At 58.6% G+C, this 115,092-nt stretch carries 105 protein-coding genes and 1 tRNA gene (1 of these 106 only partly in view); 56 read left to right on the top strand and 50 right to left on the bottom strand.

What is annotated here, in order from left to right:
- The 6 genes from cstA to entC form a co-directional block, all read right to left on the bottom strand.
- On the bottom strand, positions 1-165 hold the 5' end (the start) of the coding sequence (cstA, locus tag ADJ24_RS11285; RefSeq protein ID WP_023310711.1) for a pyruvate/proton symporter CstA. The gene continues 1,941 nt to the left of window position 1, outside the view; the window shows 165 of its 2,106 coding nt (coding positions 1-165); its start codon is at positions 163-165; the stop codon falls past the left edge of the window.
- Positions 166-314: 149 nt separating this feature from the next.
- Positions 315-728, bottom strand: a complete 414-nt coding sequence (gene entH, locus ADJ24_RS11280; protein WP_023310710.1) for a proofreading thioesterase EntH — start codon at positions 726-728, stop codon at positions 315-317.
- 1 nt (position 729) lies between these two features.
- Positions 730-1,485, bottom strand: coding sequence for a 2,3-dihydro-2,3-dihydroxybenzoate dehydrogenase EntA (gene entA / locus ADJ24_RS11275; protein WP_032668097.1), 756 nt, complete (start codon positions 1,483-1,485; stop codon positions 730-732).
- The gene (locus ADJ24_RS11270) at positions 1,482-2,336 is read right to left on the bottom strand and encodes an isochorismatase (RefSeq protein ID WP_023310708.1); all 855 of its coding nucleotides are present in this window, start codon (positions 2,334-2,336) and stop codon (positions 1,482-1,484) included. The genes entA and ADJ24_RS11270 overlap by 4 nt, the downstream gene beginning before the upstream one ends.
- Before the next feature lie 10 nt (positions 2,337-2,346).
- Positions 2,347-3,957, bottom strand: coding sequence for a (2,3-dihydroxybenzoyl)adenylate synthase EntE (entE, locus tag ADJ24_RS11265; RefSeq protein ID WP_023310707.1), 1,611 nt, complete (start codon positions 3,955-3,957; stop codon positions 2,347-2,349).
- 9 nt (positions 3,958-3,966) lie between these two features.
- Positions 3,967-5,142 carry an isochorismate synthase EntC gene (gene entC / locus ADJ24_RS11260; protein WP_023310706.1) on the bottom strand — a complete coding sequence of 392 codons (1,176 nt, stop codon included), beginning with the start codon at positions 5,140-5,142 and terminating at the stop codon, positions 3,967-3,969.
- A 188-nt stretch (positions 5,143-5,330) separates the two neighbouring features.
- Between entC and fepB the strand changes: the two genes are divergently transcribed.
- Positions 5,331-6,290, top strand: a complete 960-nt coding sequence (gene fepB, locus ADJ24_RS11255; RefSeq protein WP_023310705.1) for a Fe2+-enterobactin ABC transporter substrate-binding protein — start codon at positions 5,331-5,333, stop codon at positions 6,288-6,290.
- 46 nt (positions 6,291-6,336) lie between these two features.
- On the opposite strand, the gene entS is transcribed toward fepB, so the two are convergent.
- Positions 6,337-7,584 carry an enterobactin transporter EntS gene (entS, locus tag ADJ24_RS11250; RefSeq protein ID WP_023310704.1) on the bottom strand — a complete coding sequence of 416 codons (1,248 nt, stop codon included), beginning with the start codon at positions 7,582-7,584 and terminating at the stop codon, positions 6,337-6,339.
- Positions 7,585-7,692: 108 nt separating this feature from the next.
- Between entS and fepD the strand changes: the two genes are divergently transcribed.
- The 3 genes from fepD to fepC are packed head-to-tail and all read left to right on the top strand — an operon-like array spanning position 7,693 to position 10,483.
- The gene (fepD, locus tag ADJ24_RS11245) at positions 7,693-8,697 is read left to right on the top strand and encodes a Fe(3+)-siderophore ABC transporter permease (RefSeq protein ID WP_023310703.1); all 1,005 of its coding nucleotides are present in this window, start codon (positions 7,693-7,695) and stop codon (positions 8,695-8,697) included.
- Entirely contained in the window at positions 8,697-9,686 is a 990-nt protein-coding gene (gene fepG / locus ADJ24_RS11240; RefSeq protein WP_074177245.1) for an iron-enterobactin ABC transporter permease, read from the top strand. Before fepD ends, fepG begins: the two co-directional genes overlap by 1 nt.
- On the top strand, positions 9,683-10,483 hold the full coding sequence (gene fepC, locus ADJ24_RS11235) for an iron-enterobactin ABC transporter ATP-binding protein (protein ID WP_048702463.1): 801 nt from the start codon (positions 9,683-9,685) through the stop codon (positions 10,481-10,483). Before fepG ends, fepC begins: the two co-directional genes overlap by 4 nt.
- A 108-nt stretch (positions 10,484-10,591) precedes the next feature.
- On the opposite strand, the gene entF is transcribed toward fepC, so the two are convergent.
- Genes entF through fes form a run of 3 tightly spaced genes read right to left on the bottom strand, consistent with a single transcriptional unit; the run spans position 10,592 to position 15,865 of the window.
- Positions 10,592-14,449 carry an enterobactin non-ribosomal peptide synthetase EntF gene (gene entF / locus ADJ24_RS11230; protein WP_023310700.1) on the bottom strand — a complete coding sequence of 1,286 codons (3,858 nt, stop codon included), beginning with the start codon at positions 14,447-14,449 and terminating at the stop codon, positions 10,592-10,594.
- Entirely contained in the window at positions 14,446-14,658 is a 213-nt protein-coding gene (locus tag ADJ24_RS11225) for an MbtH family protein (RefSeq protein WP_023310699.1), read from the bottom strand. The genes entF and ADJ24_RS11225 overlap by 4 nt, the downstream gene beginning before the upstream one ends.
- 10 nt (positions 14,659-14,668) lie before the next feature.
- Positions 14,669-15,865 (bottom strand): enterochelin esterase, encoded by a 1,197-nt coding sequence (gene fes / locus ADJ24_RS11220; protein ID WP_032668095.1) that lies wholly within the window; start codon positions 15,863-15,865, stop codon positions 14,669-14,671.
- A gap of 146 nt (positions 15,866-16,011) precedes the next feature.
- On the opposite strand from fes, the gene ADJ24_RS11215 reads away from it, so the two are divergent.
- Both ADJ24_RS11215 and entD read left to right on the top strand, forming a co-directional pair.
- Complete coding sequence (locus ADJ24_RS11215) at positions 16,012-18,261, top strand: TonB-dependent siderophore receptor (protein ID WP_023310697.1); 2,250 nt, start codon at positions 16,012-16,014, stop codon at positions 18,259-18,261.
- A 109-nt stretch (positions 18,262-18,370) separates the two neighbouring features.
- Positions 18,371-19,027 (top strand): enterobactin synthase subunit EntD, encoded by a 657-nt coding sequence (gene entD, locus ADJ24_RS11210; protein ID WP_023310696.1) that lies wholly within the window; start codon positions 18,371-18,373, stop codon positions 19,025-19,027.
- Positions 19,028-19,141: 114 nt separating this feature from the next.
- Here entD and betT read toward each other — a convergent pair whose 3' ends face one another.
- A complete protein-coding gene (gene betT, locus ADJ24_RS11205; protein WP_023310695.1) occupies positions 19,142-21,175 on the bottom strand; it encodes a choline BCCT transporter BetT in 2,034 nt (677 codons plus the stop codon).
- A 128-nt stretch (positions 21,176-21,303) separates the two neighbouring features.
- Between betT and betI the strand changes: the two genes are divergently transcribed.
- From betI to ADJ24_RS11180, 5 genes are all read left to right on the top strand, one after another.
- Positions 21,304-21,891 (top strand): transcriptional regulator BetI, encoded by a 588-nt coding sequence (betI, locus tag ADJ24_RS11200; RefSeq protein ID WP_023310694.1) that lies wholly within the window; start codon positions 21,304-21,306, stop codon positions 21,889-21,891.
- 13 nt (positions 21,892-21,904) lie between these two features.
- Positions 21,905-23,377 (top strand): betaine-aldehyde dehydrogenase, encoded by a 1,473-nt coding sequence (betB, locus tag ADJ24_RS11195; protein WP_023310693.1) that lies wholly within the window; start codon positions 21,905-21,907, stop codon positions 23,375-23,377.
- 13 nt (positions 23,378-23,390) lie between these two features.
- Positions 23,391-25,070, top strand: a complete 1,680-nt coding sequence (gene betA / locus ADJ24_RS11190; RefSeq protein ID WP_023310692.1) for a choline dehydrogenase — start codon at positions 23,391-23,393, stop codon at positions 25,068-25,070.
- 274 nt (positions 25,071-25,344) lie between these two features.
- Positions 25,345-26,085 carry an SDR family oxidoreductase gene (locus ADJ24_RS11185; RefSeq protein ID WP_023310691.1) on the top strand — a complete coding sequence of 247 codons (741 nt, stop codon included), beginning with the start codon at positions 25,345-25,347 and terminating at the stop codon, positions 26,083-26,085.
- Between the two features lie 33 nt (positions 26,086-26,118).
- Positions 26,119-27,813 carry a thiamine pyrophosphate-binding protein gene (locus ADJ24_RS11180; protein ID WP_048702458.1) on the top strand — a complete coding sequence of 565 codons (1,695 nt, stop codon included), beginning with the start codon at positions 26,119-26,121 and terminating at the stop codon, positions 27,811-27,813.
- Positions 27,814-27,846: 33 nt separating this feature from the next.
- Here ADJ24_RS11180 and ADJ24_RS11175 read toward each other — a convergent pair whose 3' ends face one another.
- Positions 27,847-28,545: a GNAT family N-acetyltransferase gene (locus ADJ24_RS11175; RefSeq protein ID WP_023310689.1), complete on the bottom strand. Its 699-nt coding sequence runs from the start codon at positions 28,543-28,545 to the stop codon at positions 27,847-27,849.
- A gap of 201 nt (positions 28,546-28,746) precedes the next feature.
- Here ADJ24_RS11175 and ADJ24_RS11170 point away from each other — a divergent pair, with 201 nt between their 5' ends.
- The 5 genes from ADJ24_RS11170 (at position 28,747) to ADJ24_RS11150 (ending at position 33,783) form a co-directional block, all read left to right on the top strand.
- Positions 28,747-30,315 carry an ABC transporter substrate-binding protein gene (locus ADJ24_RS11170; protein ID WP_023310688.1) on the top strand — a complete coding sequence of 523 codons (1,569 nt, stop codon included), beginning with the start codon at positions 28,747-28,749 and terminating at the stop codon, positions 30,313-30,315.
- 101 nt (positions 30,316-30,416) lie between these two features.
- Positions 30,417-31,430 carry an ABC transporter permease gene (locus ADJ24_RS11165; protein ID WP_023310687.1) on the top strand — a complete coding sequence of 338 codons (1,014 nt, stop codon included), beginning with the start codon at positions 30,417-30,419 and terminating at the stop codon, positions 31,428-31,430.
- Positions 31,430-32,263: an ABC transporter permease gene (locus ADJ24_RS11160; protein ID WP_023310686.1), complete on the top strand. Its 834-nt coding sequence runs from the start codon at positions 31,430-31,432 to the stop codon at positions 32,261-32,263. Before ADJ24_RS11165 ends, ADJ24_RS11160 begins: the two co-directional genes overlap by 1 nt.
- Complete coding sequence (locus ADJ24_RS11155; protein WP_023310685.1) at positions 32,256-33,092, top strand: ABC transporter ATP-binding protein; 837 nt, start codon at positions 32,256-32,258, stop codon at positions 33,090-33,092. Before ADJ24_RS11160 ends, ADJ24_RS11155 begins: the two co-directional genes overlap by 8 nt.
- Positions 33,079-33,783, top strand: a complete 705-nt coding sequence (locus ADJ24_RS11150) for an ABC transporter ATP-binding protein (RefSeq protein ID WP_048702456.1) — start codon at positions 33,079-33,081, stop codon at positions 33,781-33,783. Before ADJ24_RS11155 ends, ADJ24_RS11150 begins: the two co-directional genes overlap by 14 nt.
- A gap of 144 nt (positions 33,784-33,927) precedes the next feature.
- Here ADJ24_RS11150 and ADJ24_RS11145 read toward each other — a convergent pair whose 3' ends face one another.
- The 4 genes from ADJ24_RS11145 to budA form a co-directional block, all read right to left on the bottom strand.
- Positions 33,928-34,401, bottom strand: a complete 474-nt coding sequence (locus ADJ24_RS11145; RefSeq protein ID WP_023310683.1) for a cold-shock protein — start codon at positions 34,399-34,401, stop codon at positions 33,928-33,930.
- 131 nt (positions 34,402-34,532) lie between these two features.
- Complete coding sequence (locus ADJ24_RS11140) at positions 34,533-35,303, bottom strand: (S)-acetoin forming diacetyl reductase (RefSeq protein WP_023310682.1); 771 nt, start codon at positions 35,301-35,303, stop codon at positions 34,533-34,535.
- A gap of 20 nt (positions 35,304-35,323) precedes the next feature.
- On the bottom strand, positions 35,324-37,045 hold the full coding sequence (alsS, locus tag ADJ24_RS11135) for an acetolactate synthase AlsS (RefSeq protein ID WP_205422081.1): 1,722 nt from the start codon (positions 37,043-37,045) through the stop codon (positions 35,324-35,326).
- The gene (gene budA, locus ADJ24_RS11130) at positions 37,017-37,796 is read right to left on the bottom strand and encodes an acetolactate decarboxylase (RefSeq protein ID WP_023310680.1); all 780 of its coding nucleotides are present in this window, start codon (positions 37,794-37,796) and stop codon (positions 37,017-37,019) included. Before budA ends, alsS begins: the two co-directional genes overlap by 29 nt.
- Before the next feature lie 105 nt (positions 37,797-37,901).
- Here budA and ADJ24_RS11125 point away from each other — a divergent pair, with 105 nt between their 5' ends.
- From ADJ24_RS11125 to ADJ24_RS11120, 3 genes are all read left to right on the top strand, one after another.
- Positions 37,902-38,783, top strand: coding sequence for a LysR family transcriptional regulator (locus ADJ24_RS11125; protein ID WP_023310679.1), 882 nt, complete (start codon positions 37,902-37,904; stop codon positions 38,781-38,783).
- Positions 38,784-39,026: 243 nt separating this feature from the next.
- On the top strand, positions 39,027-39,134 hold the full coding sequence (locus ADJ24_RS25810) for an ash family protein (RefSeq protein ID WP_157843337.1): 108 nt from the start codon (positions 39,027-39,029) through the stop codon (positions 39,132-39,134).
- Positions 39,135-39,161: 27 nt separating this feature from the next.
- A complete protein-coding gene (locus tag ADJ24_RS11120) occupies positions 39,162-39,617 on the top strand; it encodes a hypothetical protein (RefSeq protein ID WP_023310678.1) in 456 nt (151 codons plus the stop codon).
- A 216-nt stretch (positions 39,618-39,833) separates the two neighbouring features.
- Here the strand turns inward: ADJ24_RS11120 and asd are convergent, their stop codons facing one another.
- Positions 39,834-40,952 carry an aspartate-semialdehyde dehydrogenase gene (gene asd / locus ADJ24_RS11115; protein WP_023310677.1) on the bottom strand — a complete coding sequence of 373 codons (1,119 nt, stop codon included), beginning with the start codon at positions 40,950-40,952 and terminating at the stop codon, positions 39,834-39,836.
- 658 nt (positions 40,953-41,610) lie between these two features.
- On the opposite strand from asd, the gene ADJ24_RS11110 reads away from it, so the two are divergent.
- The 3 genes from ADJ24_RS11110 to ADJ24_RS11100 all read left to right on the top strand — a co-directional run bounded on the left by ADJ24_RS11110 (position 41,611) and on the right by ADJ24_RS11100 (position 43,153).
- On the top strand, positions 41,611-42,003 hold the full coding sequence (locus ADJ24_RS11110) for an Imm63 family immunity protein (protein WP_032668310.1): 393 nt from the start codon (positions 41,611-41,613) through the stop codon (positions 42,001-42,003).
- A gap of 129 nt (positions 42,004-42,132) precedes the next feature.
- On the top strand, positions 42,133-42,726 hold the full coding sequence (locus ADJ24_RS11105) for a hypothetical protein (protein ID WP_023310676.1): 594 nt from the start codon (positions 42,133-42,135) through the stop codon (positions 42,724-42,726).
- Position 42,727: 1 nt separating this feature from the next.
- Entirely contained in the window at positions 42,728-43,153 is a 426-nt protein-coding gene (locus ADJ24_RS11100; protein WP_023310675.1) for a VOC family protein, read from the top strand.
- 16 nt (positions 43,154-43,169) lie between these two features.
- Here the strand turns inward: ADJ24_RS11100 and ADJ24_RS11095 are convergent, their stop codons facing one another.
- The 3 genes from ADJ24_RS11095 to ADJ24_RS11085 are packed head-to-tail and all read right to left on the bottom strand — an operon-like array spanning position 43,170 to position 46,220.
- Positions 43,170-44,033 (bottom strand): HlyD family secretion protein, encoded by an 864-nt coding sequence (locus tag ADJ24_RS11095; protein WP_023310674.1) that lies wholly within the window; start codon positions 44,031-44,033, stop codon positions 43,170-43,172.
- Positions 44,030-44,245: a DUF1656 domain-containing protein gene (locus ADJ24_RS11090; RefSeq protein WP_032668092.1), complete on the bottom strand. Its 216-nt coding sequence runs from the start codon at positions 44,243-44,245 to the stop codon at positions 44,030-44,032. The genes ADJ24_RS11095 and ADJ24_RS11090 overlap by 4 nt, the downstream gene beginning before the upstream one ends.
- Positions 44,238-46,220 carry an FUSC family protein gene (locus ADJ24_RS11085; RefSeq protein WP_023310672.1) on the bottom strand — a complete coding sequence of 661 codons (1,983 nt, stop codon included), beginning with the start codon at positions 46,218-46,220 and terminating at the stop codon, positions 44,238-44,240. The genes ADJ24_RS11090 and ADJ24_RS11085 overlap by 8 nt, the downstream gene beginning before the upstream one ends.
- A 76-nt stretch (positions 46,221-46,296) precedes the next feature.
- Between ADJ24_RS11085 and ADJ24_RS11080 the strand changes: the two genes are divergently transcribed.
- Complete coding sequence (locus ADJ24_RS11080) at positions 46,297-47,091, top strand: AraC family transcriptional regulator (RefSeq protein WP_023310671.1); 795 nt, start codon at positions 46,297-46,299, stop codon at positions 47,089-47,091.
- On the opposite strand, the gene ADJ24_RS11075 is transcribed toward ADJ24_RS11080, so the two are convergent.
- Positions 47,088-47,978, bottom strand: coding sequence for an oxidoreductase (locus ADJ24_RS11075; protein WP_023310670.1), 891 nt, complete (start codon positions 47,976-47,978; stop codon positions 47,088-47,090). The genes ADJ24_RS11080 and ADJ24_RS11075 overlap by 4 nt on opposite strands.
- A gap of 105 nt (positions 47,979-48,083) precedes the next feature.
- Between ADJ24_RS11075 and ADJ24_RS11070 the strand changes: the two genes are divergently transcribed.
- Positions 48,084-49,205, top strand: a complete 1,122-nt coding sequence (locus ADJ24_RS11070; protein ID WP_023310669.1) for a YbdK family carboxylate-amine ligase — start codon at positions 48,084-48,086, stop codon at positions 49,203-49,205.
- On the opposite strand, the gene ADJ24_RS11065 is transcribed toward ADJ24_RS11070, so the two are convergent.
- The 3 genes from ADJ24_RS11065 to ADJ24_RS11055 form a co-directional block, all read right to left on the bottom strand.
- Positions 49,135-52,290 carry an efflux RND transporter permease subunit gene (locus ADJ24_RS11065; RefSeq protein ID WP_023310668.1) on the bottom strand — a complete coding sequence of 1,052 codons (3,156 nt, stop codon included), beginning with the start codon at positions 52,288-52,290 and terminating at the stop codon, positions 49,135-49,137. The genes ADJ24_RS11070 and ADJ24_RS11065 overlap by 71 nt on opposite strands.
- A gap of 9 nt (positions 52,291-52,299) precedes the next feature.
- Positions 52,300-53,364: an efflux RND transporter periplasmic adaptor subunit gene (locus ADJ24_RS11060; RefSeq protein ID WP_023310667.1), complete on the bottom strand. Its 1,065-nt coding sequence runs from the start codon at positions 53,362-53,364 to the stop codon at positions 52,300-52,302.
- A gap of 108 nt (positions 53,365-53,472) precedes the next feature.
- Positions 53,473-56,181 (bottom strand): cation-transporting P-type ATPase, encoded by a 2,709-nt coding sequence (locus ADJ24_RS11055; protein WP_023310666.1) that lies wholly within the window; start codon positions 56,179-56,181, stop codon positions 53,473-53,475.
- Positions 56,182-56,659: 478 nt separating this feature from the next.
- Here ADJ24_RS11055 and ADJ24_RS11050 point away from each other — a divergent pair, with 478 nt between their 5' ends.
- On the top strand, positions 56,660-56,908 hold the full coding sequence (locus ADJ24_RS11050; RefSeq protein WP_013097677.1) for a DUF1158 domain-containing protein: 249 nt from the start codon (positions 56,660-56,662) through the stop codon (positions 56,906-56,908).
- An 82-nt stretch (positions 56,909-56,990) separates the two neighbouring features.
- Here ADJ24_RS11050 and ADJ24_RS11045 read toward each other — a convergent pair whose 3' ends face one another.
- On the bottom strand, positions 56,991-57,332 hold the full coding sequence (locus tag ADJ24_RS11045) for a RamA family antibiotic efflux transcriptional regulator (protein WP_032668308.1): 342 nt from the start codon (positions 57,330-57,332) through the stop codon (positions 56,991-56,993).
- A 32-nt stretch (positions 57,333-57,364) separates the two neighbouring features.
- Positions 57,365-58,468, bottom strand: coding sequence for an MBL fold metallo-hydrolase (locus ADJ24_RS11040; protein WP_023310664.1), 1,104 nt, complete (start codon positions 58,466-58,468; stop codon positions 57,365-57,367).
- A gap of 190 nt (positions 58,469-58,658) precedes the next feature.
- Here ADJ24_RS11040 and ADJ24_RS11035 point away from each other — a divergent pair, with 190 nt between their 5' ends.
- The 3 genes from ADJ24_RS11035 (at position 58,659) to nfsB (ending at position 60,381) form a co-directional block, all read left to right on the top strand.
- Positions 58,659-59,249: a TetR/AcrR family transcriptional regulator gene (locus tag ADJ24_RS11035; protein WP_023310663.1), complete on the top strand. Its 591-nt coding sequence runs from the start codon at positions 58,659-58,661 to the stop codon at positions 59,247-59,249.
- The gene (locus tag ADJ24_RS11030; RefSeq protein WP_023310662.1) at positions 59,239-59,607 is read left to right on the top strand and encodes an MmcQ/YjbR family DNA-binding protein; all 369 of its coding nucleotides are present in this window, start codon (positions 59,239-59,241) and stop codon (positions 59,605-59,607) included. The genes ADJ24_RS11035 and ADJ24_RS11030 overlap by 11 nt, the downstream gene beginning before the upstream one ends.
- 120 nt (positions 59,608-59,727) lie before the next feature.
- Entirely contained in the window at positions 59,728-60,381 is a 654-nt protein-coding gene (gene nfsB / locus ADJ24_RS11025; protein WP_023310661.1) for an oxygen-insensitive NAD(P)H nitroreductase, read from the top strand.
- Between the two features lie 27 nt (positions 60,382-60,408).
- On the opposite strand, the gene ADJ24_RS11020 is transcribed toward nfsB, so the two are convergent.
- Both ADJ24_RS11020 and ADJ24_RS11015 read right to left on the bottom strand, forming a co-directional pair.
- Positions 60,409-61,011, bottom strand: a complete 603-nt coding sequence (locus ADJ24_RS11020; RefSeq protein WP_023310660.1) for a hypothetical protein — start codon at positions 61,009-61,011, stop codon at positions 60,409-60,411.
- A gap of 150 nt (positions 61,012-61,161) precedes the next feature.
- Positions 61,162-62,031, bottom strand: coding sequence for a helix-turn-helix transcriptional regulator (locus tag ADJ24_RS11015; RefSeq protein WP_023310659.1), 870 nt, complete (start codon positions 62,029-62,031; stop codon positions 61,162-61,164).
- A 107-nt stretch (positions 62,032-62,138) separates the two neighbouring features.
- Here ADJ24_RS11015 and ADJ24_RS11010 point away from each other — a divergent pair, with 107 nt between their 5' ends.
- Positions 62,139-63,575, top strand: coding sequence for an MFS transporter (locus ADJ24_RS11010; protein ID WP_023310658.1), 1,437 nt, complete (start codon positions 62,139-62,141; stop codon positions 63,573-63,575).
- A 65-nt stretch (positions 63,576-63,640) separates the two neighbouring features.
- Positions 63,641-64,882 carry a mechanosensitive ion channel family protein gene (locus ADJ24_RS11005; protein WP_023310657.1) on the top strand — a complete coding sequence of 414 codons (1,242 nt, stop codon included), beginning with the start codon at positions 63,641-63,643 and terminating at the stop codon, positions 64,880-64,882.
- An 82-nt stretch (positions 64,883-64,964) separates the two neighbouring features.
- Here the strand turns inward: ADJ24_RS11005 and pheP are convergent, their stop codons facing one another.
- From pheP to ADJ24_RS10965, 8 genes are all read right to left on the bottom strand, one after another.
- A complete protein-coding gene (pheP, locus tag ADJ24_RS11000) occupies positions 64,965-66,353 on the bottom strand; it encodes a phenylalanine transporter (RefSeq protein ID WP_045400812.1) in 1,389 nt (462 codons plus the stop codon).
- 103 nt (positions 66,354-66,456) lie between these two features.
- Positions 66,457-68,640 carry a TonB-dependent receptor gene (locus ADJ24_RS10995; RefSeq protein WP_023310655.1) on the bottom strand — a complete coding sequence of 728 codons (2,184 nt, stop codon included), beginning with the start codon at positions 68,638-68,640 and terminating at the stop codon, positions 66,457-66,459.
- 185 nt (positions 68,641-68,825) lie between these two features.
- Positions 68,826-69,101 carry a DUF1471 family periplasmic protein YahO gene (gene yahO / locus ADJ24_RS10990; RefSeq protein WP_023310654.1) on the bottom strand — a complete coding sequence of 92 codons (276 nt, stop codon included), beginning with the start codon at positions 69,099-69,101 and terminating at the stop codon, positions 68,826-68,828.
- A 149-nt stretch (positions 69,102-69,250) separates the two neighbouring features.
- A complete protein-coding gene (locus ADJ24_RS10985) occupies positions 69,251-70,282 on the bottom strand; it encodes an ABC transporter ATP-binding protein (protein WP_023310653.1) in 1,032 nt (343 codons plus the stop codon).
- A 1-nt stretch (position 70,283) separates the two neighbouring features.
- Positions 70,284-71,858: an ABC transporter permease gene (locus ADJ24_RS10980; RefSeq protein ID WP_023310652.1), complete on the bottom strand. Its 1,575-nt coding sequence runs from the start codon at positions 71,856-71,858 to the stop codon at positions 70,284-70,286.
- Between the two features lie 24 nt (positions 71,859-71,882).
- On the bottom strand, positions 71,883-72,899 hold the full coding sequence (locus tag ADJ24_RS10975; RefSeq protein WP_023310651.1) for an iron ABC transporter substrate-binding protein: 1,017 nt from the start codon (positions 72,897-72,899) through the stop codon (positions 71,883-71,885).
- Between the two features lie 355 nt (positions 72,900-73,254).
- Positions 73,255-74,085 carry a CPBP family intramembrane glutamic endopeptidase gene (locus ADJ24_RS10970; protein ID WP_048702450.1) on the bottom strand — a complete coding sequence of 277 codons (831 nt, stop codon included), beginning with the start codon at positions 74,083-74,085 and terminating at the stop codon, positions 73,255-73,257.
- A gap of 102 nt (positions 74,086-74,187) precedes the next feature.
- Positions 74,188-74,264, bottom strand: a tRNA-Arg gene (locus ADJ24_RS10965).
- A gap of 278 nt (positions 74,265-74,542) precedes the next feature.
- On the opposite strand from ADJ24_RS10965, the gene ADJ24_RS10960 reads away from it, so the two are divergent.
- The 3 genes from ADJ24_RS10960 (at position 74,543) to fimZ (ending at position 77,427) form a co-directional block, all read left to right on the top strand.
- Complete coding sequence (locus tag ADJ24_RS10960) at positions 74,543-75,241, top strand: EAL domain-containing protein (protein ID WP_023310649.1); 699 nt, start codon at positions 74,543-74,545, stop codon at positions 75,239-75,241.
- A 24-nt stretch (positions 75,242-75,265) separates the two neighbouring features.
- Positions 75,266-75,994 (top strand): helix-turn-helix transcriptional regulator, encoded by a 729-nt coding sequence (locus ADJ24_RS10955; RefSeq protein WP_023310648.1) that lies wholly within the window; start codon positions 75,266-75,268, stop codon positions 75,992-75,994.
- Between the two features lie 800 nt (positions 75,995-76,794).
- Positions 76,795-77,427, top strand: a complete 633-nt coding sequence (gene fimZ, locus ADJ24_RS10950) for a fimbria biosynthesis transcriptional regulator FimZ (RefSeq protein WP_023310647.1) — start codon at positions 76,795-76,797, stop codon at positions 77,425-77,427.
- A 51-nt stretch (positions 77,428-77,478) separates the two neighbouring features.
- Here fimZ and sfmF read toward each other — a convergent pair whose 3' ends face one another.
- The 6 genes from sfmF to fimA form a co-directional block, all read right to left on the bottom strand.
- Positions 77,479-78,000 (bottom strand): fimbria assembly protein, encoded by a 522-nt coding sequence (gene sfmF / locus ADJ24_RS10945; RefSeq protein ID WP_023310646.1) that lies wholly within the window; start codon positions 77,998-78,000, stop codon positions 77,479-77,481.
- A 9-nt stretch (positions 78,001-78,009) separates the two neighbouring features.
- Positions 78,010-79,017 carry a type 1 fimbria D-mannose specific adhesin FimH gene (fimH, locus tag ADJ24_RS10940; protein WP_023310645.1) on the bottom strand — a complete coding sequence of 336 codons (1,008 nt, stop codon included), beginning with the start codon at positions 79,015-79,017 and terminating at the stop codon, positions 78,010-78,012.
- Positions 79,010-81,571 (bottom strand): fimbrial biogenesis usher protein, encoded by a 2,562-nt coding sequence (locus tag ADJ24_RS10935; protein ID WP_023310644.1) that lies wholly within the window; start codon positions 81,569-81,571, stop codon positions 79,010-79,012. Before ADJ24_RS10935 ends, fimH begins: the two co-directional genes overlap by 8 nt.
- A 14-nt stretch (positions 81,572-81,585) precedes the next feature.
- Positions 81,586-82,278, bottom strand: coding sequence for a type 1 fimbria chaperone FimC (gene fimC, locus ADJ24_RS10930; RefSeq protein WP_023310643.1), 693 nt, complete (start codon positions 82,276-82,278; stop codon positions 81,586-81,588).
- Positions 82,279-82,312: 34 nt separating this feature from the next.
- Positions 82,313-82,858 (bottom strand): type 1 fimbrial protein subunit FimI, encoded by a 546-nt coding sequence (gene fimI, locus ADJ24_RS10925; RefSeq protein WP_023310642.1) that lies wholly within the window; start codon positions 82,856-82,858, stop codon positions 82,313-82,315.
- Between the two features lie 68 nt (positions 82,859-82,926).
- Positions 82,927-83,490, bottom strand: coding sequence for a type 1 fimbrial major subunit FimA (fimA, locus tag ADJ24_RS10920; protein ID WP_023310641.1), 564 nt, complete (start codon positions 83,488-83,490; stop codon positions 82,927-82,929).
- Between the two features lie 310 nt (positions 83,491-83,800).
- Here fimA and folD point away from each other — a divergent pair, with 310 nt between their 5' ends.
- The 5 genes from folD to ADJ24_RS10895 all read left to right on the top strand — a co-directional run bounded on the left by folD (position 83,801) and on the right by ADJ24_RS10895 (position 88,320).
- Positions 83,801-84,667, top strand: a complete 867-nt coding sequence (folD, locus tag ADJ24_RS10915; protein ID WP_008499332.1) for a bifunctional methylenetetrahydrofolate dehydrogenase/methenyltetrahydrofolate cyclohydrolase FolD — start codon at positions 83,801-83,803, stop codon at positions 84,665-84,667.
- Position 84,668: 1 nt separating this feature from the next.
- The gene (gene ybcJ / locus ADJ24_RS10910) at positions 84,669-84,881 is read left to right on the top strand and encodes a ribosome-associated protein YbcJ (RefSeq protein ID WP_023310640.1); all 213 of its coding nucleotides are present in this window, start codon (positions 84,669-84,671) and stop codon (positions 84,879-84,881) included.
- A gap of 234 nt (positions 84,882-85,115) precedes the next feature.
- Positions 85,116-86,615 (top strand): PTS transporter subunit EIIC, encoded by a 1,500-nt coding sequence (locus ADJ24_RS10905; protein ID WP_023310639.1) that lies wholly within the window; start codon positions 85,116-85,118, stop codon positions 86,613-86,615.
- Positions 86,616-86,701: 86 nt separating this feature from the next.
- On the top strand, positions 86,702-87,718 hold the full coding sequence (gene malI, locus ADJ24_RS10900; protein WP_023310638.1) for a Mal regulon transcriptional regulator MalI: 1,017 nt from the start codon (positions 86,702-86,704) through the stop codon (positions 87,716-87,718).
- 74 nt (positions 87,719-87,792) lie between these two features.
- Entirely contained in the window at positions 87,793-88,320 is a 528-nt protein-coding gene (locus tag ADJ24_RS10895) for a metal-dependent hydrolase (protein WP_023310637.1), read from the top strand.
- 89 nt (positions 88,321-88,409) lie between these two features.
- Here ADJ24_RS10895 and cysS read toward each other — a convergent pair whose 3' ends face one another.
- Positions 88,410-89,795, bottom strand: coding sequence for a cysteine--tRNA ligase (gene cysS / locus ADJ24_RS10890; protein ID WP_023310636.1), 1,386 nt, complete (start codon positions 89,793-89,795; stop codon positions 88,410-88,412).
- A 174-nt stretch (positions 89,796-89,969) separates the two neighbouring features.
- Between cysS and ppiB the strand changes: the two genes are divergently transcribed.
- From ppiB to mnmH, 7 genes are all read left to right on the top strand, one after another.
- On the top strand, positions 89,970-90,464 hold the full coding sequence (ppiB, locus tag ADJ24_RS10885) for a peptidylprolyl isomerase B (protein WP_023310635.1): 495 nt from the start codon (positions 89,970-89,972) through the stop codon (positions 90,462-90,464).
- 3 nt (positions 90,465-90,467) lie between these two features.
- Positions 90,468-91,190 carry a UDP-2,3-diacylglucosamine diphosphatase gene (gene lpxH / locus ADJ24_RS10880; RefSeq protein WP_023310634.1) on the top strand — a complete coding sequence of 241 codons (723 nt, stop codon included), beginning with the start codon at positions 90,468-90,470 and terminating at the stop codon, positions 91,188-91,190.
- Positions 91,191-91,327: 137 nt separating this feature from the next.
- The gene (locus tag ADJ24_RS10875) at positions 91,328-91,537 is read left to right on the top strand and encodes a YdgH/BhsA/McbA-like domain containing protein (protein ID WP_023310633.1); all 210 of its coding nucleotides are present in this window, start codon (positions 91,328-91,330) and stop codon (positions 91,535-91,537) included.
- 68 nt (positions 91,538-91,605) lie between these two features.
- Positions 91,606-91,791 carry a hypothetical protein gene (locus tag ADJ24_RS10870; protein WP_023310632.1) on the top strand — a complete coding sequence of 62 codons (186 nt, stop codon included), beginning with the start codon at positions 91,606-91,608 and terminating at the stop codon, positions 91,789-91,791.
- Positions 91,792-91,952: 161 nt separating this feature from the next.
- Complete coding sequence (gene purE, locus ADJ24_RS10865) at positions 91,953-92,462, top strand: 5-(carboxyamino)imidazole ribonucleotide mutase (protein ID WP_023310631.1); 510 nt, start codon at positions 91,953-91,955, stop codon at positions 92,460-92,462.
- The gene (gene purK / locus ADJ24_RS10860) at positions 92,459-93,526 is read left to right on the top strand and encodes a 5-(carboxyamino)imidazole ribonucleotide synthase (RefSeq protein WP_023310630.1); all 1,068 of its coding nucleotides are present in this window, start codon (positions 92,459-92,461) and stop codon (positions 93,524-93,526) included. Before purE ends, purK begins: the two co-directional genes overlap by 4 nt.
- An 84-nt stretch (positions 93,527-93,610) precedes the next feature.
- Positions 93,611-94,681 (top strand): tRNA 2-selenouridine(34) synthase MnmH, encoded by a 1,071-nt coding sequence (gene mnmH / locus ADJ24_RS10855; RefSeq protein WP_023310629.1) that lies wholly within the window; start codon positions 93,611-93,613, stop codon positions 94,679-94,681.
- Positions 94,682-94,804: 123 nt separating this feature from the next.
- On the opposite strand, the gene ADJ24_RS10850 is transcribed toward mnmH, so the two are convergent.
- The 3 genes from ADJ24_RS10850 to ybbA all read right to left on the bottom strand — a co-directional run bounded on the left by ADJ24_RS10850 (position 94,805) and on the right by ybbA (position 99,231).
- Complete coding sequence (locus tag ADJ24_RS10850) at positions 94,805-95,950, bottom strand: porin (RefSeq protein WP_023310628.1); 1,146 nt, start codon at positions 95,948-95,950, stop codon at positions 94,805-94,807.
- Between the two features lie 183 nt (positions 95,951-96,133).
- Positions 96,134-98,548: a putative ABC transporter permease subunit YbbP gene (ybbP, locus tag ADJ24_RS10845; protein WP_023310627.1), complete on the bottom strand. Its 2,415-nt coding sequence runs from the start codon at positions 98,546-98,548 to the stop codon at positions 96,134-96,136.
- Complete coding sequence (gene ybbA, locus ADJ24_RS10840) at positions 98,545-99,231, bottom strand: putative ABC transporter ATP-binding protein YbbA (protein WP_023617272.1); 687 nt, start codon at positions 99,229-99,231, stop codon at positions 98,545-98,547. The genes ybbP and ybbA overlap by 4 nt, the downstream gene beginning before the upstream one ends.
- Here ybbA and tesA point away from each other — a divergent pair.
- Genes tesA through ADJ24_RS10825 form a run of 3 tightly spaced genes read left to right on the top strand, consistent with a single transcriptional unit; the run spans position 99,202 to position 101,537 of the window.
- Positions 99,202-99,825: a multifunctional acyl-CoA thioesterase I/protease I/lysophospholipase L1 gene (gene tesA / locus ADJ24_RS10835; RefSeq protein ID WP_032661743.1), complete on the top strand. Its 624-nt coding sequence runs from the start codon at positions 99,202-99,204 to the stop codon at positions 99,823-99,825. The genes ybbA and tesA overlap by 30 nt on opposite strands.
- 28 nt (positions 99,826-99,853) lie before the next feature.
- A complete protein-coding gene (locus ADJ24_RS10830) occupies positions 99,854-100,624 on the top strand; it encodes an SDR family oxidoreductase (RefSeq protein ID WP_023310625.1) in 771 nt (256 codons plus the stop codon).
- Positions 100,625-100,682: 58 nt separating this feature from the next.
- A complete protein-coding gene (locus ADJ24_RS10825) occupies positions 100,683-101,537 on the top strand; it encodes a co-chaperone YbbN (RefSeq protein ID WP_023310624.1) in 855 nt (284 codons plus the stop codon).
- A gap of 48 nt (positions 101,538-101,585) precedes the next feature.
- Here the strand turns inward: ADJ24_RS10825 and fetB are convergent, their stop codons facing one another.
- Together fetB and fetA are read right to left on the bottom strand one after the other, a co-directional pair.
- Positions 101,586-102,368: an iron efflux ABC transporter permease subunit FetB gene (fetB, locus tag ADJ24_RS10820; protein ID WP_023310623.1), complete on the bottom strand. Its 783-nt coding sequence runs from the start codon at positions 102,366-102,368 to the stop codon at positions 101,586-101,588.
- Positions 102,361-103,032: an iron efflux ABC transporter ATP-binding subunit FetA gene (gene fetA / locus ADJ24_RS10815; protein ID WP_023310622.1), complete on the bottom strand. Its 672-nt coding sequence runs from the start codon at positions 103,030-103,032 to the stop codon at positions 102,361-102,363. Before fetA ends, fetB begins: the two co-directional genes overlap by 8 nt.
- A 143-nt stretch (positions 103,033-103,175) precedes the next feature.
- Here fetA and ADJ24_RS10810 point away from each other — a divergent pair, with 143 nt between their 5' ends.
- From ADJ24_RS10810 to ADJ24_RS10800, 3 genes are read left to right on the top strand one after another with little or no spacing between them, the layout of a single operon-like run.
- Positions 103,176-104,027: a hypothetical protein gene (locus tag ADJ24_RS10810; RefSeq protein ID WP_023310621.1), complete on the top strand. Its 852-nt coding sequence runs from the start codon at positions 103,176-103,178 to the stop codon at positions 104,025-104,027.
- 44 nt (positions 104,028-104,071) lie between these two features.
- On the top strand, positions 104,072-104,986 hold the full coding sequence (locus ADJ24_RS10805; protein WP_023310620.1) for an SPFH domain-containing protein: 915 nt from the start codon (positions 104,072-104,074) through the stop codon (positions 104,984-104,986).
- Positions 104,983-105,435, top strand: coding sequence for an NfeD family protein (locus ADJ24_RS10800; RefSeq protein ID WP_023310619.1), 453 nt, complete (start codon positions 104,983-104,985; stop codon positions 105,433-105,435). Before ADJ24_RS10805 ends, ADJ24_RS10800 begins: the two co-directional genes overlap by 4 nt.
- On the opposite strand, the gene cueR is transcribed toward ADJ24_RS10800, so the two are convergent.
- Entirely contained in the window at positions 105,432-105,842 is a 411-nt protein-coding gene (gene cueR / locus ADJ24_RS10795) for a Cu(I)-responsive transcriptional regulator (RefSeq protein ID WP_023310618.1), read from the bottom strand. The two genes, ADJ24_RS10800 and cueR, sit on opposite strands and share 4 nt — an antisense overlap.
- Before the next feature lie 108 nt (positions 105,843-105,950).
- On the opposite strand from cueR, the gene copA reads away from it, so the two are divergent.
- The 3 genes from copA to ybaK all read left to right on the top strand — a co-directional run bounded on the left by copA (position 105,951) and on the right by ybaK (position 109,973).
- Entirely contained in the window at positions 105,951-108,449 is a 2,499-nt protein-coding gene (gene copA, locus ADJ24_RS10790; protein WP_023310617.1) for a copper-exporting P-type ATPase CopA, read from the top strand.
- Between the two features lie 50 nt (positions 108,450-108,499).
- Positions 108,500-109,294, top strand: coding sequence for a TraB/GumN family protein (locus ADJ24_RS10785; protein ID WP_023310616.1), 795 nt, complete (start codon positions 108,500-108,502; stop codon positions 109,292-109,294).
- 199 nt (positions 109,295-109,493) lie between these two features.
- Complete coding sequence (gene ybaK, locus ADJ24_RS10780) at positions 109,494-109,973, top strand: Cys-tRNA(Pro)/Cys-tRNA(Cys) deacylase YbaK (protein WP_023310615.1); 480 nt, start codon at positions 109,494-109,496, stop codon at positions 109,971-109,973.
- Between the two features lie 121 nt (positions 109,974-110,094).
- Here the strand turns inward: ybaK and ushA are convergent, their stop codons facing one another.
- The gene (ushA, locus tag ADJ24_RS10775; RefSeq protein WP_023310614.1) at positions 110,095-111,747 is read right to left on the bottom strand and encodes a bifunctional UDP-sugar hydrolase/5'-nucleotidase UshA; all 1,653 of its coding nucleotides are present in this window, start codon (positions 111,745-111,747) and stop codon (positions 110,095-110,097) included.
- Positions 111,748-111,916: 169 nt separating this feature from the next.
- On the opposite strand from ushA, the gene ADJ24_RS10770 reads away from it, so the two are divergent.
- Together ADJ24_RS10770 and ybaL are read left to right on the top strand one after the other, a co-directional pair.
- Positions 111,917-113,125: an MFS transporter gene (locus ADJ24_RS10770; RefSeq protein ID WP_023310613.1), complete on the top strand. Its 1,209-nt coding sequence runs from the start codon at positions 111,917-111,919 to the stop codon at positions 113,123-113,125.
- A 229-nt stretch (positions 113,126-113,354) separates the two neighbouring features.
- The gene (gene ybaL, locus ADJ24_RS10765) at positions 113,355-115,031 is read left to right on the top strand and encodes a YbaL family putative K(+) efflux transporter (RefSeq protein ID WP_023310612.1); all 1,677 of its coding nucleotides are present in this window, start codon (positions 113,355-113,357) and stop codon (positions 115,029-115,031) included.
- Positions 115,032-115,092: the final 61 nt, after the last annotated feature.

Below are 115,092 nucleotides of genomic sequence, written 5' to 3'. Positions count from 1 at the left end.
ATAGCGGCCATAAAAACGGTACGCGATCAGATAAATGCAGACGGAGGCGACGACGATCCAGAGCGCATTGATCTGTTCCCCCCGGTTGAGGGCGATATAGCCCAGGGCAAAGGCTCCCACAACGGAGAGCCCTGCCCATATAAGGTATTTCCCTGAGTTGTTCATAGTTGTTGTCCGTTGTTGTGAAACAGTGAGATGTTACATTTTGTTTCTAGAACAACCGGAAAAATTTAACAACTTTGAAACGCAATAATGCGTGGTCAAACCAGAGATTTACACCACAGTGTTAAGCCGATCACTTTGATCTGCCTGGCTTAGCCCAACACCATCGTGCTCAACCGACAGGTGCAGCACCGCCGCCCCTGCTCGTCGAATACCACAATCTCCCAGCTCTGGCTCGAACGCCCCAGATGCAGCGGCTGGCAAACGCCGCGCACTTTGCCGTGAGAGACCGCACGATGGTGCGTGGCGTTAAGCTCCGTCCCCACCACGCTCTGCCCGTCGCGGGTCATCAGAAAACCGGCCATCGACCCCAGCGTTTCCGCCAGCGCCGCCGACGCGCCGCCGTGCAGCAGGCCAAACGGCTGATGGGTGCGCGCATCCACCGGCATCTCCGCTTCCAGCGTGTCGTCACCGAGACGGGTATAGACAATGCCGAGATGTGCCACCAGGGTGTTCAGGCTGGTCGCGTTAAGCTCCTCGAGCGGTAAATGGCGTTTCCAGATCATCTTACGCCCCCAGCGTGGAGCCGCCGTCCACCACGATATCCTGCAGGGTGATATGGCTGGCGGCATCGGATGCAAGGAACAGCACCGTGCTGGCTATCTCCTGCGGACGAGCTATTTTGCCCAGCGGAATGCCAAGCTTGAACTGCTCGCCAAAGCCGCGAATACGCTGCTGCTCCGCGTCGTCGCTTTTCCACAGGGTGCGCTGCATATCGGTGTCCGTTGAGCCCGGCGACACCAGGTTACAGCGCACGCCGCTGCCCGCCAGCTCCAGCCCGACGGTCATAGCCAGGCTTTTCAGCGCCGCCTTCGACGCGCCGTAGGCGCTCATGCCGATGCGCGGCGTGTGCGCCGCGTCGGACGCCACGGTGACTATCGCCCCGCCCTGCTGACGGCGGAACTGGCCCATCGTCTGCTGGAACAGGTTGAACGCGCCGCCGACGTTAACCGCGAAGGTCTGCTGCCAGTCCTCCTGCGAAAGCTGGTCCGTCGCCCCCATGCGCAGAATGCCCGCCGCGTTGACCAGCACGTCCAGCCGTTCAAGCGACGCCAGCGCACGCCCGCACACCTCATGCACCTGCGCGGCATCCGCCACGTCCAGGGTTTCAGTGGCGAACGGATAATCGCCCAGCGGAAACGCCAGATCGAAGCCGGTCACCCGTGCGCCCGCCTCCACAAACGCCAGCGCCGTCGCGTAGCCAATCCCCTTACCCGCGCCCGTCACCCAGACGGTTTTACCAGTGAAATCCAGCCCCATCACTTCACCTCGCGGGAGAGCAGCGCCCACCAGGCGTCGATTGTGGGATTTTTTGCCAGCATCACGAAGTCGATATCGCCGTGCACTTTGCGCCAGCGGGCGGCCAGCGCCATCATGCGCACCGAGTCCAGGCCGTAGTCGATCAGGTTTTCGTCATCCATCGGCTCGTCGGACTCGTCCAGCAGCGGCAGGATCAGCTCGCGCAGCGCTGCTTTGGTCGCCGGAACGGAAGGCAGCAGCTCGTTGGTCATCATTACGCGGCCCGAGCGCCCTGCCACGTAGTTCAGCGACATCAGATGCTCGTCGCGGGTGAAATCCGCCAGCGCGTCGGCGATAAAGAACGGCTTGATGTCGCGCATAAAGGCATCGGTGGCGGTGGTCATGCAGCCGATGTGGGCGTAGACGCCGGTAATCAGCAGCTGGTTGCGGCCCGTCTCTTTCAGCATCTGCTCCAGCGGCGAGCGGTGAAACGCGCTGTAGCGCCACTTCACCAGCACCGTGTCCGCTTCGTCCGGGGTCAGTTCACTTATAATGCGCTGCTGCTCCGGTGAGCGGGTCAGGCCTGGCCCCCACATGTCGTTCAGCAGGGCGCGGTCTTCGTCGCTCTGCTCTTTCGGCTGGGCGGTGTAGTAGACGGGAATATTGTGCGCTTTGCAGTAAGCGCGCAGTCTGGCGATATTCGCCACCACCTGCTGCATCATCGCGCTGTTTTCGCCCCAGAAGTTCAGGAAATACTCCTGCATATCGTGGATTAGCAGCGCGGCGCACTCAGGCTCGAACGCCCAGTTCACCTTGTTGGTCGGCAGATCTGCGGCGGTCGGCAGCGCGTAAGCGGTTAATTTTGGAATGGCCATACTCTGTTCCTCAGCCCCGGGCGCGTTCAGCAAGCCACAGGCGCAACTGTTTCTTATCGACTTTACCGACCGGCGTTAGCGGGAGCGCATCCACGCTCTCCATGCGGTCCGGCAGCTTGAATTCGGCAACGCCCTGCTCGCGCAGGAAGCGGCGCACCTCGACCGCGCGCAGGGGCTGTTTCACCACCAGATACGCGCAGCTTTTTTCGCCCAGCAGGCTGTCCTCCATGCTCACCAGTGCGGCGTGGATCACCGACTCGTGGCGCAGCAGCAGGTTTTCAATCTCTTCGGCGGCGATCTTCTCGCCGCCGCGGTTGATCTGATCCTTCTCGCGCCCCTGCACGGTGATGTAGCCCTGCTCGTCAATGGCAATCAGATCGCCGGAGCAGTAAAAGCCGTCGGCGTCAAAGGCGCTGGCGTTGTGTTCCGGGCTGTTGAAATAGCCGCGGAAGGTATACGGCCCGCGCGTCATCAGACGCCCAACCTCACCGCGCGGCAGCGGGTTTCCGTTCTCGTCCGCCACCCAAACTTCGTCGTCCGGGCACATCGGGCGGCCCTGGGTGTTGATGATGCGTTCCGGCGCGTCGTCGAGCGCGGTGTAGTTCACCAGCCCTTCCGCCATGCCGAACACCTGTTGAAGCTGGCAGCCGATTTCCGCCGGAATGCGCGCCGCGAGCGTGGCGGAGAGACGTGCGCCCCCCACCTGCAGCAGCCTGAGGGATTTAAGCTGCGCGCTTCCCGCGCCGTCGGCAATCGCCTGCAGCCAGAGGCTCACCGCCGGAGGAACCAGCGAGGTGACGTTAATCTGATGCCGTTCAATCAGCGGGAAGCAGAGCGTGGCGCTCGGATCGTTCGCCAGCATCACGCAGCCGCCCGCGGTGAAAACGCCTAACGATCCCGGCGAACTCATGGCGTAGTTATGCGCCGCGGGCAGCGCGTTCAGGTAACGCGTATCGGCGGTGATGCCGCAAATCTCGTTGCTGCGGCGAATGCTGTAGTCGTAATCGTTGTGCGTGCGCGGGATCAGCTTCGGCGTGCCGGTGCTACCGCCGGAAAGCTGGAAAAACGCCACTTCGTCGGCGGGCGTTGGGTTCGGGATGAAATTGTCCGCCGGACGCGCAATCGCCGCTTCCAGGGCGTGTTCGTCCTTATCGCCGCGCAGCAGCACGACGCGAATCGAGCGGTGCGCATCCACAAAGGTGTTAAGAAAATCATCGCCCGCAAACAGCCCGTGGTCGCGATCGGCAATCAGCGCGGCGGGTTTGATCTGCTCCGCGTAAGCGTTCAGCTCGCTGCGCTGATGGCTAAAGAGCGCGTTCACCGGCGCGACGCCGATTTGCAGCAGCGCGAAGAAAGTGATGTAGAACTCGGCCACGTTTCCGAGCTGCACCAGCGCCGTCTCGCCGCGCTGCAGCCCGCGCGCCTGAAGAGCGGACGCCAGATTGTTTACCGCCTGATTAAACGCGCGGTAGGTGATGTGCCGCTCGCCGTCGATAATCGCCACGGCATCGCTGTCCGCACGATCCGTCAGGATGTGGGTCAGCGGCAGATCCTGCCAGTAGCCTTTTTCACGGTAGCGGCGGGCGAATTCCTCAGGCCAGCGGGTAAAGGGAATAGTCATGAGCGTTCCTTAGTGCAGGCCAAACACGTTAAGCATGGTGGAGAGCTTCACGCCCGTCTCGCGCCACTCGCCCACCGGCGAGGAGGCCGGCACAATGCCCGCGCCGGCAAACAGGCGAACGGTGTTTTTATGCAGACGCGCGCAGCGGATGGTCACCACCCACTCGCCGTTGCCTTCGCTGTCGCACCAGCCGACGATGCCGCCGAACAGCTCGCGGTCGAACGGCTCCAGCTCGGCAATCAGCTCTTTTGCCGCCTGATGCGGGAAGCCGCTCAGGGCCGGGGTCGGGTGCAGCAGGCAGGCCAGCGTCAGGGCGTTTTCGTTGTCACGCGCGTCACCTTCAACCGGCGTCGCCAAATGCCACAGCGTCGGCGTGGTGATGAGCTGCGGGGAAGACGGCATGCTCAGGTGGTGGCTGCGCGGTGCCAGAATGGCCTTCATCGCCTGGGTTACGAGATCGTGCTCGTGACGGTCTTTTTCGGAGGCGAGCAGCTTATTGCCCGCTTCGCGATCCAATACGTCGTCCGGCTGGCGGCGCGCGGAGCCTGCCAGCGGCAGCGAGCTAAAGTGCGCGCCCTCTTTGCGCAGCAGCAGTTCCGGGCTGGCTCCGAGCAGCACGCCGCCGTCCTCCAGCGGAACGTGGAAGTTAAAGCTCGCCGGGTTCTGGGCGATCAGCCGCTCCATCAGCGCACCGCTATCCATGTTTTTATCGGTGGCGATATCAATCAGGCGCGACAGCACTACCTTATTCACCTGCGGCGTGGCGGTGAGCGACGCGGCGCGCGCGACCATCTCTTCGAACACGGGCTGAGCGGGGATCTCGGTGCGCTGTTCCACCTTCAGCGCCTGCGCGCCGGAGAAATAGCGTGCGGACTGCTGACGCGCGGGACGGGAAAAGGTCTGCCAGCGCTGCGGAATAAACAGAGAAGATGGCTTGCGAGTATCGAACGGAATAGCCCCTACCATCACCGGATGAGCGATGCCGCTGGCTTTCGCATTCCGGAAGGCCTGGGCTAATTTTTGCTGGAAGTGCCCCGCCGGATCGTCGCCGCCGACGGCGGGTTCAGAGAAGCGGGCAAAACAGCCTGAGGTAGTAAAACTGCGGTAAGGCGACATAAAGAAAAAGCTGTCTGATTGCAGCGTGGTCGCGGTGTGCTGAACTTCCTCAGCCAGGGACGTGTCCATATCATCCTCCTCAAAATGATAAAAGAAGCAATAATGATTATCATTTATATTTTCGTCGGCTAACCTAATCCCACATCGCTTCGCTGTCAACCGTCAGACAAATAACTTGTGCGACAAAAGCTTGCATCCCTTCGCGGCAACCATGAAAATGAGAAGCATTATCTTCAACAAAAACAGGATGTCGCGCTGTGAAATTCCCTGCCCTATTCCGTAATACCCTGCTTTTATCTGGACTTTTTGTTTTAGGACTTGCCTCAGCCGCTGCCGCCGACTGGCCGCGTCAGGTGACCGACAGCCGAGGCGTTCACACGCTTGAGAGCAAACCGACGCGCATTGTCTCCACCAGCGTGACCTTAACCGGCTCCCTGCTGGCGATTGACGCCCCGGTCGTCGCCAGCGGCGCCACCACGCCGAACAACCGCGTGGCGGATGCGCAGGGCTTTTTGCGCCAGTGGGGTGATATTGCGAAACAGCGCAAGGTTGCACGGCTGTACATCGGCGAGCCGAGCGCCGAAGCGGTCGCCGCCCAGATGCCGGATCTGATTTTGATCAGCGCTACCGGCGGGGATTCCGCACTGGCGCTGTACGATCAGCTCTCAGCTATCGCGCCGACGCTTATCATCAACTACGACGACAAAAGCTGGCAGGCACTGCTGACCCTACTGGGCACCATTACCGGGCAGGAAAAACAGGCCGTAGAGCGCATTGCCGCCTTTGATAAACAGCTCGCGCAGGTGAAAGAGCAGATGAAGCTGCCGCCGCAGCCTGTCAACGCCATCGTCTATACCGCCGCCGCGCACAGCGCCAACCTGTGGACTGCGGAATCGGCGCAGGGCAAGCTGCTGCACCAGCTGGGCTTTACGCTGGCGGAGCTGCCCGCCGGACTGCACACCTCAAAAAGCCAGGGCAAACGCCACGACATCATTCAGTTGGGAGGGGAAAACCTGGCGACGGGGCTGAACGGCGAAGGGCTGTTTGTGTTTGCCGGCGATCAGAAAGACGTGGATGCGATTTACGCCAACCCGCTGCTGGCGCATTTGCCGTCGGTGAAAAACAAACGGGTCTGGGCATTGGGAACGGAGACGTTCCGCCTGGATTATTACAGCGCGATGTTGGTGTTAGACAGATTGAATGCATTGTTTAAGTAGGCATTTCCCCTCCCTCTCCCTGTGGGAGAGGGCCGGGGTGAGGGCATCAGGCCGCCCCGTCGTTCAACACAACCTCCTGCCTGAACCGCCGCAACTCCACCAGCGCCACTAACAAAATCCCGCCAACCATCGCTAACGCAAACCCGCCGCAGTTCGCCGAGGCCGCCGGGGTCATCATCGCGCCCAGCCCGCCGAGGATCGCCGCGCCAATCGCATCACCCGTCACGTTCTGCGCCGTCCACAGGCCGTTAATGCGCCCGAGCATCCTTTCCGGCGTCTGGGTCTGGATCAGGGTGTACTGCAGCAGCGAGCTGATGGCGCTCAGCCAGCCAAAAATCACCAGACACAGCACCCCGAGAGCCCACACCGGCATCAGGCTGAAGAAGCCGATGGCGATAAACGAGGCCAGCGTGGCAAGCAGCATAATCAACCCCGGACGCGCGCTCTGCGCCAGGTTGCCGCTGGTCAGCGCCCCGCACGCCGCGCCGAGCGGAATGGCGGCGTACAGTAGACCAATCTCCGAGGCGCTTATCTGCCACGCTCCCGCTAATGCCGGGTAGAGCACGCGCACGGCGCTCGCCATGGTCAGCAGGCCGCCGAGCAGCGCAATCCCGCCAATCAGCGGGTTGCTGAACAGGAAACGAATCGCGACCATCAACGATTTCAGCGGATGCTCGCGCGGCTGCGGCGGAGGCGGCAGCAGCGGCAGACGCAGCAGCATCAGCGTGGTGATGAAGGTTCCCGCCGCCGCCAGCCCGTAGTTCCACGCCACGTTGCCGGTCGCCAGCAGCAGGCCGCCCACCATCGGCGAAATCACCGAGCCCAGACGCACGGTGAGCATGGTAATCGCCCCCGCCTGCATCAGGTTCTCGCGCCCGACCAGCGCGGGCGTTGCCGCAAGAAGCGCCGTCACGCCCAGCGAGGCGAAGAAACCGTCCCACAGCCCCAGCGCGTAAATCGCAATCAGCGACGGCTCCGGCAGCATCGCGTTCAGACACAGCCCGATAAAGCCCACGCCGCAGGTGCCGCGCGCCAGCAGGATCAGTTTTTTACGCTCGTAGCGGTCCGCCAGCACGCCGCCGACCATCAGGCCGATAAACATCGCCCCGCCGGTTAAGGTGACGGATAACCCCACCAGCCAGCTGGAGTGGGTCATGGTCTGGATCTGTACCGGCACGGCCACGCCGAGCAGCCCGAGGGACAAAATGGAGATAAAGCGAGCGATAAAAACGGCGCGATACGCCGGGTGCGTTTTCAGCAGGCTGAGGTTGAGCAGCCAGGATTTTTGATTCATGACAAAGCCTTGAGTCTATTTCTACCCTTTCCATGGGCGCACATGCTAACATAGCCAAATAAGATAGATAACGATAATCACTATCATTATCAAATCATGGATGTTGCTATGTCGTTTTCCTCTTCTGCGGTGCGCGCCGTTGCCGTGCCCGTTTTACTACTGCTCCTGAGCCTTGCGGCTGCACTCAGCCTGCTGGTCGGCGCGAAGCCGCTGCCCGCGTCCGTTATCGTTGATGCGCTCTCCGGCACCTGCCAGAGCGCCGACTGCGTCATCGTGCTCGACGCCCGACTGCCCCGCACGCTTGCCGGACTGCTGGCCGGTGGCGCGCTGGGCCTTGCCGGTGCCCTGATGCAAACCCTCACCCGTAACCCGCTGGCGGACCCCGGCATTCTCGGCGTTAACTCCGGCGCCAGCTTTGCCATCGTGCTCGGCGCGGCGCTGTTCGGGTTGACCTCACCCTCTGAACAGCTGGTGATGGCCTTCTGCGGCGCGCTGGCCGCCTCGCTGGTCGTCGCCTTTACCGGCAGCCAGGGCGGCGGGCAGCTGAGTCCGGTCCGCCTGACGCTTGCGGGCGTGGCGCTCGCGGCGGTGCTGGAGGGCTTGTCCAACGGCATCGCTCTGCTCAACCCGGACGTCTACGACCAACTGCGCTTCTGGCAGGCCGGTTCGCTGGATATCCGCACCCTTGAAACCCTAAAAGTGGTGGCGATCCCGGTCATTATCGCTGCCGCCGTGGCGCTGTTTTTAAGCCGGTCGCTCAACAGCCTGAGCCTTGGCAGCGACACCGCGACCGCCCTCGGCAACCGCGTGGCGCGCACGCAGCTGATTGGTCTGTTCGCCATCACCGTACTGTGCGGCAGCGCGACCGCCGTGGTCGGCCCGATCGCCTTTATCGGCCTGATGATGCCGCACATGGCGCGCTGGCTGGTGGGGGCGGATCACCGCTGGTCGCTGCCGGTGACGCTGCTGGCGACCCCTGCCCTGCTGCTGTTTGCCGACGTGCTGGGCCGCCTGCTGGTGCCCGGCGAGCTGCGCGTCTCGGTGGTCAGCGCCTTTATCGGCGCGCCGGTGCTGATCTTCCTGGTTCGCCGTAAACGCGGAGGTGGCGCATGATGGCCCCGTCCCGTCGTTTACTCACCAGCGTCTTGCTGCTGCTTATCGCCATTCTGCTGCTGGCGGTCTGGAGCCTGCGCAGCGGCGCGGTGACGCTTGATTTTTCTCAGGTGTTTAACGCCCTGCTCGGCAGCGCGCCGCGCAACATCACCATGGTGGTGACGGAGTGGCGACTGCCGCGCGTGGCGATGGCGATTCTGGTCGGTGCGGCGCTCGGCGTGAGCGGCGCAATATTCCAGTCGCTGATGCGCAACCCGCTGGGCAGCCCGGACGTGATGGGCCTCAACACCGGTGCCTGGAGCGGCGTGCTGGTGGCGATGGTGCTGTTCGGGCAACATCTGACGGCCATTACCTTTACGGCGATGGCGGGCGGCATTCTGACATCGCTGCTTATCTGGGCCCTGGCCTGGCGCAACGGCATTGACACCTTCCGGCTGATCATTATCGGGATCGGCATCCGCGCGATGCTGATGGCGTTTAACACCTGGCTTTTGTTGCAGGCTTCTCTGGAAACCGCACTCTCCGCCGGGCTGTGGTATGCAGGCTCCCTCAACGGCCTGACGTGGGGCAAAATCTGGCCCGCCGCGCCGCTGATTTTGCTGATGTTTATCGGCGCGCTGCTGCTGGTGCGCCGTATGCGTCTGCTGGAGATGGGCGACGATAGCGCCTGCGCGCTGGGCGTGGGCGTCGAACGCTCGCGCCTGATGCTGATGCTGGTCGCCGTACTGCTGACCGCCGCCTCCACCGCGATTGCCGGGCCAATCTCGTTTATCGCCCTCGTAGCGCCGCACATCGCCCGGCGACTTAGCGGCACGGCGCGCTGGGGATTAACCCAGGCGGCGCTGTGCGGCGGGCTGCTGCTGCTGGCCGCCGATCTCTGCGCCCAGCGGCTGTTTATGCCTTATCAACTGCCGGTGGGCGTGGTAACCGTCAGCCTCGGCGGAATTTACCTCATCGTCTTGCTCGTTCAGGAGTCACGCAGGAAATGACAGACACAACCACCCGCTTGCGCGGCGAAAACCTCACCCTCGGCTACGGCAAAAAAATCATTGCCCGTGACTTATCCGTTGCCATTCCGGACGGCCACTTCACGGCCATTATCGGCCCGAACGGCTGCGGAAAATCGACCCTGCTGCGCACGCTGAGCCGCCTGATGACGCCGGCTGAGGGCAGCGTGTTCCTCGACGGGGAGCATATCCAGCGCTTCGCCAGCAAGGAGGTGGCCAGACGCATCGGTCTGCTGGCGCAAAACGCCACCACGCCGGGCGACATCACGGTGCAGGAGCTGGTCTCGCGCGGTCGCTACCCGCATCAGCCGCTGTTTACCCGCTGGCGAAAGGAAGATGACGAGGCGGTGAACCGCGCGATGCAGGCGACGGGCATCACCGAGCTCGCCCAGCAGAGCGTGGACACCCTCTCCGGCGGACAGCGCCAACGGGCGTGGATCGCGATGGTGCTGGCTCAGGAGACCTCCATCATGCTGCTGGACGAGCCGACGACCTGGCTCGACATCAGCCATCAGATTGATCTTCTGGAGCTGCTGAGCGAGCTGAACCGCACGCAGGGGTATACCCTGGCGGCGGTGCTGCACGACTTAAACCAGGCGTGCCGCTACGCCACGCATTTGATTGCCTTGCGAGACGGTGAGATAGTGGCGCAGGGGGCGCCGAAAGAGATTGTGACGCCGGATCTGATTGAGCGGATCTACGGCATGCGCTGCATGATTATTGACGATCCGGTGGCGGGTACGCCGCTGGTGGTGCCGCTGGGCAAGCGTGCGGTCTGATGCCCTCACCCCGGCCCTCTCCCACAGGGAGAGGGCGCAAACCCAACAAACATCAACAACGGTTCCGTAGGCCGGGTAAGGCGCAGCCGCCACCCGGCGCTTTTGACGTTATCCCAGTATCTCCCTCAACACCGGCCCTATCTTCTCAAACGCCTGCGGTGAAATGATATCCACGTGGGCGCAGTCCTGGCTGTACACCTCAAGCTCCGCCATCCACGGCGCCCAGGCGACCTGCGGATCCATCGTTCGCGTCCGCTCGGCGACAAACAGCGTCGCTTTGCCGTCAAAGCGCGCGCTGTGCGCAGTGGTGAGCAGACGCACCGCGTCGGCGTAGTTGCCCTCTATAGCGTTAAACAGCTCGCTGGAGCCCTGTCCCTGCTGGGCAGCAATAAACGCCTGACGCTCGCGCTCGATCTCCGCCAGTACTTCCGGGTCAAGGCCGTTGGCCTCTTTCTCCGACCAGTTCTGGGTTTCCGGCGGCCAGGTGTCCAGCAGGCCGAGGAAGGCCACCGCTTCTCCCTGCTCGCGCAGGCGGGCCGCAATACCCTGCGCCAGCGTGCCGCCGAGGGAATAGCCGAACAGATAATACGGCCCCTGCGGCTGCTGATTACGCAGCGTAGCCAGGTGATGCTCAATGACTCCATCCAGATCAGCGCACTGCTGCATCGGACCGTCCGGACGCGGCGACTGAATACCGACGATAGACCAGCGCGGGCTGAGGTAGCGCGCCAGGACGCTAAACTGCCAGGCAAAGCCGGACGCCGGGTGGAAGCAGAACAGCGTCGGCCCGTCGCTTTCGCGCAGCGGCAGAAGGGTTTCATACCCCAGACGCTGCGCCTGCTCGTCGCTCATCTGCGAGTCCAGCAGCGCGCTGAGCTTGCTCACCGAGGAGGCGACCATAATCTGCCCCGGCGTAACCTTGCGCTCGAACGCGCGGCTAAGCTGCGCCGCCAGGCGCATCGCCAGCAGCGAGTGTCCGCCGAGGGCAAAGAAGTCGGTCTCAATGTCGTTGACCTCGCAGCCGAGCAGCGCGGAAAATGCCTGCGCGACGACGATTTCGGATTCGCTTTCCGGCACGCGGCCAGAGGTTTTACTCGTCAACTCCGGCAGCGGCAGCGCCTTGCGATCCAGCTTGCCGTTCGCGCTGAGCGGCAGCGCGCTGATTTGCAGCAGCACCACCGGCACCATGTGCGGCGGCAGCTGGGCTTTGAGCGACGCCAGCAGCGCGTCGCGGTCCAGCGGTAAGCCGGATTCGGAGACGACGTATCCCACCAGCTGGCGGGCATCCCCGCCGGTGGCCGCCGCCTGGTTGAACACGCAGGCGTGGGCGACGGCCTGGGCCACGTCCGGCAGCGACAGCATCGCCCGGTCGATTTCGCCCAGCTCGATGCGCTGGCCGCGAATTTTTAACTGGTCATCGCTGCGGCCGAGATATTCCACCGCGCCGTTGTCCAGCCAGCGGGCAACGTCGCCGGTGCGGTACATCCGCTCGCCGGGGGCAAACGGGTCGGCAATAAAGCGGCTGGCGGTGAGGTCCGGACGGCCCAGATACCCCTGCGCCAGCTGAATGCCGGTGAGATACAGATCGCCCGCCACGCCGAACGGCACCGGGCGCATCATCGCGTCCAGAATGCGCAGCCCCGTGTTCCAAACCGGGAAGCCGATCGGCACGCTGTTTCCTTCCACCGCCGCCAGCTCGGGCCCAAACGCCGGATACCAGCTCACGTCCACCGCCGCTTCGGTTGGGCCATACAGGTTGTGCAGCGGCGCACGGGTGAGCTGCTCCCACTCGCGGCACAGCTCGGTCGGCAGCGCTTCGCCGCTGCAGAACACCTGCTTTAGGGTTTTGCAGCACGCCACGTTTTCCGGCGTCAGCGACGCGACAAACGCCGCCAGCATCGACGGCACGAAGTGGGTGGTGGTCACGCCGTACCGGGCGAAGAAGCTCTGCATCGCCTGCGGATCTCGGTGCGCGTCCGGCTCTGCCATCACCAGCTTCGCCCCGGCGATAAAGGGCCACCAGAACTCCCATACCGACACGTCAAAGCTGCACGGCGTTTTCTGCGCCACCACGTCCGTCGCGTCCAGCGGGTAGTGGTCCTGCATCCACTTCAGGCGGTTAACGATGGCGGTATGGCCGACCATTACCCCTTTCGGACGCCCCGTCGAACCGGAGGTAAAGATGATGTACGCCGTCTGCTCCGGCTTCGCCAGGCGCAGCGGTTTTGCATCCGCAGCCGGTAAAAGGGTGTTGTAACTAAATGCACTAATCGGCAGATCGCTAAATCGCGGAAGCTGTTCGTCAGTGGTAATAAGCAGGGACGGCTTCGCGTCCTCGAGCATCATCCGCAGACGATCGTCCGGGTAGCCGGTATCCAGTGGCAGCCACGCGGCACCAGCCTCGACGATGCCGTGCAGCGCCAGCGTCAGGAACACCGAGCGCGGCAGAGCCACCGCCACGCTGTCGCCCGGCTTCACGCCGCGCTCGCGCAGCAGGTTTGCCAGCGCGACCACCTGCTCGCGCATCTCACGATAGCTGAGCTCAATATGCGCGTCCGCCAGCGCGGGGGCGTCCGGCGTTTTGCTCGCCTGCTCCGCCACCAGATCCGCCAGCGTGGTGGCCGGCAGCGCCAGCCCGGTATCGTTGATGCGCGCAAGCATCTGGTATTCCTGCTCTGAAACGGTTTCCACTTCGCCGCAGCGCAGGTCCGGGTTGGCCGCAAACTGCATCAGCATCGCGTTCAGGCGCGCAACGTGACGCGTCAGCGTCGCCTCGTCGTAGCGCTGCTTACTGGCGAGGATCTCAATGCTCAGCCCACCCTGCTCGTCCGGGAACAGCGCCAGCTCAAGATCGTTTACCGGGCCGGTCGCCAGCGTGTGGGTGATGGCCTCCACGCCGTCGATATCCAGCTGATAATCAAACACCTTCACGTTCAGCACCTGGCCAAACAGGGCTTCGTCGCCTGCGGCACGCCCGCTGTCGCGCACGATCTGCTCGGCGTCGTAGCGCTGATGGCGGCGCATTTTTTTCAGCTGGTTGGCCAGGCACAGCGCCAGCTCCGGCAGGCTCTCCTGCGGGTTGATATTCACCGCCAGCGGCAGGACGTTGAGCACCGGCCCGGTCGCGGTCAGCGCGGCGGAGCCCATGCGTCGCATAAAGATAAACCCGGCGGCGTAGTCCAGCCTTCCGGTCAGGCGGCCCAGCCACAGCGCCACCAGCGCAAGGGCCAGATCGGTACGCTGCGCCTGTCCTGCCGCCTGCGCAAGCTGGCTAAAGGCGCGACCGTCGGCGGTGACTTTCAGGCGCAAGATATCGGTTGTGGCGGCGCGTCCCGGCAGCGGTGCGGAAGAGAGCGAGACCGGAGAAGGAAGCTGCCTGCGCTGCTCGGCCCAGAAAGCGCCGTCGCGCTGATACGCCTCGCTGCCGCGATAGCGCTGATACTCCTCCACCACTTCAGCAAATGGCGTAAACGGGGAGTCAGGAGTCGGTTCATCCTTTTTCCACGCGGCGTAAATCGCGGCGATCTGGCGGGTAATGGCCGGGAAGCTGAAGCCATCCACCACCAGATGGTGATAGCGCTGATACCAGTACCAGTGGCTTTCCCCCACCTGAATCAGCTGGTGAAACGCCAGCGGCTGACCGCTGTCGACGCGCAGGTTCTGGCGGAGATCGGCCTCCATCAGCGCCACGGCAGCGTCGTGAGAGGTAACGCGAACGATGGACGGCTCCGGCAGAATGAGGGTGTCATCCACCCACTGCCACACCTCGCCGTTATCCTCGGCAAAACGCATTCGCAGGGTATCGGCCTGCATCATGCCCTCAGCGATGGCTTTTGCCAGCAATGGCGCGTCGATATCGCCTTTCAGCTCGGTGTAATGCGCCACGCTCCAGGCGTTTGGCAGGGAGGACAGCTGTTCCGCCATCCAGATACCCGGCTGGGCGGCGACGAGAGGAAGACGTTTCATGCGCTCCCCTCCGCAAAATGGGACGGTTCAAGCGTGCGCCAGTTCCCGGCGAGCCACTGCTGGCACGCCTCCTGAGACTGCGCTTCGCACACCACGCGCCACCCCGCCGGCAGTTCGCACTGCTGCGGCCACAGGCTGTACTGCCCCTGGTCGTTTTGCAAAATGGCGAACTGTCCCTGCGGATTATCGAAAGGATTGCTGAATTCCATACAGACTCCGTTATTGAATAAGCGGCTGCCAGAGGGTCATTAGCCCCTGCGTCAGCCCACCGCGCCAGCAAAGCGCGTCGTGTCCGCCGTCAACCTGACGCCAGTAAACCTGCTGCGCGCGGAGTTCGGCGTAAATCGCCTGGTTCGCGCGGAAGATAAGCGGCTCGTTACGCCCGGCCTCAAGGATGATGCGCAGCCCGCGTGCGGTTTTTTCACCCGCTTTAAGCTGTTCGATGAGCAGCCCGTCCTGCTGCCCGCCGCGGTGAGGCCACCAGTAGGATCCGGACTGGCTGAGGATGCAGCCAAACCGCTGCGGCCAGTTGAGGCCAGCATAAAGCGAAGAGAGGCCGCCAAAGCTCTGGCCCGCGACCACGGTACGGTCGGCGCGGTCGCTGAAGGGCGCGAGCTGTTTTACATGAGGGAGAAGTTCTTCCTGCACCGCCAGCCAGAAATCGCGGTTACAGGGCAATTCGCGGCTGCGATGTTCCATGTCGATCGCATCAATTAATACGTAGACCGCAGGCGGCAGTTTGCGCTCGGTGGTAAGCGACGCCAGCGCGGGCCAGACGGGCATGCTTTCGGCCCAGAACTGCCCGTCGAGCAGCACCGCCAGCGGACGTTCCGGGCCGTCATCCCCGGTGGTGAAAATCCAGACGCGACGGCGGTTTTTCAGGCGCGCGCTTTCCCATTCAATGCAGATCGGCGCCTTGAAGGGCGTTTTGGGCTGATTCCAGCCGGGCTGAACGGGCGCGTCCGGCATCTCCAGCGCCGAGACGGCATGACCGCGCCCGCCGCGCCAGCTCTGCGGATTCAGCGGATCGGAAACCGCGTGCGGCAGCAGCCTGCGCCAGCCTTCGCGCAGCGCCATGCGGTCCGGCAGTTCGCCTTCAAACACGGTATCGGCAAAATCGTTTTCATTTTCAGAAGGGATAAAACAGTAGCTCCCGCGCCACTCGGGGCTGAATTCGCCCTGCCACTGCCAGACGTTGGTATCCGGGATGCGCTCAAGGGACTGCGGACGGGCATTTTGATGGTGATCGGTCACGCCGGTAACGTAGAGCCAGACGCGTTTGACCGATGAGGTTTTCTGCGTGCCTGCCGGATCCCGCCACCAGAAGGTGACGCGACAGTTCTCCTTCAGACGTTCCCATTCAGGTCCGTTTTTCGACTGCCACCACGCTTCACTTCCGGTTGTTAACGTCGTCACCCTTATAACCCCATGTTTAACAGACTTTTTTGTTTCAGAGCAAATTTTATTGATAATATTATTGATAACTATTTGCATTTGCAATAGCGTAATGCCCGCGCTGTGGGAAGCGCGCTCATTAAATAACCATAAAAGCGGGACGTACAATGAATAAGAAGATTCACTCTCTGGCCTTGCTGGTCAATTTAGGGATTTATGGTGTCGCGCTGCCCGCCGTGGCAGACGACAACACCGCCTCTGCGCAGCACGAAGACACTATGGTGATCACCGCCGCCGAGCAGAATTTACAGGCGCCGGGCGTGTCGACCATCACCGCCGACGAGATCCGCAAAAACCCGCCCGCGCGCGACGTGGCGGAAATCATCCGCACCATGCCGGGCGTTAACCTCACCGGGAACTCCACCAGCGGCCAGCGTGGAAACAACCGTCAGATTGACATTCGCGGCATGGGGCCGGAAAACACCCTGATCCTGATCGACGGCAAGCCGGTCACCAGCCGCAACTCTATTCGTCTGGGCTGGCGCGGCGAGCGTGACACCCGCGGCGATACCGGCTGGGTGCCACCGGAGATGATCGAGCGCATCGAAGTGATCCGCGGTCCGGCCGCCGCGCGCTACGGCAACGGCGCGGCAGGCGGCGTGGTGAACATCATCACCAAAAAATTCGACGACCAGTGGCACGGCTCCTGGAACACCTACCTGAACGCGCCAGAGCACAAGGACGAAGGTTCCACCAAACGCACCAACTTCAGCCTGAGCGGCCCGCTGGGCGGCGACTTCAGCTTCCGCATGTTCGGTAACCTGGACAAAACCCAGGCCGACGCGTGGGACATCAACCAGGGTCACCAGTCTGACCGAACCGGTGCCTACGCCGACACGCTGCCCGCGGGCCGTGAAGGGGTGGAAAATAAAGACATCAACGGCGTGGTGCGCTGGGACTTCGCGCCCATGCAGTCTCTGGAATTTGAGGCGGGCTACAGCCGCCAGAACAACCTCTACGCCGGTGATACCCAGAATACCAACAACGACAACAGCTCCAGCGGTCTGGTGAAAAAGAACTACGGCAAAGAGACCAACCGTATCTATCGCCAGAACTTCGCGGTAACCTGGAACGGCGGCTGGGATAACGGCATTACCACCAGCAACTGGGCGCAGTACGAGCACACCCGCAACTCCCGTCTGGGCGAAGGGCTGGCGGGCGGTCTGGAAGGCCTGTTCAACAGTAATAAATTCACCGACACCGATCTGGCCGACGTGATGCTGCACAGTGAAATCAACCTGCCGATTGATTTCCTCGTTAACCAGAACCTGACGCTCGGCACCGAGTGGAACCAGCAGCGCATGAAGGACTCGACCTCCTTCACCCAAACCCAGCAGGGCGGCACCATTCCGGGCATGAGCAACGACCGCAGCCCGTACACCTCGGCGGAGATTTTCTCCCTGTTCGCCGAAAACAACATGGAGCTGACCGACAGCACCATGCTGACCCCTGCCCTGCGCTTCGACCACCACACTATCGTCGGCAACAACTGGAGCCCATCCCTGAACCTGTCGCAGGGTCTGGGGGATGACTTCACGCTGAAGATGGGGATCGCCCGCGCCTATAAGGCGCCGAGCCTGTACCAGACCAACCCGAACTACCTGCTCTACAGCAAAGGCCAGGGCTGCTACGCCAGCTCCGACGGCGTGGGCTGCTACATGATGGGTAACGACGACCTGAAGGCCGAAACCAGCATCAACAAAGAGATTGGCCTGGAGTGGAAACGCGAAGGCTGGCTGGCGGGCGTCACCTGGTTCCGCAACGACTACCGCGACAAGATTGAAGCGGGCTACGCGCCGATTGGCCAGACTTCTTCCGGTAAAGTGCAGACGGATATCTACCAGTGGGAAAACGTACCGAAAGCGGTGGTCGAAGGGCTGGAAGGCTCCCTGAACGTGCCGGTCAGCGACACGATCAACTGGACCAACAACATCACCTACATGCTGCAGAGCAAGAACAAGGAGACCGGCGACCGTCTGTCGATCATTCCAGAGTACACGCTTAACTCGACCCTGAGCTGGCAGGTGCATCAGGACGTGTCGCTCCAGTCGACCTTCACCTGGTACGGCAAGCAGCAGCCGAAGAAGTACAACTACAAAGGTCAGCCGGTGACCGGGTCTGAGAAAGACGAAGTCAGCCCGTACAGCATCGTTGGCCTGAGCGCGACCTGGGATATGACCAAAAACGTTAGTCTGACCGGCGGCGTTGATAACGTCTTCGACAAACGCCAGTGGCGCGCGGGTAATGCCCAGACGACCGGAAATGCCACCACCGGTGCATATATGTACGGTGCGGGAGCGTATACGTATAATGAGCCGGGCCGTACCTGGTACATGAGCGTGAATACGCGATTCTAAGGTAAAAACAAAACGGCAACCCAGTTGCCGTTTTTAGTGTTTGCCCCCTCTCCCCATGGGAGAGGGCCGGGGTGAGGGCATCAGGCCGCACAATTCTGAAGGGAAAAACATGCACACAACCCACACCACGTTCATTCTTGCCGGCCACACCGTCCACCACGTCACCTTCGCCCCCACCACCTTCACCGATGCCGATCTCCTCTGGCTCCCCCACCACGCAGAGCTTTCAAACGCCGGAAGCAAACGCAAAGCCGAGCATCTGGCAGGCCGCATCGCCGCCGCGCATGCGCTCGGTGCGATACATGAACGCGCGATCCCCGGCATCGGCCCCAGCGGCGAACCGCTCTGGCCGAAAGGGGTTTCGGGGAGCATTACCCACAGCGGCACGCAGGCGATGGCGGTTATCGTCCCTCATCCTGATGCGCTCGTAGGTATTGATTACGAAGCCATTCTTCCAGACCACGAAGCCCGCGAAATCCAGGACGGCATGATTGATGCGCAGGAGGCGATATGCCTGACTCACTCGGGCTACCCTTTTGCGCTGGCGCTGACGCTCGCTTTTAGCGCCAAAGAGAGTTTGTTTAAAGCCCTCTTCCCGAAGGTAAAAATTTACATGGGGTTTGAGTGGGCGAGAGTCACTGAGTTATCGGAAAAAACAATCACGCTGGCGCTTTCGCACCCTGCTGGAGACTATCCTGAAGGTAAACGCTTCACCCTCGTCTGGCAGCATAATGATGGGAACGTGTGGACGCTGCTAAAAGCCTGATGGCGCTGCGCTTATCAGGCCTACGGTAAACCGATTTTGTAGGCCGGGTAAGGCATCGCCGCCACCCGGCTTGAGGGCGACGGCGATGCATTTATAGGCTATTCAGCTCAAATCTCAAACATCCGGGAACATCACGCTATTCCCCGGCGCTTCCCTGTGCAGATGGATAAAGTTCAGGTGCCGTTCATACTGGTCCAGAATGTCCGTAATCACCTGCTCTTTGCTGTAGTCCATTAAATCATTCCCCTGGCTCCCTTCCAGCAGGAAGGTCTCAAGCCGGTAGTAGGTCGATTTCCCGCTGCGCGCCCGGTAGGTAAATCCGGGTACTGAATACTGCTGCGGCCAGATCTGATAAACAAAGTTCTGCTCGTCGCCCATGTGCACCAGCAGATCCAGGTGCCCCAGGGTCTCTCCCTCCTCCGGCGGCAGGTTTTTCAGCTCCACGTAGGCCCCACGCAGCTTCAGCTCCTGCGCGACCTCTTCCATCGCCGGGAAGCAGACCGTCTCCATCATCTGTTTGGTGTAGCGCGTGCCCGGGTAGTTCATCAGGCGCGAGAGGCGTTTCTTCCAGCTCAGCCTGTCCTGCGCGCCCATCGGACGCGGTGCGGTGTCGCGGCTGGCGCTGACGCGGCGGTAGTCTTCCACCTTGAGCGATTTATACAGCCCGGCCATCACGAAGAAGATGACGAAGCTGAACGGCAGTCCCATGATCACCGTGGTGTTCTGCAGCGCCGAAATGCCGTTGGTCATCAGCATGCCGAGCGTCAGCAGGCCGATGGCGATGGACCAGAAGATGCGCAGCCAGTTTGGCGCGTCGCTGTTGATATCTTTGAGCTTCGAGGTGAAGTTGCCCAGCACCAGCGCGCCGGAATCCGCCGAGGTGACGTAGAACAGCAGGCCGGTGATGGTCGCCACGGAGGCGCTAAAGGTAAACGCCGGGTACTGCGCCAGCAGGCTGTAGAAGCCGCGCTCCGGGTGCGCCATCGCTTCCTGCGCGAAGGTTGCATTGCCGTGGATGATCTCATGCAGCGCGCTGTTGCCGAAAATCGACAGCCACAGCAGGGTAAAGGTGAACGGGATAATCAGCGTGCCCATCACGAACTGGCGGATGGTGCGGCCACGCGAAATACGCGCCAGGAACAGGCCGACAAACGGCGACCACGCCACCCACCACGCCCAGAAGAACAGCGTCCAGTTGTTCATCCATTCTACCGGGCGGTCGAAGGCGAAGCTGTTCAGCGTCATGCCCATAAAGCGGTTTACGTAGTCGCCCACGTTGAGCACTAAGGCATTGAGCAGGAACGAGGTATCGCCCATAAACAGCACGAACAGGATCAGGCCCAGCGCCAGCGCCACGTTCAGCTCGGAGAGCACGCGGATGCCTTTATCGACGCCCGACGTCACCGAGATGGTGGCGATAATGACGGAGAGCGCGATCAGCGCCGCTTTGGCCGCCATCGAATCCGGGATATCAAACAGCACGCTCAGCCCGTAGTTGAGCTGCACCACGCCAATCCCGAGGGTCGTCGCGATACCAAAGATGGTGCCGATCACCGCCGCAATATCGACGCTGTGGCCAATCGGGCCGTTAATCTTTTTACCGAAGATCGGGTACAGCGCGGAGCGGATGGTGAGAGGTAAATTATAACGATAGCTAAAGTATCCGAGCGCCATGCCCATCAGGGCGTACATCGACCAGCCCGTCAGGCCGTAGTGGAACAGCGTCCAGACCATCGCCTGGCGCGCGGCCTCCATCGTCTGCCCTGCCCCTTCCGGCGGCTGCATATACTGCGTAACCGGTTCCGCCACGGAGAAGAACATCAGGTCGATGCCGATGCCCGCGGCAAACAGCATCGCGGCCCAGCTCAGCAGGCTGAACTCGGGCTTGGACTGCTCAGGCCCGAGCTTCACCGAGCCGAAGCGCGAGCAGGCAATGCAGACCACGAACACGATATAGAGCGTCGCGGCCAGCAGATAGTACCAGCCGAAGGTCTTCGACACCCAGTTCAGGGTGCGCCCAATCCACTCGGCAGAAAAATCACGAAAGAAGATGGTCGTCAGGGAAAACAACAAAATCAGCCCGGCGGAAGTATAAAAAACGACCGGGTTGATTTTGTCTTTTTCTCTGTCTTGTGAAAGGTCTGTCATCCAGTATCCCCACTGTTTTTGTAACTATTGAAATCCAAATCCGCAACAATTAAGACACATTTTATATTGAACGTCCAATCAAAAACCGCTTTAATGTATTACCAACGCTGATGAATGGAGTGGCAAAAATGCCCAAAGTGGGGATGCAGCCGATCCGGCGCAGGCAGCTTATCGACGCCACGCTGGAAGCAATAAATGAAGTGGGAATGCATGACGCGACGATCGCGCAGATCGCCCGTCGGGCGGGCGTTTCCACGGGGATCATCAGTCACTACTTCAAAGACAAAAACGGTCTGCTGGAAGCGACCATGCGCGACATCACCGGCCAGCTGCGCGACGCGGTTTTGAGCCGCTTACGCGCCCTGCCGGACGGTAGCGCGGAGCAGCGCCTGCAGGCAATTGTCGGCGGCAATTTTGATGAAACCCAGACCAGCGGCGCGGCAATGAAGGCCTGGCTGGCCTTCTGGGCGAGCAGCATGCACCAGCCGATGCTCTACCGCCTGCAGCAGGTGAGCAGCCGTCGCTTGTTGTCAAACCTGGTGTACGAGTTCCGCCGTGAGCTGCCGCGCGAACAGGCCGAAGAGGCGGGCTACGGCCTGGCGGCGCTGATCGACGGGCTGTGGCTACGCGCCGCGCTGAGCGGCAAGCCGCTGGATAAGATCCTGGCGCAGTCGCTCACCAGCCACTTCATCAGCCAGCATTTACCGACCGAATAACCGAGGAGAATTTATGTCCCGAATGGCAGAACAGCAGCTTTATATCAATGGTGGTTATACCTCCGCCACCAGCGGTCGCACCTTCGAGACCATCAACCCGGCCAACGGTGAAGTTCTGGCGAGCGTACAGGCCGCCGGGAGAGAAGACGTCGATCGCGCCGTGGAAAGCGCAAAACGCGGGCAAAAAATCTGGGCGGCGATGACCGCCATGGAGCGCTCGCGCGTTCTGCGTCGCGCCGTCGATATCCTGCGCGAGCGCAACGATGAGCTGGCGAAGCTGGAAACCCTCGATACCGGTAAAGCTTATTCCGAAACCTCAACCGTCGATATCGTCACCGGCGCGGACGTGCTGGAGTACTACGCGGGGCTGATCCCGGCGCTGGAAGGCAGCCAGATCCCGCTGCGTGAGACCTCGTTCGTCTACACCCGCCGCGAGCCGCTGGGCGTGGTGGCGGGTATCGGCGCGTGGAACTACCCGATCCAGATCGCCCTGTGGAAATCCGCCCCGGCGCTGGCGGCGGGCAACGCAATGATCTTCAAGCCGAGCGAAGTGACGCCGCTCACCGCCCTGAAGCTCGCAGAAATCTACACCGAAGCGGGCGTTCCGGACGGCGTGTTTAACGTCCTGCCGGGCGTGGGCGCGGAGACTGGCCAGTACCTGACCGAGCATCCGGGCATCGCGAAAGTCTCCTTCACCGGCGGCGTCGCCAGCGGCAAAAAGGTGATGGCCAACTCGGCGGCCTCGTCCCTGAAAGAGGTGACGATGGAGCTGGGCGGTAAATCCCCGCTGATTATTTTCGACGACGCCGATCTGGATCTCGCGGCAGACATCGCCATGATGGCGAACTTCTTCAGCTCCGGCCAGGTGTGCACCAACGGCACCCGCGTGTTCGTGCCCGCGAAATTCAAGGTCGCGCTTGAGCAGAAAATCGTCGAGCGCGTGGGCCGCATCCGCGCGGGCGATCTGTTCGACGAACGCACCAACTTCGGCCCGATGGTCAGCTTCCCGCACCGCGACAGCGTGCTGCGCTACATCGCCAAAGGCAAAGAGGAAGGCGCGCGCGTGCTGTGCGGCGGCGACGTGCTGAAGGGCGAAAGCTTCGACAACGGCGCGTGGGTTGCCCCGACCGTGTTCACCGACTGCACCGACGAGATGACCATCGTGCGCGAAGAGATATTCGGCCCGGTGATGTCCATCCTCACCTATGAAAGCGAAGAAGAAGCGATCCGCCGCGCCAACGACACCGACTACGGTCTGGCGGCGGGCATCGTCACTGCCGACCTGAACCGCGCGCACCGCGCCATTCATCAGCTCGAAGCGGGCATCTGCTGGATCAACACCTGGGGTGAATCCGCCGCAGAAATGCCGGTCGGCGGCTACAAACACTCCGGCATTGGCCGCGAGAACGGCGTGATGACGCTGCAGAGCTACACCCAGGTGAAGTCCATCCAGGTTGAGATGGGTAAATTCCAGTCCATATTTTAACCGGGAGGTTTATTTGCAATTTGACTACATCATTATCGGGGCCGGCTCTGCCGGCAACGTGCTGGCAACGCGACTGACTGAAGATCCGAACACCACCGTCCTGCTGCTTGAGGCGGGCGGGCCGGACTACCGCTTTGACTTCCGCACCCAAATGCCCGCCGCGCTGGCGTTTCCGCTGCAGGGCAAGCGCTACAACTGGGCGTATGAAACCGAGCCAGAGCCTTACATGAACAACCGCCGCATGGAGTGCGGACGCGGCAAAGGGCTGGGCGGCTCGTCGCTGATCAACGGCATGTGCTACATCCGCGGTAACGCGATGGATCTCGATAACTGGGCCAAAGAATCTGGCCTTGAGCACTGGAGCTACCTCAACTGCCTGCCCTACTACCGCAAGGCAGAGACGCGCGACGTGGGGCCGAACGACTATCACGGCGGCGACGGTCCGGTGAGCGTTACTACCTCGAAACCGGGCGTGAACCCGTTGTTCGAGGCGATGGTGGAGGCGGGCGTGCAGGCGGGCTATCCGCGCACCGACGATCTTAACGGCTATCAGCAGGAAGGCTTCGGCCCGATGGACCGCACGGTCACGCCGCAGGGCCGACGCGCCAGCACCGCGCGCGGCTATCTGGATCAGGCGAAACCGCGCCCAAACCTGACCATCCGCACCCACGCCATGACCGATCGCATCCTCTTTGAGGGCAAGCGCGCGGTGGGCGTCGAGTGGCTAGAGGGTGAAAGCACCATCCCATCCAAAGCGACGGCAAAAAAAGAAGTGCTGCTGAGTGCCGGGGCGATTGCCTCTCCGCAGATCCTCCAGCGTTCCGGCGTGGGCAGCGCTGACCTGCTGAAACAGTTCGATATCCCGCTGGTACACGATCTGCCCGGCGTGGGCGAAAACCTGCAGGATCACCTGGAGATGTACCTCCAGTACGAATGCAAAGAGCCGGTCTCCCTCTACCCTGCCCTACAGTGGTGGAACCAGCCGAAGATTGGTGCCGAGTGGCTGTTTGGCGGCATCGGCGTGGGCGCGAGCAACCACTTCGAAGCGGGTGGGTTTATCCGCAGCCGTGAAGAGTTTGAATGGCCGAACATTCAGTACCACTTCCTGCCGGTAGCGATTAACTACAACGGCTCGAACGCGGTTAAAGAGCACGGCTTCCAGTGCCACGTTGGCTCCATGCGCTCCCCGAGCCGCGGCCACGTGCGCATCAAGTCCCGCGATCCGCACCAGCATCCGGCGATCCTGTTCAACTATATGTCACACGAGCAGGACTGGCAGGAGTTCCGCGACGCTATCCGCATCACCCGCGAGATCATGCACCAGCCCGCGCTGGACAAATATCGCGGTCGCGAAATCAGCCCGGGTATCGAATGCCAGACCGACGAGCAGCTCGACGAGTTCGTGCGTAACCACGCCGAAACCGCCTTCCACCCGTGCGGCACCTGCAAAATGGGCTATGACGAGATGGCGGTGGTCGACGGCGAAGGCCGCGTTCACGGGCTGGAAGGGCTGCGCGTGGTGGATGCGTCGATCATGCCACAGATCATCACCGGCAACCTGAACGCCACCACTATTATGATTGGCGAAAAAATTGCCGACGCGATCCGCGGGCTTGAGCCGCTGGCGAAGAGCACGGCGGCGTATTATGTGGCGAACGGGGCGCCGGTTCGTCAGGCACGACAGAAAGTCTAAAATCCTGCCCTCTCCTTAAAAGGAGAGGGTTTTCAATACTTCCCTTCATTACGATAATATTTTTTCGCCAGCTATAAGAAATAAATATTAGCCTGCAATTATTTTGTTTATTTAAAAGTCGATTGACACTGTTCCCGCAACTCAACTATGTTTAATCGAATGTCGCTCCACCTGAAATATACAATATATTCAAACCTGAAATTAAAGATATTCTTATTATTCTTTAATTTGTCCCTGCCTTTATTTTTGCATCACACAACAGTGAGATAAGATCATGAATAATAGTGCAAACAAAGTTGTTGTTATCACCGGTGCCAGCAGCGGTATTGGTGAGGCCATTGCCCTTCATCTGGCAAATAAACCTTTTTCTCTGGTTCTGGTTGCCCGTCGTCTGGAGAGAATTAACGCCCTGGTGGATCGCATTATTCAGCAGGGCGGCCAGGCGATTGCCGTGAAGGCAGACGTGACCCGACAGGAGGAGGTTCAGCGCGCGATTGACGCTGCCGTTGCCGCATACCAGCGCGTCGACGTACTGATCAACAACGCGGGCTTTATGGCGATTGCCCCCCTCAGCGAGCTGAAAACCGACGAGTGGGACCGGATGATCGATACCAATGTCAAAGGCGTGCTGTACGGTATCGCAGCGGCATTCCCGGTATTCCAGTGCCAGGGGAGCGGACACTTTATTAACGTGGCCTCCGTGGCGGGTATCAAGGTCCTTGCCCCCGGCGGCGTGGTGTACAGCGCCACGAAATTCGCCGTCCGCGCCCTGAGTGAAGGCTTACGTCAGGAAGCGGGGAAAACCGTTCGGACGACCCTTATTTCCCCCGGCGCCGTTGAAAGCGAGCTACAGTTTGGCAGCTCTGATGCCCCGAGCAAACAGTTCCTGCATGAATTTTATAAGCAGGCTATTCCGGCAGAGTCGATTGCCAGAGCCGTATTATTTGCTATCGAACAGCCTGGCGACGTTGATGTAAATGAAATAATTGTCCGTCCTACGCAGGAAGAATTTTAGCATGAGTTAAATAACGCTGAATGAGGTGTCATTATGATTAAATCATTAACGTCCCTGTCAGATTTAAATATGCGATCGGGTGCCGACATTCTCCTTGAAGTACTGGAGAGTGAAGGTGTGGAATATATTTTTGGGAACCCCGGCACCACAGAACTCCCGCTCATTGATGCCCTTCTTCGCCATGAAAATATTCACTATATTCTGGCACTCCAGGAGAGCAGCGTGGTCGCCATTGCCGACGGCTACGCGAAAGCCTCCGGCAAGACCGGTTTTATCAATTTGCATACCGCCAGCGGTCTTGGGCACGGCATGGGGAATCTCATTAATTCGCGGATCATGAAAACGCCGCTGGTTGTCACCGTCGGGCAGCAGGATACCCGGCACTACGTGCGCGACCCGCTCCTGTACGATGACATTGTCTCCATTGGCTCGCCGGTGGTGAAATGGGCGCAGGAGGTCACCAGCGCCGATCAGCTCCCGGTTCTTGTGCGCCGGGCCTTTCATGCCGCCAGCTACCCCCCCGCGGGTCCGGTGCTGCTATCCCTGCCAATGAACGTGATGGAAGAGCTCAGCGACGCCGGGATACAAACGGCCTCTAAAGTGAACTACCACACCGTGGCGGGCTCGCTGGACGAACTGGCGCAGGCGCTCAGCGAAGTTACCCCCGGCAGGATCATGATTGTGGCGGGGGATGAAGTTCACTCCAGCGGCTCGACGCAGGAGATTGTCCAGCTTGCTGAAGCGCTAGGCGCCCACGTCTACGGCTCCTCCTGGCCGTTGAATTTGCCCTTCCCCACGCAGCACGCGCTCTGGCGAGGCAATATGCCCACCACCGCAAATGAAATCGCCAGCGTCGTTAATGCCTACGATGCGGTGTTTATCATCGGCGGCAGAAGCCTGATTACCATTTTGTATAGCGAGGGCGAGGCCATTCCGCAAACCTGCGCGGTGTATCAGCTCTCGGCGGATATGAACGAACTTGGCCGCACCTACGCCACCCGCCTCTCGGTGATGGGGGATATAAAACTCTCCCTGAAGGAACTGCTGCCGAAGCTTGAGCAGCGCCGGGTGGCAAGCAAATTGACGCATCAGCGGCTGCTCAAAGCGGCACGCGCTGAACGTGAAAAAGAGTGGCAACTGCAGGAAGAGCGTCTGGCAGCCGAGCGGCTGCGCCCGGCGATTTCGCCGATGGTCGCGGCCTACGAGGTGATAAAGTCCGTTCCGCCGGGCACCACGATTGTCGACGAGGCGATAGCAACGGCCAGACACGTTCGCCGGTTTATCTCCGACCAGCAGCACCCGCGCTACTACTTTATGCGCGGCGGCGGTCTGGGCTGGGGAATGCCTGCAGCAGTAGGGCACTCGCTGGGGCTGGGACGCGAGCCGGTAGTGTGTCTGGTTGGCGACGGCGCCTCCCTGTACTCGCCGCAGGCGCTCTGGACGGCGGCGCACGAAAATCTGCCCGTCACCTTTATCGTGATGAATAACCTGGAGTACAACATCCTGAAAAACTTCATGAAGGGACAGCCGGGCTACAGTTCGACAAAGCTGGGTCGCTTTATCGGGATGGATCTGATTAACCCGCGAATTGATTTCCAGTCGCTGGGCGCCGCGATGGGTATCCGCTGCTGCCGGGTGACCCAGGCCGCGGATATCGCCACGGCGGTGACGCAGGGGCTACAGTCCGGAAAAACGAATTTGATCGAAATTGCCATTTCCGCAGATTGATCGACCGTTTCAGATGTACCCTACATAAAACACTTATAACCGAAACGCCTCAAGCCGCTTAATCTGCCGCCCTTCCCCGTCAAAATTCTCCGCCGCCAGCCAGGCGCGCAGCTCGGCGTCTCTTTGCGGCCACTCGCCGTCAATAATAGAAAGCATATCGCTGTCGCGGTTGCGCCCTTTGCGCACCAGCTTCTGGCGCAGGCGTCCTTCCCAGACAAACCCCAGCCGCTCCGCCGCGCTGCGCGACGCAATGTTCATGGAATCGCACTTCCACTCGACGCGCCGGTAGCCGTGCTCAAACGCATTTTTCAGCAGCAGCCACACCGTTTCGGTGCCCATCCGGGTTCCTTTCATCCTGCGCGACCAGGTCACGTGACCAATTTCCACCGACCCCAGCAGCCGCTCGTTAGCCATATAGCTCACCAGCCCCACCGCGCGTTCGGTGCGTAAATCAATGACGGCAAACGGCACCAGCTCATCGTCCATCACCTTAGCCACGATCCAGTGGGCGGTGGCTTCCACGCTCGCTGGCTGCGTGCTGGCAAGCCACGTCCAGTCGCTGTCGTCGCCCAGCGCGTAGGCCTCATAGAGATCGGCCGCGTGGCGATCGGCATCCAGCGGCTCCAGGCGGCAATACTGGCCGAACAGCGGCGTGCGGGTTAATACGCGCGCGCCTCTCCAGTCCGGAACGATATCGTTAACGGTTTGACCATGTTGATTGATTTCGGGCACGGCGGTGACTCCCTGAAAGGTAAGGAGTTTGTTATAGCAGGTTAAAAAGCGGGCGAAAAGCAGCGTATTTTAATAGCCCGAGCGCATGCGATATTCCCGCAAGATATAAGCAAAGCTGAATTTCGACTTTGCGGAATGTCAGAGTCGACCTAACGTAGCGGAGCATAAAACAATCACAATATATTCTTCTCAGGGATCGCTATGACGAAAAAACTGTTGCCGTTACTGGTGCTGGCTGCGCTCTCAGGCGTTGTCCACGCCGCTACTCCGCCCAACACGCTGGTTGTTGCCCAGGGGCTGGATGACATCGTGAGCCTCGACCCGGCCGAAGCCAACGAGCTTTCCAGCATCCAGACCGTGCCGAGCCTGTATCAGCGTCTGGTACAGCCGGACCGCGATAACCCGGAAAAAATCACCCCGATTCTGGCAGAAAGCTGGGAAGCGGACGCGGCAGCAAAAACGCTGACGATCAAACTTAAGCCCGATGCCAGATTCGCCTCCGGCAACCCGCTGCGCCCGGAAGACGTGATTTTCTCTTACACCCGCGCCGTGACGCTGAACAAATCCCCGGCCTTTATTCTGAACGTGCTGGGCTGGGACGCGAGCAACATCGCCAGCCAGCTGAAAAAGGTGGACGATCATACCCTCCAGCTTCACTGGACGGCGGACGTTAGCCCGTCGGTGGCGCTGAATATTCTCTCCACGCCGATTGCCTCCATCGTCGATGAAAAGCAGGTTGCGGCAAACGTGAAGGATAACGACTTCGGCAACGCGTGGCTGAAAATGCACTCCGCGGGCAGCGGCGCGTTCAAAATGCGCGTCTATCAGCCGCATCAGGCCATCGTGCTGGAAGCTAACGAATCGGCACCCGGCGGCGCGCCGAAGCTCAAAAGCATCATCATTAAAAACGTCCCCGATCCGGCCTCACGCCGCCTGCTGATCCAGCAGGGTGATGCGGACGTGGCGCGCGATCTCGGAGCAGATCAGATAAGCGCCCTGGACGGCAAGCCGGGCGTTAAGGTGCTGAGCATTCCGTCCGCCGAGCAAAATTACCTGGTGTTTAACACCGGCAACAGCGCCAACCCGCTGCTGAACAACCCGGCGTTCTGGGAAGCCTCGCGCTGGCTGGTCGATTATGAAGGCATCACCAAAAATCTGCTGAAAGGCCAGTACTTTGTTCATCAGAGCTTCCTGCCGGTCGGCCTGCCGGGCGCGCTGGAAGACAACCCTTTTAAGTTTGACCCGGCAAAAGCGAAAGCCATTCTCGCCAAAGCGGGTATTAAAGACGCGCACTTCACGCTGGACGTGGAGAACAAGCCGCCGTTTATCACCATCGCCCAGTCGATGCAGGCGAGCTTTGCTCAGGGTGGCGTGAAGGTCGATTTGCTGCCTGCCGCCGGGAGCCAGGTCTATGCCCGCGTGCGCGCGAAGCAGCATCAGGCGGCGATTCGTCTGTGGATCCCGGACTACTTCGACGCGCACTCTAACGCCAGCGCCTTCGCGTGGAACGACGGTAAATCCAGCACCGTGGCCGGGCTGAACGGCTGGAAAATCCCGGAGCTGAACAAAGCCACGCTGGCGGCGGTAGCCGAGCCGGATCCGGCGAAGCGTCTGGATCTGTACAAGAAGATGCAGGAGCAGCTGCAGCAGAGCTCGCCGTACGTGTTCGTCGATCAGGGCAAAACCCAGATCGTGGTGCGCGATAACGTGAAGGGGTATCAGCAGGGGCTGAACGCGGATATGGTCTGGTACGACCGCGTCACGAAGTAGCCCTTCTCCTTCTCCCGTGGGAGAGGGGGCCGTCCGTGCTTATTTTCAGTTTTTGTAGGCCGGGTAAGGCGAAGCCGCCACCCGGCATGAAGAGATTTCCCATGCCACATCTTTCCACCCGCGTGCTTCAGGGTCTGCTGACCCTGCTGCTCACGCTCTTCGGGCTGCTGCTCGTCACGTTTGCGCTCTCAGCGTTTTCACCTGTCGATCGCGTGCTGCAGATCGTCGGCGATCACGCCAGCCAGTCAACCTACGATCAGGTTCGCCACCAGCTTGGGCTGGATCGTCCCCTGCCCGTGCAGTTCTGGCACTACCTGCAAAACCTCGCCCACGGTGATTTAGGCACCGCCAGCGCCACCGGGCAACCGGTGCTGCAGGACCTGCTGCACGCGTTCCCCGCCACGCTGGAGCTGGCCACGCTGGCGTTAATCATCGGCGCCGTGCTCGGCGTGATTGCCGGAGTGCTGTGCGCCCGCTACGCCGGTTCGCCGCTCGATCTCGCCATCAGAACGCTAACCCTGCTCGGCAACTCGGTACCGATTTTCTGGCTCGGCCTGCTGATGCTGGCCCTGTTCTACGCGAAGCTGCAGTGGAGCGCGGGTCCCGGCAGGCTGGACGATATCTGGCAGTTCACCGTCGAGCCGCGCACCGGCTTTGCGCTGGTGGATACCTGGCTTTCCGGCGACCGCGAGGCGTTCCGCAACGCCCTCAGCCACCTGGTGCTGCCGGTGCTGCTGCTGGCCTATTACTCGCTGGCGAGCATCACGCGTCTGACGCGTTCCGCCTGCCTGAGCGAAATGAACAAAGAGTACATCCTGCTTGCCCGCGCCAAGGGCGCCGGGGAGATGACCATTCTGCTGCGCCACGTGCTGCCGAACATTCGCGGTACCCTGCTGACGGTAATCGCTCTCGCCTACACCAGCATGCTGGAAGGTGCGGTATTAACCGAAACCGTCTTCTCCTGGCCGGGGATCGGGCGCTACCTCACCACCGCCCTGTTCGCCGGAGATACCACCGCCGTCATGGGCGGCACGCTGCTGATTGGCGTCTGCTTTGTACTCATTAATAACCTTACCGACCTGCTTGTGCGGGCGACCGATCCCAGGGTGCGCTGATGCCGTTTTATCTCTTCTTACGCCGCCTGCGCCGCTCCCCTGCTGCGTTTTGCGGGCTGGTAGCCATCGCGCTGCTGGGGGTTATCGCCCTGTTCGCGCCCTGGCTGGCACCGCTTGATCCGAACTGGCAGGACGCCGCCGCGCGCCTGCAGGCACCGAACAGCCAGCACTGGCTGGGCACCGACAGCTACGGGCGCGACCTGCTTTCGCGCCTGATTTACGGTACCCGCCCGGCGCTCGGGCTGGTGGCGTTAGTTACCGTAATCACCCTTCCCGCCGGGCTGCTGGTGGGGATTTTGTCCGGCTACTACGGCGGCTGGCTGGAGCGCATCCTGATGCGTTTTACCGACGTGGTAATGTCGATGCCGCGTCTGATCCTCGCCTTCGCGTTTGTGGCGATGCTTGGCCCGGGGCTGGTCAACGGCGCGCTGGCGCTGGCCTTAACCACCTGGCCCGCCTACGCGCGGCAGGCGCGGAGCGAGATCCAGCGTCTGCGCCACAGCGACTACCTCGCCGCCGCCGAGATGATGGGCATTCGCGGCCCGCGCCTGCTGGTCGGCCATATTCTGCCCCTGTGCCTGCCGTCCGCGATTGTGCGGCTGGCGCTGGATCTTGCGGGGATTATTCTGGCGGCCGCCGGGCTGGGCTTCCTCGGTCTTGGCGCGCGTCCGCCGATGGCCGAATGGGGCGCGATGATTGCCGACGGTATGCAGGTGATTTTCGACCAGTGGTGGATAGCCGCCATTCCGGGCGGGGCGATTCTGTTTGCCAGCCTGGCCTTTAACCTGCTGGGCGACGGCCTGCGCGACGTACTGGAGCCGCAGCATGACTGAACAACTCGTCATCGTCGATGCGCTGAATATCGACTACCCCGCCGCGCGCGTGGTCAACAACCTCAGCTTCACGCTGGGCAACGAGCGGCTGGCGCTGGTGGGGGAATCCGGCTCGGGCAAATCAATGTCCGCCCGCGCCCTGATGGGACTGGTGCGTAAGCCCGGCATCGTGAGCGCGAACCGGCTTAACGTGCTCGGCAACGACCTGCTGACCCAGAGCACCCGCCGCTGGCAGGCGCTGCGCGGCAACGGGATTGCTATGGTCCTGCAGGACCCGCGCTACGCGCTGAATCCGGCGCAAAACGTCGCCGCTCAGCTTGATGAGGCGCTGACCCTGCACCAGCGCCTGCCCCGCGCCGAGCGCCTGGCGCGCATTCACGACATCATCCGCGCCGTCGGGCTCAACGAACATGTCCTCCAGCGTTATCCCGGCGAACTCTCCGGGGGCATGGGCCAGCGGGTGATGATCGCGATTGCGCTGATCAACAACCCGCAGGTGCTGATTGCCGACGAACCGACCTCCGCGCTGGATGCGCGCCTGCGCAACCAGATCCTCGAGCTGCTGGTGCAGCAGTGCGAAGAACGCCAGATGGCGATGCTGTTAATCAGCCACGATCTGCCGCTGGTGGCGGAGCACTGTGACCGCGTGCTGGTGATGTATCAGGGCGAAAAGGTGGATGAGATGACGGCGAGCCAGCTCCCGCAGGCGACGCATCCGTACACGCAAACCCTGTGGACCTGTCGTCCAGACGCCCATACTTATGGACAGATGCTGCCGACGCTCGACCGTTCACAGCCGTGGAAGGAGGCCAACGATGGCGCTCGTTGAGGTTAACCAGGTGCAGGTCACCTTCGGGGAAAAAACGGCGGTCTCCGCCGCCAGCTTTAGTATTGAGAGAGGCGAGACGTTCAGCCTGATTGGCGAATCCGGCTGCGGGAAATCGACTATTCTGCGCGTGCTGGCGGGATTGCAGCGCGAGTGGAACGGCCGCATTTCGATCCTGGGAGAGGCGCTACGGCCAGGGCGCCGTTTTGAAGGCGAGCTTCGCCGCAACGTGCAGATGGTGTTTCAGGATCCGTGGGCGTCGCTGCACCCAAACCACACCGTTGCGCGCACCCTGTCGGAGCCGTTAAGCATCCACGGCGAAACGCAGGTTGCGGAAAAGGTGGCGGATGCGCTGCAGCAGGTGGGGCTTTTCGCCGATGCGGGCAGGCGTTATCCGCACCAGCTTTCCGGCGGCCAGCGCCAGCGCGTGGCGATTGCCCGCGCGCTGCTGCTGCGCCCGCAGCTTCTGCTGCTGGACGAGCCGACTTCGGCGCTGGATATGTCCGTGCAGGCGGAAATTTTGAACCTGCTCAACCGCCTGAAGGCCGAGCACGGCATGACCTACCTGCTGGTGAGCCACGATGCGGACGTGATTGCGCATATGTCCGACCGGGCGGCGTTTATGGCGCACGGGGAGATCCAGAGGGTGTTTGACCGCGAGGCGATGTTACGGGGTGAGCACAGGATGGGGTAGGTAAGTGCGCGCGGCGGTGCCCGGTGGCGCTGCGCTTACCGGGCCTACGTTTCGTGCCGCGTAGATATGTTTCGTATATGCCCGGCGGCGAGCGCCGCGCGGGTTTTGCAAGCCGGGTAAGCGTCGCCGCCACCCGGCAAAACGTTACTTAAGCAGCTTCACCGTGGCGTCGATGTCGATCTCATCTTCGGTGAAGATCAGCGTCGTATTCTGGAAGGTGGTGATCGCCAGCTTCTTCACCGTGCGCATTTCGCCCGGCTTTTTCTCGGATTTCGGCTTGATGCTGTTCATCAGCAGCCCCACCGACAGCACCGCGTTCTCTTTGTCGATTTTGGTATCAGCCGGCTCTTCTTCGTTAAACACCACGAAGGATTTGATCGAGGAGAGCTTCACGCGCTCGCCAGCAATAAAGAGATGTTTGCTTTCGGGGATCACCTTCACCGCATAGGCGGAAAGTCCTTTGTTGTTGGTGGTCGGCTCGAAGGTCACCGCGGCATCTTTCTTAATCAGATCGGGGTTCGCGACCTTAATCACATGAAAATAGCGGTTGTCGCCGTTTTCATCTTTGATAAATCCAAAGCCTTTATCTTTAAACCACGTTGTGATTGTACCGTTCATCGCTGTTACCGCCTGTCAGATCGTAATGACTAAAGTTTTGCAGCGCGCAGTGTAATGCACAATGACGGAGGAGACAAAAAAAAGCCCCTGCACGGGGGCAGGGGAAAACTCATGTCAGAGCTTATTAGAATTTAATTAAACACCATCCCACCATCGATGAGCAGAGACTGGCCGGTCATGTAGTCGGAGTCCGGGCCTGCCAGGTATGAAACGCAGGCGGCGACATCTTCCGGCTCGGACAGGCGGCCAAGCGTAATGCGTTTGGCAAAGGTTTCGGTCCCATAGCCGAGCGGTTTACCCGCCGCCTCGGAGACCTGACGGTCGATTTCCGCCCACATCGGCGTTTTGACGATGCCAGGGCAGTAGGCGTTAACGGTGATCCCCAGCGGCGCGAGATCCCGTGCAGCGGTCTGGGTTAAGCCGCGCACCGCGAACTTGCTGGAACTGTAGACCGCCAGCTCCGGGTTGCCGGTGTGGCCCGCCTGGGAGCAGGCGTTGATGATCTTGCCGCCGTGCCCCTCTTTGCGGAAGGCGTCAATCGCGGCCTGGATCCCCCAGATCACCCCTTTCACGTTAATGTTGTAAACCTTGTCGACAATGTCCGGCGTGATGGATTCTATGGGGGTAGACGGCGCAATCCCGGCGTTATTCACGATCACGTTAAAGCCGCCCAGCGTGGTGCGCGCTTTCTCCACCGCCGCAAACACCTGTTCGCGGTCAGAGACATCGACCTTCACGGCGACGGCGTTGCCGCCGTTACGGATGATTTCATCGGCGACGGCTCTTGCCGTCTCAACGTTATAGTCGGCGATGGCGACGGCAAAACCGTCTTTCACCAGGCGAAGCGCGATCGCTTTACCAATCCCCTGGCCTGAGCCGGTTACGAGAGCAACTTTTTGCATTTCTCTGTCCTTATCGTGAGTCACAAAATCTGGCTGAGATGGAGCTGGCCCATCAGCAGCGGGTTATCGCTGTAGTCGACGGGAATGGCCACCACGGCCGGGCCATCCACATCCATCGCCGCACGCAGCGTCGGCTCAAGCGCCTCGGCGCTCTCCACGGCAAAGCCTTTCGCACCGAAGGCGTCGGCATAGACTTTGAAATCGACCGGGCCGAACTCGACGCCGGAAAGACGCTGGTATTTTTTCTCTTCCTGAATGGCAACCATGTTGTAGCCGTTATCCACCCAGATGATGTGCAGCACGTTAGCGTTGAGGCGCACCGCGGTTTCCAGCTCCATGCTTGACTGCAGGAAGCCGCCGTCGCCGGAGACTGAAACCACCTTGCGGCCCGGGTTCACCAGCCACGCGCCAATCGCCCACGGCAGAGCAACGCCCATGGTCTGCTGACCGTTGGAGATCATCACCTGACGCGCCCGGAAGCTGTAGAGGTAGCGGGCGATCCAGATGTGGAAGCTGCCCATATCAACGGTGAGCGTCACGTCGTTATTCACGATGTCCTGCATGGCGCGCACGATGCGCAGCGGGTGCAGGGCAAACTGGTTAAGCGAGGCGCCGCGGCGGTCGAGCAGATCGCGCTGATGCTGGCGATCGACCAGAATTTCGGAGGCCCGCTGGCTCAGCTCGAGCTTACGATCGATGCGGTTAGCGAGCAGGTTCAGCGTTTCGGCGATGTCCCCCACCAGCTCCAGATCCGGCACGTAGTTACGCTCTTCATAGGCAGGCAGCACATCGATGTGCACCAGCGTAGCGTCGCCGCTGTTCCACATGGACGGCTCGTACTCCACCGGGCTGTAGCCGATGCAGATAATCAGGTCCGCCAGATGCAGCAGCCGATCGCCCGCCTGGTTATTGAACAGGCCGACGCGGCCGGCGAAGCGGGTGAAGTGTTCCTGGTTTACCGCCCCGGCGGCCTGATAGGTGCTGGTCACCGGAATGCGGCTTTTTTCCAGCAGCTTGCGCAGCGCGGCGCTGTTCGCGGGCTGGCTGGCCATCAGGCCGAGTAAAATGACCGGATTTTTGGCGTTTTCGATAAGCTTCGCCACGTCGTTAATCGCTGACTCCGGTGCCGGGCCCATCAGCGCCGGGCCGCTGGCGGGTAAAATGGCCCCCGTCGCGGGCTGGTCGACGATATCCTGCGGCAGGCTGACGAACGCGCCCCCCGGCCTGCCGTGCTCGGCGGCGCGAAACGCGTTGGAAACCACCTCGGCAATCGCGTCCGGTGAACTGACCTCCACGGCGTATTTGGTGACCGGGCTGAACATGGCGACGGTATCCATGCTCTGGTGTACCAGCTTGGCTTTATCCGCCCGCTTCACCGCCCCGCCCAGCGCCACCACCGGGTCGCCTTCGCTGTTGGCGGTGGCGATGCCGGTGATCAGGTTAGAACAGCCCGGCCCGGAGGTGACCAGCGCTACCCCGGCCTTGCCGGTCAGACGCCCTACCGCCGCCGCCATAAACGCCGCGTTCGCTTCGTGGCGCACCGGAATAATCTCGATGGAGGAGTCCAGCAGGGAGTCAAAGACCTTGTCGATTTTCGCACCCGGGATCCCAAACACCTGCTTCACGCCCTGCGCTTCCAGCTGGCCGACAACCATATCGGCGCCGTGCGCCCACTGACGTGACTGTTTCTCACTGTTCACGGTAGTTCTCCTGTTAGTTTTCGACGGAACGGATCGCTGCATCAAGATTGCTGGGGTGAAGGTTGGCCTGTAAGAACGCGCTGTCGGCGGGCAGGTCAATCATCAGCTTGTGAATTTCGCCGAAGGTGAGTACGCCGCTCTCCAGCTGGTAGTCGAGCAGATGACCCCCGCCCTGACGGTCGTCGGTGATGAAATGCTCGTGATAGCCGGCCACGTTAATGCCCTGCATGTGCTGCGGCGTGCGGAACCCGACCAGCACCCCTTCGCGCTGGTTAAAGCGGAACACCGGCTGGTCGTCCAGCACGTCGGTCATCGCGCGGTACGGCGGCTTCTGGCGCGGTACGGTGCGGGTGTGGGCGTGACGGAAGTTGCCGTCGATGCGCAGCGCGCAGAACAGGTTATCGGAGGGGATCTGCTGGTCGATGACGTCGTGGATCTGCTGACGGCTGACCGGCGCATCGAAGGTTTTACGGTACTGCGGCTGGAACCAGGTCATCACCGCGAACGGCGTTTTCTGCTCCGGCTTCGCGGCCCGGGCGCTGCCGTCGGCGCGCAGCTGGTACACCTGGCTGCTGAAGGCAATCATTTCACCGTCCAGCTCGTTGAAGGTGCCCAGACCAAAATCACCGTGTGCCAGCAGATCGGCGATGGTGGTCTCTCCTTCGTACACGCCGCTTAGCAGGGCGCTCATTAGCGATGTCTGGTAGATCACGCTGTCAGGATGCTGGGCGGAGAACCCGCGCAGGGTCTCGCACAGGCTTGCCTCACAGTCGCAGGCAGATGAATGCATCATCGTGCTCGTCCTCTTCAACTTTATTTAGAAAGGTTAAATAAATGTTGACCCGATTCAGCAGAGAGTTCCAATATAGAAACCATGCTGGTTTGAGACGTTTTAGATATGGAACTTCGTTATCTGCGGTATTTTGTCGCGGTTGCACGCGAGCGACACTTCACCAGGGCGGCCGAAGCGCTGGGTATTTCACAGCCTCCTCTGAGTCAGCAGATCAAACGGCTCGAAGAGGAAGTCGGCACGCCGCTGTTCAGACGCCTGACGCGGGGCGTAGAGCTGACCGAGGCGGGAGAAGCCTTCTACGAGGACGCCTGCAAGATCCTGGCGCTGAGCGACGCCGCGCTGGAAAAAGCCCGCGGCATCGCGCGCGGGCTGAACGGCAACCTGTCGATTGGCATTACCAGCTCCGACGCATTTCATCCCAAAATTTTCGCGCTGATCCGCCAGTTTCAGGTGCAGAACATGGCGGTGCAGGTTCACCAGGTGGAAGCCAATATGTCGTCGCTGACGACGATGCTGGCGGAGGGTGAACTGGATATCGCCTTCGTGCGCCTGCCCTGCGAGAGCAGCAAGGCGTTCGAGTTAAAAATCCTCGACCGGGAGCCGATGGTGGTGGCGCTGCATCGCGAGCATCCGCTGGCGGCGTGTGATTCGCTGGCGTTAGAGCAGCTTCGGGATACACCGGTGGTGCTGTTCCCGCAGGAGGTCGCGCCGGGGCTGTACGAACGGGTTCACGGCTGCTGCGAACGGGCCGGGATTGACGTGCAGCACGCGCTGCAGTCGTCGCAGCTTTCCTCCTCCCTGAGCATGGTTTCCGCGGGCGGCGGGTTCGCGCTGGTGCCGAAATCCATGGCGGCCATTTCACCGCCGAATGTCACCTATCACTCGCTGAGCTCGCCAGAGCTTTATACCGATATCGCGCTCTGCTGGCGGCGCTTTGAACGCTCGCGGACGGTGAAGCGGTTTCTGGCGATGATGAGCGAGGGGTAGCGGTCGGTTTGGTTGGTGGTTGTTGTAGGCCGGGTAAGGCGTCGCCGCCACCCGGCAATACCCTTCTGGAAGCCGCCTCGCAAACCTGCAAGCAACCTTATGTAATTCAGGGGCATCCCTTTTCATCCTTTCTTCACGGTCGTAAAGTGACTGCGTTGCGGCCCATCCGTAACCGGGCGTAGGAACCCGTTAGCATAAAGCGATATTTTTTGTCGCGACAGCGCATATCCCGTTAGAATCACGGTGGCGCTGACGGAGCAGTCGAAAGGCTGGCCGTTTTTCTTTATGCACGGTATTCCTACCTCCGTCAGCGCTACCCCCTCTGAGCGTAGGAACTCATCGGGCGGTTAATATTTTTTTGCATAAAGAGGATGCCTTATGGCTACTATCCCTGGATTTTCTTACGCGCTTACTGAAGAAAGCGCTGTTTATCACCTTCTCCACTTACAACTTCCCGATTCTGCGGATCTCTTTGAACTGGCTGACGCCTGCACTGCGTACGTTAGCGTGCTGGTGGAAACTGACGACGCGGTGACGTTTGCCACACTCTGCAAGCGATTGCTGGCTGCGCTGAAGCGGCTGCGGGAATGCTGCGATGCCGAACTGCCTTCGTATCTGGTTGAACAATTGATTGCAGGGGAAAAGATGACCTCCTGCGTGCCGGACTGCTGGCAGGAGACGACGCTGCAAGTGGATTATGCTGTGGCGTTAACGCTGGCGGTGATGGGCGGGACACTGTCTGCGAGCGTGGCGAAAGAACTCGTCGGGCTACTGCATGATATGGTCTGGCTGCTGGCTGAGTTTGTGAAGGAGCCGTATATTACGGCGCACTGAGTTAAGTAGCAGGAGGCCGGAATGCTGCTGAGTAAGAAGTAAGATTTCGGTCTTATGCAAAGAACAACGTTGCTTGATGAATGTCCGTTAAGAGCGAAGAGCGGACGATGAAGTAAGCCATCTATGCTCATCAAATTTGCTGCGGAGCACAATATAACGCGACGCCACATAACAATAGCACCTACCGAGTAGGTGCTTTGGTCTGCATAAAATGAATCAAACTCTGCCGAGCAGAATATTTAACATACGGCGCAAAGGTTCGGCCGCGCCCCACAAGAGCTGATCACCTACCGTTAAAACCGAATAAATCGGGTCATTGTTCAGCGACATTTTCTTATAACGGCCAATGCCCACCTGGAGCGAACCGCTGATATAGGCAGGTGTCAATTTGCTGACACTCTCCTCCTTGTTATTAGGCACATAGTTAACCCAGGGATGAGCATGCGCCACTAAATCTGCAAATTCCGCTTCGCTAACTTCTCGCTTGAGCTTCAGGGTTATGGCAGCACTGTGGCAGCGGATCACGCCGACCCGTATACACAAACCGTTTACCGGGATCGTTCCGGGAGAAAGACCAAGGATTTTGTTCGTTTCTTCCTCACCCTTCCACTCTTCACGGCTGTTGCCATCGCCTAAATCGCTATCAATCCATGGAATGATGCTACCCATTAAAGGCGCGCCGAAGTTCTGAGTCGGCATTTCAGCGCTATTAATCAGTTCACTGACCTTATTGACTAACGGAAGTACTGAACCTGACGATGCCAGTTCATCGGCGGACAAATGGCTGCTTATATAGGCGCATTGCGTAATTAATTCCCGTACATACTGAGCACCGGCCCCCGATGCGGACTGATAGGTCATCACGCTCATCCATTCAATGAGATCTGCCTTTATCAGCCCGGCGAGCCCCATCAGACTAAGCGTGATCGAACAATTACCACCGACAAAGAGCTTAATACCTTCTTTGACGGCACGATCGATATGGGTGCGATTCACGGGATCGAGAATAATGCAGGCTCTTTCATCCATCCGCAGCGCTGATGCCGCATCAATCCAGTAGCCCTCCCAACCATGAGCAATCAATGCCTGATAAACCGCTTTAGTATAATCGCCGCCCTGACACGTTATTATGATGTCCATTTCCGCAAGAGCATCAATGGAGTACGCATCTTTGAGCGTATAGCTTATGCCATCGATGACAGGTCCCGCAGCCCCTACGTTGGAGGTACTGTAAAAATGCGCAGAAATGTCCTTAAAATCATTTTCATCCAGCATCCGCTGCAACAAAACAGAACCGACCATTCCTCGCCAACCGACGATGCCAACTTGCTTCATATGCTTAACCTCAACAACGTTACAAGAATGTTAATTATTTTCGAAGCTCGTTATATCTCATCCCTAAATAAAGGTCATTACGAAGTGCGCGAGATTGAGTCATTATTAAAATGTTTCATAAGGCATCAGCTTTTTTTATCCCTCCAACAGGCAAAGAACCTTATTAACTCCATGATATTCAAGTGAATTATGCTATTGGCGTCTTAAAATATATGCATTTAAAGGATAGAATACGCATAGCTAACGTTGAAGAGGAGGCTCCCCTATGTCCGCTTCTGGCACAAATCGGACATATCATTCACAGTCACCTCATACAATGTTAGCACTCATTAAATGAGTGCCGGCATCACGAGCATATGAAAACTGCACTTCGCAAATGTTGCCACATTGTCTACCCACCAATCACACCTATAATGTTTCCAGCCCGGAAACAAGGGGCAAGGATGCACATAGTCTTAAGAGCGTCTTTCAATGCGGCAACCAGAAAATTTCCTAATCAAGCATTCGCGTGAACGAATCTCCGGAGCTTCATATGCGTGCGCTGGCGAAGCGTTTTAATTTGCCGGTGAGTGCATTTGTGGGGAAGTGATCGAGAGCAGGCGCTTTGTACCCAATCCACGATAATAAGTCGTTTACATACAAGAACAAAGAGCTGTTTATGAAAACAATTGAAGAACTACGAAACGAGCTTCTAAGAATAGGTGAGCTATTAGGCGGAGGGACAAGGCCAAACCATTACTTCTTTATCCCTGACCAACCCGATGGGGCTGCAACTCCCTATCTTGAAATTCATGGCAAAGAATATCATTTTATCGTCAGTGAAAGAGGCCTTGAGATACAGCGAAAAGCAACGCTCAGTGACGATGAAATTCTGTATTGGTTTGTGGAGAGTGCCGTGGCGGGGATGGCCTCAACGTATGCAGCAAGCCATTCATCTGAACGAGAATTTAGAGAGGTTTACTTCAGAAGGCAATACAGTTTAATGCTCTCTATCAAACCTGAATGGGCAACAAGAAAGCGCAAAGAAATCGCTGAGCTTCTCCATTCGTGAATAAGCGAACGTTATTAACCCAACCGGCTCGTTACACTTACTTCCCTGTTGCCCTCTCTTTTCCTGGTAATTGCCTGCGACACACCATCTGTTACTCTGGCAGGACGCAAGGGATGACAAGGAAGAGAGATGCTAAACCCTGGATTCGTTACCCGCAAAGCGCTTGCTCAGTGGCAGGATGTTCCCGCTTTTCTCCCCCAGTTCCAGTTTCATGAAAAACACCTAACGGTCATTCACACAAGCCGTCCTGAAAATATTCTGCCAATGATTGCCAGCTTTGACGTCCGGCAAGATGCCGTGATTCGGCGGTTAATGTCATTGCGTCAAATACCGCAAAAATTTCTGCGCAACCAGAAGCCACAGTCGATCGGCAACTTTGGTTTGCACAGTTTTACCCTTTTGAAAAATTCAGCATCAGAAATCTGTTACGGCTTAAGAGGACAATTCTGGCGTTCGGATTTCGGTCTGGAAAACGTGCCGGATGCCATTGCTTTTCAGACCCCAGCCGCGCCGGGCAGCGCGAAACTGTTGTTGCGCTACAAGGTAACGGAGCTGGTGCCAGGCAAGTATGAGCTCTCTACGGAAACATTCATCTTTTGTCCTGACAGACGCACTCGGCTAAAAATGTCGGCTTACTGGCTGATAATACGGGCGGGTAGCGGCTGGATCCGTAAAAGGATGCTGAAGGCTGTTAAATCGAATATTGAAGGACGGGAGTCATAAGATGCTGGCTTATATCACAGTAGGTACAAACGACTTTCAGCGCTCCGTGAATTTTTATGACGCAGTTTTTAACGTTCTCGGCTACTCGCGTCTGCAGGCCTGGACTGAAAGCTGGGCAATGTTGGGAGATGAAAATAATCCCGGCGAGGGGTTCAGCTTCTGTATTTGTCCTCCTTTTGACCAGCAGCCCGCTACGGCGGGAAACGGGACAATGTTCGCATTCAGTGCAGATAACGCGGATCTTGTCAGACGGTTCCATGCAGCTGGCCTCCTTGCGGGAGGAACGGATGAAGGCGAGCCTGGTACGCGAAGCGCGTACGGCCCCGACTTTTATGTTGCCTATCTGCGCGATCCTGACGGGCATAAGCTCGCATGCGTTTATCAGCATTACTCTCCTGAAGCCGATAATTTTGTAGGCGAGGAATAGTCGCTTCAATCCTTATCTACCGCCCCACCGCCACGCTCGCCGACAGCCCCGCCACCAGCTCAACGCCCTCCGGCAGCCTGTCGATATGAATGCGCACCGGCACGCGCTGCGCCAACCGCACCCAGCTAAAGGTGGGCTCGACGTCGGGCAGACCCAGCCCGCCCGTCTCGTCGTTGCTGTCCCCGATCCCATGCCCGATGCTTTCCACGTGCCCCGCGATGACCGGCTCGTAGCCCATCAGCACCACCTGCGCGGCATCCTCGACGCGAATATGGCGCAGCTTGGTCTCCTCAAAGTACCCCACCACCCAGAAGCTGTGCGCATCGACGATGGCGACCTTCGTCTCCCCCGCCGTCGCGTAGTCTCCGGGGCGAAGCCGCAGGTGCGTGACGTACCCCGAAACCGGCGCGCGCACGGTGGCGTGCGCCAGATTCAGCTCTGCCAGATCCAGCGCGGCCAGCGCGCCGTGATAATTGGCCGCCGCGACGTTCGCCGCGCTGCCGGTTTGCTGCAAATCCTCGCTCGAGATGGCGTTTTTAATCAGCGTGCGGCGATGGGCCGCGTCCTGGCGCATCAGCATCTCATGGCGTTTCGATTCCACATCAGCCTGCGCGCTGGCCACCGCCAGCTTAAGCCAGCGCGGATCGATGGTGTAAAGCACATCGCCCCGGTTCACCCACTGGTTGTCCCGCACGGCTACGCTGATGACCGGCCCGGAGACGTCCGGCGCAATCTGCACCACGTCCGCCCGCACGCGGCCGTCGCGGGTCCACGGCGTTTGCGCGTAGTGTTTCCACATCATAAAGGCCAGAAGCGTGGCCGCCACAGCCGCGCTTAAGGTCAGCGCATAGCGAGCCAGTAAAGAGAGCAGTGATTTCATGACAATAACCCCAACGCGGTCAGACCCTGCATCAGCAGGAAAAAGGTGACAATCCAGGTTGAAACATCCATCTGCGGGCGAAACGGCAAGCGCCGGTAGAGCCTGCTGAGCGAGAAAAGCGCGACGAGGCTAAGCGTGCAGACCAGCGCCGCGAGGGCGACCATCAGCAGCCCCGGAATAAAAACCCCGCCGATATTGAGATCGTTAACCATGGTCTGGCCCCCGTAATGCACAGTGCAGATCCACCAGTCTGAAGACAAACTGGCGCGAGTGTTCATCTGCCGCAGGCAGATGGCGCTCGATAAGGGCGGCAATGCGTTCGCGCAAGGCGTTGCGGTCCGCGGCGTTTAACCGATGAAAAAGCGCGTCAACCTCCCTGCCGGACGGTGTGTTACTGCGGCGTAAATGCATGACCGACAGCCCCAGACGCAGCGCGTGTAATAGCCGATTGAGCGCCTGCTCCGGCGCGCGCGCGCTGCGCTGCAGGCGCGGCAGCAACAGGGCGGTTCGGTCCATCATCAGGTTGATCCAGTGCGTTTCATCAACCCGCAGCGTGCCCTTCACGCTGCGCCGAATGTCGCGCTGGCAGAGGTTCAGCAGACGCGTGATGGCGCCATCCGCCTGCACGGTTTGCAGCAGGCTCATGCTGATGACGGCAAAACCGGTCGCGGCAAAGAGCGCGATAGCGGTGTTAGCCGCAACGGCGAAGTCTCCGGTGTAGTGAGCCCCCAGCTCGCACAAAATGGGCAGCGTCAGGGTGATCCCCATCGCCATAAACGTGGTGGGCGGGCGCGCCTGAAGCGACCCGGCCAGCAGATACGCCGGGGCAAGCACCGCCACCAGCACCGGGAAATCGCTCACCAGCGGGAGCAGCGCAAAGCTGTAGAACAGGCTAATGACCACGCCCCAGAACGAGCCAATGATGTATTTCACGATGTGCGGCGCCGGGGTATCGAAGCTGCCAAACAGCGTGCAGCAGACGCCGAGTATCGAAACCGCCGTACCGCCATCCGGCCACGCTGAGAAGATCCAGACCAGACAGCCGCTCAGGATGATGGCGAAAGCCCCCAGCGCCGTGCGGGCGGCGGTAAGAGGATCGCGATGGAAAACGTAGCCTTTCGCCGCGCGGGTTTGCATCTCCCCAAATACGGGTTTTGCATGGTGGATGGCCCCGGAAAGACGCTCGCACTGCTGCAGAAGCGCGATCGCCTCCGAGAGGTAGCGGATAAAGCTGACCTGCAGCGCGTCGTCAAACGTCTGCGCCTGCGCGGCATACCGATCGATGAGAAGCGCACAGCGGAGCCGCAGCGACTCTGCCGTACTGCTGGCATCAGCGCCTTCAGCGGCCAGCCAGGCCTGAACGTCGCCCAGCAATGCCAGCACGTCGGCGGGCAGGGTTCCGATCGCTGGCAGGCGATCGTGCAGTTCACAGTTGACGATAACCAGCCGCGCCAGCCGGTCGTGAATCGCTTTTCTGGCCTGCCGCACCGGGGCTGAAAGGGCAAAATCATAGGGAATATGGTGGCTGATGCCCTGCAGGAACTGCAGCGCCAGAGCCAGATGCAGGGGGCCGGAAGCCGCGTCGGGTTTGCCCGCTAAGGTATCCGCCACCCGCCCGCGCGCGGCCTGTAGCGTCTGGGATAATTTAGCGTTGAACTGGCCTGATACGCGCGCGGGCAGCACGTAGCGGTGGATCAGCGCCGCGCAGAAAATCCCAATCGCGATCTCCTGCACGCGGACGATGGCGACGTTAAAAATGCCGCCGGGATCGGACACCGCCGGAAAACCAATCAGGCTCGCGGTGTAGCCCGCCAGCACAAAGGCGTACGCCCGGGGCGTGCGTTCCAGCAGGGAGAGCCACAGGCAGAATACGATCCAGCCCGTCAGCACCACGCTGCACAGGACTGGCGTATTCGCGAAGGCAGGCACAATCACAACGGTCGCGCTGGAACCCGCCACGGTACCGGCCAGCCGGTAGAGGCTTCTGCTCAGCGATGCTCCGACCGACGTCTGCGACACGATGTAAACCGTAATAATGGCCCACGAGGGGCTTTCGAGGCCGATCGACAGCGCAATGTAATAAGCCAGCATCGCCGCGGCAAAACTCTTCGCAGAGTAGATCAGCGCGCCCGCATCGTTTCGCAGCGCGGCGGGGAGACGAACGGAATGAGATAGGATGTTTTTCATGCCGGGATTATTACCGGCTTGCAGACCCGCTTAAATACTCTATTCTGTCAAAAAATACCTAAAAGTTGCCAGAATCGTGAAGCCTCAACCTGCTACTACGCTGTATGACCCCGACTCTACCGCCAGCCCGGCGGTGGCGCGTCATCTGGACTTCATGGACTACGCCGCGGAAGTGCCGGTGCATACCCACCGCAAGGGCCAGCTGATTATTGCCCGATACGGCGCGGTTAGCTGTTACGCGGAGAATGACATCTGGATCGTGCCGCCGGACTGCGCCGTCTGGATCCCCGGCGGGATCCCGCACAGCGCCAAAGCGACCTGGAACGCGCATCTCAACTATTTGTTTATTGAGCCCGGCGCGGCGGCGCTGCCGGAAAAATGCTGCACGCTGGCGATCTCGCCGCTGATTAAGGAGCTGGTCGATCGTCTGACGCGCGAAAGCGTGGATTATCCCGCCGACGGCCACGTCGCGAGGCTGACCCGGGTCACGCTTGACGAGCTCGCCAGCATGCCGCAGCAGAAGCTAAGCCTGCCGGTCTCAACCGATCCGAAAATTCGCGCCATGGCGGACGCGCTGGTCAGCCGCCCTGAGGACAGAAGCACCCTGAAGGACTGGGCGAAACGGCTCGCCCTCAGCGAGCGCTCGTTTGCCCGCCTGATGCAGCGCGAAACCGGGCTGAGCTTCGGGCGATGGCGCCAGCAGCTGCATTTGATTATTGCCCTGCGGGAGCTGGCAAGCGGCGTGCCTGTCCAGAACGTGGCGACAACGCTCGGGTACGAATCCGTGAATGCGTTTATCACCATGTTCCGAAAAGCGATGGGCAGCACGCCCGCCCACTACTTTGCCGAACGGAAAAACAGCGGCCGTTAGCCCGGCCCCTCGCTCCCTGCCGCCAGCAGCGGCACCACCACGTCGCTGATGGGCACCGCAATACCGTGTTTGAGGCCGTAGCGCTGGATCACGCCGTTGCGGATATCCCACTCCATCGGGCGATCGGCCTGACGGTCGGCCAGGATCGAGGTGCCCAGGTCCTCAGGCGCACGCTGGAAGTTCGCCAGGATCTCCTGCGCCACTGCATCGTCCAGCTTCGCCCCTTCGGCGCGGGCAACGGCAAGCCCCTCGCGCAGGTAGGCCAGCGCAAGCTCGCTGATATCCTCGCGCCTGAACATCCCGGCGCGGCGGTTGGAAAGCACCATCAGCCCGGCGACCGCGTTTTGCAGAAGCTTGCGCCAGGCGACGGTGGCGAAATCTGCCGAGAGCTCAACCGCGCAGCGCGTACCGCGAAGCGCCTCCACCACCCGCTGCGCCTGCGGCACGTCCGGCAGCGTCAGGCGCGGCTTTGCCCGCAGCCACACGGAGGCATCCGGCTCGCGCTGGGCCGGGAACCACACCACCGACGGCAGCACCGTCGCGCCGTTTACCCACGGCTCAAGCTGGGCTTTTTGCTCCACGCCGTTTTGCAGGGCGCAGACCACAGTATTTTCATCGCACAGGGCCCGCAGCCACCCGGTGCTGTCGGCATTTTGCGTCGTTTTTACCGCAACAAAAACGAGATCGACGGGGCACGTGATGACGGCCGGATCGGTTAATACCGGACCGGGCACCACCGTTTCACCCTCGTCGTGGCGCAGGCGTAATTCCGCGTGCGCGGTGCGCCCGCACAGCAGCGGCGTGCGCCCGGCGTCATGCAGCACTGCGGCAATGGTGGTCCCAATTGCGCCAGGCCCAATCAGCGCAATGGTTGGATTGTCAGACATGGTTAACTCCCCTTTTCGCTAAGCCTGCTAACAGTTATACCACCCTGAAAAGTGAGCGCCACGTCGTTGTCTATACTCAACACACAACAGACAACGGAGTGCGCCATGCCTTTACCCGATTTTAAGTCCTCTGAACCTTTCACCCTTGGCATCGAGCTCGAACTGCAGGTGGTTAACCCGCCGGGATACGATCTGAGCCAGGACTCCTCCGCGCTTATCGCCGCCGTCAAAGACGACATCAAAGGCGGCGAGGTCAAACACGACATCACCGAAAGCATGCTCGAAATCGCCACCGGCGTATGCCAGAACATCGACCAGGCGGCGGCGCAGTTCTCGGTGATGCAGCAGAGCATCCTGCGCGCGGCGGCGGAGCAGCATATCCAGATCTGCGGCGGCGGGACGCACCCGTTCCAGAAGTGGCAGCGTCAGGAGGTGTGCGACGACGAGCGCTATAACGTCACGCTGGAGCGCTTTGGCTACCTGATTTTGCAGGCGACGGTATTCGGCCAGCACGTGCACGTCGGCTGCCGGACCGGGGACGACGCGATTTACCTGCTGCACGGCCTGTCGCGCTTCGTGCCGCACTTTATCGCCCTGGCGGCCGCCTCGCCGTATATGCAGGGCACGGACACGAAGTTCTCCTCGTCGCGGCTCAACATATTCTCGGGATTTCCGGATAACGGCCAGATGCCGTGGGTCAACAGCTGGCAAGAGTTCGAGGGGCTGTTCCGCCGCCTGAGTTCCACCAGCATGATCGACAGCATTAAGGATCTGCACTGGGACATCCGCCCCAGCCCGCACTTCGGCACCGTCGAGGTGCGGGTGATGGATACGCCGCTGACGCTCGGCCACGCCATTAACATCGCCGGGCTTATCCAGGCGACCTCGCACTGGCTGCTGACCGCGCGGCCGTATAAGCATCAGGAACGGGATTTTCTGCTCTACCGTTTTAATCGTTTTCAGGCGTGTCGCTACGGGCTGGAAGGGATCCTGACGGACGTGCACACCGGCGAGCACAAAACCGTGGCGGAAGACATTGCGTGGCTGCTGGAGCAGGTTGCGCCGTCGGCCGAGAAGCTCGGCGCAACGAGCGCAGTCAATGAAATTGCCCTGCTGTTAAAGCAGGGCAAGAGCGAGGCGCAGCGCATGCGGGAGTTTATCGCCGACGGTGGCTCGCTGATTTCTCTGGTTCAGAAGCACTGCGAGCTGTGGGCGACGAGTCCGTAAGTCCGTGGCCCCACTCGCGCAGGCGCTGGAACAGCACGAACAGCGCGGGGATAAACACAATCCCCACCACGGTCGCCACCAGCATGCCGCTGAACACCGTGGTGCCGATGATGCGGCGGCTCTGGGCACCCGCCCCGGTCGCCAGCATCATCGGCAATACGCCGATAATGAACGACACGGCGGTCATCATCACCGCGCGGAAGCGGCGCGATGCCCCTTCCCGCGCGGCATCGACAATCGCCATTCCGTCCATGCGCCGCGCGCGGGCGAACTCCACGATCAGGATCGCGTTCTTGGCGGCAAGGGCTATCAATAGCACCAGACCAATCTGCACGTACACGTCGTTGGCGTAGCCCGCCAACCACAGCCAGACCAGCGCCCCGCCGATGGCGAAAAGCACCGAGAGCATCACGCTCGCCGGGAGCGTCCAGCTCTCGTACTGGGCAACGAGGAACAGCCACGCCATCACCACCGCCGCCAGCACAATCCATATCGCCTGATTGCCGGTCTGCTGCTCCTGATACGACATGCCGCTCCAGGCATAGTCGTACCCGGCTGGCAAGTTTTCCGCCAGAATCTCGCCCATCGCCGCCATCGCGGTGCTGCTGCTCACTCCTTCCGCCGCCGAGCCGCTCACCGACACGGACGGGAACTGGTTGTACTGCTGCAGGAACGGCGCGCCGACGGTCGGCGTAATGGTGACGAGGTTGCTCAGGCGCACCCGCTCGCCGCTGTTGCTGCGCACGAACAGCTCGCCGATCTGCTCGGCGCGCTCGCGCCACTGCATCTCGTTCTGCATCACTACGTGGTAGACGCGGTTGTTGACGCTGAAATCCCCGGCGCGCGTGCCGCCAAAGGCGGTTTGCAGGCTGCTGAAGATGCGCGACACCGGCACGTCGAGGCGCGCGGCGCGCTCGCGGTCAACGGTCAGCGTCAGCTGCGGCACGTTGCTGCTCCAGGTGGTGAACACGCGGCTCAGCTGCGGATGCTGGTTGGCTTTCGCCAGCACTTCACGCGTCACGCGCTCCAGCTCCGCCGGGCTCTGCCCCGCCTGCGCCTGTATGCGCAGGTCGAAGCCGGAGGCGTTGCCCAGCCCCGGCAGCGTCGGCGGCGCGAAGGTCATGATGGTCGCTTCCGGCAGGGCCAGCAGCTGGCGCTGCAGGGTACCCATCACCTCATCCAGCGGCGGACGCTCGCTCCAGTCTTTGAGCATGATGGAGATAAACCCGCCGTTGGAGGCGCTGGTGCCGTTGAGAATGTTAAATCCGGAGACCTGAATCACGTCTTCAACCGCCGGATTTTTAGCGATGAGTTCGCGTGCCGTGTTCATCACCGCTTCGGTGCGCTCCAGCGAGGCCGCCTCCGGCAGTTGAACGCTGGCAAAGAAGTAGCCCTGATCCTCCTGCGGCAGGAAGCTTTTAGGCATCGACGTAAAGCTGAACGCCACCACGGCCGCCGCGCCTGCGGTGGCCAGCAGCGCCAGCCACGGGCGAAGGTTGAAGATAGTCACGATGCGGGTGTAGACGCCACGCGTGGCCTCCAGCCCCCGGTTGAACCCACGGAAAATTGCCGCGGGCTGCGCCGGGCGCGGACGCAGCAGCATCGCGCACAGGGCGGGCGTCAGGGTCAGCGCCACCAGGCTTGAGAGCGTCACGGCCGTCGAGAGCGTCACCGCAAACTGGCGGTACAGCTCGCCGACAATCCCCGGCAGGAGCGCTACCGGCACAAACACCGCCAGCAGCACCAGCGTCGTGGCGATGACCGGCCCGGCGATCTGGCGCAGCGCCAGCGCGGTCGCCGCCGTGCGGCTCTGCCCTTCCGCCATCAGCGTTTCGACGCTCTCCACCACCACGATGGCGTCATCCACCACCATGGTCAGCGCCAGAATAATGGCGAACAGGCTGAGGGTGTTGGCGGAGTAGCCGAGCGTGTAGAGCACAGCGAAGGTGCCCACCAGCGATACCGGAATGGCGAGCGCGACAATCAGCGTCGCGCGCCAGCTTTGCAGGAACAGGGAAACGACCACCACAACCGCCAGCAGGGTGAGCGCCAGCGAGACGCCGATCTCTTTAATCGTGGCCGCAACAAATGAGGTGGTGTCGAATTTCACCTCGTAGACCAGGTCGTCCGGGAAGCGCGTCGAGAGGCGTTCCAGCTCCGCGCGCACCGCGTCGGCCACGCGCAGGGCGTTGGCGGACGGCGTCGGGTAGATGCCGAGATAGGCGGAGTCGTGCCCGTTCAGCTGCGCGCCGGAGCTGTAGCTTCGCGAGCCGAGCTCGATGGTTGCGACGTCCTTCAGACGCACCAGCTGGCCCATCTCGCCCGCGCGGATGATGATATCGGCAAAGTCTTCGGCCTGGCTTAAGCGTCCCAGCCCGTTGATGGTCAGAGTCTGCTGCTGGCCGTTAAACACCGGCGGCGTGCCGACCTGGCCTGCCGCCCCCTGCACGTTCTGCTCGCGCAGCGCCTGCGCCACGTCGTCGGTGGTGACGTTCAGGGCGTTCATGCGGTCCGGACGCAGCCAGATGCGCATACTGTAGTCGCGCGCGCCAAACATCTGCACCTGCCCGACGCCCGGCAGGCGGGACAGCGCCTCGCGCACCTGGGTGCTGGCGTAGTTGCTGACGAACAGCGGCGTATGGGTGTTGTTCGGTGAGTAAAGACTTACCCCCATCATCAGGTTGGTGGCGCGCTTGCGCACCTGCACGCCGTTTTGCTGCGCTTCGGTCGGGAGCTGCGCCACGGCCTGCGCCACGCGGTTTTGCACGTCGATGGCGGCGAGGTCCGGATCGGTGCCCGCCGCGAAGGTAATGTTCAGGCTGTACGAGCCTTCGTCCGAGCTGGTGGACTCCATGTAGAGCATGTGATCCACGCCGTTCAGCTGGGTCTCCAGCGGCGTGGCGATAGCCTCCGCCACGTCAGCCGAGCTGGCGCCCGGCCAGCTGGCAGACACATTCACCACCGGCGGCGCGATCTGCGGGTACTGCTCCACCGGGATAATCCTCAGCGCAATGGCCCCCAGCAGGGTGATGACCAGCGCAATCACCATCGCGAAGCGCGGGCGTTTGATGAAAAACGTCAGCATGATGGCTCCTTAATTCAGTATCTGGACGGCAGCGCCTGGCTGCACGCGCTGCGCGCCGTCAGTAATCGCTCGCTCACCGGACTTCACGCCGGAGGTGATCCGGAACTGCTGGCCGATCTGTCCGGCGATCTTCAGCGGCCGCATTTCGGCTTTTCCGTCGGCGTTAACCACCCAGGCAAAGAACCCGTCGCCGTTCTGCTGGACCGCCGCCGCGGGTAGGGTCAGAACCGACAGCTCGCTGGCCGGGCGCAGCGTCACGTTCACGCTGCCGCCGGGCAACAGCTGATGGCGCGGGTTGGCAAACTCGGCGCGCAGCATCACGCTGGCGGTGCGCGGATCGATGCGGTTGTCCACTGAGGTGAGCTCGCCGCTGACGCGCTGGCCGTTGCTGTCAATGAACGCCTGCCAGCCCTGCTTCATGGCGCTGATATCCGCATGCTGTCCGGCTTTAGTGGCAAATGCGCCCTCTTCCAGAGCAAAGGCGATGCGGATGGGATCGAGCTGCACCACCTCCACCAGCACGCCGCTGGCAGGGTTGACCAGGCTGCCGACGTGGAACCGGCTGTGCCCTACGCGACCGTCAATCGGCGAGGTGATGCGGGTGTAGTTCAGAGTGACATTACGGGTTTCGAGCCGGGCTTTTGCCTGCTCCAGCGCGGCGCTCGCCACGTCCCTTTGCATGCGGGCGTTGTCCACGTCGTGACGGCTGATGGCGTTGCTGCTGCCCAGGCTTTCAAAGCGGGAAAGCTGCTGCTGCGCCTGGCGCAGCGTGGCTTCGGCGCTTCTTACCTCGGCCTGCGCCAGGCGCAGGGCGGCGCGCGGCTCGGCGTCGTCCAGCTCGAACAGCAGGTCGCCTTGTTTCACGTACTGCCCGTCGCGGAAGTGGATTTTGGCGATCGCGCCTTCGGTGCGCGCGCGCAGCTCAACGGTGTGGATGGCTTCGATGCGGCCAGGGATCTGGCGCTCGGCGGCGTGGGCGGTCTGCTCCACGGTGGCGACGCGAACGGGGATGGCGGCGGCGAATACGGGTTGCAGGGTGCAGGCGAGAAGTGCGAACAGGAGTGGGAGTTTCATGGGAGTACCTCAGCGTTGTTTCTCCCCTCACCCCGGCCCTCTCCCACAGGGAGAGGGAGGTCAGAGTCCCCTCTCCCTGTGGGAGAGGGTTAGGGTGAGGGCAAAAGGTTATGCAGCCTGACGGAACCTGCGGGTCAGTCGCTTCTCGATTTCGACGACGAAGAACATCACGCCCGCCACCGCCAGAGTCACAAACCAGTAGCGCAGCGGCAGGGCTTCGGTGCCGAACAACATCTGCATCAACGGCAGGTAGATAATCGCCGCCTGGAGCAGGAATAGCACGCCCGTCACCAGCCAGATCCCTTTGTTCGCCAGCAGGCCGCGGTTCAGGGAGAACCCTTCGGTGTTGCGGCAGTTAATCATGTACACCCACTGGGCGCAGACCAGCATCTGCAGCAGCACGGTGCGGATGAACTCCGCGCTGTGGCCGCGCGGGGCCAGCCAGGCCTCCAGCGCAAAGGCGGCGATGGCAATCATGGTGCCGACGAAGGCCACGCGCCATACGGCGTAGGCGTCCATCACGTGCTGCCCGGTCTGACGCGGCGGACGGCGCATGATGTTGCGCTCCGCGGCCTCAAAGGCCAGGCCGAAGGAGAGCGTGGCGGAGGTGGCCATGTTCATCCACAGAATCAGCACAGGCGTCAGCGGAATGATGTTCCCCGCCAGCAGCGCAATCACAATCAGCAGACCCTGCGCGAGGTTGGTCGGCATGATGAACAGGATGGTCTTCTTCAGGTTGTCGTAAACGCGACGCCCCTCTTTCACCGCGCTGGCGATGGTGGCGAAGTTATCGTCCGTCAGGACCATGTCCGCCGCCTCTTTGGTCACTTCCGTGCCCTTGATGCCCATCGCGATACCGACGTCAGCCTGACGCAGCGCCGGGGCATCGTTCACGCCGTCACCGGTCATGCCGACGATTTCGCCCTTGTCCTGCAGCGCTTTCACCAGGCGCAGCTTATGCTCCGGGCTGGTACGGGCGAAGATGTCATACTTCACCGCCGCTTCCGCCAGCGCGGCGTCGTCCATTTTCTCCAGCTCGTAGCCGGTGACCGCCTGCTCGCTGTTGGTGATCCCCAGCATCTGGCCGATGCTCATCGCCGTCTGCGGGTGATCCCCGGTGATCATCTTCACGCGGATCCCCGCCTGCTGGCAGGCGTTAATCGCATCAATGGCTTCCGGACGCGGCGGATCCATCATCCCGGCGATACCGAGGAAGATCAGGCCGTGGCTCAGGTCGTCGTGCGTCAGTTCCTGCTCACCGTTCGCCGGCTTGAACGCCGCGGCAACCATGCGCAGCCCCTGACGCGCATAGCGCTCCATCTCGCTTTCCCAGTACGCGCGGTTGAAGGCTTCCACGCCGTTGCGGGTCTGCTGCTCGGCACACAGGGCGAAAATGACGTCCGGCGCGCCGGTGATCAGGATCTGCTCCTCACCGCCAATCTGGTAGTGGGTGCTCATGTACTTGTACTGCGAGTCGAACGGGATCTTGTTAACCAGCGTGGTCATGACCGGCTCAAGACTGGCCTTCGCCGCCAGCACCTTCAGCGCGCCCTCGGTCGGCCCACCGGTGATGCCCCACAGGCCGCGCTCGTCCTGAATCAGCTGGCTGTCGTTACACAGGTCGATGGTGCGCAGGTACTGTTCCAGCACGGTGCCCGGCTGGATGTGGACCGGCTCATCGCTGCCTTCCAGGTAGATATTGCCTACCGGCTCGTAGCTGTTGCCGTCCACGCGGTAGCAGGCGTCAGCGGTGATAATGGCTTTGACCGTCATCTCGTTCATGGTCAGGGTGCCGGTTTTATCCGAGCAGACCACGGTCATCGCGCCCAGGGTTTCAACCGTCGGCAGCTTGCGGATAATTGCCCGCTTGCGCGCCATCGCCTGCACGCCCAGGGAGAGGATGATGGAGATAATCGCCGGCAGGCCTTCCGGCACGGAGGCCACTGCCAGGCTAATCAGGGAGAGCAGCAGCTCGCCCATCGGGATCTCGCGGAACGCCAGGCTGAAGACAAACAGCGCGGCCATCATCGCCAGGATAATGGCGAAGATCGCTTTACCCAGCTTGTCCATCTGCACCAGCAGCGGCGTGCGGTGCTTTTCGATGCCCGCCATCATCTGGTTGATGTGGCCAAGCTCCGTATCCTTACCGGTCGCGGTGACCACGCCTACGCCGCCGCCCGCGCTTACGGTCGTCCCGGAGAAGACCATATTGGTCCGATCGCCCAGCGGCAGTTCACCGCTCAGCGGATTAACGTGTTTATCCACCACGGTGGATTCACCGGTCAGAATCGCCTCTTCCACGCGTAAATTATGCGCTTCGATTAAACGCATATCCGCAGGAATACGATCTCCCGCGCGTAATACGATAATATCGCCCGGGACTATTTCAGTTGTGGGTATCGTTTCGTGGTTGCCGTTACGAATAACGCGCGCCTCGCTGGAGAGCATATTGCGAATACTCTTCAGGGATTTTTCCGCGTTGCTTTCCTGGATATGACCAATTAAAGCATTGATTACCGCCACGCCCAGAATAACCAGCGTATCAACCCAGTGGCCCATGATTGCCGTTAATACGGCGGCGGCCAGCAGGACATAAATCATGACATCATTAAAATGGGCCAAAAAACGCAGCCAGGCGGGTTTGCCTTTTTTCTCCGGCAGCGCATTGGGGCCATGTTTTTGCAGACGCGCCTGCGCCTCTGCACGGTCCAGACCGCTGGCCTGGCTCTTCATGTGAGCAAGCACCTGCTCTGTGGTCTGCTGATATGCCAGCCCGCCGGAAGGCGGCACGTTTGGGGATAATTTTTTCTCGGTCATCGTATTTTTCCTTCAATATCCGGTGAAAAGAAGCCTGAATTCCTTTCGGGCATAAATAAATTCATTTTAAAGTCTTGCGGGTAAAATTGATCTACCGCAATATAATGACTTCTCGGTTATTCAAAACTGCTTAAAACTATTTTGATGAGCCAATTTTTACAAAATATTTCTAAACCAAATCTAAACGAGGAGGATCCATGTTTGGTATTTATCGCGGGCGTCGCCTGGCGTTATACATTATCGCAGCCATTGTTATTGCCACGTTAATTGGTTATAGCACCTATACATTTGTAAAATTATTTTCCTGATAAAGACGTTTATTTACATAACGCGATATTAATATAAATGCTGGGTCGTATTTTGTTATTTATTCGCTAAATAATATCTTCGTTTTATTCAATAACGCCTGAATCGCTGATATTGCTTTACGTTACAGGATGCCGGACAATGACATTTTTAACTGACGATTAACATTACGATGAAACACCCGTTAGAATCGCTGCTTACGGCAGGCGGCATTTTATTGCTTGCCCTGCTCTCCTGCCTGCTGTTACCCGCGCCGTCGCTGGGTCTGGTGCTGGCGCAGAAGCTGGTTCAGACCTTTCATATGGTCGATCTGAACCAGCTTTACACCATTCTGTTCTGCGTGTGGTTTTTACTGCTGGGTGCCATCGAATTCTTCGTCCTGCGTTTCGTCTGGCGCCGCTGGTTTTCACTGGCGTCGTAAGCCAATAAAAAAGCCGGGTGGCGACTTCGCCTTACCCGGCCTGTGATGGCAATTTTCCTGACCCGCCAGGGCGGAAAACAGCTCAGTGCGGCTGACTGTGGTTCTCCTTGCGGTACGCACCAGGCGGCTGGTTGAACGTCCGGGTGAAGATACGGGTAAACGTCTGCTGCGAGTCAAACCCGTAACGCAGGCAGATGTCGTACACCCGAGCGTCGGATTCACGCAGATCGCGCGCCGCCAGCAGCAGCTTGCGTTCACGGATATAACGCCCCAGACTCTCCCCTTTGTACTGCATAAACAGCCGCTGCAGGTGCCACTTCGAGTAGCCCGCGTGGCGAGCAATCTCTTCTATACGTAATGGCTGGTGCAGATTGTCGTCGATCCATTCGACGATAGTGTCGATGACTTGAGCGGAAATGGTCATGCTGCTGTCCCCCTCTGCTTCTCGCTTAAACATTATTCCCACCACGCGCGAAAGGTTTGCGTGGCGTCATTCACCCGGACGGGCTCGCCCAGCGCCGGCGTCAGTAGCCGATAATTTTTATCCTTGCTGGCTTTAGCCAGCTGGATCAGCGGATCGTTCCACGTATGTTTCGCCAGCACGAAGCGTCCGTTATGCCCGGGCACAACGGCTTTCGCGTTCAGATCCACCGAGGCCTGCGCCGTTTCCTCCGGGAGCATGTGGATGTACTTCCAGTCCTGGTCGTACTGGCCGTTTTCCATGATGGCGACATCCACGCCATCAAACTGCTCGCCGATGGCCTTAAAGTGCGGGCCGTAGCCGGAATCCCCGCTGTAATAAACCTTCTGCTCTGGCGTGACGAACATAAAGCTGCCCCACAGGGTTCGATCGCGCTTGATGCCGCGCCCGGAGAAGTGGCGCGCCGGCAGAACATGCACCGTCAGTTCATCACTGATGCGTACCGACTGGTTCCAGTCGCGCTCGTCAATAATCTCTGGCTTCATCCCCCAGTAGCGCAGATGGGATCCCACGCCCAGCGGCGTCACCACGCGCTTCACCTTCGGCAGTAGCGCCCTGATGGTGGCGTAATCCAGATGATCGTAGTGATCGTGCGAGATAATCAGCAGGTCGATTTCCGGCATGCTTTCAGCGCGCCACGGATACTCCCCGGCAAAGGCTTTATTCAGAAACGAGAACGGCGCGGCATAGTTGCTGAGCACCGGGTCAATCAGGATGCGTTTGCCCGCGAGCTGCAGGTACCACGAGGAGTGGCCGAGCCACACCAGGGTGTCCTGCTCCAGCGGCAGGCTCGCAAGATCGGTTTTCACCAGCGGCAGCGGCTGGGCCGGGCGCGCGTTTTCGGTTTTTTTGGTCAGAAAATCCCACGTCGCGACCAGCATGTTTTTGTCGCCGTTATAGCCCGGCGTTGGCAGCGTATTGTGGAATTTCCCGTCGCGATACTGGGGAGAGGCCTCCACTTCAGTGAGCTGCTCACCCTGCGGCGGCTGGCCGAATCCGGCATTCAGTACAAACGGTAAACTCGCAGCTGAAGCTATGATCATGATTAACACCACGCAGATGAAGAGAGGTTTTTTCATATCCAGACCCGAAAACGCGCCCCATCCGATAGTTTGCGCGGGGTAAACTTGATTATGAGTGAGTAAGCACTCATTATAGATATGATGATAAAGTCGTCAAGACGTTTTCGATCTTTGACATTCCGCGTTGCAGCGTGTCAAAGCACGTGTTTCAATCAGGGTTTTTATAATTGACAGGGGGAAAAATTTAGTGGCACGTCCGAAGAGTGAAGATAAAAAACAGGCCTTACTGGAAGCCGCAACGGTGGCGTTCGCACAGTCAGGTATTGCCGCCTCAACGTCGTTAATCGCCCGTAACGCGGGCGTCGCCGAAGGGACCCTGTTTCGCTACTTTCCCACTAAAGACGATCTGCTGAATGCCCTCTATCTGCACCTGAAGCAGGATCTCTGCCAGGCCATGCTGGCAAACCTCGATCGCACCATCACGCTGCCCAAAGAACATACCCGCAATATCTGGAACAGCTACGTGGACTGGGGTATTCGTAACCCCGTTTCTCATGCGGCGATCCGCCAGATCGGCGTCAGTGAAAAGCTGAGCGCCGAAACGGAACAGGCGGTGAAAGAGATGTTCCCGGAACTCCATGAGCTGTGCCGCCGCTCGGTGCGTCAGGTGTTTATGTCAGATGAATTTAAAACATTTGGCGATGCGCTTTTCTTATCGCTGGCCGAATCTACAATGGAATTTGCCACTCGCGACCCTTCCCGTGCCGTTGATTTTAAAGCGCTCGGCTTTGAGGTGATGTGGCGCGGGCTTGCCCAGGAAGAGAACGATGGACAGTAAAGCATTGCAGGAGCATGCAAAACGCGTGGCGCTGGAGCTGCCGTTCACCGAACACTGCTGGCCGTTCGGCCCCGAGTACGACGTGTTTAAGGTGGGCGGGAAAATTTTTATGCTGATGGCCACCGTACGCGGACGACCGCACGTCAGCCTCAAGTCAGACCCAGAAAAATCCTTGTTAAATCAGCAAATTTATCGCGGCGTTGAGCCGGGCTATCACCTCAATAAAAAACACTGGATTTCGCTTTACGGCACTGACGACATCACGCCTGAACTGGTCGCCGACCTGATAGCGGATTCGTGGAATCTGGTGGTCGATAAGCTGCCGAAAAAAGACCAGAAGTGGATCCGGCCGGTCTGATTGTTCGTCTGAGACGAACAGATTAAGCGCTCGAATTGCACTTATCTTTTTCCGCGTCCCGCTGTAATCTGCTTTCCTTTCGCGCCCGCGAGCGGGCGAATTTCATCACCAGGAGTTGTTATGGATATCATTTCTGTCGCCCTGAAACGCCACTCTACCAAGGCGTTCGACCCAGCCAAAAAACTGACCGCAGAAGAAGCGGAGAAAATCAAAACCCTGCTGCAGTACAGCCCGTCCAGCACCAACTCCCAGCCGTGGCACTTCATTGTAGCCAGCACCGAGGAAGGAAAAGCGCGCGTGGCAAAATCCGCCGCGGGCACCTATGTGTTCAACGAACGTAAAATGCTGGATGCTTCCCACGTGGTAGTGTTCTGCGCGAAAACCGCGCTGGATGACGCCTGGCTGGAGCGCGTCGTGGATCAGGAAGAGGCCGATGGCCGTTTCAACACGCCGGAAGCCAAAGCCGCAAACCACAAGGGCCGCACCTATTTCGCCGACATGCACCGCGTGGATCTGAAAGATGACGACCAGTGGATGGCGAAGCAGGTTTACCTGAACGTCGGTAATTTCCTGCTGGGCGTAGGCGCGATGGGTCTGGACGCGGTACCGATTGAAGGTTTCGACGCCGCCATTCTCGACGAAGAATTTGGCCTGAAAGAGAAAGGCTTTACCAGCCTGGTGGTGGTACCGGTTGGCCACCACAGCGTGGAAGATTTCAACGCCACGCTGCCGAAGTCTCGCCTGCCGCTGAGCACGATTGTAACCGAGTGCTGAACAAAACGGGCCGCGCAATGCGGCCCGTTACGCTTTACTGATGACTAACCTGCGATGTGGATGGACATCGCGATCGTATCCCCAGGCAAACGCAATCCAGCGCTCTTCCAGCTCGGCGTATGAACTCACCGGTGTTAAGTGCCACTCTTCGCCTACCGTACCGTCCGCCACGCTTATCTGATAATTCATACTGAACGCCCAGTCGATCATACGTAACCAAAACCGCTGCCCGTCTCCGGTTTGCTCGCTGTCAGAAACCACAATGTCGTATTCGCTTAGCACCCACTGGAAGAAGGATTGTGGTAAGCCACTGATGACACGCTGATGAACCGCGCGTGGCGTACGCCAGACCATAACCTGTGTCGCAGCCCCGTGGGGAAAAGTAATTTCTTTATGAAACGTCAACTTAACGGCATACGCCGTATAAGGTTTTCCGTCGTCGGTAGTCACGAGACGATATTCATCGCCATAACGCGATTTTAACAGGCGATATCCCACAGGCAGCATAAATCCGGGCAGGTGAAAATCCACCGTGCCTCGCGCAAGAAACGCTTCAGTATGTTCGACGTTTCGGGAGATAAGGCCTAATTTTTGGCTGAAATCTGCGGAATCAATCATCAGTGGCGACATGGTGGTTTCTCATGGCGTGAGTATAGACGACTTAACACCCCATCGAAATGATGTCGATTCATTCGAGGGGTTTACGTTAAACTCCAACTTACACCTGTTTCATCCATTCAGCAGACTCGGCTCTTACTCCCTGAAAGCCCCTCGCTAAAATTATTTCCCCTGCTCCGCCAGCCACGCCATCGCCCTTTCCCCCGCCTCATCCACCGGTAAATAAACCAGCAGCCGCGAGCCGTTTCGCGGCGCAGAGTACCAGTACATCTGCTGCAGCGTAAAATCCCCCAACTCGGGATGAGTAAACAGCTTGAGCTGGTTCTCCACGCCGCGCACGTCGTTGCGCTGGTGCCACAGGGTTTTGAACTCTTCGGACACCGCAAAGAAGCGCGCCAGTTTGGCCTCCCACAGCGGGTCGCCCCGGTGTTCGGCCATCGCCGCGCGGAAATAGGAGACGAATATCGGCAGCACATCGTCGCGTCTGCCGAGACGCGCGCGCCACGCCGGGTGGGTGAGAAACAGGTAAATACAGTTGCGGTCTTCCGGCGGGATTTCATTGAAATCGACGCCCATCAGGTGCCCGAAGCTGTCGTTCCACGCCACGATGTCGAAATTGGGCTTCTGGATGCTGGCGGGTTTCGGCAGCAGGGTGTCGAGCAGGCGGCGTGTGCCCTCGCTGATGCCCTCGCAGCAGACCGCCTGCGGCGCTTCGCCCGGCGGTAACCCCGCTAACAGAAACAGGTGTCGGGCCTCAGTCGGGGTACACTGCAGCGCTTTTGCCACAGCGGCCATCACCGCGCTGGACGGATTGACGTCCCTGCCCTGCTCCAGCCAGGTGTACCAGGTCACGCCCACGTCAGCGAGCATCGCCACCTCTTCACGGCGCAGACCCGGCGTGCGGCGGCGACCGCTGCGCGGCAGGCCGAGACGCTGCGGATCGAGGCTTTCGCGTCGCGCGCGTAAAAATGCCCCCAGCTGTTTTCGGGTGTCATCCTGAAGTGAGACGACGGGTTCAGACATCAAGGCCATAAATCCCCCTGCATGGTAGTGCCAGTACCAGTATAAGCAAGAACTGGTACCCGTTTATCAGATGGTTGATGCTACGACCATCTGTTGAATGACGCAATGGAGTTACCATGAATACGTCAGTTGTTTCACCGGGCCGCGCTGGCCTGATATTGCTGCTAACCGGCCAGATGCTGCCGATGATTGATACCTCAATCACCAACGTGGCGCTGGACGCCATTACCCACTCGCTGCACGCTACCGCTACCGAACTGGAGCTGATTGTCGCCCTCTACGGCGTGGCCTTCGCCGTCTGCCTCGCGCTCGGCAGCAAGCTCGGGGATAACTTTGGCCGTCGGCGTCTGTTCATGTGGGGCGTCGCGAGCTTTGGCCTGGCCTCGCTGCTCTGCGGGATGGCGGGGAACATTGAACAGCTGCTGGCCGCGCGCATCGTTCAGGGGGCGGGAGCCGCACTGATCGTGCCGCAAATTCTTGCCACGCTGCACGTGACGCTGAAAGGTACGGCGCACGCTAAGGCCATCAGCCTGTTTGGCGGCATCGGCGGGATTGCGTTTATCGTCGGCCAGATGGGCGGCGGCTGGCTGGTGTCGGCGGATATCGCCGGGCTGGGCTGGCGTAACGCCTTCTTTATCAACGTGCCGATCTGTCTGGTGGTGCTGGCGCTAAGTCGCCATTTCGTACCCGAAACCCGTCGCGAGACGCCGTCACGCATCGACTGGACCGGAACCGTGCTGCTGGCGATCATTCTTTGCTGCCTGCTGTTCCCGATGGCGCTCGGCCCACAGTGGCACTGGTCGTGGCCGCTGAAGGTTATGCTTCTCGCCATTATTCCGCTGGGCTGGCTGACGGCGCTGAATGCGCGCAAAAAGGAGCGTGAGAATGCCCATCCGCTGATCCCGCCGCGCCTGCTGCAGCTTCGCAGCGTTCGCTTTGGCATTCTGATTGCGATGCTCTTTTTCAGCGTCTGGTCCGGGTTTATGTTCTGTATGGCGCTGACCATGCAAACCGGTCTGGGGATGGCACCGTGGCAGTCCGGAAACAGTTTTATCGCGCTGGGCGTAACTTACTTTATTTCGGCGTGGTTCGCGCCGAGGCTGATTGCTCGCTACAGCACCAGTACCATTCTGCTGACGGGTCTGGCGATCCAGATTGCCGGCCTGCTGGCGCTGATCGCCACGTTCCGCGTCTGGGGAATGGAGAATACCGCCCTGACGCTGGCGCCCGCGACCGGGCTGGTCGGCTACGGGCAGGCGCTGATCGTGAACAGCTTCTACCGCATCGGGATGCGCGATATTCAGCCTGACGACGCGGGAGCCGCGAGCGCCATTCTCAGCACGCTGCAGCAGGCCGCGCTGGGGCTTGGCCCAGCCATTTTCGGCGCGATTTTGCTCCACGCGCTGCAGAACCATCACGGGGATTACACCCAGGCGGTGAACGTCTTCCTGATGGTGGAAACGGCGATGATGGTGGTGCTTGCCCTGGCGACGCTGCGCATCCGCCATCGCCTGTGCCTGCCAATGGTAAAGGTCTGCCAGGCCACCAAATAAGCCCGTGAATTTGCATAATATATCCGCAGCCGCCATTATGGGGCTGCATCAATACAGGAGACGTTATGCAGGAATTAATTGCTCAGGTTGAAGAGTTAGGCATTGAAATTAATCACACCACTTCTTTAGTGATTATCTTTGGTATTATTTTTCTTACCGCCATCATCGTTCATTTTATTCTGCACAAAGTGGTGCTTCGCGCTTTCGAAAAACGCGCGCAGGCCAGCAGCCATTTGTGGCTGCAGATCATCACCCAGAATAAATTATTTCACCGTCTGGCCTTCACCCTTCAGGGGATAATCGTCAACGTCCAGGCGGTACTGTGGCTACAAAAAGGTAGCGAAGCGGCGGAAATTCTCACGACATGCGCAAAGCTGTGGGTCATGGTGTATGCCCTGCTCTCCTTCTTCTCGCTGCTGGACGTGATTTTTAATCTGTCGCAGAAAATGTCCACCGCATCACAGCTGCCGCTGAAGGGGATCTTCCAGGGCATCAAGCTGGTGAGCGCCATCCTGGTGGGGATATTGATTATCTCCCTGCTCATCGGCCAGTCTCCGGCGATTCTGATAAGCGGTCTGGGCGCCATGGCTGCCGTCCTGATGCTGGTGTTTAAAGACCCGATACTCGGTCTTGTGGCAGGGATTCAGCTTTCCGCCAACGATATGCTCAAGCTCGGCGACTGGCTGGAGATGCCGAAATACGGTGCCAACGGCACGGTGACGGACATCGGTCTGACCACCGTTAAAGTACGCAACTTCGATAATACGATTACAACCATTCCGACGTGGGCCCTGGTCTCCGACGCCTTTATCAACTGGAGCGGCATGTCGGCCTCCGGCGGGCGACGCATTAAGCGCAGCCTGAATATTGATACCACCAGCATTCATTTTCTCGACGAGCAGGAACAGCAGAAACTCATTCAGGCGAAGCTGCTGAAGCCCTATCTGGCCGCGCGACATGAGGAAATTAGTCTGTGGAATCAGAAGAACGCTGAAGGGGAGTCAGTATTAAACCTGCGTAAGATGACCAATATTGGTACCTTCCGCGCCTACCTGAATGAATATCTGCGCAACCATCCGCGTATTCGCAAAGATATGACGCTGATGGTGCGCCAGCTAGCGCCTGATGCGAATGGTTTGCCGATTGAAATATACGCCTTCACCAACACGGTGGTCTGGGCTGAATATGAGGAGATTCAGGCCGACATCTTCGACCATATTTTCGCGGTGGTGGATGAATTTGGGCTGCGTATTCACCAGTCCCCGACCGGGAACGATATTCGCTCGTTGACCCTACAGCATCGGTAAGGTGGGTTGCCGGGCGTGAAGGCAGATGCAGTCTGGTGCCCTCACCCCGGCCCTCTCCCACAGGGAGAGGGAGAAAACCGCGCTACTTTTTGCGGGAAAGCTTAAACGCCACAAACAGGAAGATAACCCACACCGGCAGCAGCATCGCCGAAAGGCGCATCTCATCCATGGTGCACATCAGCACCAGAATCAGCCCCAGGAAAGCGATACAGATATAGTTCCCCGCCGGATAGAGCAGCGCTTTGAACTGCGTATCGCGTCCCTTGCGGCGCATCGCGGCGCGAAAGCGCAGGTGCGCCAGGCAAATCATGATCCAGTTCAGCAGCAGCGTAGCGACAACCAGCGCCATCAGCAGGCCAAAGGCCTCTTTCGGCAGCAGATAGTTAATCAGCACCACCAGCGAGGTGATAGCACCAGAAAGGAACAAGGAATTCACCGGCACGCCGCGACGGCTGACGCGGGTGAGGAACTTCGGCGCGTTGCCCTGCACGGAGAGGCCGAACAGCATGCGGCTGTTGGAGTAAACGCCGCTGTTATAGACCGACAGAGACGCCACCAGAATGACGAAGTTCAGCGCCGAGGCCACCACGTTGCTGTTCAGATCGTGGAAAATCATCACGAACGGGCTGCTGTCGGACTTCACTTCCACCCACGGATAGAGCGCCAGCAGCACCACCAGCGAGCCGATGTAGAACAGCAGAATACGGTATACCACCTGGTTGACCGCTTTTGGAATGCTTTTATGCGGGTCGCGCGCTTCCGCGGCGGTAATGCCAATCAGCTCTAGTCCACCGAAGGAGAACATGATCACTGCCAGGGAGAGAATCAGCCCTTTCCAGCCGGTGGCGAGGAAGCCGCCGTGCTGCCACAGGTTGTCGATCGTGGCGCGCTCGCCGCCGTGGCCGGAGAAGAGCAGCCACAGGCCAAAGCCGATCATCCCGATAATCGCCAGCACCTTGATCAGCGCAAACCAGAACTCGGTTTCGCCATACAGGCGCACGTTGACGAGGTTAACGGCGTTAATAATGATGAAGAAGGCCGCCGCCCAGATCCACGTCGGGACGTCCGGCAGCCAGTACTGCATGTAAATGCCTGCGGCGGTCAGCTCCGCCATCCCCACCAGCACGAACATCACCCAGTAGTTCCAGCCGGAGAGGAAGCCTGCAAACGGGCCCCAGTATTTATAAGCAAAGTGCGCGAAGGAGCCTGAAACCGGCTCTTCAACAACCATCTCGCCAAGCTGGCGCATGATCAGGAAGGCGATAATCCCGGCGATACCGTAACCCAGCAGCACCGCCGGGCCAGCCATCTGAATAGCGGGGCCGATGCCGAGAAACAGCCCGGTACCGATCGCGCCGCCAAGGGCAATTAACTGAATATGTCGATTTTGCAAACCACGTTGCAGCGTCGGATTCTGATCCGACGAGGCTTCAGCGCTACCATGGCCTGAAGCGGATGACGCGTCTTTCACGTCCTACCCCTGTCTCATTTTTAGAAGGGGCACGTTTTAACACTTCATGCTGGAGGTAGCAAGGGATTGGGGCATCCCTGCCCCGGATAACGAGATGGAACGCTTAAAACGCGTAGCCAACCGAGACCTTAAAGGTGCGCGGTTCGCCCTGCGTAATATAGGTACCGGAATCGTCCACGCTGGCCCAGTAGTTTTCATTGGTGACGTTGTCGATGCCCGCGCGAACCGTCATCTGGTTTTCATTGCGGTTCACCGCGAAGCGATAGCGCACTCCCAGATCCAGCGTGGTGTAGCTGTCCAGCTTTTTGGTGTTTGCCAGGTCAGCGTACTGCGCGCCGGAATGGTTCACGCGGGCGGTGGCGGTCAGGCCGTCAACCGGCTTGATATCGTACTCTGCACCCAGCACGGCGTAAAAGTTCGGAATCCCGATCGCATCGTTACCCTGATTCACGCCATTTTTGGTTTTGGTCAGCTCGGCCTGCAGCCAGGTGGCGCTGGCGTTCAGGCGCATCCCCAGCGCGGGCTCGCCGAAGACGTTCAGCTCCACGCCACGGTTTCGCTGCTCGGCATCCAGGCCGTAATGGCCGCTGTCGTCGAGGATCGCCGACGGCATTTTGATCTCAAACAGCGCAAGCGATCCGCCCACGCGGCCGAAGTCCGCCTTCACGCCCACTTCGTTCTGCTTAGAGTGAACGATACCGGTGCTCTGGCCGTAGTTGGTGGCGGTGTTAGGTGCAGTTTTGCCCGGCTGCAGCGCTTCGGTGTGGTTTGCATAGAGGGAAATCTCCTCCCACGGCTTGTAGACCACGCCGTAGGTGGGCATCCAGCGGCTGCCGTCGAAGCCGTCCGCCGCGTTTTCCGCACCGGTAACTTTGTTATATCCGCGAACGACCACTTTCTGATGGCGGGCGCCTGCGGTGAACAGCAGCTTGTCGTCCAGCACGCCCAGCGTATCGCTAAGCAGCCAGCCCTGGGTACGGGTGCGCCCGCTGGTCAGCGGATCGCTGTACTTTCCGCCGGAACCGTTCAGGTTGGTGCTGTCCGGCATATCGACGCCGGTGTTGTGGTAGATGTTGGTGGTCGGATTATCCTTCGCCGCCGACATTTTCCACGCGATTTTTTCGTTTTTGGTCATCGCCGAATAGCCAACGTTGACCTTGTGCGAGACGAAGCCCGTAGTGAAGTTACCGCGAACGCCCGCCATGCCGCTGACGGAATCGCTGATGCGGTTGGTATCAAGACGGCTGACCGTTGCCTTGCCGCTTTTATCCACCAGCTTCGGCGCGCTGTAGATGCCTTCCTCGTGCGCGTGCTGCGCGCCAAGACCGGTATAGGCCGTCCAGCCGTCGGTGATGTCGTACTCGCTGCGCCACATCCCAAATTCGTTTTCGATATTGCTGTAGGCCCACTTCTGCGAGAAGTTACGATCGTTTTTCGGCGGCTCGGGAACGAAATCCACCGCGGAAATATTGACGCTGGTCGGGCTGCCGTGGAAGGTTTTCTTCTGATAGCCCAGATCCAGCGAGGTGCGGAAGCGGTCGCCAGCGTAATCCAGGCCCGTAGAGAGCAGCGTGGTGCGGCGGCGGTCATTCGGTATGCCGGTTTCCCCTTCGCGATGAACCAGGTTCACCCGCGCGCCGAACTGGTCGCTGTCGCCGTAGCGACGGCCCGCATCAAGCGTAGTTCCAATCTGGGAATCCGAGGTGTAGTCTACGCCGACTTTGGCCTGCGGGAGTTCGCCCGCGTGTTTTGGCTCAAGGTTGATCATCCCGCCCACGCCGGAGCTTGCCGCGCCGTTCATCAGCGAGTTGGCCCCTTTGAAGATCTCGATGCGGTCAACCATCTGGGTATCCACCACCTGGCGCGGCAGCACGCCGGACAGACCGCCAAATGTCATGTCGTCGCCGTCGAACTTCAGGCCGCGGATGCGGTAGGTCTCCGCACTGTTGCCGTATCCCTGAACGAACTGCACGCCCGCGTCGTTCGCGACGACATCGGCAATGGTTTTCGCCTGCTGATCTTCCACCAGCTTCGAGGTGTAGCTGATGATGTTGAACGGCACGTCCATGGCGTTCTGCTGGCCCAGCATCCCCATGCGCCCGCCGTTCGCCACCTGCCCGTCAAGAAAGGCAGGTACCAGCTGGTCGCCGCCGGGTTTGAAATCGCTGGCTGGTGCAGCCTGGACAACGAGGGTGTCCTCTTTTTGATCGTCCGCCGCAATGGCGGAATGTGTCGCCGCGCCAACGGCGAGCGCCAGCAGCGTTTTGTGCATGATGGTGTTGTTCATCGTTAACTCATTTTAAAGTGCGCGCAAAAATGACCCGTTGTCGGGCCTTAGAATATGTTGAATGCAATGCAAATGAGAACTATACGCATTATCCATGCATTGGCAAGCGTAACCGCGTTCATGAGGAGAATTGGCGAGATAAGAGGGGGAACGGCCACCCCGCTTCGGGGGTGGCTGCAATGACGTTATTTTTTCTTGTAGATATTGGCCGTACCGTGAATTTTATTGTTGGTGTTCCCTGACGTGAGCACCAGAACATCCGCGCCTTTCTTATCGGCTTTCTCAATCAGTTCTTTTTTCGCATCATCCACCGATACTTCATTCGAGGTGTTTACCGTACCGATTTTTTTATATTGAGATGCAACTTTTTTGAACTCGCTTTTAGTAAGTAGCTGTGCAGCAAATGCATTGGTCGTAAACAGTAACGCCGTTCCCAACAAAATAGCAGTCGTCTTTTTCATAACCTTTTTCCTTGAGATTAATCAGCAATTACGAAAAACCTCACGCAGTGTGGTGAGGTTTTATGAGCATGGTAGAGAATCTCAGGAATTGCCATACGTTCGGGAAAAATCTTTTATAACAACCCGTTGCATGAAATTACTAACGAATATTAAGAATATTCGAATACCCGCGCGGTGCCAGCAATATCAACGCGTACCGCCGTGCCCGGGTTCCATCCTGGCTGGCTTACGGTCTTCAGAATCACCGGCTGCTGCTGTCCGGCCAATCCCAGGGTGAGCGTCGACAGCTGGCCGGTGAAGTCCACGTCGAGAATCGAGATCGGACTTTCATCCGCTGCACATGCCGTCACGCGTAATTGTTCAGGGCGCATCATTACCCTGCCCTGTCCTGTCGCATGCGCGTTGTCCGTCGGCACTTCACCCAGCGCGCACACGGCATACCCGGCAGCGAGCTGAGCAGGCAGGATCACGGCATCGCCAAGAAACAGCGCCGTCTCTTCGTCAACCGGACGGGTGTAAACGTCATAAGGCGTACCGACCTGCGTGAAGCGCCCGGAGCGCATGACGGCAACCTGCGTGGCAAAGGACAACGCTTCGTTCTGATCGTGGGTGACCAGAATCGAGGCCACGCCCGCTTCGGCCAGCAGATCGGCCGTTGCCTTACGCGTCGTGGCGCGCAGGCCGGTATCCAGAGCCGAGAACGGTTCATCCAGCAGCATCAGTGAAGGCCGCTGGGCCAGCGCACGGGCAAGGGCCACGCGCTGCTGCTGTCCGCCGGAAATCTCGTGGGGCCAGTGAGTTGCGAGCTGCCTGTCCAGAGAAACCATCTCCATCAGCGCCTCAACGCGCTGGCGTTTCTCGTGGCGGGTGCCGTCCAGCCCCCAGGCGATGTTGTCTGCCACATTGAGGTGCGGGAACAGCGCACCCTCCTGAGGCACAAAACCAATCCGGCGCAGGTGGGCGGGAACAAAACTGTTTTCATCGAACAGCGTTCTCCCCTGCATGACAATGCGCCCGGTGTCAGGCGTTTCGAACCCGGCAAGAATACGCAGCAGCGTGGTTTTCCCCGACCCGGACGGCCCGACAATCGCCGTCCTGCTCCCCGGCGCCACGCTCAGGTTTAAGCTCTCGAGCACCTGCACATCAGAAAACGATTTAGAAATGGCGGTTAATTCAAGCATGTCATAGCCCTGCAATTTTTTTCGACTGCATATAGAGAATGGCGGTCAGCGGGAGTGAAATCAGGATCATCAGCATCGCGTAAGGCGCGGCAGCAACATAGTCAATTTCACTGGTCAGCGCCCAGAATCCGGTGGAGAGCGTGCGCGTGCCCAGCGGAGAGAGCAGCAGCGTGGCGGTCAACTCGTTGCTGACGCCGAGGAAAACCAGCGCGGCACCCGCCGCCGCGCCCGGCGCGGCCAGCCGCATCGTGACGCTCCAGAGCGCCTTCGCGGGCGTGCTGCCCAGGCTGCGCGCCACGTTTTCCAGCTCAACCGGCGCCTGCGCAATCCCCGCCCGCAGGTTGATGAGCGCGCGGGGCATAAACATCAGCAGGTAGGCAAGGAACAGGGTAATTTCCGTCTGGTAAATGGGACGGGCGTAATGAATGGTGACGGTGACCAGCGCCAGCGCCGTGACGATGCCCGGCAGCGAGCTGGTGATATAGATGCACCCTTCAAGCATCCGGAAGATGCGATGCGGATAGCGGATACCCAGCCACGCGATGGGGATCACGCACGCGGTCGTCAGAAGCGCACCGCCCACGCCGAGCATCAGCGTCTGGCGCAGCGAATGCCAGAGATCGGCACTCATCCAGTTTTGCACGCCGCCGAGCCAAATCCAGCGACACAGGACAACTAGCGGCACGCCCAGCGCCAGAACGATCAGCACGATGAAAAACAGCTGGCCCAGCGCTGCGGCCGCAGGCTTCAGCGGCCAGCGTTTCTGCTCGCGCGCGGCCCCGGCGCCAATGCGCGCGTAGCGTGCTTTTCCGCGCGTCACGCCCTCCAGCATTAATATAGCCAGACAGCACAAGGCCAGCACGCCCGCCAGCATGTTCGCCGCCGGGCCGCTGAAGGTAGACTGGAACTGGTCATAAATTGCCGTGGTGAAGGTATCAAAGCGGATCATCACGTACAGGCCATATTCCGCCAGCAGGTGCAGCGCCACCAGCAGCGCGCCGCCGCAGATAGCCAGCTTGAGCTGGGGCAGCACCACGCGGAAAAAGACCCGCCACGGCGGCGTACCGAGCGAAGCGGCGACATCTTCAAGCGTCGGGTCAAGGCGACGCAGCACCGCCGCAACCGGCATATAGATAAACGGATAGTAGGCAAGTACGGAGAGGAAAATGCCCGCGGAGAGCCCGTGCATGGACGGGACAGCGCTCACCCAGGCATAGCTTTGCACAAACGCGGGGATCGCCAGCGGGGCGACCGCCAGTGCGGACCAGATCCCTCGCCCGGCAAGCTGCGTGCGCTCCGTGAGCCAGGCGATTGCCACGCCCGTCACGATACACAGCGGAACCGCTAAAGCCGTCAGCCACAGCGTGTTGCTGAGCAGCTCAGCAACACGCGGGCGAAACACCAGCGCCTTAATGGTTTCCCAGCCGGTCTCAATGCCAATGGCAATGATAAAACCCAGAGGCAGAAGCGCCATTAATGAAAACAACACAGCTAACGCCACCATCGGCAGTGCAGGACGCCTGCGGGCAGGCTCCTGCACTCTGTTTTTTCCGATGTCGAGACTCAGACCAGACATAAGACGTTCACTTTACTCTCAGGATCACAGCAGGCCGGCTTGCGTCATAAGCTCGATAACTTTTTTACTGTTAAGCGTCGAAGGTTCAACTTTCGGTGCATCAAGATCTTTTAGCGGGACCAGTTTCGGGTTTGAGGCCGCGTTCACGCCCACCGCATACTCAAAGGCGTTGTTAGTACGCAGGCTTTCCTGACCTTCTTTACCGGTAATGTATTTGATGAAGGCCTGCGCCTGCGCTTTATGCTTGCTGGATGCCAGCACGCCGCCGCCGGAGAGGCTCACAAACGCGCCCGGATCCTGGTGTTTGAAGTAGTAGAGCTGGGTATTTTTGCTGTTTTCACCGGTTTTGGACTGATCGACAAAACGGTAGTAGTGATAAATCACGCCGCCATCAATCTGACCGGCATTGACCGCTTTCATCACGGTGCTGTTGCCTTTATAGGCAACGAAATTGGCTTTCATCGCCTTGAGCCATTCCAGCGTGGCCTTCTCGCCTTTCAGCGCCAGCATCGCGCTCACGATGGCCTGGAAATCCGCGCCTGACGGTGATGCCGCCCAGCGGCCTTTCCACTCGGGCTTTGCCAGATCCATCAGCGATTCAGGCAGCTGCTGTTCGTTCAGTTTTTCCGGGTTATACACAAACACCGTGCTGCGGGCCGCGATGCCAATCCAGCGGCCGTGCGCCGGACGATATTCTGCCGGTACCTGCTTCAGAGTGTCTGCATCCAGCGGCGCAAACAGGTTGGCGTTATCCACCAGCACCATTGAAGGCGAGTTCTCCGTGAGGAATACGTCTGCCGGGGACGCGCTGCCTTCCTGAACCAGCTGGTTACCCAGTTCGCTGTCATCACCATTACGCAGAGTGACCTTAATGCCGGTGTCTTTGGTAAAACCGTCAACCCACGACTTCACCAGGTTTTCGTGCTGCGCGTTATAAACAACGATACCTTCGCTGTTATCGGCGGCAACCGCTTGTACGGAAAGGAAAAGAGATGAAGACAACAAGGCAAGCGAGAAGCAGGACAGCAGGCGAGAATTCATGAACATATCCTTAATAGACCAACGTGATTAACGACTCATAGCTTTGTGGGACAGGATTAAAGCATACAACAACGCTAATGATAATTAGTATCAATCCAGTTTAGGCGTAAAAGTGTAAAATTTCTTTTTAGAAGATTTTAGAATGATAAAAATCCAAATTTTAATGAGAGATAATTTTTAGATTAAGAAAACCTTAAGCCTGCTTAAAATGAAATTGATTAGCCTTCTATTCATTATGACGCGAAGGTAAATCTGTTATTCCTGCGCCCGGAAGATATAAAAGCCCCGATTTTGCGGAGCTTTTTATGCTTATCCGGAGGTCGCTAAATTTAAAAGCCGACTAATTTAAAAAGCATCACATAACCGCATGAGGGGCATACATCGGATAGGTGAAGAACAATAAATGCACGCAGTTCAGCCCAAAATGGAATAACGTCGCAACCCAAAGCCTGCCGCTCCACATCCACGCCAGACCGTAAATAATGCCGGAGAGGCTGGCAAAAATAATCAGTAGTAAACCGCCGCTATAATGCATCAGTCCAAAGATGACTGAGGCAATCAACAGCGCGACAACAGGATGAATAATCCGGGACAAGCGTTGCTGCAGGTAGCCTCTGAACAAGACTTCCTCAGCCAAAGAGACGAAAAAAATATTCGCAAGGGCAAATTGAGCGAACCATTCTGGCGCATGCGGCTCAATTCTAAGTCCACCCAACGCAACAGCCAGAAGTAACAGCGCGGGTATCGCAAGAACCAATATTCCCCAGCCGACCTTGCCAGCTTGATAGAGGGGCTTTGCTACGAATAACGTTGGCATGCACGTAATTAAAAAGAACGGCACCACTGCCTTGTCCATATTAAAGTACATACTGAACGGTATGCTTTGCGGACCAACGACGACAGCATCCAGCACCTTGGGGTTATGAAAACCCGGGATCACATGCAAAACCAGGGCAACGGCGATGGCCACGCACAGGCCTTCGACCAGATATGTATATTTATTATTTTTATTACGTAGCCATTCAACAGCAGACCAGCCAACAACGATTGATGCAATAACCAGCAGCGCCGGAGCGTAAAGAATACTCTGTTTCCAGCCGAGAAATGCCGTTAATCCCAGAATCAGGTAAGCCAGGCTTTTATTAAGGGAGAGTGCGGCAAGCGAAGTTGCGAGTAGATACCACATAAATGTCCTTCTTGACCGGTAAATTTTAGGGGCGATGTCCCAAATATGTCCCACAGCGGAAATCAGGAGGATGTGAAAGAGGCATAACTCTATGAAATGAAATGGCACGCCCTGTAGGATTCGAACCTACGACCTACGGCTTAGAAGGCCGTTGCTCTATCCAACTGAGCTAAGGGCGCACTGATATGCGTGTACTTCGCGGTGGTGAAACGCGAAGAATTATACGGTCAATGGCAAGTGAGTCAATGTCTTTTCCGCTTTACACGGCAATTACCACTAGCCGATTGTAAATACGGCTATTTTCTCAACATTTCGCCCTGTTTCACCGTAAAATTTGGCGCTGCGAAAAGGCTTAGTTGCATTTAAGTAACGCCTGCTGTTTTCCTGAACGTCAGCTCGTCACACTAGAGTCAGGTATCCCGGCCGCCTGGAGGCTGGCAGACAACAGGACAATGGAGTGACAGCGCAAAACCTGATCGATACGCCCCCCCGGTTACAGTACATTTCTCAGGACATCGTCGGCATTAAGCTTGAGCCCATCGTCGCCCTTTCCTCCTTGCGCCTGGTTGGCGTGGAGGTACTTAGCGTTCTGTCCGACACGCGGCACAGCGAGGACTTTTTTTGCGAACGGTCCGCAGACTGGTCGATAGCGCTGCTTGAAGCGCAGCTTGGCGCGTTAAAAAATGCGCCGCACGGTCATAATCTTTTTATTAATCTGCCGATAACCGTCCTGACAGAGACAGCCTCTTTTCAGCGACTTATCCGGTTGCCAGACGTGTCGCTCAATATTGAGATTGTCGATCTCGCGTCCTTTTTAGCGCTGACCCTCGTCGAGAAGCAGCATGTCGTTCAAAATTTGCGGCAACTTAGCAGACAGGGACACGCAATCTGGCTTGATGACGTGGATGACGTCACCGTGCAGTCGTTTTTATCCTGCCGACTCCCGTTAAGCGGCATCAAAATAGATAAGGAAGCATTCTGGCGTTTACGCGACACCCCTGCGCTGAGGCAACTGGTTTCCCTTTGCTTTCAGCTTGCCGGGAAAGTGCTTATTGAAGGTATTGAGACTGAACGCGATCGTACCTGGGCACTGCAGGCAGGCGCAGACCTCGGCCAGGGATATTACTGGCCGTCCTGGACATGGCCGGAGGATTAAAAAGCCATTTCCAGGAGGGAGACCATGCGAATGACAGTGCGCCGTTACCGGCGGCGGCGTACAGGAAGTGATGCACTGGGATTTACGCGCTCACCTTTTGCTCCCCCCTTTTTCGACCGGCTCGAATTTTTGAGCCAGTCTATCAGCCAGCCCCGCAAAACCGACGCCCCGTTTATCCTTCTGGTGACGGAGGATCACTACCTGCGCACCGGTTTTCTCAACGCCCAGTTTCCCCTGAGCAGCTGCTGCGACTACGCCACGCTGGACGACGCCCTTATCGCTCAAACGCAGTGGCCTTCAGCTCGCCTGGTCGTGGATATTGAAAGCCGGTCCACGGGGCTTCTGGAGAAACTGGATCAGTTGAGACGGCATAGCCTGTTTCCTCCGTTCCTGACGCCCTGGCTGCTGGTCCGGGCCGATAATTACGATACCCGCCTCTTCTGCAAAGCGGCGGGTCCCTTTCATGTGCTCGAACGTCAGCTGAGCGCCGCTGCGCTCCAGCACAGCCTGTTGGATACCCTACCTCCGCTGGGTACCGAGAAAGACTGGTTCTCGCGCAACGAATGGCCCATCCTGCAGGAGCTTTCCCGGGGCAGGACATTGCGTCAAATTGCCCTTATGCAGAATCGCCCCTATAGCCGCATTATCTATCGTCTCAGCTGCATCCTCCTAAAGCTGGGGCTAAGCCATCGCCAGGAATTGCTCCATCTTCTTAATAACCTCTCAGACTGCACGTTTTCACTTACCTCCTAACCCCTTATTTCCTAAAGCGGTTTAAGAATTTACTTACCACCTGCGTTGCGAAAATGTTAATTTTTAACAATAAAATCGAATTTATAACTATTCCTAATTTATGGGCGCGAACCTTGTGAAATGCCACAAATTAGCGGAACGGCAGCACTTTCCTCCATCCGTTAAGCGAATGCAGAAGGCGTTAACAAGATGATAATGATGTAAAAACAAGCAGCTTAACGACAACTGCCAGGAGTAAAAAGCGAAGCGGGCAGCATGTTCTCCTGTGCAGGAGATGCGGGTCTTCGGGTAAACCTGGGTGCTTTCAGATGAAGGTCTGACGGCCTGCGAGGGCAATTTTTAACCTCACGTTTGCGGGTTCGTCCCTTTCAAAGAGGCGTATTTTTGTTAACAATTGATCAACATACAGCGATATCTGTTATTTTTTGTTATTACATAAAGATGAAAATATGCGGTAAATGGGATAACAGGACATTTCCGCTATTTTTAAAAAAATAGCGATTCATATCCAGAAGATAATACAAACCAATACCCTCATATTAATTTACAGGGTTTTCGGAAAAAACTTACCCTGTATAATAAGATGCGTATCAAATCTGAATAAGAAAAACCTTTTTGCCAACACCAGCCTAATGAGATGACCGCGCTGAGGCATAGTTCTTTTCATTACGTAAACAAGGATGCTTTCGCTCTTCCCAGGGAAATACTACGGTACAGGGATCTGCACATTATATCCTTCCGGCATTTCGAGAGTTTTACCAAACTCTGTATAACGCTTTTAACAATCTGAGGCATTAAAAATGAAACCGGCATCCGTTATCATTATGGACGAACATCCTATCGTCAGAATGTCGATAGAGGTCCTGCTACAGAAAAATAAGAATATCGCAGTCAAGCTCAAGTCTGGCGATAGCCATGAAGTCCTTGACTGTATCCGCAATCACCCTATCGATCTGGTGATCCTTGACATTGAACTCACGGGCACGGATGCCTTCTCTTTACTAAAGAGAATCAGGAACTTAAACAAAAACATTAAGGTTCTGTTCCTCTCGTCTAAATCAGAGTTGTTTTACGCGGGTCGCGCCATTCGCGCCGGGGCAAATGGCTTCGTCAGTAAACGAAAAGATTTGGGTGAGATCTACAACGCCGTAGAAATGATTCTGATGGGCTATTCCTTTTTCCCGTCAGAGACGTTGAACTTTATAAACCATTTGGGTTCCGGGAAAGGGATGGCAGTAGATATGCCATTATCGAATCGCGAGGTTACGGTATTACGGTATCTGGCGAATGGATTATCCAACAAGGAAATTGCTGAACAGCTGCTTTTAAGCAACAAGACCATTAGCGCGCATAAATCCAATATTTATTCCAAGCTGGGTGTGCAAAGCATCGTAGAATTAATTGATTACGCCAAAGCCCACGAACTGCTATAACCTGAATTCACTCCCTGCAGCTTATCTGAGCTGCAGGGAGTGCGGTCAGTGCTAATTATAATTAATCATGAAGGTGGCATCCGCATCAGCCCGTCCGGGCTGAGGGTTATCGGCAGTGGCAATATAATTGGCATAAAACGACAGCGTCGCATTTCCCTGTGCGTCAACCGAAACCGGCTGGCTGGCCTGCTGAAGCGCCAGGCGAGTTTTATCCGCATCCCTGATCTCAACGGCGACATGGCTTGCAGTACTGGCGTCATTCAGCGCCAGTAAGCCGCTATTGCTCCCATCAGCTTTACCCGAAAACGTAATGGACGCCGCGCCCGGCGGGCAGCCGGTCAGCTTCAGCGTAAACGGCATAGGCTGCGTGCGGCTCCCGGTGGTGCTGAGCTGTTTCGTGGGCCAGGTGCCCAGCGGGACGGCCTTGTCGCTGTCGCTGCCCTCGGCAACGCAGGTAAAATCGACGATATTGCCGTAGAGCCGAATGTTAATTTCGCCCAACGCGGTGTCCGCCTGAGCCTGGGTGCAAAGCGCAAAGAGCGCTACGGTGATAAAACGGATCCCGTTTCGCATATCGGCTCCTTAGTCGTAATCCACGCGCAGGTATCCGCGCGAGGTGAAGCGCCCTTCCGCTGGCTTATTGCCCGTCACGCTCACCGGCCAGACCCGGATCCCCACCTGAGCCTGTGCGCTGTCGTCGAGACGGAACGGAATTTTGCTTGTCAGGTTGTTGGGCGTCAGCGGCGCCCCGCTCTCGTTGGCGATGATGAACCCCACGTCCGGGTTATCCGACACCAGCACATTATCAGAGACTTTTTCCGCCTCGACGCGCATCGTCAGCATGGCGTTCGCCTCCACGTTGGTGCATTTGATGGCGATGGTTTTGCTTTGCGATGAGACCCCCTCCGGTTTGTTACCTACACCCGCCTTGCTGAACAGGGAGGCGCCAATGTCGCCGAAATCAAACTCCACCACGTTACCGGCATTGATGGCGCAGCTTTGCGGCACCTGGATGGTACCGCTGTAGCTGATGGTATAGACCGGCGTGGTGAGCGGATCGGAAGAGGTGGTGGTGACGTAAACGCGGAACATGGTGGCGCGCGGGATCACCACCATGTTAATAAAACGCCGGGTCACCTTAAGACGGAAGACCAGGCTGGAGTCCTGCACGCCAAACGGTTTGTTTTTGGAGACGTTAGGATGGCTCCCCATCTGTATATAGCTTTTTGGCGGATAAAATACGCCAGCAAAGCTGTCCGTAATTTTCATCGCCCCGTCCAGATAGTCGTTAAGCTTCAGATATTGATAGCCATCGCTCGTTCCCGTTACCGGATAATCGGTCACATAGCTGCGCTTGGTGGTATTCCCGGTCGTGCCCTTCGGGCAGACGGCATTTACCCCTACCCACTGCGATTTCTCGCTGAGCGTCACGACCTGCCCAATCTGGTTATTCGAGCTGTTGAATTTATCCGTCAGGTCGTAATGCACCTCCGTCGGCACGCCTTTTTCATTGACGCATACGGTCGCTAACGCATTTGTCGCAGGCAGTAACGCCAGAAGCGACAAGGCAAAGAGTTGGGTTTTATTCACAGCGAATCCCCTTCAGTGTGATCGCCTGCTGCAGGCTCTTTTCAGGCAAGCTGTAAGGCGCGCGACACTGGGACTGCGCCCCGTCGCCCCACTGGATCAGCAGTTCGCCTTCCAGCGGCAGCCCGCTCAGGTAAATTTGCCCGTCATCCCCCACCATGCTGGTCACGCCGCTTTTGGTTTCGCGTACCACCGCGCCGAACGGCACCGGCTGGTTGCCGCGCATCACCGTCAGCAGGGCGCGCACGCCAATGCGGGTATCAAAGCTGGCGCGTACCAGCGCGCCTTTGGTCGGTACCACGCTGCTCACGTTGTTTTCGATATCGGTGTTGTTGCTCATGGTGTTGGTATCCAGCGCCACGCGGTTGTAACGATAGACGGTGGCATACGGCATCACCGCGTAGCCTCGCCAGTCGGTTTTCACGCCGGTCTGGTTTTCAATACTGACGCCCGATGCCCCCGGCGCTTTGATCAGCACGTTGGTGTCGCCCAGCGGCTGGCTGAAGGTCACGCCGTCGGCGTGGCCGACCACCCCACCGGAGAGCTGCCAGTTGAGATCGTGCTGATCGCGGGAATAGTTGTAGCCCACGCCCAGCGTGCCGTAGGTCGCCTGCCAGTTGGCGCTGGCGCTTCCGCTTGAGCCGTTGGTGCTGGCGTGTCCCTGAGTCACGCTGTAGTTCAGGTTGCGGTCCTCCAGCAGCGTTCCGCTGACGCCGGTTTGCCAGCTTGTGTCGCCATCACTGTTTCGACTGGCGGATGCCGTAGCGTAGGCGCGGTCAATCGCGCTGTCCCGGCGATAGCCCTGGCGGGTAAAGAGGCTGAACGGCACGGAGACGTTAAACGACGCGATCCGATCGGTACCGTCTATCCCCACGGATTTGTTCCACGACCACGAGACGGAGTAGTTGATCCCCTTCACGCCGCCCGCGTAGCCCAGCTGGTACCAGAGGTTCGTCTCGTCTGTTCCCCAGTAGGTCTGCTCGCTGCCGGAGATATAGACCGAGCCGTAGTCCCCGAGAGACTGAGAAACGTTGAGCTGGAAACGGCCTTTTTTATTCCACGTCAGGTTGTGATAGCTCTGCACGTCCGGCACATCGTTATCGTTCTGGCTATCGGCATACTGATAGCCCTCCATTGAGCGCCAGGCGACATCGTCGAGGGTGTAAAACCCTTTTGTGGAGTAACGGTAGCCCAGCAGCTGGAAGTTGGTGCCGAAGCCGTTAAGGGATTTCGCGTAGAGGAAGCGCAGAGACTGGCCTTCATGCTTGCTGTCGTCCGCGAGCTGGCTGCGGGCGTGGGTGATATCGAGCGAGACCGCGCCCCAGTCGCCCAGGTTTTTCCCGGCCCCAACGGCCACCGCGGTATAGCGTGACGCCAGCTGCGTACCGCCGTAGAGCGTGTAACCGTTGGCAAGACCGGTAATCAGGGTGCCCTGAGTGAAGAACGGCGTATCCTGATCGCTGTTACCGCTGCGGTAATCCCCGGCAACGAGATCATACTTCCAGCGCCCTTCACGCTGCAGTAGCGGGACGGTGGAGTACGGCACGGTATAGCGCTGCTGGGTACCGTCTTTCTCTTCGACCGTGACTTCCAGGTCACCGCTTGAGGAGGTCGGGTTAAGATCGGTAATGGCAAATGCGCCCGGCTGCACATAGCTTTGATAGATAACGTAGCCGTTCTGGCGAACCACCACTTTTGCTGGCGTACGGGCGATCCCGCGCACGGTCGGCGCGTAGCCCTGCAGGCTGTCCGGGTACATGCTGTCAGACGAGAAGAGCCGCCCGCCGCGAAAACCCATGCTGTCGAAGACGTCATTCCCGGTATTGCTGTCGCCCAGCACCAGTTCGCTTTTAAGCGGGATGACGGTGCGCTGCGCCCAGGTGCCGATATTCTGCCACTCGCTGTGCCGCTGCCCGTTATTCTGCGTGTACCGCCATGCGCCGTTGTTACGTAAACGCCAGGCGCCATAGTTCAACCCGCTCTGCAGGTTCAGATAATAGCTGTCGTCTTCGCTTCCCCGGTTACCGGTGAAGCTGTAGTTCACCAGCGCGGCGGGAATGCCTTCATCCCACTGTTCAGGCGGAATGTAGCCCCGGGCGCTGTTTTGCAACGCCACCTGCGGCAGGCTGACGTCCAGACGCTGTGAGGCAAAGTTGAATACCGTTTCGCTGCCGGGTATGGCCGTGGTCAACGGAACGCAGGTGTCGCCCTGTACCTTAGCCAGCTCGGGAAACGCCGCGACGTTGACGCCAAAGCGATCGAGCATCGCGCGCGTAATGCACGCCGACAAACCGCCCGCCACCGGCGGCGTGTTCTCGGCCTGCTCGAAACGCACGTCCTGGGTACCGATAAACTCATCGTTACGCCAGATATCCACGCGATAAACGCCGGGTGCCTGCTGGTGTCCTTGTTCAAAACGGGACAAATCCGCCACGCTGGCGGTGTCGTCGGACAAGAAGGCCGGGTTGAAATAACTTTCGCTCCAGCCAGCCTGCGGCCAGAGCGCAGCCATCAGCGCCAGCGCAACCGGGCAGTAACGTCCCTGGTGGTTTTTCATCGCCCTGACTCTGCTCACAGGTTAACGCTACGCGCCGGAGTGATGGCACCGTAGTCATTCACGCTCTGCCAGGAAAGCGTGCCGCTGGCACCGGCTGGCAGCACCTGCTGTGCCGAGCTTTTCGGCGCAACCATCAGGTTTTCCAGCGTCTGCCCGCCCATCTTCAGATTGACGAGGGTGATGTAATACGGGGATGCGTTGCTGACCTTGAGATGGCTGCCCGCGCGCTCAAACCGCAGCTGGGAAAGCGCCTCTTCCGGCTGCATCGCCAGGTTGTTCGGGCGCACAAACAGCTTGATGCGTGAGAGGATCGCCAGCTGCAGCACGTTATTGTTTTCCGTTTTCGCTTTGTTCACCGACGGGATCGCCTTCACGTTCATGTAAAAGAGCGATTCACGATCGGCTGGCAGCGCTGGCCCGGCGTAAATAATACGCAGCGTGTTTTCACTGTTCGGCTCGCTGACAAACAGGGGGGGAGTGACGGCAAAGGTTTTTTCTTTTTGCCCGCTCGCATTTTCGATCCACGCGTTAATTAAATAGCGTTCCTGTTTGTTGCTGTTGGTGATCGCCAGCGACGTTTGCTTCGCCTCTGCGGGATAAATAACGCGCGTGGCCCCCAGCGCAATACCGCCGGAAGCATTTGCGCAGGCAGAAACCATCATCAAAATAAACGATAAAAAAAGTCCTGGTTTAATTAGGGTATTCATCACAACCGTACCTTTAATAATGTGTTCGCAGGTGTTATGGATAAATCAACGTAAACCAGACATCCGACTGAATTTTGCCTGGCTCGAGGTGTTCGGAAATAGCCCGATAGCGGGCGCTAAAATGGAACGCGAGCTCGCGGGTATCGATCGGCAGCCAGCTGACGGCCGTGGCGTTTGGGATAATCTGACGCTGCTGTTCGTCAAAGAGCGCCAGCCCCACGCCGCTGCTGACGGGCGTTTCCCCCGGCCGCGATGTCGCCAGAAAGACCTGCGGATCTTCTGCGGGCGTCACGCCCTGAAACTGGATCCCCACGGTGCGCGAAACATCAACGCTGCAGTCCAGCAGCCGCACGGTAAAAGGCACGTTAACCGTGGAAAAACTGCCCACACCGGAAAATGAATTGGTTCGGTACTGCCCCATGTCGATGCGCATATTCTGGCTGTCGGGCGCCACGGCACAGCCGCCGTTCACCAGTTCACCCCGGAGATGAACCTTGCCACCTTCGATCACCACGGTATGCGCCGATGCCGGACAAGCCATCGCAAGGGTTAACAGCAGTAGTGTTCCAGTCCTTGTCATCCTTCGTTCCTGGCATTTGCGTATGACGGGCCTCGTCCCTGAGGCCTGAACATCCCTGTGCGGAGGAATTACTCGTATTTCATTACGAAGGTGGCGTCAGCGTTCGCCTGGCCTGGCTCAGTGGTGGCAGCCGTTGATTTGTAACGCGCGGTGAACTTCAGGGTGTTCGTCCCTTCGATCAGCGTCTGCGCAGCAGAGAAGGTCGCACCGTCTGGGGTCAGAACGCTGGATTTGCTGTCGAGGATCTCGATACCCACGCCTTTCGCGGTGTTGTCGTTGTTACCGGAGGTCACGGCCAGCAGGGTTTTGTCGGTTGGGTCGATCTGACCGGTGAACGCAACAGCGGCAGTTTTGGCAACCAGCGGATCGCAATCATTCAGTTCAATGTTGAATGGAATATTAGAGGTGGTGTCGCCCACTTTGGTAAATTTCGCGGTACGATACTGGCCCAGATTAACGGTCTGCTCGGAAGAATCAGTATTTACTGAACAAGCCGCATTAACCAGCTCACCTTTAAAATGTACGGTACCGCCATTAACGGAAACCGGCGCAGCAGGATCTGCTGCATTTGCGGCACCTGCAACCAGGGCCAAAGTAGCAATAACAGTAGAAGCAATGTTGCTGAGTTTCATGTCTATTCCTTTAAAATGTAAATAACCCTTCCCGCGAATAATCGGGAATAAGAAATACGTTCAATTGATTAATTGAAAGCTTATTTCGGAGGAGACAAAGTAGCTCAGGACGCGTTTTTTAAATATGTCAAAACGCTGCCATTTCGCCAGGTCACATCCTAATACCGCCTAAGAAATTGACCATCCCCTAAGAAGGGTTTTTGCGTCTCCCTGATAAAAACGCGTAAAGGGTGACTGACAGCGACGCTCGCTTCTGACAAAATACACGCCATCCCCCCTTTCAAACGTTACAGACGGAATCTTCTCTCTGATGGCAGCAAAGATTATTGACGGTAAAACGATTGCGCAGCAGGTGCGCTCTGAGGTCGCGGAAAAAGTGAAGGCGCGTAAAGCTGCCGGAAAACGCGCCCCCGGGCTGGCCGTTGTGCTGGTTGGCAGCAACCCGGCATCGCAAATTTATGTCGGCAGCAAGCGCAAAGCGTGTGAAGAGGTGGGCTTCGTCTCCCGCTCTTACGATTTGCCGGAAACCACCAGCGAAGCAGAACTGCTGGAACTTATTGACACCCTGAATGCCGATAAAGAGATCGACGGTATTCTGGTTCAGCTGCCGCTGCCTGCAGGCATCGACAACGTGAAGGTGCTGGAGCGTATCGCACCGGATAAAGACGTGGACGGTTTCCATCCGTACAACGTTGGCCGTCTGTGCCAGCGCGCGCCGCGCCTGCGCCCGTGTACGCCGCGCGGCATTGTAACGCTGCTGGAGCGCTATAACATCGACACCTACGGTCTGAACGCCGTGGTTATCGGTGCCTCCAACATCGTGGGCCGCCCGATGAGCATGGAGCTGCTGCTGGCGGGCTGCACCACCACCGTGACCCACCGCTTCACCAAAAACCTGCGTCACCATGTCGAGAACGCCGATCTGCTGATCGTCGCGGTCGGCAAGCCGGGCTTTATTCCGGGCGAGTGGATCAAAGAGGGCGCGATTGTCGTGGACGTTGGGATTAACCGTCTGGAAAACGGCAAAGTGGTCGGTGACGTAGTGTACGAAGACGCCGCGGCTCGCGCCTCTTACATTACCCCAGTACCGGGCGGCGTAGGCCCGATGACCGTAGCAACGCTGATTCAGAACACGCTGCAGGCGTGCGAAGAATATCACGACGTAGAGGACGCGTAAGATGGCGACTTTTTCATTAGGTAAACACCCGCACGTTGAGCTGTGCGATCTGCTGAAGCTGGAAGGCTGGAGCGAAAGCGGCGCGCAGGCGAAAATCGTGATCGCCGACGGGCGAGTAAAAGTCGACGGCGTGGTAGAAACGCGCAAGCGCTGCAAGATTGTCGCGGGTCAGACCGTGAGCTTTGAAGGCCAGAGCGTAACCGTTACGGCCTGAGCCGTTTTATGCCTTTACCCCAACCCTCTCCCACAGGGAGAGGGGATATTAAATCCCCTCACACCCATCGCGGTTATTTATCGATCAACTTCAAATAATCACTATTTCATCTGTTGAAATATGAAAATTCTGTTGCGCGTTTTTCACTCTTTGCCCACGATAAGTAGAACGTTCTACTAAAACGTTCTACTTACAATAACAGCGCCAAAAAAGCGCTACTCGGGGGAAATCAGCATGAGTCTGATATCAGGGTTTGTTAAATCGCTGTCTAAGTTATCGATGATTGGTCGCGCCTTAATGCTGCCAATTTCACTGCTTCCCGCTGCGGGCCTGCTGCTGGCCTTCGGCGATAAGTTCCATCTGCCGCTGATGATGAACGCGGGCGGGGTTATCTTTGATAACCTGCCGATGCTGTTTGCCATTGGCTCCGCCGTGGGTCTGGCGTCAGAATCCGGTATCGCCGCGCTGTCTGCGGCGGTATCGGTGTTTGTCACGAATATCACCATCAGCACCGTGCTGAGCATCACGCCGGAAATGGCCTCCCAGGGAGGGAAATACGCCATGGTCGTCGGCATCCCGACGCTGCAGATGGGCGTCTTCGGCGGCCTGATCTGCGGTATTCTCGCGGCCTGGTGCTATAACCGCTTCCACACCATGCAGCTGCCGGAGTTCCTGGGCTTTTTCTCCGGCAAGCGCTTCGTGGCCATTGCAACGGCGTTCCTCTCGTTCCTGATGGGGCTGCTGCTGCCGTACGTGTGGCAGCATATCCAGGCCGGTATCGACGCGCTCTCCGTGGTGGTTAACGGCGATAATCAGGCGGCGTCGACCTTTATCTTCGGTCTGGTAGAGCGCGCGCTGATCCCGCTCGGCCTGCACCACATCTGGTATCCGTCCTTCTGGTATTCGTTCGGGGATTACACCACCCAGGCAGGACAGGTGATCCACGGCGACCAGACCATCTGGTTCAAGATGCTGGAAGAAGGAGTGAAATCCTTCAGCAGCGACACCTACCAGAATGCCGGTAAATTCATGCAGGGCGAATTCCCGCTGATGCTGTTCGCGCTGCCCGCCGCGTGCCTGGCGATGTATCACGAAGCCCATACGAAGAATAAGAAAATCGCGGCCGGTATTCTGTTCTCTGCGGCGCTGACCTGCTTCCTGACGGGGATCACCGAACCGGTCGAGTTTACCTTTATCTTCGTGGCGCCGATTCTGTACGTCTTTAACGCCATCATGGCGGGCCTGGCCTACATGACCATGTATCTGCTGCATGCGCATATCGCCAAGTCCTTCTCCGCGGGCTTTATCGACTATCTGTCATTCGGGATCCTGCCGTCCTTTAACGGTTATCAGACCAACTTCCTGAATGCGATTATCATCGGCATTCCAATGGGCCTGATTTATTACTTCACGTTCCGCTTTGTGATCCGTCGTTTCGACGTGAAAACGCCGGGCCGCACTGAAGTGACCGCCAACGCGGATGATAAGTCTGATTCAGAACTCGCGACCGAGATCATTACCCTGCTGGGCGGGGCGCATAACATCGACTCCGTCGGCTCGTGTATCACCCGCCTGCGCCTGGAAGTCGCAAAAAGCGAGGTGGTAGACAGAGACGGCCTGAACGGACTCGGCGCGCGCGGCGTGGTCTTCGTCGGCGACAACGGTATTCAGGTGATTTTCGGTGCCAGAGCACAGTTTATCGCCCAGACCATGTCCACCATGATCGGCAAATAATAAGATGCCTGAACGACGCGTCTCCTGTAGTCTGGGAGACGCATTGTCGTATCTGACTGATAATCGGTGAATTTCAGGGAGCGGTTTTGAAGAAAGTCAGCATTATTGATGTCGCAAAGCACGCGGGCGTGTCGGTCTCAACCGTCTCGCTGGTTTTGCGCCAGAAAGGGAAAATCTCAGAGGCAACGATCGAGAAGGTCAACGCTGCCATCAATACGCTGGGCTATGTTCATAACGTTGCCGCTGCCAATCTCCGCGCCAATACGTCCAATCTGATTGGCCTGATCCTCCGTGACTTTAGCGACAGTTTCTCCATCAAGGTGATGGCGAGCATCGTCCAGGATCTTGAAAAACAGGGGTATATGGTTTTTCTCGGCCAGCCCCAGAACGACCATGACCATCTTGAGCGCTGCCTGCTGTCGTTTAAGCAGCAGGGCGTCGCCGGGGTTATCTATCTGGCCTCCGATACCCGCACGTCTACCCTGCCGGAGCAGATTCGCCGCTGCCCGCTGCCGCTGGTGGTGGTCTCGCAGTCGCTGCTGGATGAAAAATGCAATCTGGTGATGCGCGATAACCGTCAGGCGGCAAATCTGGCGGTGCGTTATCTTATCGAGCGCGGCCATCGCAATATCGCCTACATTGGCGGACGTGAAGGCTGCCTTATTCGCGAACAGCGCCTGCTCGGTTTTCGCAGCGCGATGACGCAGAACGGGCTGGTCTGGCGCGATGAATATTCTCCGGCCTGCAGCGATGACACCCTGGCTGCGGGTTTCGCCACCCGCCAGCTGCTGGAAAAAAACAACACCATCACCGCCCTGCTCTGCCACTCACCGGATGCCATGATCGGCTCCATCTCCGGTATTCATCAGGTCGGACGAACGGTGGGTAAAGATGTGTTTCTGACGCAGCAGGTCGCGCTGGTCGGTTTCGAAGATATGCTCCACGTTAACCTCACCTCGCCGTCATTCACCTACGTGTCGTCCGCCAGCGAAGAGACCGGGCGTCAGGCTGCCGGGCTGATTATTCGTACGCTGAAGGAGCCGACGCTGCAAACCCAGCGCATTACGCTTTCCGGGCAGCTTATCGCACGCGAGTCGGCGTAAAAATAAGAATTTGACGCGGATCTGCCGGCGCGGGATTGCTGCTATATTTCCATGATTTGCCATGGATAATCGCAATGCCTACCGTTATTACGCACGCTGCTGTTCCGCTTTGTCTGGGCTTAGGCCTCGGAACCAAAGTGATTCCTCCCCGCCTGCTGTTTGCCGGGATTGTCCTCGCCATGCTGCCGGATGCCGACGTGCTGGCGTTCAAGTTCGGCGTCGCGTACGGCAATGTTTTCGGCCATCGCGGCTTTACCCACTCCCTGCTGTTCGCCTTTGTGGTGCCGATACTCTGCGTGCTGATTGGCCGACGATGGTTCCGGGCCAGCCTGGCGCGGTGCTGGCTGTTTTTAACCGTGTCTTTGCTGTCGCACAGCCTGCTGGATTCGATTACCACGGGCGGGAAAGGCGTCGGCTGGCTGTGGCCGTGGTCAGATGAACGCTTCTTTGCGCCGTGGCAGGTCATTAAGGTCGCGCCGTTTGCGCTGTCGCGCTATACCACGCCGTACGGGCAGCAGGTGATCGTGTCAGAACTGCTGTGGGTGTGGCTGCCGGGAGTCGTGCTGATGGGGTTGCTGTGGTGGAGGAAACGTGCGCGCTGATGCCCTCACCCCGGCCCTCTCCAACGGGGAGAGGGAGAAAACCTAACAATTCCCTCTCCCTGCGGGAGAGGGTTAGGGTGAGGGGAAAATTACTTACGGCGCCAGGTGGTGCCCTGCGGGCCATCTTCCAGAATGATGCCCATCTCGGTCAGACGGTTACGCGCCGCATCTGCCGCCGCCCAGTCTTTTGCCTGACGCGCTTCCAGACGCGCTTTGATCAACGCTTCAATTTCCGCCACTTCACCGTCGTCCGCCTGCGCACCGCTCTGCAGGAACGCGTCCGGATCCTGCTCCAGCAGGCCGAGCACGGAGGAGAGCTTACGCAGATGGGATGCCAGCGCATTCGCCGCGGCCATATCTTCTAACTTCAGGCGGTTTACTTCGCGCGCCATGTCGAACAGCACGGAGTACGCTTCCGGGGTGTTGAAGTCGTCGTTCATCACCTCAACAAAGCGGGCTTCGAACGCTTCGCCGCCCGCAGCAGGAACTGATCTGTCGGTACCGCGCAGCGCGGTGTACAGACGCTCCAGCGCCGAGCGCGCCTGTTTCAGGTTCTCTTCGCTGTAGTTCAGCTGGCTGCGATAGTGGCCGGACATCAGGAAGTAGCGCACGGTTTCCGCATCGTAATACTTCAGCACGTCGCGCACGGTGAAGAAGTTACCCAGCGATTTAGACATTTTCTCGCGGTCAACCATTACCATCCCGGAGTGCATCCAGTAGTTAACGTACTCGCCGCCGTGGGCGCAGGTGGACTGCGCGATTTCATTTTCATGGTGCGGGAACATCAGGTCCGAACCGCCGCCGTGAATGTCGAAGTGCTTGCCCAGCTGCTTGCAGTTCATCGCGGAACATTCAATGTGCCAGCCCGGACGGCCTTCGCCCCACGGGGATGGCCAGCTTGGCTCGCCCTCTTTGGACATTTTCCACAGCACGAAGTCCATCGGGTTACGCTTCACGTCAACCACGTCAACGCGCGCGCCGGCCTGAAGCTGGTCCAGATCCTGACGGGAAAGCGAACCGTAGGTTGGGTCCGTCGGCACGGAGAACATCACGTCACCGTTGTCCGCAACGTACGCGTGGCCGCGTGCGATCAGCTTTTCGGTGATCTCAATAATTTCGTGAATGTGGTGGGTTGCGCGCGGCTCGCTGTCCGGGCGCTGAATATTCAGGGCGTCAAAATCTTTATGCATCTCGACGATCATGCGATCGACCAGCGCAACGAAGCTTTCGCCGTTTTCATTTGCGCGCTTGATGATTTTGTCGTCGATGTCGGTGATGTTACGCACGTATTTAAGGGTATAGCCCAGAAAACGCAGGTAGCGTGACACCACGTCGAAGGCGACAAAGGTACGGCCATGGCCAATGTGACAGAGATCGTAAACCGTAATACCACACACGTACATGCCGACTTCCCCGGCATGGATAGGTTTAAATTCCTCTTTCTGGCGCGTCATTGTATTAAAGATTTTTAACATCGAAGATTCCATGTAAACACGTGTGTGGTTGAAAACCGGCTATTCTACCCGTAATTCAAACCCGAAGCAGCACACAATGCAAGGTGATCGCATCCTGTGGTTATGCTATAACAAGCCCCTATAGATGACCCGAACGCGGGTCGACGTACCACAATAACGGAACAGGATGCAAAAATGGTTACTTTCCACACTAATCATGGCGATATCGTAATCAAAACCTTTGATGACAAAGCGCCTGAAACAGTTAAAAACTTCCTGGACTACTGCCGCGAAGGTTTCTACAACAACACCATTTTCCACCGCGTGATCAACGGCTTTATGATCCAGGGCGGCGGTTTTGAACCTGGCATGAACCAGAAAGAGACCAAAGAAGCGATCAAAAACGAAGCGAACAACGGTCTGAAAAACACCCGCGGTACGCTGGCAATGGCCCGTACTCAGGCTCCGCACTCTGCCACCGCGCAGTTCTTCATCAACGTGGCTGATAACGACTTCCTGAACTTCTCCGGCGAAAGCCTGCAGGGTTGGGGCTACTGCGTATTCGCAGAAGTGGTTGAAGGTATGGACGTGGTTGACAAGATCAAAGCCGTCGCTACTGGCCGCAGCGGTATGCACCAGGACGTTCCTAAAGAAGACGTTGTGATTACAAGCGTGACCGTCAGCGAGTAATTCGTGGCGACACTCTTTATTGCGGATCTGCATCTGCAAACAGAAGAACCGGCGATAACCGCCGGTTTTCTGCGTTTTTTACGCGGTGAAGCGAAAAGCGCCGATGCGCTGTACATCCTGGGCGACCTCTTTGAAGCCTGGATTGGCGACGACGACCCTAACCCGCTGCACCGTGAAATGGCAGCCGCCATTCACGCCCTCGTGGATTCCGGCGTTCCCTGCTACTTCATTCACGGCAACCGTGATTTCCTGATCGGCAAGCGCTACGCCCGCGAAAGCGGCATGACGCTGCTGCCGGAAGAGCAGGTGCTCGATCTCTATGGCCGCAGGGTCCTGATCATGCACGGCGACACGCTCTGCACCGACGATACTGGCTACCTGGCGTTTCGCGCCAAAGTCCACACCCCGTGGATCCAAAAGGTGTTCCTTGCGCTGCCGCTGTTTATCCGCAACCGTATCGCCGCCAGAATGCGCGCGGGCAGTAAAGCCGCCAACAGCAGCAAATCCATGACCATCATGGACGTGAACCCGCAGGCCGTGGTGAGCGTGATGGAAAAGCATGGCGTTCAGTGGTTGATCCACGGTCATACGCACCGTCCTGACGTCCATTCCCTTATCGCCAACGGCGAAGCGGCCCATCGCGTGGTGTTGGGTGCCTGGCACACCGAAGGCTCCATGGTCAAAGTCACGCCAGAGGGCGTGGAGCTGATCGCGTTTCCGTTCTAACCCCTCACACTATCATTCTATTTTTTTGAACAATATCGGCAAAATGTTTCGATTTTAATCAGCCCGTGGTCGGCTTATTATTTATCACATCAGGGCAACACGCCCTATCCCAGATAAAATACTTAAGGAATACGACCATGAAATCCATCAAAACTTTCGTTGCAGTTGCCGCTCTTTCCCTGGTTTCTTTCGGTTCTTTCGCTCAAAGCGTGAGCGCAACCGCCTCTACCCTTGACCGCGCAGAAGCGAAAATTGCCGCGCAGGCCGCCGAGCAGAATGCCTCTTATAAAATCACGAGCGCGAAGGTCAACAACCGCGTGTACATGACCGCAGAACTGACTAAATAAAAACCCTGATTGCCGTGCCGCCAGCTACGACGTACGACAGCGACAATACGATGAGGAAGGAACAGAGAATGAAAAGCATCAGCATCGTAAGTACCCTGCTGCTGGCAGTCGTGGTGTCCACTGGCGCACAGGCCGCGGAGAATCGCTTCTCCGTGCCAAAATCGGGCTCGAATGCCGACACCAGCATGGTAAATCATATCGATGTCAGCCGCGCGTTCGACAACGAGAACCTGTCCGCAGGGGATCTTCAGTAACATCACATAAAAGACCGCCATCGTGCGGTCTTTTTTGTTATCGCTTTCTCGCCATAACTGCTCACCTTTTAACCGCGCAACCGTTTTCCTTGCCCGTATAACATGCTATTCTCTGTGCCCTCGAAAGCAGTGTGTTTCGCACCACAGGAGTTTTAAGACGCATGTCTTCCCGCAATAATCCGGCGCGTGTCGCCATCGTGATGGGGTCCAAAAGCGACTGGGCTACCATGCAGTTCGCCGCCGAAATCTTTGAAATCCTGAATGTTCCGCACCACGTTGAAGTGGTCTCCGCGCACCGTACACCGGACAAACTGTTCAGCTTCGCCGAAAGCGCCGAAGAGAACGGTTATGAGGTGATCGTTGCCGGTGCGGGCGGCGCAGCACATCTGCCAGGCATGATTGCCGCCAAAACCCTGGTGCCGGTACTGGGCGTTCCGGTCCAAAGCGCCGCGTTAAGCGGTGTGGATAGCCTCTACTCCATCGTCCAGATGCCGCGCGGTATTCCTGTCGGCACGCTGGCGATTGGTAAAGCGGGTGCTGCCAATGCCGCCCTGCTGGCGGCGCAAATTCTTGCGACGCACGATAAAGCATTACACCAGCGTCTGGCGGAGTGGCGTAAAGCCCAGACCGACGAGGTGCTGGACAATCCGGACCCGCGGGGTGCGGCATGAAGCAGGTTTGCGTCCTCGGTAACGGCCAGCTAGGCCGCATGCTGCGTCAGGCCGGTGAGCCGCTGGGTATTGCCGTCTGGCCCGTCGGGCTGGACGCCGAACCTGAAGCCGTACCGTTCCACCAGAGCGTGATCACCGCCGAGATCGAACGCTGGCCGGAAACGGCTCTGACCCGCGAGCTGGCGCGTCATAACGCCTTCGTTAACCGCGACGTGTTCCCGATCATCGCCGACCGTCTGACGCAAAAGCAGCTGTTCGACAAGCTCGGTCTGCCGACCGCGCCGTGGCAGCTCCTGTCCGATAAAAGCGAGTGGAATGACGTTTTCGCGATGCTGGGCGAGCTGGCAATCGTGAAGCGCCGCGTGGGCGGTTACGACGGCCGCGGCCAGTGGCGCCTGCGTGCAGATGAAACGGCAGAACTGCCGGACGACTGCTACGGCGAGTGCATCGTTGAGCAGGGCATCAACTTTAGCGGTGAAGTGTCGCTGGTTGGCGCGCGCGGGCACAACGGGCATACCGTCTTTTATCCGCTGACGCATAACCTGCATCAGGACGGCATTCTGCGCACCAGCGTCGCCTTCCCGCACGCCAATGCTGACCAGCAGGCGCAGGCGGAAGATATGCTCTCTGCCATCATGCACGAACTCGGGTATGTAGGCGTCATGGCGATGGAGTGCTTTATCACCCCGTCCGGTCTGCTGATCAACGAACTTGCGCCGCGCGTGCACAACAGCGGGCACTGGACGCAAAACGGCGCGTCCATCAGCCAGTTCGAGCTGCACCTGCGCGCGATCGTCGACCTGCCGCTGCCGCAGCCGGTGGTGAACAGCCCGTCGGTGATGATCAACCTGATCGGCACCGATCTGAACTACGACTGGCTGAAGCTGCCGCTCGTGCATCTGCACTGGTATGACAAAGAGGTCCGCGTGGGTCGTAAGGTCGGTCACCTGAACCTTAACGACAGCGACACGGGCCGCCTGAGCGCCACCCTGGAAGCCATGATCCCGCTCCTGCCTCCGGAATATGCGAGCGGTATTGTCTGGGCACAGTCAAAGCTCAAGTAAGACATCTGCGCCGGGGAGTTGACCTTCCCCTTCCCCGGCGTACAATCCCCGCCCATTGCTGCTGAGTTTTCTTCTGGAATAACCATGAACGATGGAACGGACTATCGCGCGATCCTCGCGTCTGATACCCCTTTAATCGACGTTCGCGCGCCGATCGAATTTGCCCAGGGCGCGATGCCTGCGGCGATCAACCTGCCCTTAATGAACGACGACGAGCGCGCCGCCGTCGGCACCTGCTATAAGCGCCAGGGCCCCGAAGCCGCGCTGGCGCTCGGCCATCAGCTGGTGAGCGGCGAGACGCGTGAGGCACGCATCAACGCCTGGCGCGAGGCCAGCCTTGCCCATCCTGAGGGCTTTCTCTGCTGCGCGCGCGGCGGCCAGCGCTCGCATATCTCTCAGGCCTGGCTGAAAGAGGCGGGCATCGACTACCCGCTGATCCGCGGCGGCTATAAGGCCCTGCGTCAGACGGCGATTCAGGTGACCATCGAGCAGTCACAAAAGCCGATGGTGCTTATTGGCGGCTGTACCGGAAACGGTAAAACCCTGCTGGTGAAACAGCACGCGCAGGGGATCGATCTGGAAGGGCTGGCGCACCATCGCGGTTCGTCGTTTGGCCGCACGCTCACGCCGCAGCTTTCCCAGGCGAGCTTTGAAAATCACCTTGCGGCTGAGCTCCTGAAAAAAGACGCCGCGCGCTGGGTGCTGGAAGATGAAGGCCGGATGATTGGCTCCAACCATCTGCCGGAGTGCCTGCGCGACCGCATGGTTGAAGCCCCTATCGTTGTCGTCGAAGACCCGTTTGACGTCCGTCTTGAGCGCCTGCGCGAAGAGTATTTCGACCACATGTGGGCGGACTTTTCTGCCGCCTACGGCGAGGAAGCAGGCTGGAGGGAGTACAGCGAGTACCTGCACCACGGCCTGTTCGCCATTCGCCGCCGTCTGGGGCTGCAGCGGTATGCAGAATTCACCGCGCTGTTAGATTCCGCGCTGCTGGAACAGCAACGCTCCGGCAGCACAGAGGCGCACTTCAGCTGGCTTGCGCCGCTGCTGAAGGACTATTACGACCCGATGTACGGCTATCAGCTGGAGAAAAAAGCGGAGAAGATTGTCTATCGCGGGACGTACGAAGAGATTGCTGAGTGGCTTGATCGCTAAAATAAAGTCGGATGGCGAGGTAAAAGCAAAACGGCAACCAGGGTTGCCGTTTTTAATGTTTGTTCCCTCTCCCCGTGGGAGAGGGTCAGGGTGAGGGCATCATGCCGCACCCTACAAAACGACTTAGAAGTCGTAACGCAGACGCACCAGGTTCATGTCGCCCAGATTGTCGGTGCTGGAGGTGAACACGTGTTCGTAATCCACGCGGAAGCCGTAATCCAGCTGGAAGCTGATACCCACGCCGTTGTCGATGCGCTGGTAGTTACGGCCGTTCACGTACTCAATACGGTCACCCATGAAGTAAGGCTGGATGGATTTGACCGCGTACTGACCGATTGGGAACTTGTAGCCCGCAAAGTATTCAATACCCCATGCATCACCGGCGAAGTAGTCGTTAACAGACACTTTTTTGGTGGTCAGGAAGTTCTGATACCAGCCGCCGCCTGCGGAGAAGGTCCAGTTGTCCGGCGTCCAGCTCAGCGCGGTACCGAGGATGTTCTGGTCGTAGGTTTTGCTGTCGCCGTTGTCCGGGTTACGCATGTCCGCGCGGGTGTAGTTCCACGCCGCGCCCCAGGTCAGGTCGGTGGTCAGGTGGTAATCCAGACCCAGCGAGCCGCCGCCTTTACGCTTGTAGCGCAGGCCGTTGCCCGGCAGGTATTCGCTGTCTTCAAACAGGTATGATGCGTAGATGTCGGCATCACCCACGGTTTTCTTATATTTCAGCATCTGGCGTGAACGGTAAGATCCGTCGTAATCGCCGTTGATACCGTTACCCGGAGCCTGGCCGATCATGTCGTAGTCCCAGATATCGGTTTTCGCGCCCACCACATCATAGTAAACGCTGTTCTGTTGACCGAAGGTCAGCGTACCCCAGGTGTCGCTCTTCAGACCGGTATAGAGCATACGACGCGTGGTGTCGTGTGCGCCGTCGGCGTAGTGGTGATCCCAGTTAAACTGCGCAGGAATATTGACACCCAGCTCGTAGTAGCTGATCCAGCTGATGTCATCAAACAGGTAGTAATCTGCAGCGAAACGGAAGCGGGTGCCGCCGTCAAAGCCGTTACGCTTGTAGCTGTTTTTACCGTCGTCGCCGGTCATGTTCTGGAACTGAGGACGGATACTGCCGCCAACGGTGAAGTTCAGGCGGCTCAGCGGGTTACCCGCCTGAGGATCCTGCTTAAGAACGGTGATTTCCGCCTGAGAAGCGAAGGTAGTCAATGCCACTGCCGCGCCGATCGTTGCCGCCAGCGCTGATTTTTTTATAGTCATTATTTTTCCTTAATAGACACGCTGCTAAATATTTAGCGGGTGAATATTAACTGGAAATAATCGGGCTGTGGGGTCGGGTTTTTAATGTTTTGTGCTACTAAATGAGTGGGTATTATCACTTTGTGCTATTTAAACATTGCGCACCGGCATTAAAACCCGGCACGCAACTATCACAGTTCTAAATCAACTCGCAAACTGACGGAACAGGGCTTTGCCCTTTAGCAGCCGCGTGCCGAGCCAGCCGCCGCAGAGGGAAAGCAGCGCAGCGCCGCACAGAGGCAGGGTCAACCAGAGACGCCAGTCAGGCTCCCACGGGAAGTCGAAGACCTTTGTCTGCAGCACCGCCAGCGCCGTTTCCGCGCCAATGGCCGCTACCAGACCCGCCACCAGCCCCAGCAGCGCAAACTCGCTCCAGAGCGTCATTCGCAGCAGCCGCTTACCGGCCCCTAGCGTGCGGTAGACAATCAGCTCCTGATGGCGCTGGCGCATGCCCACCTGTACCTGAGCCAGCAGCAACAGCACGCCGCAGATCGTCACCAGCACCACCATGACCTCCAGCGCGCGGCTCACCTGCTCTAGCACCTGCCCTACCTGCTTCAGGATCGCCCCGATATCCAGCAGGCTGACCGTTGGAAACTCCCGGTTGAGCTGGGTCAGCATGCCGTTGCCGTTTTCCCAGCGGAAGCTGGTCAGCCAGCTCTGCGGCTGCCCGTCCAGCGCGCCCGGCGGGAAGATAAAGAAGAAGTTTGGCCGCAGGCTTTCCCAGTCCACTTTACGCAGGCTGGTGACTTTCGCGGTAAAATCCTGGGTATCGCCGGTAAAGGTGACGCTGTCCCCGAGCTTCACGTTCAGCCGCGTCGCCAGCCCCTCTTCCATCGAGACTTCCCCCGCTTTCGGCGGCCAGGTGCCGGCGGTTATCGGGTTATGGTCAGGGCGTTTCTCCTGCCAGGTCAGGTTCAGCTCGCGGTTCAGCGACTCGTCCTTATTCCCCTCCGTTGGCTGACCGTTGATCTGCGTCAGACGCGCACGCACGATGGGATAGAACGACTCAGGGATAATGTGATGCTCCGACAGGAAGCCCTTCAGCGGCGTGACCTGCTCAGGGGCAATGTTGATCAGGAAATAGTTCGGGCTTTCCGGGGGAAGCTGCTGCTGCCAGCGATCCAGCAGATCGCCGCGCAGCACTAACAGCAGCGCCAGCAGCATAAACGACAGCGAAAACGCCGACAGCTGGCTGAGCGTTGACCACGGCTGATGCAGCAGGCGGTTGACCGCCAGGCGCACGGGCAGGGATTTCACCGTGAGCCGCTTCAGGACGTTGAGCAGTATCCAGCCCAGCACGCCGCACAGCAGCGCCAGCACAACCGCCCCGGCCAGTACCGCCCACAGCAGCGTGCTGCCCCCCATCAGCCACGCCAGCAGCCCCACCGCTACGGCAATAATCACCGGAAGGTAGAACTTCAGCGGCCAGACGTTCGCCACCACATCGTTGCGAAGCACGCGCAGCGGCTGCGTCGCGAGCAGCAGGCGGTAGGGGCGTAGCCCCACCAGCAGCGAAATCACCGTCATTGCGCCCATTGCCCACAGCCACGGCCAGAGGCTGGCCGGCGGCAAGGCGGCCGGGAGCACCGGCTTCAGCATCACCATCAGCAGTTTTTCAAACAGCAGCCCCATTATTCCGCCGGTCAGCGCGGACAGAATCAGCAGCATCAGCCACTGGCCGACAATCAGCTTGCGCAGCTGCGCCCTGCCCGCCCCCAGGGTTTTGAGGATCGCCACCAGGTCGTAACGGCTGCGGCAGTAATGCCCCATCGCCACGGCAACCGCCGCCACCGCCAGCAGCAGGGTCAACAGTGCCGAAAGCAGCAGGAACTGCTGAGAACGCTCAAGAGATTTACCGAGCGCCCCTTCGTCCTGCTCCAGCCCGTACCAGCGGTGCTCTGGTTTGAGCTGCGGCAGAAGCCATTTTTCGTACGCGTCAAGCTGGGCAGGCGTGCCGCCAAACTTATAGCGCCAGGTGACGCGGCTGCCCGGCTGAACAGCATGGGTTGCCGCAACATCCGCGGTGTTCATCAGCAGGCGCGGCGCAAGCTGGAAGGGGTTAAAGCCGGAATCGGGCTCCTGCACCACTTCCCCGGCGATTTTCAGCGTGGCGTCACCGACGTCGATACTGTCGCCGGGTTTCAGGTTCAGAAGCGCCATCAGACGTGATGCCAGCAGCACCGTGCCGGGCTTGGGCTTCAGCCCGGGCGGGCTGGTCTGCAGTTCGCCGTACATCGGGTAGATATCATCGACGGCTTTAACGCTGGCGAGCTGAGGCGTGTCGCCCGCAAAGGTCATGGTCTGGAAGCTTATCTGCTCCCCCACCTTCAGCCCTTCTTTACGCGCCTCTGCAATCCAGCCCGACGGCACCGGGCGGGAGCTTTGCAGCGCCCGGTCCCCCGCCATAAACTCCCGGCTCTGCTGGCTGAGCCCTTTTTCCATGCGGTCGCTGACGCTGCCGAGCGCCAGCACGCAGGCCACCGCCAGGCTTAGCGCCAGCCAGACAATCAGCAGCGAGGGCGAGCGCCACTCGCGCCAGAACCAGCGGGTAATCATGCCTCCTCCTGAAGAATACCGTTCACCAGCCGCAGGCGGCGATCGCAGCGGGCGGCGAGCTGAGGATCGTGGGTCACGAGGATCAGCGTGGTACCGTGCTCGCGGTTGAGCGAAAACAGCAGGTCGGCAATCCGGTCTCCGGTTTTACGGTCAAGGTTACCGGTGGGCTCATCGGCAAACAGGACTTCGGGACGACCGTTAAACGCCCGCGCCAGCGCCACGCGCTGCTGCTCGCCGCCGGAAAGCTGTGCGGGAAGATGGTCGAGACGCTTGCCCAGACCGAGCTGCTCCAGCAGCGCCTTCGCGTGCGCCCGGCTTTCACGGCTGTTTTCACCGCGAAGCAGCGCCGGGAGTTCGACGTTTTCAAGCGCGTTCAGGGTCGGGATCAGCATGAAGGACTGGAAGACAAAACCAACGTGACGCGCGCGCAGCGCGGCCCGCGCCTCTTCATCAAGCTGATGCAGCGGTTGCCCGACAAGATGGACCTCGCCGCTGCTGCCGTCGTCCAGACCGGCCAAAATCGCCAGCAGCGTGGACTTACCGGAGCCGGATTCGCCAATCAGCGCGATGGTTTCAGCGCGTTTGACAACGAGTTCAACTCCAGTAAGGATGGAAAGCTCGTGTTCCCCCTGACCGACGGACTTCTTAAGATGATGAACTTCAACACTGTTTTCCGCTGGCATTTGCCCTTCCTGTTTTTGATTCTGATGACCTTCCGCGCGGCGGCAGCGGACACGTTACTGGTTCTCGGCGACAGCCTGAGCGCAGGCTATCGCATGGCGGCCAGCGCGGCCTGGCCCGCGCTGCTCAACGACAAATGGCAGAGCAAGACGTCGGTAATCAACGCCAGCATCAGCGGCGATACCTCGCAGCAGGGCCTGTCGCGCCTGCCTGCGCTGCTCAAACAGCATCAGCCTCGCTGGGTGCTGGTGGAGCTTGGCGGTAACGATGGATTGCGCGGTTTTCAGCCTCAGCAAACCGAGCAAACGCTGCGCACCATTTTACAGGACATTAAGGCGGCAAACGCCCAGCCGCTGCTGATGCAAATTCGCCTGCCCGCCAACTACGGTCGTCGGTATAATGAGGCCTTTAGCGCGATCTACCCTAAGCTTGCCAAAGAGTTTGATATTCCGCTGCTGCCATTTTTCATGGAAGAGGTCTATCTCAAACCCCAGTGGATGCAAGACGACGGGATCCACCCCAATCGCGATGCTCAGCCGTTTATTGCCGACTGGATGGCAACGCGGCTGGCTCCTTTAGTTAAACATGACTCCTGATTAAGCGGAGATCCTGACAGGTAAAGTTATGCAAAAATCGGTCTTAATTACAGGATGTTCCAGTGGAATCGGCCTGGAAAGCGCGCTCGAACTGAAGCGCCAGGGGTTTCGGGTGCTGGCGGCCTGTCGCAAACCCGACGATGTCGAACGCATGAACGGGCTGGGCTTTACCGGCGTGCTGCTGGATATGGACTCGCCGGAGAGCGTTGAACGCGCCGCCGATGAAGTGATCGCGCTGACCGACAATCGTCTGTACGGGCTCTTTAACAATGCCGGCTACGGCGTGTATGGTCCGCTGGATACGCTCTCCCGCGATACGCTGGAGAAACAGTTTTCGACCAACTTCTTCGGCGTGCATCAGCTCACCATGCGTCTGCTCCCCGCGATGCTGCCGCACGGTGAAGGGCGCATCGTGATGACATCGTCAGTGATGGGGCTGATTTCCACCCCCGGCCGCGGCGCCTACGCCGCCAGCAAATATGCGCTGGAGGCCTGGTCCGACGCCCTGCGCATGGAGCTGCGCCACAGCGGCATCAAGGTCAGCCTGATTGAGCCCGGCCCGATCCGCACCCGCTTTACCGAAAACGTGAACCAGACCCAGGCGGATAAGCCGGTCGAAAACCCCGGCATCGCCGCACGTTTTACCCTCGGGCCAGAGGCGGTGGTGGCCAAAGTGCGCCATGCTTTTGAGAGCGAACATCCCAAAATGCGCTATCCGGTAACGCTGGTCACCCACGCCGTAGGCTGGTTAAAGCGCCTGCTGCCGGGCCGGATGATGGACAAAATTTTGCACGGTTGAGTTGAAGCGACGACGCTCATCCCCATGTAAAGAACAAACCGACAAAAGAGAAAGCCGCATGTCCGTACAGAATATCGTCAATATTACAGAAGCTAACCTGCAACAGACCCTTGAACAGTCGATGACCAAACCGGTCCTGTTCTACTTCTGGTCTGAACGCAGCCAACACTGCCTGCAGCTGACGCCGGTGCTGGAAAGCCTTGCTGCCCAGTACAACGGTCAGTTCATTCTCGCCAAGCTGGACTGTGACGCCGAGCCGATGGTGGCGTCTCAGTTTGGTCTGCGCGCCATTCCTACCGTCTATCTGTTCCAGAACGGTCAGCCCGTTGATGGCTTCCAGGGGCCGCAGCCGGAAGAGGCGATTCGCGCCCTGCTGGATAAAGTGCTGCCGCGCGAAGAAGAGCTGAAAGCGCAGGAAGGCATGGCGCTGATGCAGGAAGGTAAATACGACGAAGCGCTGCCGCTGCTCAAAGAGGCGTGGCAGCTGTCGAATCAGAATAGCCAGATCGGCCTGCTGCTTGCGGAAACGCAGATCGCCCTGCACCGTTCAGAAGACGCGGAAGCCGTTCTCAAGACGGTTCCGCTCCAGGATCAGGACACCCGCTATCAGGGTCTGGTCGCGCAGATTGAGCTGCTGAAACAGGCCGCGGACACCCCGGAAATTCAGCAGCTGCAGCAGCAGGTTGCCGACAACCCGGCCGATGCCGCGCTGGCAAGCCAGCTGGCGCTGCAGCTGCACCAGGTGGGGCGTAACGAAGAGGCGCTGGAGCTGCTGTTCAGCCACCTGCAAAAAGACCTGGCAGCCGCAGACGGTCAGGCGCGTAAGATGTTCCAGGAAATTCTGGCCGCGCTGGGCACCGGAGACGCGCTGGCGTCGAAGTATCGTCGTCAGCTGTACGCGCTGCTGTACTAACAAAAAATGCCCGGTGGCGCTAACGCTTACCGGGCCTACAAAACAGGCTTAACCCGTTTTCTTTAATTGCGTCACCACTAGCTGGTGGCGCGCGTTGTAGAACTTCCGATAGGTCAGGTAGCAGGCAATGATGGTTGACAGGCTTGCCGTGGAAAGCAGCATAAACGTCACCATGATCTGATACTTAATCGCTTTTACCGGATCGATACCGGCAAAAATCAGCCCCGACATCATTCCCGGCAGGCTCACCAACCCCACCGTTTTGGCTGAATCGACCGTTGGGATCAGCGATGAACGAATGCTCTCACGAATCAGCCGCGCCGAGGCCACTTTAGGCGTTGCCCCCAGGCTTAACTTCTCCTGAAGCTGCTGCTGTTCACTGCTGAAGCGCTGGCCGAGATTGTTATAACAGAGCCCAACGGCCACCATGGCGTTCCCCGCGATCATCCCTGAGATAGGGATAACCTGCATCGGCGTAAAGGCAATCGAGCCGGAGAGCACCAGCACCGCCAGCGTGAGCGCCGTCCCGGTGGTAATAGCGATAAACGAAGAGATAAACGCCTTATCTATATATTTACTGCGTTTTTTCGCATTCCACGCCGCGTTGAAACAGATAAAGAGCACCATCAGCAGCGTCAGCACAGCGTGGTTGACGTTGAAAATATACTTCAGCACATAGCCGACGATGATGAGCTGAACCACCGCGCGGCAGATACTCCACACAATATCTTTTTCCAGCCCCAGCTTTTCCCGGTAGCTGACCACAATCGCAATCAGCACCAGCACCATCGAAAACGCCAGTGATTCATTGGTAATGTTATGCTCACCCACGGTTAGCCTCCTGCATTTTCCCGCCGTGCGGCTGAAGCGTAATCACGTCATCCGCATGGGCTATTTCATTAGCGTCGTGCGTCACCCACAGCACGGCAATATTCTGCTCCCGGGCGTAGCGATGAATAATCTCGTTAACGTTGCGTTTGTTGACGTCATCGAGCGCGCTGGTAATTTCGTCCAGCAAAAGCACCTTCGGTAAAAACTGCAGGTTGCGGATCAGCGAGACGCGCTGCTTTTCTCCGCCCGACAGCGCAGCGATGGATTTGGTTAACGTCTCCTGCGCCAGACCAAAGCGGGCCAGATCGCTGATAAACTTTTCCGGCTCCGGCGTTTTATTGCGGATTTGCCACGGGAAAATCAGGTTGTCATAAACCGTATCGCCAAAAAGCACGGGGGTTTGCACGCAGTAGGAGACCTGCTGGCGATAGTTTTCCGGGGACAGTGTTGCGATATCCTGTCCTTCAAACAGAAGGGTGCCCTCCGTCGGGCTGAGGAGTGAGGCCACAATTTTCAGCAGCGTGCTTTTACCGCAGCCTGAGGGGCCCGTGATTAATTTAAACTCGCCCGGCGACAGGCTAAACCCGACGTGCTGAAGAATAATGTTTTCTCCGGCACGAAATCCGATATCCCTGAGATGTAATAGTTCTTTTTTATCGTTCATTACGCTTCCGTTAACCGCTTCGTGTAATAACCGCCTGTAGCATAATCCTTTCGTGCGCACAGAGCGAATAGCCTCACGCTAAAGCAAGTGTTAAACTTTTTGTTTGTCATTTGTCTCCACCATCACTACAGGAAGTAAGCAACATGGCACATATCTTTTATGAGTTTCCTTCCCTGAAGCCTGGTGTTCCTGATGTCGAAACATTAATGGAAGTCATCAAATCTTCGGAACTCACGCGTTTTGTCATTGGTGCAGAGGTGGTGGATTTTGTTAAGAAGGCGCTCATCGTGAACACCACGATTGGCAGTTTCAAAAATTGCTATTTCGCCTTCGGCAACGGGACACACTTCCTGGAATTTGACGGCAAGGGAAAATCAAAACGTTTCAATGAAGTACCCGACTGGTTCGTCTCTCCGGCTGAATTTTCTCGTACCCAGTGGCTTATCAACCACGATCTTGCGGATGTAAAGGCCACCCAATTCATTGACGTGCTGATGTCCTACCCGCTGAAAGAGCGCCGCGCGCACTGTAATTTGTTATTCGGACTGGAGCTGGAAAAGGTGAATGCGGTTCCGGCCGCAGCGTCAGCCGCAGGGAAAATCGGCAATAAAAACGGCAAAACGACCAAACCGCGCGTGACCGATCTGGGATCGTTTGAATTGTTCAGCCAGTTCTTTGCGCGCATGAAAACCGCCGTGCTGGCCGATGAGTTCCCTACTCTGCAGGTCCTGACGGGCATGGATAACCTGACTAAAGCGCCGCATAATTTAAAGCAGGGTATCAGGACGTGGTTCAAAGCCATCGCGGGCGACCTTCCTCCCAATAACAAACGCGTAGAAGCGGGGAATGCCGTTCTGTTCTGCGCCCCTATCCGCGAACAGATCCAGCGTATCGAAGCGCTGGGGCTGGAGAAGTACTACCAGGGATTATCGAAAGCCATTGCCGAAGCGGGTGATGGATTCATCTCTGACTTTACCTATACTTACGAGCAGTAAACACACACTTTTACTCTTCACAGCATGCAAAACAGGAGGTTTTTATGCTTATCGTTGTTCCTGTCCTTATTTTCGTTGCGCTGGTTATCGTGGGCGCAGGCGTCAAAATTGTCCCTCAGGGTTATCAGTGGACCGTCGAGCGTTTCGGTCGCTACACCAATACCCTCCAGCCGGGCTTAAGCCTGATTGTTCCGTTCATGGACCGGATTGGTCGCAAGATCAACATGATGGAACAGGTACTGGACATTCCGTCTCAGGAGATCATCTCCAAGGATAACGCCAACGTCACCATCGACGCCGTCTGTTTTATTCAGGTGATTGATGCGCCGAAAGCGGCCTATGAGGTCAGCAACCTGGAGCTGGCCATCGTCAACCTGACGATGACCAACATCCGTACCGTGCTCGGCTCGATGGAGCTGGACGAGATGCTTTCCCAGCGTGACAGCATCAATACCCGCCTGCTGCACATTGTCGATGAGGCAACCAACCCGTGGGGGATCAAGGTCACCCGTATCGAGATCCGCGACGTGCGTCCGCCGGCTGAGCTGATCGCCTCCATGAACGCCCAGATGAAGGCCGAGCGAACCAAGCGCGCCTACATTCTGGAAGCCGAAGGGGTGCGTCAGGCGGAGATCCTCAAAGCGGAAGGTGAAAAACAGTCGCAGATCCTGAAAGCGGAAGGCGATCGTCAGTCCGCGTTTTTACAGGCAGAAGCGCGTGAACGTTCGGCAGAAGCGGAAGCCCGCGCCACTCAGATGGTTTCCGAGGCAATCGCCGCCGGTGATATCCAGGCCGTGAACTACTTTGTCGCGCAAAAATATACCGATGCGCTAAAACAGATTGGCTCCGCGAACAACAGCAAAGTGGTGATGATGCCGCTGGAGGCCAGCAGCCTGATGGGCTCTATCGCCGGTATTGCCGAACTGATCAAAGACAGCGGAAACGAGCGTAAAAAATGATTGAGCTGATCGCTGCACATCCTCATGCCTTCTGGCTAAGCCTCGGCGGCTTATTGCTGGCGGCGGAGATGCTGGGCGGCAACGGCTACCTGCTCTGGAGCGGTGTTGCCGCCGTCATTACGGGCCTTCTGGTCTGGATCCTTCCCCTGGACTGGGCGTGGCAGGGCGCACTGTTTGCCGTGCTCACGCTGGTGGCCGCGTGGCTGTGGTGGCGCTGGCTAAACCGGCGGGTTAACGAGCAAAAACCGCTGGACGCGCACCTCAACCAGCGCGGACAGCAGATTGTCGGCAAGCGTTTTACGCTCGACACCGCGCTGGTAAACGGGCGCGGGCATATGCGCGTGGGCGACAGCTCGTGGCCGGTAGTCGCCGACGACGACCTCAGCGCCGGCACGCGGGTTGAGGTCATTGCGGTGGAAGGCATTACCCTGCGGGTGAAAGCCTGCTAAGCAGAAGCCTTACGATGACAGCAGCCGGCAAGATTGTCGATAATCGGGCAGTCGGCGCTGTCATCCCCCGGACAGGATTCCGCGAGCTGCAGCAGCTGTTCGCGCATCGCCTGCAGCTCAATGATGTGGCGTTCAATCTCGGCCACTTTTTCCAGCGTGCGTTTTTTCACGTCGGCGCTGTGACGCTTCGGATCGTTGAACAGATTTACCAGCTCGCCGCACTCTTCCAGATTAAAACCGACCTGTCTTGCCTGGCGCAGCAGCGTCAGCTCATCCAGATGCAGCTGCGTGTAGCTGCGGTAGCCGTTTTCGCTGCGCAGCGGCGGCGTCACCAGCCCCTTCTCTTCATAAAAGCGAATCGCTTTGCTGGTTAAGCCGGTTTTTTTTGCCACGTCACTGATATTCACATTTCCCCCTTGACCTTCCCCTTGATGGAAGGTTTAACCTTCATAACAGTTAGCGAAAAGCGTTACTCCGGTCAACTACTGACCAGTTCATTATACGGGAGTTTTGTTATGTCTCACACTATCGACCTGACGCTGGACGGCCTCTCATGCGGCCACTGCGTCAAACGCGTTAAAGAAAGCCTGGAACAGCGCCCTGACGTTGAAAGCGCTGACGTGACTATCGATCATGCCGCCGTAACAGGCAGCGCCAGCGCGGATGCGCTGATTGATACCATCAAGCAGGCCGGTTACGGGGCGGAGTTAAGCCACCCAAAGGCTAAACCGCTGGCAGAGTCATCATCTCCGTCGGAAGCGCTGACAGCGGCCACTCCTGAGCTTCCGGCTGCTGATGATATTGACGACAGCCAACAGCTGCTGATCAACGGCATGAGCTGCGCCAGCTGCGTCTCCCGGGTACAAAACGCCTTGCAGGCGGTACCGGGCGTCGCGCAGGCACGGGTAAACCTCGCGGAGCGCACTGCGCTGGTGATGGGCAGCGCCTCCGCCGCAGATTTAGTGCAGGCCGTTGAGAAAGCGGGCTATGGCGCAGAGGCCATCGAAGATGATGCCGAACGCCGCGAGCGCCAGCAGGAAACGGCTATCGCCACCATGAAGCGCTTCCGCTGGCAGGCGATTGTCGCCCTGCTGGTGGGTATTCCGGTGATGGTGTGGGGCATGATGGGTGACAACATGATGGTCACCGACGACAACCGCACGCTGTGGCTGGTGATTGGCCTGATTACCCTTGCGGTGATGGTGTTTGCAGGCGGGCATTTCTATACCAGCGCCTGGAAGAGCCTGAAAAACCGCACCGCGACGATGGATACGCTGGTGGCGCTCGGTACCGGCGCGGCGTGGCTCTATTCAATGAGCGTGAACGTCTGGCCCCAGTGGTTCCCGATGGAGGCGCGCCATCTCTACTATGAAGCGAGCGCGATGATTATCGGCCTGATTAACCTGGGCCATATGCTGGAAGCCCGCGCCCGTCAGCGCTCCTCGAAAGCGCTGGAAAGATTGCTTGATTTAACCCCGCCGACGGCTCGCGTGGTCACGGACGAGGGGGAGAAAAGCGTCCCGCTGGCGGAAGTTCAGCCCGGCATGACGCTGCGCCTGACGACGGGCGATCGCGTTCCCGTTGACGGCAAGATAACCCAGGGCGAAGCCTGGCTGGATGAAGCGATGCTGACCGGCGAGCCCATTCCCCAGCAGAAAACAGACGGCGACGCCGTTCATGCGGGTACGGTGGTGCAGGACGGCAGCGTGCTGTTTACCGCCAGCGCCGTCGGCAGCCACACAACGCTGTCGCGTATTATCCGCATGGTGCGTCAGGCCCAGAGCAGCAAGCCGGAAATTGGCCAGCTTGCAGACAAAATCTCGGCCATTTTTGTGCCGGTGGTGGTCGGCATTGCCCTGCTGAGCGCGGCGATCTGGTATTTCTTCGGCCCGGCACCGCAGATTGTTTACACCCTGGTGATCGCCACCACGGTGCTGATCATCGCCTGTCCTTGCGCCCTTGGCCTGGCGACGCCGATGTCAATTATCTCCGGCGTAGGCCGCGCGGCCGAATTTGGCGTACTGGTGCGGGACGCGGACGCGCTGCAGCAGGCCAGCACCCTGGACACGCTGGTGTTTGATAAAACCGGCACGCTGACCGAAGGCAAACCGCAGGTGGTGGCCGTCACTACCGCAGGCATTACGAAAGAGGAGGCGCTGCGCCTCGCCGCCGCGCTGGAGCAAGGATCCAGCCATCCGCTGGCGCGCGCCATTCTCGATAAAGCCAATGCTTCTGCCCTGCCGCAGGTGAGCAATTTCCGCACCCTGCGCGGGCTCGGCGTCAGCGGTGAAGCAGAAGGCCACGCGCTGCTGCTGGGTAACCAGGCATTGCTCAATGAAAACGGTATTGATACCGCCGAGCTGGAAAGCGAGCTGAAGGCGCAGGCGTCTCAGGGCGCCACGCCGGTTCTGCTGGCGATAGATGGCAAAGCCGCCGCGCTGCTGGCCGTGCGCGATCCGCTTCGCCAGGACAGCGTGGACGCCCTGCAGCGTCTGCACCGTGCGGGCTACCGTCTGGTGATGCTGACCGGGGATAACTCGACCACTGCCAACGCCATCGCAAAAGAAGCCGGTATTGATGAGGTCATTGCAGGCGTGCTGCCGGACGGTAAAGCGGACGCCATCAAGAAGCTGCAAAGTCAGGGTCGTCAGGTGGCGATGGTCGGCGACGGCATCAACGATGCCCCGGCGCTGGCCCAGGCGGACGTGGGGATTGCCATGGGTGGCGGGAGCGATGTCGCCATCGAAACCGCTGCGATTACGCTGATGCGCCATAGCCTGATGGGCGTTGCCGACGCGCTGGCCATTTCAAAAGCCACGCTGCGCAACATGAAGCAGAACTTACTGGGAGCGTTCGTCTATAACACCCTCGGTATCCCAATCGCGGCCGGGATTTTATGGCCGCTGACCGGCACGCTGCTTAACCCGGTGGTCGCGGGCGCGGCGATGGCGCTCTCCTCCATTACCGTGGTGAGCAACGCCAACCGTCTGCTGCGCTTTAAACCGAAGGATTGAACCTTGTACCCGTACGCGCTAGCATGAACCTTTCCATTCATGGAGCGCGTATGGGTCTGTTTAATCGTATAAAAGCATCGTTTCGCGCCCTCTTTCCTCGCCGTTACGCCTGGCCCGGTCTGGATATCTCTCTCCCCGGCGGGCAGCACCTGCATCTGGTCGGCAGCATCCATATGGGTACACAGGATATGTCTCCCCTGCCACCCGGGCTGATTAAACTGCTGAAACGCGCCGACGCGCTGGTCGTTGAGGCGGACATTTCGGGCCAGGAGTCGCCGTTTGCCGGGCTGGAAAGCGATCTCAGCCTGGCGGAACGTCTGGATGATGCCCGGCTTGCCGAACTGACGCGCGTCGCGGATGAAACCGGCGTGTCGCTCTCCATGATTGACACCCTGCCGCTCTGGCAAATTGCGATGGTGCTGCAGGCCACGCAGGCGCAGCGTCTGGGACTGCGCGGTGACTACGGCATTGATTATCAGCTGCTGAACGCGGCAAGGGCGCGCAGCCTGCCCGTCATCGAGCTGGAAGGGACGGACAGCCAGATTGCGCTTCTGCGACAGCTTCCCGACGACGGCCTGATGCTGCTGGATGATACGTTGACCCACTGGCACACCAACGCGCGCCTGCTGCAGACCATGATTGGCTGGTGGCTGGACGCGCCGCCTGCGGACGGCAAGCTGGCGTTACCGTCGACGTTCAGCGAATCGCTGTATGATGTGCTGATGAACGCGCGCAACAAAGCCTGGCGGCAGACGCTGCACGCTTTGCCCGCGGGGCATTACGTGGTGGCGGTTGGGGCGTTACATTTGTACGGAGAAGGGAATTTGCCGTCGTTGCTGAAATAAAAAAATGGCCAATATTTCTATTGGCCCGTCAAAGAGGAATTTCATCGTTTTTATTATGCCGAAGGAGACCTTCGGTTGAGCCGATTGTCGCTCAAAGTGACCATCACTGCCAATACTATTGCGCAAGATGGTGCTATTTTTTAGACAAACGTCAGGCGTATGCTGTGGGCATGATTTGTCTGTCGTAAGAAGGATAGCTATGACTCCCGCCGTTAAATTACTCGAAAAAAACAACATTTCTTTCCGGATCCACACTTACGATCACGATCCGAATGAGACTAACTTTGGTGATGAAGTGGTGCGCAAGCTGGGGCTGAATGCTGACCAGGTTTATAAAACGCTGCTGGTGGCGGTGAATGGCGATATGAAACACCTCGCCGTCGCGGTTACTCCGGTGGCGGGACAGCTGGATCTGAAGAAAGTCGCCAAAGCGCTGGGGGCGAAGAAGGTGGATATGGCGGATCCGATGGTGGCGCAGCGCACCACGGGCTATCTGGTGGGCGGGATCAGTCCGCTCGGGCAGAAAAAACGCCTGCCGACGCTGATTGATGCCCCTTCACAGGAGTTTGAAACCATCTTTATATCCGGCGGCAAACGCGGGCTGGATATCGAGCTGGCGGCGGGCGACCTGGCGAAAATGCTGGACGCGAAGTTTGCGGATATTGCGCGCCGGGATTGAGAAAATTGCCCGGTAGCGGCTGCGAGGTAAAAGCAAAACGGTAACAGGCGTTACCGTTTTTTGTGTTCGCACCCTCTCCCGGTGGGAGAGGGTTGGGGTGAGGGCATCAGGCCGCACACCACTACTGCCAGCTCACCTCACCTTTCGGCTCGTAGGCATTCACGTCAATCGGCGAATTCTGCTCGATAAACTGCTTCAGCACTTCCGCATCAATAAAGCCGGTATTCACGTATCCCGGTTTGTTATCAATGTGCGGATAGCCGTCGCCGCCGGTGGCGTTAAAGCTTAACGTCGCCAGACGGTACGTTTTAGCCGGGTCAACCGGTTCGCCTTTGATCTTCAGGTCGTTAAGCTTGCCGTCTTTCGCGACGAAGCTGACGTTAGCAAACTGCGGATAGGCCCCGGAATCCGGCTTCATCTGCGCCACGGCGGTCAGGTAGTCAATCACCTCTTTCCCGCTCATGTCCGCATAGACCACCACGTTGCCGAACGGCTGCACCTTCAGGACGTCTTTATAGGTAATGTTTCCGCCCTCGATGGAATCACGAATACCGCCGCCGCTCATCACGCCGAAGTCAGCGCCGGTACGCGCCATTTGCGCCGCCAGCACCAGGTGGCCCATGTTGGTCTGCACGAAGCGAACTTTACTGCGGTCCCCCTCCAGACGACCGTTCAGCGTGCCGATTTTCACGTCCAGCTGCGCCTTGCCTTTGTTCTGGAACGGCGTCAGCAGGGAGAGCATCTGCTGGTTTTCAGCGATCTCTGGCGTGTAGAGTACGCGCTCACTTTTCCCGTCCGGGTAGGTGACTTTCTTCTTCAGGTTGACCGGGATGAGCTGATAATGAACCAGCTTCATTTCGCCGTTACGGAACTCGAAATCCGCCCGGCCGACGTATTTGCCCCACTCGTGCGCCTGAACAATCCAGATACCGTTCTGACGGTCCGGCGCGCACGGCGTGCCCGGCACGTAGTCCACCTGCTTTTTGTTCTCTGAGGCCATGCACACCGGATCCTGTGAGTGACCGCCCACAATCATTGCCAGCGAGCCCGCGGGCAGGCTGCGCGCCATTTCCACGTCGCCGGGCGCGTTAGAGCCGTGCTCGCCGTTGTCGTAGTGCCCCATATGCGTGGTGGCGATAATCACGTCCGGCTTCTCGTTTTGCTGCAGCTCCTGAATTACCAGCTTCGCTTCGTCTGCCGGTTTGCGGAATTCGATATCGGTAAAGAACTCGGGGTTGCCAATTTTCGCCGTATCGTCAGTGGTTAAGCCGATGACCGCAATTTTCAGATCCTGGCGCTTAAACAGCGCCCACGGCTTAAACAGACGTTCGCCGGTGCTTTTCTGGTAAATATTGGCGGAGAGGAAGGGAAATTTGGCCCATTTTTCCTGCTGACGCAGCACGGTCAGAGGATTATCGAACTCGTGGTTACCCACGGCCATCGCGTCGTAGCCAATCAGGTTCATGCCGCGAAAATCAGGTTCCGCGTCCTGTAAATCGGATTCCGGCACGCCGGTATTGATATCGCCTCCCGACAGCAGCAGCACGCTGCCGCCCTGGGCCGCCACCTCTTTACGAATGCCGTCCACCAGCGTTTTTTGTGCCGACAGGCCATATTCGCCGTATTCGCTGCGCCAGAAATGACCGTGGTGATCGTTGGTATGCAGAATGGTGATTTTATAGGTTTTGTCTTTTTCATACGCCTGCGCGGGCAGGCTTACCAGGCCCCATGCGGCGATGAGCGCCAGCGCGACGCCCCGCTTCATTAACTTCATCTTCTCTCTCCCTGACCAATAGACAAAGGCAAAAATTACAGTGACTAACAAGAATAGACAAATAAGTTTTCAGAATTGCGACTTTCTTCAAATGTCCCGGGCGGGTATGTTAGTCGGATAATAATTACACCCTGCATCTCTAATAACTAAAGACGTGGTAATTCTCTCTATGGCAATCAGTGAATCAACCCAGCCCGTTTCGGGCGCACCGGCGTCGCGCACCTCCTTTAAAGTCTTAGGCGCAATCAGTCTCTCGCACCTGCTCAACGACATGATCCAGTCGTTGATTCTGGCCATTTATCCGCTGCTGCAGTCCGAGTTCTCACTCACCTTCGTGCAGATCGGGATGATCACCCTGACCTTTCAGCTGGCTTCCTCACTGCTGCAGCCGGTGGTGGGCTACTGGACGGATAAATATCCGATGCCGTGGTCGCTGCCGATAGGCATGTGCTTCACCCTAAGCGGGCTGGTGCTGCTGGCCATGGCGGGGAGCTTTGAAGCCGTGCTGATTGCCGCCGCGCTGGTGGGCACCGGCTCGTCCGTTTTCCATCCGGAGTCTTCCCGCGTGGCGCGCATGGCCTCCGGGGGACGTCACGGTCTGGCGCAGTCTCTCTTCCAGGTGGGCGGTAACTTTGGTAGCTCTCTCGGCCCGCTGCTGGCCGCGGTGATTATTGCCCCTTATGGTAAAGGCAACGTGGCCTGGTTTGTGCTGGCCGCGCTGCTGGCGATCATCGTGCTGGCGCAGATCAGCCGCTGGTATGCCGCTCAGCATCGCGTGAATAAAGGTAAACCAAAAGCGAAGGTTATCAATCCCCTGCCGCGCAACAAGGTTATCCTGGCGGTTTCCGTGCTGCTGGTACTGATTTTCTCGAAATACTTCTATATGGCGAGCATCAGCAGCTATTACACCTTTTATCTGATGCAAAAATTCGGATTATCGGTACAGAATGCGCAGATCCACCTGTTTGCCTTCCTGTTCGCCGTCGCGGCCGGTACGGTTATTGGCGGGCCTGTGGGGGATAAGATTGGACGTAAATATGTCATTTGGGGCTCTATCCTCGGCGTGGCGCCGTTTACCCTTATTTTACCGTATGCGAGCCTTGAATGGACGGGGATTTTAACCGTGATCATTGGTTTTATCCTCGCATCTGCCTTTTCCGCCATTCTGGTCTATGCCCAGGAGCTGCTGCCTGGCCGTATCGGTATGGTTTCCGGGCTCTTTTTCGGTTTCGCCTTCGGTATGGGCGGGCTTGGCGCGGCGGTGTTGGGGATGGTGGCGGACCACACCAGCATCTTCCTGGTTTATAAAATCTGCGCTTTCCTGCCGCTTCTTGGGATGTTGACCATATTCCTGCCTGATAACCGTCATAAAGCGTAAATTACGGGTAGCCAAAGTTTAACTTTGGCTACCTGATACCCTGATGCCATAAGGGTTTCTTCTTCATCCCCTCGCTGAATTTATCAAAACGCGCTTTTTTACGTACATATTGCTGTTTTATTCAAACTTCAACAATAATTCATAAACATAAGGGTAAAAATTGTCATAAACTATTACTCGGTTTTTTGGTTTTCGCCAAAAAGGAACACCCACAACGAAAGGAGACGGAATGCACCACGCCACACCGCTTATCACCACCATTGTTGGTGGACTTGTGCTCGCTTTTATCCTCGGCATGATTGCCAATAAGCTGCGTATTTCTCCTCTTGTAGGCTATCTGTTAGCGGGTGTACTGGCGGGACCGTTTACGCCAGGCTTCGTGGCGGATACCAAACTGGCCCCTGAGCTGGCGGAATTGGGCGTGATTCTGCTGATGTTTGGCGTCGGCCTGCACTTCTCCCTGAAGGATCTGATGGCGGTAAAGTCGATCGCCATACCGGGAGCGATCGCCCAGATTGGGGTGGCGACGCTGCTGGGGATGGCGCTTTCGGCGGTGCTGGGCTGGTCGTTAATGACCGGTATCGTATTTGGGCTGTGTCTCTCAACCGCCAGTACCGTGGTGCTGCTGCGCGCGCTTGAAGAGAGACAGCTGATAGACAGCCAGCGCGGGCAAATCGCGATAGGCTGGCTGATTGTTGAAGACCTGGTCATGGTCCTGACGCTGGTTCTGCTGCCAGCCGTTGCCGGGATGATGGAAAAAGACAACGTCGGCCTGGCCTCGCTGGCGCTGGATATGAGTATCACCATCGGTAAGGTGGTGGCGTTTATCGCCATCATGATGCTGGTGGGACGCCGTCTGGTGCCGTGGATCATGTCCCGCAGCGCGGCAACCGGCTCACGCGAGCTGTTTACCCTCTCCGTGCTGGCGCTGGCGCTGGGTATCGCTTTTGGTGCCGTAGAGCTGTTTGATGTCTCCTTTGCCCTGGGCGCGTTCTTCGCCGGGATGGTGCTGAACGAGTCCGAGCTGAGCCACCGCGCGGCGCACGACACTCTGCCGCTGCGCGATGCCTTCGCCGTGCTGTTCTTCGTCTCCGTCGGGATGCTGTTTGACCCGATGGTCCTGATTCACCAGCCGCTGGCCGTGCTGGGCACGCTGGCGATCATCATCTTTGGTAAGTCGCTCGCCGCCTTCTTCCTGGTGAGAATGTTCGGCCACTCCCCTCGTACGGCGTTGACCATCGCCGCCAGCCTGGCGCAGATCGGTGAGTTCGCCTTTATTCTGGCCGGTCTGGGCATGGCCCTGAACCTGCTGCCGCAGGCGGGGCAAAACCTGGTGCTGGCGGGGGCGATCCTGTCGATTATGCTGAACCCGGTGCTGTTTGCCCTGCTGGAAAAATACCTCGATAAAACCGAAACGCTGGAAGAACAGACGCTCGAAGAGGCCATCGAAGAAGAGAAGCAGATCCCTGTGGATATTTGCAACCACGCCCTGCTGGTCGGCTTTGGCCGCGTGGGCAGCCTGCTCGGTGAGAAGCTAATGGCGCAGGGCATTCCGCTGGTGGTGATTGAGACCTCACGCACCCGCGTCGACGAGCTGCGCGAGCGCGGTATTCGTGCGGTGCTGGGCAATGCGGCAAACGAAGAGATCATGAATCTGGCGCATCTGGACTGCGCGCGCTGGCTGCTGCTGACCATACCTAACGGCTATGAAGCGGGCGAGATTGTGGCTTCCGCGCGCGCGAAGTGCCCAACGATTGAGATTATCGCCCGGGCGCACTATGACGACGAGGTGGAGTACATTACCGAGCGCGGGGCAGATAAGGTGGTGATGGGCGAGCGCGAGATTGCCAACACCATGCTGACGCTGCTGGAGAAACCGCTGGTTGAAGAGGCTGTGACGGGGTAAGTTGGTGCGGCCTGATGCCCTCACCCTGACCCTCTCCCACGGGGAGAGGGAACAAACACTA

The sequence above is a fragment of the Enterobacter sp. 940_PEND genome (genome assembly GCF_001059415.1).
Lineage (GTDB): Bacteria > Pseudomonadota > Gammaproteobacteria > Enterobacterales > Enterobacteriaceae > Enterobacter > Enterobacter cloacae_M.
This window is presented reverse-complemented; position numbering and strand designations above follow the sequence as displayed.

Coding starts and splice junctions, on each gene's coding strand:
- entH (WP_023310710.1), bottom strand. CDS start 728: ATGATCTGGAAACGCCATTTACCGCTCGAGGAGCTTAACGCGACCAGC.
- ADJ24_RS11270 (WP_023310708.1), bottom strand. CDS start 2,336: ATGGCCATTCCAAAATTAACCGCTTACGCGCTGCCGACCGCCGCAGAT.
- entE (WP_023310707.1), bottom strand. CDS start 3,957: ATGACTATTCCCTTTACCCGCTGGCCTGAGGAATTCGCCCGCCGCTAC.
- entC (WP_023310706.1), bottom strand. CDS start 5,142: ATGGACACGTCCCTGGCTGAGGAAGTTCAGCACACCGCGACCACGCTG.
- entS (WP_023310704.1), bottom strand. CDS start 7,584: ATGAATCAAAAATCCTGGCTGCTCAACCTCAGCCTGCTGAAAACGCAC.
- fepD (WP_023310703.1), top strand. CDS start 7,693: ATGTCGTTTTCCTCTTCTGCGGTGCGCGCCGTTGCCGTGCCCGTTTTA.
- fepG (WP_074177245.1), top strand. CDS start 8,697: ATGGCCCCGTCCCGTCGTTTACTCACCAGCGTCTTGCTGCTGCTTATC.
- fepC (WP_048702463.1), top strand. CDS start 9,683: ATGACAGACACAACCACCCGCTTGCGCGGCGAAAACCTCACCCTCGGC.
- entF (WP_023310700.1), bottom strand. CDS start 14,449: ATGAAACGTCTTCCTCTCGTCGCCGCCCAGCCGGGTATCTGGATGGCG.
- ADJ24_RS11225 (WP_023310699.1), bottom strand. CDS start 14,658: ATGGAATTCAGCAATCCTTTCGATAATCCGCAGGGACAGTTCGCCATT.
- ADJ24_RS11215 (WP_023310697.1), top strand. CDS start 16,012: ATGAATAAGAAGATTCACTCTCTGGCCTTGCTGGTCAATTTAGGGATT.
- entD (WP_023310696.1), top strand. CDS start 18,371: ATGCACACAACCCACACCACGTTCATTCTTGCCGGCCACACCGTCCAC.
- betT (WP_023310695.1), bottom strand. CDS start 21,175: ATGACAGACCTTTCACAAGACAGAGAAAAAGACAAAATCAACCCGGTC.
- betI (WP_023310694.1), top strand. CDS start 21,304: ATGCCCAAAGTGGGGATGCAGCCGATCCGGCGCAGGCAGCTTATCGAC.
- betB (WP_023310693.1), top strand. CDS start 21,905: ATGTCCCGAATGGCAGAACAGCAGCTTTATATCAATGGTGGTTATACC.
- ADJ24_RS11185 (WP_023310691.1), top strand. CDS start 25,345: ATGAATAATAGTGCAAACAAAGTTGTTGTTATCACCGGTGCCAGCAGC.
- ADJ24_RS11180 (WP_048702458.1), top strand. CDS start 26,119: ATGATTAAATCATTAACGTCCCTGTCAGATTTAAATATGCGATCGGGT.
- ADJ24_RS11170 (WP_023310688.1), top strand. CDS start 28,747: ATGACGAAAAAACTGTTGCCGTTACTGGTGCTGGCTGCGCTCTCAGGC.
- ADJ24_RS11165 (WP_023310687.1), top strand. CDS start 30,417: ATGCCACATCTTTCCACCCGCGTGCTTCAGGGTCTGCTGACCCTGCTG.
- ADJ24_RS11160 (WP_023310686.1), top strand. CDS start 31,430: ATGCCGTTTTATCTCTTCTTACGCCGCCTGCGCCGCTCCCCTGCTGCG.
- ADJ24_RS11155 (WP_023310685.1), top strand. CDS start 32,256: ATGACTGAACAACTCGTCATCGTCGATGCGCTGAATATCGACTACCCC.
- ADJ24_RS11150 (WP_048702456.1), top strand. CDS start 33,079: ATGGCGCTCGTTGAGGTTAACCAGGTGCAGGTCACCTTCGGGGAAAAA.
- ADJ24_RS11145 (WP_023310683.1), bottom strand. CDS start 34,401: ATGAACGGTACAATCACAACGTGGTTTAAAGATAAAGGCTTTGGATTT.
- ADJ24_RS11140 (WP_023310682.1), bottom strand. CDS start 35,303: ATGCAAAAAGTTGCTCTCGTAACCGGCTCAGGCCAGGGGATTGGTAAA.
- alsS (WP_205422081.1), bottom strand. CDS start 37,045: ATGCAGCGATCCGTTCCGTCGAAAACTAACAGGAGAACTACCGTGAAC.
- budA (WP_023310680.1), bottom strand. CDS start 37,796: ATGATGCATTCATCTGCCTGCGACTGTGAGGCAAGCCTGTGCGAGACC.
- ADJ24_RS11125 (WP_023310679.1), top strand. CDS start 37,902: ATGGAACTTCGTTATCTGCGGTATTTTGTCGCGGTTGCACGCGAGCGA.
- ADJ24_RS11120 (WP_023310678.1), top strand. CDS start 39,162: ATGGCTACTATCCCTGGATTTTCTTACGCGCTTACTGAAGAAAGCGCT.
- asd (WP_023310677.1), bottom strand. CDS start 40,952: ATGAAGCAAGTTGGCATCGTCGGTTGGCGAGGAATGGTCGGTTCTGTT.
- ADJ24_RS11110 (WP_032668310.1), top strand. CDS start 41,611: ATGAAAACAATTGAAGAACTACGAAACGAGCTTCTAAGAATAGGTGAG.
- ADJ24_RS11105 (WP_023310676.1), top strand. CDS start 42,133: ATGCTAAACCCTGGATTCGTTACCCGCAAAGCGCTTGCTCAGTGGCAG.
- ADJ24_RS11100 (WP_023310675.1), top strand. CDS start 42,728: ATGCTGGCTTATATCACAGTAGGTACAAACGACTTTCAGCGCTCCGTG.
- ADJ24_RS11095 (WP_023310674.1), bottom strand. CDS start 44,033: ATGAAATCACTGCTCTCTTTACTGGCTCGCTATGCGCTGACCTTAAGC.
- ADJ24_RS11090 (WP_032668092.1), bottom strand. CDS start 44,245: ATGGTTAACGATCTCAATATCGGCGGGGTTTTTATTCCGGGGCTGCTG.
- ADJ24_RS11085 (WP_023310672.1), bottom strand. CDS start 46,220: ATGAAAAACATCCTATCTCATTCCGTTCGTCTCCCCGCCGCGCTGCGA.
- ADJ24_RS11075 (WP_023310670.1), bottom strand. CDS start 47,978: ATGTCTGACAATCCAACCATTGCGCTGATTGGGCCTGGCGCAATTGGG.
- ADJ24_RS11070 (WP_023310669.1), top strand. CDS start 48,084: ATGCCTTTACCCGATTTTAAGTCCTCTGAACCTTTCACCCTTGGCATC.
- ADJ24_RS11065 (WP_023310668.1), bottom strand. CDS start 52,290: ATGCTGACGTTTTTCATCAAACGCCCGCGCTTCGCGATGGTGATTGCG.
- ADJ24_RS11060 (WP_023310667.1), bottom strand. CDS start 53,364: ATGAAACTCCCACTCCTGTTCGCACTTCTCGCCTGCACCCTGCAACCC.
- ADJ24_RS11055 (WP_023310666.1), bottom strand. CDS start 56,181: ATGACCGAGAAAAAATTATCCCCAAACGTGCCGCCTTCCGGCGGGCTG.
- ADJ24_RS11050 (WP_013097677.1), top strand. CDS start 56,660: ATGAAACACCCGTTAGAATCGCTGCTTACGGCAGGCGGCATTTTATTG.
- ADJ24_RS11045 (WP_032668308.1), bottom strand. CDS start 57,332: ATGACCATTTCCGCTCAAGTCATCGACACTATCGTCGAATGGATCGAC.
- ADJ24_RS11040 (WP_023310664.1), bottom strand. CDS start 58,468: ATGAAAAAACCTCTCTTCATCTGCGTGGTGTTAATCATGATCATAGCT.
- ADJ24_RS11030 (WP_023310662.1), top strand. CDS start 59,239: ATGGACAGTAAAGCATTGCAGGAGCATGCAAAACGCGTGGCGCTGGAG.
- nfsB (WP_023310661.1), top strand. CDS start 59,728: ATGGATATCATTTCTGTCGCCCTGAAACGCCACTCTACCAAGGCGTTC.
- ADJ24_RS11020 (WP_023310660.1), bottom strand. CDS start 61,011: ATGTCGCCACTGATGATTGATTCCGCAGATTTCAGCCAAAAATTAGGC.
- ADJ24_RS11015 (WP_023310659.1), bottom strand. CDS start 62,031: ATGGCCTTGATGTCTGAACCCGTCGTCTCACTTCAGGATGACACCCGA.
- ADJ24_RS11010 (WP_023310658.1), top strand. CDS start 62,139: ATGAATACGTCAGTTGTTTCACCGGGCCGCGCTGGCCTGATATTGCTG.
- ADJ24_RS11005 (WP_023310657.1), top strand. CDS start 63,641: ATGCAGGAATTAATTGCTCAGGTTGAAGAGTTAGGCATTGAAATTAAT.
- ADJ24_RS10995 (WP_023310655.1), bottom strand. CDS start 68,640: ATGAACAACACCATCATGCACAAAACGCTGCTGGCGCTCGCCGTTGGC.
- yahO (WP_023310654.1), bottom strand. CDS start 69,101: ATGAAAAAGACGACTGCTATTTTGTTGGGAACGGCGTTACTGTTTACG.
- ADJ24_RS10985 (WP_023310653.1), bottom strand. CDS start 70,282: ATGCTTGAATTAACCGCCATTTCTAAATCGTTTTCTGATGTGCAGGTG.
- ADJ24_RS10980 (WP_023310652.1), bottom strand. CDS start 71,858: ATGTCTGGTCTGAGTCTCGACATCGGAAAAAACAGAGTGCAGGAGCCT.
- ADJ24_RS10975 (WP_023310651.1), bottom strand. CDS start 72,899: ATGAATTCTCGCCTGCTGTCCTGCTTCTCGCTTGCCTTGTTGTCTTCA.
- ADJ24_RS10970 (WP_048702450.1), bottom strand. CDS start 74,085: ATGTGGTATCTACTCGCAACTTCGCTTGCCGCACTCTCCCTTAATAAA.
- ADJ24_RS10955 (WP_023310648.1), top strand. CDS start 75,266: ATGCGAATGACAGTGCGCCGTTACCGGCGGCGGCGTACAGGAAGTGAT.
- fimZ (WP_023310647.1), top strand. CDS start 76,795: ATGAAACCGGCATCCGTTATCATTATGGACGAACATCCTATCGTCAGA.
- sfmF (WP_023310646.1), bottom strand. CDS start 78,000: ATGCGAAACGGGATCCGTTTTATCACCGTAGCGCTCTTTGCGCTTTGC.
- ADJ24_RS10935 (WP_023310644.1), bottom strand. CDS start 81,571: ATGAAAAACCACCAGGGACGTTACTGCCCGGTTGCGCTGGCGCTGATG.
- fimC (WP_023310643.1), bottom strand. CDS start 82,278: ATGAATACCCTAATTAAACCAGGACTTTTTTTATCGTTTATTTTGATG.
- fimI (WP_023310642.1), bottom strand. CDS start 82,858: ATGACAAGGACTGGAACACTACTGCTGTTAACCCTTGCGATGGCTTGT.
- fimA (WP_023310641.1), bottom strand. CDS start 83,490: ATGAAACTCAGCAACATTGCTTCTACTGTTATTGCTACTTTGGCCCTG.
- folD (WP_008499332.1), top strand. CDS start 83,801: ATGGCAGCAAAGATTATTGACGGTAAAACGATTGCGCAGCAGGTGCGC.
- ybcJ (WP_023310640.1), top strand. CDS start 84,669: ATGGCGACTTTTTCATTAGGTAAACACCCGCACGTTGAGCTGTGCGAT.
- ADJ24_RS10905 (WP_023310639.1), top strand. CDS start 85,116: ATGAGTCTGATATCAGGGTTTGTTAAATCGCTGTCTAAGTTATCGATG.
- ADJ24_RS10895 (WP_023310637.1), top strand. CDS start 87,793: ATGCCTACCGTTATTACGCACGCTGCTGTTCCGCTTTGTCTGGGCTTA.
- cysS (WP_023310636.1), bottom strand. CDS start 89,795: ATGTTAAAAATCTTTAATACAATGACGCGCCAGAAAGAGGAATTTAAA.
- ppiB (WP_023310635.1), top strand. CDS start 89,970: ATGGTTACTTTCCACACTAATCATGGCGATATCGTAATCAAAACCTTT.
- ADJ24_RS10875 (WP_023310633.1), top strand. CDS start 91,328: ATGAAATCCATCAAAACTTTCGTTGCAGTTGCCGCTCTTTCCCTGGTT.
- ADJ24_RS10870 (WP_023310632.1), top strand. CDS start 91,606: ATGAAAAGCATCAGCATCGTAAGTACCCTGCTGCTGGCAGTCGTGGTG.
- purE (WP_023310631.1), top strand. CDS start 91,953: ATGTCTTCCCGCAATAATCCGGCGCGTGTCGCCATCGTGATGGGGTCC.
- purK (WP_023310630.1), top strand. CDS start 92,459: ATGAAGCAGGTTTGCGTCCTCGGTAACGGCCAGCTAGGCCGCATGCTG.
- mnmH (WP_023310629.1), top strand. CDS start 93,611: ATGAACGATGGAACGGACTATCGCGCGATCCTCGCGTCTGATACCCCT.
- ADJ24_RS10850 (WP_023310628.1), bottom strand. CDS start 95,950: ATGACTATAAAAAAATCAGCGCTGGCGGCAACGATCGGCGCGGCAGTG.
- ybbP (WP_023310627.1), bottom strand. CDS start 98,548: ATGATTACCCGCTGGTTCTGGCGCGAGTGGCGCTCGCCCTCGCTGCTG.
- tesA (WP_032661743.1), top strand. CDS start 99,202: ATGAACTTCAACACTGTTTTCCGCTGGCATTTGCCCTTCCTGTTTTTG.
- ybbA (WP_023617272.1), bottom strand. CDS start 99,231: ATGCCAGCGGAAAACAGTGTTGAAGTTCATCATCTTAAGAAGTCCGTC.
- ADJ24_RS10830 (WP_023310625.1), top strand. CDS start 99,854: ATGCAAAAATCGGTCTTAATTACAGGATGTTCCAGTGGAATCGGCCTG.
- ADJ24_RS10825 (WP_023310624.1), top strand. CDS start 100,683: ATGTCCGTACAGAATATCGTCAATATTACAGAAGCTAACCTGCAACAG.
- fetA (WP_023310622.1), bottom strand. CDS start 103,032: ATGAACGATAAAAAAGAACTATTACATCTCAGGGATATCGGATTTCGT.
- ADJ24_RS10810 (WP_023310621.1), top strand. CDS start 103,176: ATGGCACATATCTTTTATGAGTTTCCTTCCCTGAAGCCTGGTGTTCCT.
- ADJ24_RS10805 (WP_023310620.1), top strand. CDS start 104,072: ATGCTTATCGTTGTTCCTGTCCTTATTTTCGTTGCGCTGGTTATCGTG.
- ADJ24_RS10800 (WP_023310619.1), top strand. CDS start 104,983: ATGATTGAGCTGATCGCTGCACATCCTCATGCCTTCTGGCTAAGCCTC.
- copA (WP_023310617.1), top strand. CDS start 105,951: ATGTCTCACACTATCGACCTGACGCTGGACGGCCTCTCATGCGGCCAC.
- ADJ24_RS10785 (WP_023310616.1), top strand. CDS start 108,500: ATGGGTCTGTTTAATCGTATAAAAGCATCGTTTCGCGCCCTCTTTCCT.
- ybaK (WP_023310615.1), top strand. CDS start 109,494: ATGACTCCCGCCGTTAAATTACTCGAAAAAAACAACATTTCTTTCCGG.
- ushA (WP_023310614.1), bottom strand. CDS start 111,747: ATGAAGTTAATGAAGCGGGGCGTCGCGCTGGCGCTCATCGCCGCATGG.
- ADJ24_RS10770 (WP_023310613.1), top strand. CDS start 111,917: ATGGCAATCAGTGAATCAACCCAGCCCGTTTCGGGCGCACCGGCGTCG.
- ybaL (WP_023310612.1), top strand. CDS start 113,355: ATGCACCACGCCACACCGCTTATCACCACCATTGTTGGTGGACTTGTG.